The organism is Opitutaceae bacterium, assembly GCA_041395105.1.
Classification (GTDB): domain Bacteria; phylum Verrucomicrobiota; class Verrucomicrobiia; order Opitutales; family Opitutaceae; genus B12-G4.
Map to the genome: position 1 here is coordinate 230,204 of JAWLBB010000001.1, position 115,343 is coordinate 345,546.

Annotated in this window: 100 protein-coding genes and 1 tRNA gene (2 of these 101 running past the window's edge); 32 read left to right on the plus strand and 69 right to left on the minus strand. The window is 61.1% G+C overall.

The window, feature by feature from the left end; all coding sequences use genetic code 11:
* Window positions 1-442: the 5' portion of a molybdenum cofactor biosysynthesis protein gene (locus R3F07_01000; protein MEZ5274938.1), read on the minus strand. The gene continues 56 nt to the left of window position 1, outside the view; only the first 442 of its 498 coding nucleotides appear in the window; its start codon is at window positions 440-442; its stop codon lies beyond the left edge, outside the window.
* Window positions 443-674: 232 nt separating this feature from the next.
* Window positions 675-3,710, minus strand: a complete 3,036-nt coding sequence (locus R3F07_01005; protein ID MEZ5274939.1) for a TonB-dependent receptor — start codon at window positions 3,708-3,710, stop codon at window positions 675-677.
* 307 nt (window positions 3,711-4,017) lie between these two features.
* Here R3F07_01005 and R3F07_01010 point away from each other — a divergent pair, with 307 nt between their 5' ends.
* The 4 genes from R3F07_01010 to R3F07_01025 all read left to right on the plus strand — a co-directional run bounded on the left by R3F07_01010 (window position 4,018) and on the right by R3F07_01025 (window position 7,466).
* Window positions 4,018-4,944 (plus strand): BadF/BadG/BcrA/BcrD ATPase family protein, encoded by a 927-nt coding sequence (locus tag R3F07_01010; GenBank protein MEZ5274940.1) that lies wholly within the window; start codon window positions 4,018-4,020, stop codon window positions 4,942-4,944.
* Between the two features lie 292 nt (window positions 4,945-5,236).
* Entirely contained in the window at window positions 5,237-5,986 is a 750-nt protein-coding gene (locus tag R3F07_01015; protein MEZ5274941.1) for an SIMPL domain-containing protein, read from the plus strand.
* A gap of 57 nt (window positions 5,987-6,043) precedes the next feature.
* Window positions 6,044-6,562, plus strand: coding sequence for a plastocyanin/azurin family copper-binding protein (locus R3F07_01020; protein ID MEZ5274942.1), 519 nt, complete (start codon window positions 6,044-6,046; stop codon window positions 6,560-6,562).
* Between the two features lie 148 nt (window positions 6,563-6,710).
* Complete coding sequence (locus R3F07_01025) at window positions 6,711-7,466, plus strand: AAC(3) family N-acetyltransferase (GenBank protein MEZ5274943.1); 756 nt, start codon at window positions 6,711-6,713, stop codon at window positions 7,464-7,466.
* Window positions 7,467-7,683: 217 nt separating this feature from the next.
* Here the strand turns inward: R3F07_01025 and R3F07_01030 are convergent, their stop codons facing one another.
* Window positions 7,684-8,757 (minus strand): lactonase family protein, encoded by a 1,074-nt coding sequence (locus R3F07_01030; GenBank protein ID MEZ5274944.1) that lies wholly within the window; start codon window positions 8,755-8,757, stop codon window positions 7,684-7,686.
* 264 nt (window positions 8,758-9,021) lie between these two features.
* Here R3F07_01030 and R3F07_01035 point away from each other — a divergent pair, with 264 nt between their 5' ends.
* A complete protein-coding gene (locus tag R3F07_01035) occupies window positions 9,022-10,446 on the plus strand; it encodes a family 43 glycosylhydrolase (GenBank protein MEZ5274945.1) in 1,425 nt (474 codons plus the stop codon).
* A 25-nt stretch (window positions 10,447-10,471) separates the two neighbouring features.
* Window positions 10,472-11,995: a sulfatase gene (locus tag R3F07_01040; protein ID MEZ5274946.1), complete on the plus strand. Its 1,524-nt coding sequence runs from the start codon at window positions 10,472-10,474 to the stop codon at window positions 11,993-11,995.
* A 66-nt stretch (window positions 11,996-12,061) separates the two neighbouring features.
* Here R3F07_01040 and R3F07_01045 read toward each other — a convergent pair whose 3' ends face one another.
* Complete coding sequence (locus R3F07_01045) at window positions 12,062-12,889, minus strand: helix-turn-helix domain-containing protein (GenBank protein MEZ5274947.1); 828 nt, start codon at window positions 12,887-12,889, stop codon at window positions 12,062-12,064.
* Window positions 12,890-13,270: 381 nt separating this feature from the next.
* On the opposite strand from R3F07_01045, the gene R3F07_01050 reads away from it, so the two are divergent.
* Entirely contained in the window at window positions 13,271-14,134 is an 864-nt protein-coding gene (locus R3F07_01050; GenBank protein MEZ5274948.1) for a phytanoyl-CoA dioxygenase family protein, read from the plus strand.
* Between the two features lie 514 nt (window positions 14,135-14,648).
* On the opposite strand, the gene R3F07_01055 is transcribed toward R3F07_01050, so the two are convergent.
* The 5 genes from R3F07_01055 to R3F07_01075 form a co-directional block, all read right to left on the minus strand.
* Window positions 14,649-15,836, minus strand: coding sequence for an aldo/keto reductase (locus R3F07_01055; protein MEZ5274949.1), 1,188 nt, complete (start codon window positions 15,834-15,836; stop codon window positions 14,649-14,651).
* 75 nt (window positions 15,837-15,911) lie between these two features.
* On the minus strand, window positions 15,912-17,165 hold the full coding sequence (locus R3F07_01060; GenBank protein ID MEZ5274950.1) for a hypothetical protein: 1,254 nt from the start codon (window positions 17,163-17,165) through the stop codon (window positions 15,912-15,914).
* A gap of 115 nt (window positions 17,166-17,280) precedes the next feature.
* Window positions 17,281-18,591, minus strand: coding sequence for a hypothetical protein (locus tag R3F07_01065; GenBank protein ID MEZ5274951.1), 1,311 nt, complete (start codon window positions 18,589-18,591; stop codon window positions 17,281-17,283).
* Window positions 18,592-18,605: 14 nt separating this feature from the next.
* Window positions 18,606-20,027 carry a sulfatase gene (locus tag R3F07_01070; protein MEZ5274952.1) on the minus strand — a complete coding sequence of 474 codons (1,422 nt, stop codon included), beginning with the start codon at window positions 20,025-20,027 and terminating at the stop codon, window positions 18,606-18,608.
* Window positions 20,024-21,367, minus strand: a complete 1,344-nt coding sequence (locus R3F07_01075) for a sulfatase (GenBank protein MEZ5274953.1) — start codon at window positions 21,365-21,367, stop codon at window positions 20,024-20,026. The genes R3F07_01070 and R3F07_01075 overlap by 4 nt, the downstream gene beginning before the upstream one ends.
* Between R3F07_01075 and R3F07_01080 the strand changes: the two genes are divergently transcribed.
* Both R3F07_01080 and R3F07_01085 read left to right on the plus strand, forming a co-directional pair.
* The gene (locus R3F07_01080; GenBank protein MEZ5274954.1) at window positions 21,366-21,701 is read left to right on the plus strand and encodes a hypothetical protein; all 336 of its coding nucleotides are present in this window, start codon (window positions 21,366-21,368) and stop codon (window positions 21,699-21,701) included. The genes R3F07_01075 and R3F07_01080 overlap by 2 nt on opposite strands.
* Window positions 21,702-21,720: 19 nt before the next feature.
* Window positions 21,721-22,122, plus strand: a complete 402-nt coding sequence (locus R3F07_01085) for a hypothetical protein (GenBank protein MEZ5274955.1) — start codon at window positions 21,721-21,723, stop codon at window positions 22,120-22,122.
* A gap of 41 nt (window positions 22,123-22,163) precedes the next feature.
* Here R3F07_01085 and R3F07_01090 read toward each other — a convergent pair whose 3' ends face one another.
* The 3 genes from R3F07_01090 to R3F07_01100 form a co-directional block, all read right to left on the minus strand.
* A complete protein-coding gene (locus R3F07_01090) occupies window positions 22,164-22,952 on the minus strand; it encodes a platelet-activating factor acetylhydrolase IB subunit (GenBank protein ID MEZ5274956.1) in 789 nt (262 codons plus the stop codon).
* Between the two features lie 223 nt (window positions 22,953-23,175).
* Window positions 23,176-23,658: a leucine-rich repeat domain-containing protein gene (locus R3F07_01095; GenBank protein MEZ5274957.1), complete on the minus strand. Its 483-nt coding sequence runs from the start codon at window positions 23,656-23,658 to the stop codon at window positions 23,176-23,178.
* 60 nt (window positions 23,659-23,718) lie between these two features.
* On the minus strand, window positions 23,719-24,582 hold the full coding sequence (locus tag R3F07_01100; GenBank protein MEZ5274958.1) for a class I SAM-dependent methyltransferase: 864 nt from the start codon (window positions 24,580-24,582) through the stop codon (window positions 23,719-23,721).
* A 306-nt stretch (window positions 24,583-24,888) separates the two neighbouring features.
* On the opposite strand from R3F07_01100, the gene R3F07_01105 reads away from it, so the two are divergent.
* The gene (locus R3F07_01105; GenBank protein MEZ5274959.1) at window positions 24,889-27,099 is read left to right on the plus strand and encodes a CRTAC1 family protein; all 2,211 of its coding nucleotides are present in this window, start codon (window positions 24,889-24,891) and stop codon (window positions 27,097-27,099) included.
* A 164-nt stretch (window positions 27,100-27,263) separates the two neighbouring features.
* Here the strand turns inward: R3F07_01105 and R3F07_01110 are convergent.
* The 3 genes from R3F07_01110 to R3F07_01120 all read right to left on the minus strand — a co-directional run bounded on the left by R3F07_01110 (window position 27,264) and on the right by R3F07_01120 (window position 31,302).
* Window positions 27,264-27,339: transfer RNA gene (locus R3F07_01110), tRNA-Ile, on the minus strand.
* A gap of 250 nt (window positions 27,340-27,589) precedes the next feature.
* Complete coding sequence (locus R3F07_01115; protein MEZ5274960.1) at window positions 27,590-28,696, minus strand: family 43 glycosylhydrolase; 1,107 nt, start codon at window positions 28,694-28,696, stop codon at window positions 27,590-27,592.
* A 380-nt stretch (window positions 28,697-29,076) separates the two neighbouring features.
* Window positions 29,077-31,302, minus strand: coding sequence for an NADP-dependent isocitrate dehydrogenase (locus R3F07_01120; GenBank protein MEZ5274961.1), 2,226 nt, complete (start codon window positions 31,300-31,302; stop codon window positions 29,077-29,079).
* A gap of 301 nt (window positions 31,303-31,603) precedes the next feature.
* On the opposite strand from R3F07_01120, the gene R3F07_01125 reads away from it, so the two are divergent.
* Window positions 31,604-32,656 carry a host attachment protein gene (locus tag R3F07_01125; GenBank protein MEZ5274962.1) on the plus strand — a complete coding sequence of 351 codons (1,053 nt, stop codon included), beginning with the start codon at window positions 31,604-31,606 and terminating at the stop codon, window positions 32,654-32,656.
* Window positions 32,657-32,688: 32 nt separating this feature from the next.
* The gene (locus R3F07_01130) at window positions 32,689-33,744 is read left to right on the plus strand and encodes an alpha/beta hydrolase (protein ID MEZ5274963.1); all 1,056 of its coding nucleotides are present in this window, start codon (window positions 32,689-32,691) and stop codon (window positions 33,742-33,744) included.
* 86 nt (window positions 33,745-33,830) lie between these two features.
* On the opposite strand, the gene R3F07_01135 is transcribed toward R3F07_01130, so the two are convergent.
* Together R3F07_01135 and R3F07_01140 are read right to left on the minus strand one after the other, a co-directional pair.
* Window positions 33,831-34,676: a phytanoyl-CoA dioxygenase family protein gene (locus tag R3F07_01135; GenBank protein ID MEZ5274964.1), complete on the minus strand. Its 846-nt coding sequence runs from the start codon at window positions 34,674-34,676 to the stop codon at window positions 33,831-33,833.
* A gap of 226 nt (window positions 34,677-34,902) precedes the next feature.
* The gene (locus R3F07_01140; protein ID MEZ5274965.1) at window positions 34,903-35,748 is read right to left on the minus strand and encodes a phytanoyl-CoA dioxygenase family protein; all 846 of its coding nucleotides are present in this window, start codon (window positions 35,746-35,748) and stop codon (window positions 34,903-34,905) included.
* 163 nt (window positions 35,749-35,911) lie between these two features.
* On the opposite strand from R3F07_01140, the gene R3F07_01145 reads away from it, so the two are divergent.
* Window positions 35,912-37,303: an alpha-L-fucosidase gene (locus tag R3F07_01145; protein ID MEZ5274966.1), complete on the plus strand. Its 1,392-nt coding sequence runs from the start codon at window positions 35,912-35,914 to the stop codon at window positions 37,301-37,303.
* 183 nt (window positions 37,304-37,486) lie between these two features.
* On the opposite strand, the gene R3F07_01150 is transcribed toward R3F07_01145, so the two are convergent.
* The 22 genes from R3F07_01150 to R3F07_01255 all read right to left on the minus strand — a co-directional run bounded on the left by R3F07_01150 (window position 37,487) and on the right by R3F07_01255 (window position 56,976).
* A complete protein-coding gene (locus tag R3F07_01150) occupies window positions 37,487-38,083 on the minus strand; it encodes a GNAT family N-acetyltransferase (GenBank protein ID MEZ5274967.1) in 597 nt (198 codons plus the stop codon).
* 97 nt (window positions 38,084-38,180) lie between these two features.
* The gene (locus R3F07_01155; GenBank protein MEZ5274968.1) at window positions 38,181-39,761 is read right to left on the minus strand and encodes a cellulase family glycosylhydrolase; all 1,581 of its coding nucleotides are present in this window, start codon (window positions 39,759-39,761) and stop codon (window positions 38,181-38,183) included.
* A 127-nt stretch (window positions 39,762-39,888) separates the two neighbouring features.
* Window positions 39,889-41,664 carry a Na(+)/H(+) antiporter subunit D gene (locus tag R3F07_01160; GenBank protein ID MEZ5274969.1) on the minus strand — a complete coding sequence of 592 codons (1,776 nt, stop codon included), beginning with the start codon at window positions 41,662-41,664 and terminating at the stop codon, window positions 39,889-39,891.
* Window positions 41,657-42,004: a hypothetical protein gene (locus tag R3F07_01165; GenBank protein MEZ5274970.1), complete on the minus strand. Its 348-nt coding sequence runs from the start codon at window positions 42,002-42,004 to the stop codon at window positions 41,657-41,659. The genes R3F07_01160 and R3F07_01165 overlap by 8 nt, the downstream gene beginning before the upstream one ends.
* 5 nt (window positions 42,005-42,009) lie before the next feature.
* Entirely contained in the window at window positions 42,010-42,168 is a 159-nt protein-coding gene (locus R3F07_01170; protein MEZ5274971.1) for a hypothetical protein, read from the minus strand.
* A 1-nt stretch (window position 42,169) separates the two neighbouring features.
* Window positions 42,170-43,654, minus strand: a complete 1,485-nt coding sequence (locus tag R3F07_01175) for a monovalent cation/H+ antiporter subunit D family protein (GenBank protein ID MEZ5274972.1) — start codon at window positions 43,652-43,654, stop codon at window positions 42,170-42,172.
* 1 nt (window position 43,655) lies between these two features.
* On the minus strand, window positions 43,656-45,185 hold the full coding sequence (locus R3F07_01180; protein ID MEZ5274973.1) for a proton-conducting transporter membrane subunit: 1,530 nt from the start codon (window positions 45,183-45,185) through the stop codon (window positions 43,656-43,658).
* Complete coding sequence (locus tag R3F07_01185; protein ID MEZ5274974.1) at window positions 45,178-45,711, minus strand: cation:proton antiporter subunit C; 534 nt, start codon at window positions 45,709-45,711, stop codon at window positions 45,178-45,180. The genes R3F07_01180 and R3F07_01185 overlap by 8 nt, the downstream gene beginning before the upstream one ends.
* Before the next feature lie 3 nt (window positions 45,712-45,714).
* Window positions 45,715-46,467, minus strand: a complete 753-nt coding sequence (gene mbhE / locus R3F07_01190) for a hydrogen gas-evolving membrane-bound hydrogenase subunit E (GenBank protein MEZ5274975.1) — start codon at window positions 46,465-46,467, stop codon at window positions 45,715-45,717.
* Window positions 46,464-46,709: a hydrogenase subunit MbhD domain-containing protein gene (locus tag R3F07_01195; GenBank protein ID MEZ5274976.1), complete on the minus strand. Its 246-nt coding sequence runs from the start codon at window positions 46,707-46,709 to the stop codon at window positions 46,464-46,466. Before R3F07_01195 ends, mbhE begins: the two co-directional genes overlap by 4 nt.
* On the minus strand, window positions 46,706-47,050 hold the full coding sequence (gene mnhG, locus R3F07_01200; protein ID MEZ5274977.1) for a monovalent cation/H(+) antiporter subunit G: 345 nt from the start codon (window positions 47,048-47,050) through the stop codon (window positions 46,706-46,708). The genes R3F07_01195 and mnhG overlap by 4 nt, the downstream gene beginning before the upstream one ends.
* The gene (locus tag R3F07_01205; GenBank protein ID MEZ5274978.1) at window positions 47,047-47,352 is read right to left on the minus strand and encodes a monovalent cation/H+ antiporter complex subunit F; all 306 of its coding nucleotides are present in this window, start codon (window positions 47,350-47,352) and stop codon (window positions 47,047-47,049) included. The genes mnhG and R3F07_01205 overlap by 4 nt, the downstream gene beginning before the upstream one ends.
* Entirely contained in the window at window positions 47,349-47,843 is a 495-nt protein-coding gene (locus tag R3F07_01210) for a Na+/H+ antiporter subunit E (GenBank protein MEZ5274979.1), read from the minus strand. The genes R3F07_01205 and R3F07_01210 overlap by 4 nt, the downstream gene beginning before the upstream one ends.
* A 252-nt stretch (window positions 47,844-48,095) precedes the next feature.
* Complete coding sequence (locus R3F07_01215; GenBank protein MEZ5274980.1) at window positions 48,096-49,910, minus strand: hypothetical protein; 1,815 nt, start codon at window positions 49,908-49,910, stop codon at window positions 48,096-48,098.
* Window positions 49,911-50,275: 365 nt separating this feature from the next.
* The gene (atpC, locus tag R3F07_01220) at window positions 50,276-50,686 is read right to left on the minus strand and encodes an ATP synthase F1 subunit epsilon (protein ID MEZ5274981.1); all 411 of its coding nucleotides are present in this window, start codon (window positions 50,684-50,686) and stop codon (window positions 50,276-50,278) included.
* Window positions 50,687-50,720: 34 nt separating this feature from the next.
* Complete coding sequence (atpD, locus tag R3F07_01225) at window positions 50,721-52,148, minus strand: F0F1 ATP synthase subunit beta (protein ID MEZ5274982.1); 1,428 nt, start codon at window positions 52,146-52,148, stop codon at window positions 50,721-50,723.
* Window positions 52,149-52,171: 23 nt separating this feature from the next.
* Window positions 52,172-53,056 carry an ATP synthase F1 subunit gamma gene (gene atpG / locus R3F07_01230; protein MEZ5274983.1) on the minus strand — a complete coding sequence of 295 codons (885 nt, stop codon included), beginning with the start codon at window positions 53,054-53,056 and terminating at the stop codon, window positions 52,172-52,174.
* Window positions 53,057-53,155: 99 nt separating this feature from the next.
* Window positions 53,156-54,691 (minus strand): F0F1 ATP synthase subunit alpha, encoded by a 1,536-nt coding sequence (gene atpA / locus R3F07_01235; protein MEZ5274984.1) that lies wholly within the window; start codon window positions 54,689-54,691, stop codon window positions 53,156-53,158.
* 51 nt (window positions 54,692-54,742) lie between these two features.
* A complete protein-coding gene (locus R3F07_01240) occupies window positions 54,743-55,138 on the minus strand; it encodes a F0F1 ATP synthase subunit delta (protein MEZ5274985.1) in 396 nt (131 codons plus the stop codon).
* 18 nt (window positions 55,139-55,156) lie between these two features.
* Window positions 55,157-55,714, minus strand: coding sequence for a F0F1 ATP synthase subunit B (gene atpF, locus R3F07_01245; GenBank protein ID MEZ5274986.1), 558 nt, complete (start codon window positions 55,712-55,714; stop codon window positions 55,157-55,159).
* Window positions 55,715-55,777: 63 nt separating this feature from the next.
* Window positions 55,778-55,981: an ATP synthase F0 subunit C gene (locus R3F07_01250; protein MEZ5274987.1), complete on the minus strand. Its 204-nt coding sequence runs from the start codon at window positions 55,979-55,981 to the stop codon at window positions 55,778-55,780.
* A gap of 83 nt (window positions 55,982-56,064) precedes the next feature.
* On the minus strand, window positions 56,065-56,976 hold the full coding sequence (locus tag R3F07_01255) for a F0F1 ATP synthase subunit A (protein ID MEZ5274988.1): 912 nt from the start codon (window positions 56,974-56,976) through the stop codon (window positions 56,065-56,067).
* A gap of 198 nt (window positions 56,977-57,174) precedes the next feature.
* Here R3F07_01255 and R3F07_01260 point away from each other — a divergent pair, with 198 nt between their 5' ends.
* Window positions 57,175-57,324, plus strand: a complete 150-nt coding sequence (locus R3F07_01260; protein MEZ5274989.1) for a hypothetical protein — start codon at window positions 57,175-57,177, stop codon at window positions 57,322-57,324.
* On the opposite strand, the gene R3F07_01265 is transcribed toward R3F07_01260, so the two are convergent.
* The 6 genes from R3F07_01265 to recA all read right to left on the minus strand — a co-directional run bounded on the left by R3F07_01265 (window position 57,263) and on the right by recA (window position 64,784).
* The gene (locus R3F07_01265; protein ID MEZ5274990.1) at window positions 57,263-57,910 is read right to left on the minus strand and encodes an SAM-dependent methyltransferase; all 648 of its coding nucleotides are present in this window, start codon (window positions 57,908-57,910) and stop codon (window positions 57,263-57,265) included. The two genes, R3F07_01260 and R3F07_01265, sit on opposite strands and share 62 nt — an antisense overlap.
* Before the next feature lie 197 nt (window positions 57,911-58,107).
* A complete protein-coding gene (locus R3F07_01270) occupies window positions 58,108-59,400 on the minus strand; it encodes an ATP-binding protein (GenBank protein ID MEZ5274991.1) in 1,293 nt (430 codons plus the stop codon).
* The gene (locus R3F07_01275; GenBank protein MEZ5274992.1) at window positions 59,388-60,083 is read right to left on the minus strand and encodes a response regulator transcription factor; all 696 of its coding nucleotides are present in this window, start codon (window positions 60,081-60,083) and stop codon (window positions 59,388-59,390) included. Before R3F07_01275 ends, R3F07_01270 begins: the two co-directional genes overlap by 13 nt.
* A 254-nt stretch (window positions 60,084-60,337) precedes the next feature.
* Window positions 60,338-62,194: a tRNA uridine-5-carboxymethylaminomethyl(34) synthesis enzyme MnmG gene (gene mnmG / locus R3F07_01280; protein MEZ5274993.1), complete on the minus strand. Its 1,857-nt coding sequence runs from the start codon at window positions 62,192-62,194 to the stop codon at window positions 60,338-60,340.
* A gap of 34 nt (window positions 62,195-62,228) precedes the next feature.
* Window positions 62,229-63,575, minus strand: coding sequence for a tRNA uridine-5-carboxymethylaminomethyl(34) synthesis GTPase MnmE (gene mnmE, locus R3F07_01285; protein ID MEZ5274994.1), 1,347 nt, complete (start codon window positions 63,573-63,575; stop codon window positions 62,229-62,231).
* A 123-nt stretch (window positions 63,576-63,698) separates the two neighbouring features.
* The gene (gene recA, locus R3F07_01290) at window positions 63,699-64,784 is read right to left on the minus strand and encodes a recombinase RecA (protein ID MEZ5274995.1); all 1,086 of its coding nucleotides are present in this window, start codon (window positions 64,782-64,784) and stop codon (window positions 63,699-63,701) included.
* A 203-nt stretch (window positions 64,785-64,987) separates the two neighbouring features.
* On the opposite strand from recA, the gene R3F07_01295 reads away from it, so the two are divergent.
* Window positions 64,988-65,323 carry a glutaredoxin gene (locus tag R3F07_01295; protein ID MEZ5274996.1) on the plus strand — a complete coding sequence of 112 codons (336 nt, stop codon included), beginning with the start codon at window positions 64,988-64,990 and terminating at the stop codon, window positions 65,321-65,323.
* A 260-nt stretch (window positions 65,324-65,583) separates the two neighbouring features.
* Here R3F07_01295 and cobB read toward each other — a convergent pair whose 3' ends face one another.
* A complete protein-coding gene (gene cobB / locus R3F07_01300; GenBank protein ID MEZ5274997.1) occupies window positions 65,584-66,369 on the minus strand; it encodes a Sir2 family NAD+-dependent deacetylase in 786 nt (261 codons plus the stop codon).
* Between the two features lie 141 nt (window positions 66,370-66,510).
* Here cobB and R3F07_01305 point away from each other — a divergent pair, with 141 nt between their 5' ends.
* The 3 genes from R3F07_01305 (at window position 66,511) to R3F07_01315 (ending at window position 67,792) form a co-directional block, all read left to right on the plus strand.
* Complete coding sequence (locus R3F07_01305) at window positions 66,511-66,927, plus strand: hypothetical protein (protein ID MEZ5274998.1); 417 nt, start codon at window positions 66,511-66,513, stop codon at window positions 66,925-66,927.
* Between the two features lie 90 nt (window positions 66,928-67,017).
* On the plus strand, window positions 67,018-67,383 hold the full coding sequence (locus R3F07_01310) for a DUF3127 domain-containing protein (GenBank protein ID MEZ5274999.1): 366 nt from the start codon (window positions 67,018-67,020) through the stop codon (window positions 67,381-67,383).
* A gap of 13 nt (window positions 67,384-67,396) precedes the next feature.
* Window positions 67,397-67,792: a (deoxy)nucleoside triphosphate pyrophosphohydrolase gene (locus R3F07_01315; protein ID MEZ5275000.1), complete on the plus strand. Its 396-nt coding sequence runs from the start codon at window positions 67,397-67,399 to the stop codon at window positions 67,790-67,792.
* Between the two features lie 37 nt (window positions 67,793-67,829).
* On the opposite strand, the gene R3F07_01320 is transcribed toward R3F07_01315, so the two are convergent.
* The 3 genes from R3F07_01320 to R3F07_01330 form a co-directional block, all read right to left on the minus strand.
* Window positions 67,830-68,882, minus strand: a complete 1,053-nt coding sequence (locus tag R3F07_01320) for a hypothetical protein (protein MEZ5275001.1) — start codon at window positions 68,880-68,882, stop codon at window positions 67,830-67,832.
* Between the two features lie 136 nt (window positions 68,883-69,018).
* Window positions 69,019-70,359, minus strand: coding sequence for a hypothetical protein (locus R3F07_01325; GenBank protein MEZ5275002.1), 1,341 nt, complete (start codon window positions 70,357-70,359; stop codon window positions 69,019-69,021).
* 76 nt (window positions 70,360-70,435) lie between these two features.
* Complete coding sequence (locus R3F07_01330) at window positions 70,436-71,671, minus strand: molybdopterin molybdotransferase MoeA (protein ID MEZ5275003.1); 1,236 nt, start codon at window positions 71,669-71,671, stop codon at window positions 70,436-70,438.
* 254 nt (window positions 71,672-71,925) lie between these two features.
* On the opposite strand from R3F07_01330, the gene R3F07_01335 reads away from it, so the two are divergent.
* On the plus strand, window positions 71,926-74,028 hold the full coding sequence (locus R3F07_01335) for a hypothetical protein (GenBank protein MEZ5275004.1): 2,103 nt from the start codon (window positions 71,926-71,928) through the stop codon (window positions 74,026-74,028).
* 43 nt (window positions 74,029-74,071) lie between these two features.
* On the opposite strand, the gene R3F07_01340 is transcribed toward R3F07_01335, so the two are convergent.
* Window positions 74,072-74,731, minus strand: a complete 660-nt coding sequence (locus R3F07_01340) for a class I SAM-dependent methyltransferase (GenBank protein MEZ5275005.1) — start codon at window positions 74,729-74,731, stop codon at window positions 74,072-74,074.
* Window positions 74,732-74,733: 2 nt separating this feature from the next.
* Window positions 74,734-75,639: a hypothetical protein gene (locus R3F07_01345; protein MEZ5275006.1), complete on the minus strand. Its 906-nt coding sequence runs from the start codon at window positions 75,637-75,639 to the stop codon at window positions 74,734-74,736.
* A 236-nt stretch (window positions 75,640-75,875) separates the two neighbouring features.
* Here R3F07_01345 and moaA point away from each other — a divergent pair, with 236 nt between their 5' ends.
* Window positions 75,876-76,889, plus strand: coding sequence for a GTP 3',8-cyclase MoaA (gene moaA, locus R3F07_01350; protein ID MEZ5275007.1), 1,014 nt, complete (start codon window positions 75,876-75,878; stop codon window positions 76,887-76,889).
* 162 nt (window positions 76,890-77,051) lie between these two features.
* Window positions 77,052-78,923, plus strand: coding sequence for a DEAD/DEAH box helicase (locus R3F07_01355; GenBank protein ID MEZ5275008.1), 1,872 nt, complete (start codon window positions 77,052-77,054; stop codon window positions 78,921-78,923).
* A 46-nt stretch (window positions 78,924-78,969) separates the two neighbouring features.
* Here R3F07_01355 and R3F07_01360 read toward each other — a convergent pair whose 3' ends face one another.
* The 4 genes from R3F07_01360 to R3F07_01375 form a co-directional block, all read right to left on the minus strand.
* Entirely contained in the window at window positions 78,970-79,860 is an 891-nt protein-coding gene (locus tag R3F07_01360; protein MEZ5275009.1) for a hypothetical protein, read from the minus strand.
* A gap of 23 nt (window positions 79,861-79,883) precedes the next feature.
* Entirely contained in the window at window positions 79,884-81,008 is a 1,125-nt protein-coding gene (gene dnaN / locus R3F07_01365) for a DNA polymerase III subunit beta (GenBank protein ID MEZ5275010.1), read from the minus strand.
* Between the two features lie 221 nt (window positions 81,009-81,229).
* Window positions 81,230-82,111, minus strand: coding sequence for a CDP-diacylglycerol--serine O-phosphatidyltransferase (gene pssA, locus R3F07_01370; GenBank protein MEZ5275011.1), 882 nt, complete (start codon window positions 82,109-82,111; stop codon window positions 81,230-81,232).
* Between the two features lie 6 nt (window positions 82,112-82,117).
* Complete coding sequence (locus tag R3F07_01375) at window positions 82,118-82,471, minus strand: cytotoxic translational repressor of toxin-antitoxin stability system (GenBank protein ID MEZ5275012.1); 354 nt, start codon at window positions 82,469-82,471, stop codon at window positions 82,118-82,120.
* A gap of 140 nt (window positions 82,472-82,611) precedes the next feature.
* Here R3F07_01375 and R3F07_01380 point away from each other — a divergent pair, with 140 nt between their 5' ends.
* Complete coding sequence (locus tag R3F07_01380) at window positions 82,612-83,226, plus strand: EF-hand domain-containing protein (protein ID MEZ5275013.1); 615 nt, start codon at window positions 82,612-82,614, stop codon at window positions 83,224-83,226.
* A gap of 282 nt (window positions 83,227-83,508) precedes the next feature.
* Entirely contained in the window at window positions 83,509-84,726 is a 1,218-nt protein-coding gene (ilvA, locus tag R3F07_01385; GenBank protein ID MEZ5275014.1) for a threonine ammonia-lyase, read from the plus strand.
* Between the two features lie 8 nt (window positions 84,727-84,734).
* On the opposite strand, the gene R3F07_01390 is transcribed toward ilvA, so the two are convergent.
* Together R3F07_01390 and R3F07_01395 are read right to left on the minus strand one after the other, a co-directional pair.
* Window positions 84,735-86,273 carry a sialate O-acetylesterase gene (locus R3F07_01390; GenBank protein MEZ5275015.1) on the minus strand — a complete coding sequence of 513 codons (1,539 nt, stop codon included), beginning with the start codon at window positions 86,271-86,273 and terminating at the stop codon, window positions 84,735-84,737.
* Between the two features lie 380 nt (window positions 86,274-86,653).
* The gene (locus R3F07_01395; protein MEZ5275016.1) at window positions 86,654-88,138 is read right to left on the minus strand and encodes an excinuclease ABC subunit UvrC; all 1,485 of its coding nucleotides are present in this window, start codon (window positions 88,136-88,138) and stop codon (window positions 86,654-86,656) included.
* 143 nt (window positions 88,139-88,281) lie between these two features.
* Here R3F07_01395 and R3F07_01400 point away from each other — a divergent pair, with 143 nt between their 5' ends.
* The gene (locus tag R3F07_01400) at window positions 88,282-89,616 is read left to right on the plus strand and encodes a competence/damage-inducible protein A (GenBank protein ID MEZ5275017.1); all 1,335 of its coding nucleotides are present in this window, start codon (window positions 88,282-88,284) and stop codon (window positions 89,614-89,616) included.
* A 62-nt stretch (window positions 89,617-89,678) separates the two neighbouring features.
* Window positions 89,679-91,025 carry a hypothetical protein gene (locus R3F07_01405; GenBank protein ID MEZ5275018.1) on the plus strand — a complete coding sequence of 449 codons (1,347 nt, stop codon included), beginning with the start codon at window positions 89,679-89,681 and terminating at the stop codon, window positions 91,023-91,025.
* A gap of 40 nt (window positions 91,026-91,065) precedes the next feature.
* Here R3F07_01405 and R3F07_01410 read toward each other — a convergent pair whose 3' ends face one another.
* Complete coding sequence (locus R3F07_01410) at window positions 91,066-92,163, minus strand: DUF3419 family protein (protein ID MEZ5275019.1); 1,098 nt, start codon at window positions 92,161-92,163, stop codon at window positions 91,066-91,068.
* Between the two features lie 320 nt (window positions 92,164-92,483).
* Here R3F07_01410 and R3F07_01415 point away from each other — a divergent pair, with 320 nt between their 5' ends.
* From R3F07_01415 to R3F07_01425, 3 genes are read left to right on the plus strand one after another with little or no spacing between them, the layout of a single operon-like run.
* Window positions 92,484-93,452 (plus strand): bifunctional helix-turn-helix transcriptional regulator/GNAT family N-acetyltransferase, encoded by a 969-nt coding sequence (locus R3F07_01415; protein MEZ5275020.1) that lies wholly within the window; start codon window positions 92,484-92,486, stop codon window positions 93,450-93,452.
* A gap of 43 nt (window positions 93,453-93,495) precedes the next feature.
* A complete protein-coding gene (locus tag R3F07_01420) occupies window positions 93,496-94,608 on the plus strand; it encodes a DNA polymerase III subunit delta (GenBank protein MEZ5275021.1) in 1,113 nt (370 codons plus the stop codon).
* Window positions 94,605-95,384: a carbon-nitrogen family hydrolase gene (locus R3F07_01425; protein MEZ5275022.1), complete on the plus strand. Its 780-nt coding sequence runs from the start codon at window positions 94,605-94,607 to the stop codon at window positions 95,382-95,384. The genes R3F07_01420 and R3F07_01425 overlap by 4 nt, the downstream gene beginning before the upstream one ends.
* 9 nt (window positions 95,385-95,393) lie before the next feature.
* Here R3F07_01425 and R3F07_01430 read toward each other — a convergent pair whose 3' ends face one another.
* A complete protein-coding gene (locus tag R3F07_01430; protein MEZ5275023.1) occupies window positions 95,394-96,029 on the minus strand; it encodes an SGNH/GDSL hydrolase family protein in 636 nt (211 codons plus the stop codon).
* Window positions 96,030-96,243: 214 nt separating this feature from the next.
* Between R3F07_01430 and R3F07_01435 the strand changes: the two genes are divergently transcribed.
* Window positions 96,244-96,717, plus strand: coding sequence for an FKBP-type peptidyl-prolyl cis-trans isomerase (locus R3F07_01435; GenBank protein MEZ5275024.1), 474 nt, complete (start codon window positions 96,244-96,246; stop codon window positions 96,715-96,717).
* 185 nt (window positions 96,718-96,902) lie between these two features.
* Here R3F07_01435 and R3F07_01440 read toward each other — a convergent pair whose 3' ends face one another.
* The 5 genes from R3F07_01440 to R3F07_01460 all read right to left on the minus strand — a co-directional run bounded on the left by R3F07_01440 (window position 96,903) and on the right by R3F07_01460 (window position 103,906).
* Window positions 96,903-97,802 (minus strand): hypothetical protein, encoded by a 900-nt coding sequence (locus R3F07_01440; GenBank protein MEZ5275025.1) that lies wholly within the window; start codon window positions 97,800-97,802, stop codon window positions 96,903-96,905.
* 266 nt (window positions 97,803-98,068) lie between these two features.
* Complete coding sequence (locus R3F07_01445) at window positions 98,069-98,278, minus strand: hypothetical protein (protein ID MEZ5275026.1); 210 nt, start codon at window positions 98,276-98,278, stop codon at window positions 98,069-98,071.
* 75 nt (window positions 98,279-98,353) lie between these two features.
* Window positions 98,354-98,692 (minus strand): hypothetical protein, encoded by a 339-nt coding sequence (locus R3F07_01450; GenBank protein MEZ5275027.1) that lies wholly within the window; start codon window positions 98,690-98,692, stop codon window positions 98,354-98,356.
* Window positions 98,693-99,281: 589 nt separating this feature from the next.
* On the minus strand, window positions 99,282-99,899 hold the full coding sequence (locus R3F07_01455; protein ID MEZ5275028.1) for a sigma-70 family RNA polymerase sigma factor: 618 nt from the start codon (window positions 99,897-99,899) through the stop codon (window positions 99,282-99,284).
* The gene (locus tag R3F07_01460; GenBank protein MEZ5275029.1) at window positions 99,899-103,906 is read right to left on the minus strand and encodes a protein kinase; all 4,008 of its coding nucleotides are present in this window, start codon (window positions 103,904-103,906) and stop codon (window positions 99,899-99,901) included. The genes R3F07_01455 and R3F07_01460 overlap by 1 nt, the downstream gene beginning before the upstream one ends.
* A 433-nt stretch (window positions 103,907-104,339) precedes the next feature.
* Between R3F07_01460 and R3F07_01465 the strand changes: the two genes are divergently transcribed.
* Window positions 104,340-107,588, plus strand: coding sequence for a hypothetical protein (locus R3F07_01465; protein MEZ5275030.1), 3,249 nt, complete (start codon window positions 104,340-104,342; stop codon window positions 107,586-107,588).
* A gap of 35 nt (window positions 107,589-107,623) precedes the next feature.
* Here the strand turns inward: R3F07_01465 and rsgA are convergent, their stop codons facing one another.
* The gene (gene rsgA / locus R3F07_01470) at window positions 107,624-108,709 is read right to left on the minus strand and encodes a ribosome small subunit-dependent GTPase A (GenBank protein ID MEZ5275031.1); all 1,086 of its coding nucleotides are present in this window, start codon (window positions 108,707-108,709) and stop codon (window positions 107,624-107,626) included.
* 587 nt (window positions 108,710-109,296) lie between these two features.
* On the opposite strand from rsgA, the gene R3F07_01475 reads away from it, so the two are divergent.
* Together R3F07_01475 and purB are read left to right on the plus strand one after the other, a co-directional pair.
* Window positions 109,297-109,941: a ThuA domain-containing protein gene (locus tag R3F07_01475; protein MEZ5275032.1), complete on the plus strand. Its 645-nt coding sequence runs from the start codon at window positions 109,297-109,299 to the stop codon at window positions 109,939-109,941.
* An 18-nt stretch (window positions 109,942-109,959) separates the two neighbouring features.
* Window positions 109,960-111,414, plus strand: coding sequence for an adenylosuccinate lyase (gene purB, locus R3F07_01480; GenBank protein ID MEZ5275033.1), 1,455 nt, complete (start codon window positions 109,960-109,962; stop codon window positions 111,412-111,414).
* Window positions 111,415-111,717: 303 nt separating this feature from the next.
* Here the strand turns inward: purB and R3F07_01485 are convergent, their stop codons facing one another.
* The 4 genes from R3F07_01485 to R3F07_01500 all read right to left on the minus strand — a co-directional run.
* Entirely contained in the window at window positions 111,718-112,314 is a 597-nt protein-coding gene (locus tag R3F07_01485) for a hypothetical protein (GenBank protein MEZ5275034.1), read from the minus strand.
* 99 nt (window positions 112,315-112,413) lie between these two features.
* Window positions 112,414-113,106: a 7-carboxy-7-deazaguanine synthase QueE gene (locus tag R3F07_01490; protein ID MEZ5275035.1), complete on the minus strand. Its 693-nt coding sequence runs from the start codon at window positions 113,104-113,106 to the stop codon at window positions 112,414-112,416.
* 34 nt (window positions 113,107-113,140) lie between these two features.
* Complete coding sequence (gene queC / locus R3F07_01495; GenBank protein MEZ5275036.1) at window positions 113,141-113,827, minus strand: 7-cyano-7-deazaguanine synthase QueC; 687 nt, start codon at window positions 113,825-113,827, stop codon at window positions 113,141-113,143.
* 49 nt (window positions 113,828-113,876) lie between these two features.
* Window positions 113,877-115,343 carry the 3' portion of a prolyl oligopeptidase family serine peptidase gene (locus R3F07_01500; GenBank protein ID MEZ5275037.1) on the minus strand. Its footprint extends 354 nt past the window's final position, so only the last 1,467 of its 1,821 coding nucleotides appear in the window; the start codon falls outside the window, past its right edge; it ends in the stop codon at window positions 113,877-113,879.

Sequence of the window (115,343 nt, forward strand, 5' to 3'; positions counted from 1 at the left end):
TCGCCCGCAATCCGCCCCGGCCTCTCATGGCTTCCTCCGCGCCCGGACCGAAGGCCTCGTCCATCCAGTAACAGGGCCGGCATTCCTCGACCCCTTCGAACCGCACCTCGCCGATCCTGAATCGCTGACCGATCAGGTCGTTCAGGTCCACACCCTCGATGACGACGTTGCGCCGGTAGACTTCGGTTCCCCCATCCGGTTTCCGATCGAACTGCCGACAGAGGTCCCGATGAACGGCCAGATCGAAGAAAGTGATCTGCTTCCCGTGTCCCTTCTCCCGCGCGTGGTAGCGATCGCCGACCAGGCCCCGGCCGGCGACACACTCGACGCTGTCCCGTTCCACCATCGGCTCCGTTCCGGAAGGACCCCCGTGGTGCCCGACATAGACATGCTCCGGGCAGATCAGGAGCGAATGGAGGACAACGGGCAGATACTCGGGCATACCAGTGAGCGATTTTGCACATTCTGCCGAACCCGGCAAGCGAAGGGAGACCACCCTGATTCACCTGTGGGAGAGGCTTTACGCCTCGATCAACCATCGCATCGAGGCGTAAAGCCTCGCCTGCCAATGACTTCTTCGATTGGGTCCGGTCCTGCCGGCTCCAAAGACAAAAAAAGAGCCGGGTCGCGAACGACCCGGCTCTGAATGTCTGAGCAGGTATTCCTGAACTCGATTACAGCTTCTTGGTCACCTGGAGGGAAACGAAGCGTCCCTTCGGCGAATACATGAAGCCGGGGTAACCGGTCGAGTTATTATCCCACGAAACGACGCGCGGGGGATCCTTATCCAGGATATTCTGGACGTTCAGGGTCACTGCGGTGTTGCCCCACCAGCTGTCGCTGTCTTCGAAGAAGTTGTAGGTGAAGGAGACATCGAAGGTCAGCATCGAGTCAACCTGTGTGAATCCGGCCGGATCGTTCGGCGCTGACGGATCCCACTCGCTCTTGAAGTCGCGGAAGCCGGCGGTGTAGTTGGCCTGGAGGGAGGCATTCATCGCGCTCTTGGACCAGCGGAGGAAACCGACGCCGCGCCAGTCCACATAGGCAGCGTCGCCGGCACCGGGGGAAGGATCACCGGTCTCGTTGTCGAACGAGATATCGGTCATTTCCCCGACATAGTCGAAGAACGGCGCTGCGGGGAACTGCTGGATCTCGTACTTCTGAAGATAGGACGCATTCAGGCCGATGTCGAAGCGACCGGCGCTGTCCATCACCCAGAAATAACTGGCCTGGATGTCGATGCCTTCAGCATTCTCGTTACCGACATTGCGGAAGACGGCGTTGACCTGGACAAGATTGTCCTGGAAATCGCGTACGATGCTCTCACCCGGGATGAGGGTCTCGCCCTTGAAGGCGCGATCCACTACGTCCTGATGGTCCACGGCGACGTTGCCGTTGCGCTTCACATTCCAGTAATCGACCCCGAAGCTCAGGCCAGAGGTGTCGGTCGAGGCAAAGCTCGGCGTCCAGACAAACCCGATCGAGTAGTTCTCGGAATCCTCCGCCCTGAGCAAGCTGCTGCTGGCAGTCGTGATATCCATTTCGGGCTCATTGATCTGCTTGACCGGGTCATTGATCGCCGTGAGGGCGGAAGTCAGACCGGCGGCATAGAGCTCATACATGGAGGGCTGACGATAACCCTGGCCCCAGCTGCCGCGGACGACAAAGCTGTCGTCAAACGGCTGCCACTTCAAGGCCACCTTCGGCACGGCCACATCATCATCCTGGGTCCAGAACTTCTCGTAACGGGCCGAGAGGTTGAGGCTCAGGCTGTGGAATCCGGCCACATCATTGTCCGGGCTGAGAATTGGCAGACCCAACTCGGCGAAGAACGCGCTGATCGAGCGGTTGGCATTGGTCGTGTTGTCGGTCGACGATCCGATGACGTCACCCGAGGTGCCCGCCACGTCCGGCGATTGCATCATGGTCTCTTCGCGGACTTCGTAACCGAGAGCGATACCGGCGGAGCCACCCGGAAGATCGAAAAGACTCCCGTTGGAAACCGTCACGTTCACGCCATACATCTCGGACTCACGGACATTATGCAGCTCGACCGTGCCGGCAGGAGCGACCTTGCTGTTGTTCGGGATCGGATTCGCAAAATAGCCGAACGGATTGTAAGGCACGGTCGTGCCGAGGTAGTCGCCGCTCGTCGGATCGAAGAAGGAATCGTTGGCATTGACCAGACGGTTGAACCGGCTGATCGAGACCAGGGTATCCCGTTCGACCTGCTGGACCTTGCTGTAGTAGGTGTTCAGATCCGCATTCCAATTGCCAAAGAGCTTCTCACCCTTGACGCCCCAGACGAAGTTCATCGCGGTATTGGTCGTCCGGTAGATGCGATTGCCGAACTCGGCCAGACGGGCGCGGGAACCTCCCGAGAAATCCTCGTTGAAAGGATTGAACGGGTTGTAGGCCGCCCGGTCCGTGGTGATACGCTCGGCATTTCCGTTCACATTCTGGGTCGTGTAGAAAGGAACAGATCCCTCTGGGATCGGCGATCCGGCCGCGATCTGCGAAACCACCTTGGTCTCCAGATCCTGAACCTGGAGGATGGCGTTGGCCGTCCGGGCCGGGATAACCAGGGAAACACCGCCCGGGTTGCCGAAGTTGCCCGTCGCGGAAGGCGCCAACTCATTCTGGGCGAAGTTCTGCTGGAAGATCAAGTCACCATAGGTGCTGATGTTGTCCGTCCCGAAGAGCTTCTTCTCAAATGAGGCATAGCCACCCTTGCGCTCGAGGTGCGGGGTGGACTGGGCCTGCAGATTGAAGTTGTAGGTCGAGGGCCGGCCGCTGGCATAGTCGTAAGAACTGGCCGGGAGGGTGCCGTTGTTGCTCTCCCTGTTGGTCCAGGTCGAGGTGAAGAACAGATCCGAGCTCGGAATCAGGCTTTCCCCGCCTTCACCCAACGCTTCGAGAGCGGCGGCCCGTGAGATCTGAAAGTTCAGCGGGCTGGCATTCGAGCTGAGGAACGGAGGCACCGCCGAATACTCACGATCCGAGTGGCGCATGTCGTTCTGCTTGAAATAATTCAGGCCGACCGTGATCTTGGTGTCCTCGGTGCTCAGACCGTAGACCCCGCTGGCCATGAGTTCCATCGCATCGTCTTGGGCCGTGCTGTTGCCGTAGCGAACGGACAGCTCCGCGCCGTTGAAATCACGACGGGTCTTGATGTTGACCACACCCGCGACCGCATCCGCACCATAGGTGGCGGAAGCGCCGTCGAGGAGCACTTCAACCTGGTCGATCGCCGCCAGCGGGAAGGACTGGATGTCGATGAACGCCGTGGTGCCACCGGTGCCGCGGGGATACGGAGCAACCCGTCGACCGTTCAGGAGAACGAGGGTGGCATCCGAACCGAGACCGCGGAGGTTGACCGAGGAAGCGGCCGCGGTGAAACCGGTCTGGTTGTTCTGGACCGGGACACTGGCCTGCACATAGGGCATCGATTGGATGACCTGCTCGACCGTTCCGTAGCCGAGTTCATCAAAATCCTTGCGGGTCATGATGTCGACCGGAGCCGTGCGGGCATCGTAGGCCGTCTCCGTGGTCGGAATGTGCGACCCGGTGACGACGAATTCTTCAAGCTTGACCGTCTCTCCGGCAGAACCCGTCTGCTGCGCCATCATGGGCGAGGCAACGAGAGCACCGAACAGAAGACCAAGGGGGAGACGCACACGCCTACTGGCGCGCAGTATACTTGTGTTCATAGCTAATATTATCAGGTTTCGTTATATCCCGGGAGAGTCAGTCCCGGGCACGGTTTTGCAAACTCCTGCACAATCATGATTGGGCCCGAAATGCAAGAGAGGATTTTCACAAATCCGTTACATACAAGCCCTTTCGACCTCGCCATCGACAGGAAGCAAACCAGAATCATCCGTATTCCTGATCCTTCAGATAAGGATACCCCGGTCGTCCGTCCAATGTTGATGGCCGGCATCAGATCATCTAATAACTTGATTTCGACGTGTTTAGAAGAGACGCGATGAAGGACGTTACACCCATGACCCCGAAGTGAACTCCCATCCGTCAGACTCAACCGGGGAGCCCTGCCTGATCGGCGTCGACGGAGGCGCCACCAAGACCGCCCTCATCCTGACGGATGCCCGGGGGAGACTCCTCGACCAACAGAACGGACCCGGGTGTAGTCCAAGTCACCTGGGACCGGACGGCGCCCGCGCCCTGATCAACCGTCTCCTCCACAGGCTGGTGGCCCGGCCGGCCGGCACCCGACTCCAGATTGAGGCCACCCTCTTGTTCATGGCGGGTGCCCCCGCCTTCTGGAAGGATTTCGCCGCAGGTTTGAACGGGTTCGGCCGGGTCGAGACCTACGATGATTCCCGCCCCGTTCTTCAGCTGGCCTGCGGTCCCAAACCCGGGCTTGCCCTCCACTGCGGCACCGGTTCTTTCGTCGCCGCCCGCGGTCCCGACGGACGGTATCACTACGCCGGCGGGCTCGGTTGGCGGCTTGGTGACCCGGGCAGCAGCCACGATCTGGGCACCCGCGCGGCCCGGCTCGCCCTGATGGAACTCGATGGCTGGAGTCCCTCCAGCGAAGTTTCGCGGATGGTCACTTCGAAGACGGGGCAGACCGGACGTCCGGATCTCCTCCGTTTCATCTACACCCAGACCGACCCGAATTCGCTTCTGGCCGGATTGGCACCGGATCTCGTCCACCTCGCCGATGATGGCTCGGCCGAAGCAGGCGGGATTATCAGGGAGTCGCTGGAACCCCTTGTCGGCCTCGCTTCGACGGTCGCGTCCCGACTCCGGCTTCCCCCGCGGTCTCCCTGCGGCCTGAGCGGCCGGCTCTTTCGCTCCAGAGCCGGACTGGGCGCGATCAGCGATCTCTTCAAGCGGACCTCACTTGATTGGCAGATCAACCCCATCACCGACGAACCCATTGAGGGCGTCCGCCAGATCCTTGCCCTCAGAGGCTAGTTGGGCGGGTAGGGACGGACCGCCGGACCGTCCGGCAAATCCCTTTGATTCCTGATCGGTATTTTCGGACTCATTCGGTCCTCAGGTGTAGACGCCCCAGTCTCTTGGGGCGTGTCGACGTGGATTGGCGGCAAGAGACTGGTTCGACTGGCTCACCACCGATGCCGCAAGTACAGCTCTCAGAGAATCAATCCTTGTTACTTCCTGAATGACGCCAATTGCGTTTTCCAGTCAGGGCTGCATGGTTTGGACTTCAGCGGAACTTCCCGCCCTCCCCGCTTTCCCAGAATCCATGAAAAACACCCAACGGAGTCCTTTTCCCATCAGTCTCGCCGCCGCGTGTCTGGCCGTCAGCGCTCTCACGCCTTCCCTCTCCGCCGAGACCGATCCGGATGACCGGCGCATCCTCACCGTCTCCGCCCAATCCTCGGTCGAAATCCCCACCACACACGTACGCATCACCGTCATGATCGAGGCCCGCGAGGACACCCCGCAGGCCGCCCAGGCCGCCATCGCCCGGCGCTCCAACCCGGTCCTCGAATTCCTCAAGGATGAAGCGGTCGAAAAACTGCAGACTTCCGGCCTCTCCCTGAATCCCATCTTCGAGCGCAACCCGAAACGGCCCGACTCCTGGTCGAGCCAGACGCGGATCGTCGGCTACAATGCCCAGTGGACCACTTCATTTGAAGTCTCCGTGGAAAAAGCCGGCGCCATCGCCGATGAAGTGGTCAAGAAAGGTGCCGACCGGATCGCCGGCTTTGAGCTGAAGGCAAAGGACGAGGCGGTGGAAGAGGCCCGGACCGAAGCCCTCCGTCTCGCCTCCATGCAGGCACGCGACCGCGGCATCGCGGTACTCGATGCCCTCGGCTACGAGATGATCGACGTAGTCCGGGTCCACGTTCAGGATAATGGCCCCATCTACCCGATGCGCGCCATGCGTGCCGAGATGATGACCATGGCCGCCGACGCCGCACCCCCGACCGCGGTCGAGGGCGGTATGCAGTCCATTCCGGGATCGGTCACTCTCGAGATCGCCTACTGATCCCATCCGGAAGTCTCTGGGATGCCAAAGGTCATTAATGGGATTCGCGCTTGCGCCATGCCTGAAACCGACAAACTTTTCGGGATGAAGAAACTCCTTCTCCTTTCCACCCTTCTTGCTTCCGCCCTCGCTTTCACCGGATGCGGTGGCGGTGACACCACGACTGAGACGGCCAAACCGGCCGAACCAGCCTCCACCGCCAAGGTGATCAAGGTCACCGGCAACGATCAGATGCGTTTCAACATCACGGAGATCAAGGTGAAGGCCGGTGAGACCGTCCGTGTGCAGCTGACCAACATCGGACAGATGCCGGCCCAGGCCATGTCCCATAACTTCGTCGTCCTGAACCGGGCTGTCACCGAGGAGGAGTTCGTGGCCTTTGCCACCGCCGCCTCCCAGAATCCTCCCACCTACCTTCCGGCCCAGTCCGACCTCGTTCTCGCTCATACCAAGACCCTCGGACCCGGCGCCAGCGACACCATCGAATTCACCGCGCCGGCTGCCGGCACCTATGAATTCCTGTGCACCTTCCCTGGTCACTATGCCCTCATGCGGGGCAAGATGATCGTGGAATAGACCATCACCGTCAGTCCTGTTTTCCCCTCAAGCCCGTCGCCTCCGCGACGGGCTTTTTTCTTGGATCATGGCCAATTGAAAAGTGTAGTGACGGCAGCCTAATGCCGTCCTTCATCCACCCCAAGGCCCTTCCCGCCCGCATCCAGCCATGCCCCCTTCCACCCTCACCCCGACCGACCTGATCCGGTGCCTGAAGACCCTCGGCGTCCATCCGGGCGACACTCTGCTCGTTCACAGCTCCCTGCGCGCTCTGGGGCCTTTCGAGGGTGGCGGCGAAGCCCTCATCGATGCCCTGAGGGAGGTTCTCGGTCCGGAGGGCCTCCTGGTCGTGCCGACCCACACCTGGGATGTCGTCAACGACCGCCAACCCGTCTGGCACGAGACCCTGACGCCGTCCCATGTCGGCACCCTGACCAATCTCCTGCGTGTCCGCACCGGGGCGGTCCGCAGCATCCACCCGACCCACAGCGTCGCCGCCCTCGGCCATCGCGCCGCGGCATTCTGTGCGGGTCACGAGACGGACGACTCCCCCTGTTCGCCGACCAGTCCCTACGGCCGCCTGCTTGAGGCCAACGGGAAGATCCTTCTCCTCGGAGTCGGCCTGAACCGTTGCACCTTCATCCACTGCCTGGAGGAAATCGCCGGTCTGGGGGAGATCTGGTCGCTGACCGAAAGGGCCCGTCGTTTCTGCATCCGGGCCAATGGCCAAATCCTTCCCGTCATGGCCCGATCGCACAAAGACTACAAGAGCGAGAGCTACGGCCGGGCGGAGGCCGAGCTGATCGCCGCCGGTATCGTCCGCGAAGCCGACTTGGGTCCGGCCCGCCTGCTGCTGGTCGAAACTGAAGGTCTGGCCGCCTTCCTGGTTCCCCGTTTTCGCGAGAATCCCCGCTATTTCTGGTGAGGGGTCAGGCCGAGTACTTAAATGCAGGCCCCACGACTATACTCGCCTTGACCCCAGTCGCCGCCCTGAGGGACAGTTTCCACGGATCATCAACAGTAGCCGCGGCAGTCTCTTGCCGCGTAACAACGTCGGTTCGCGGCAAGGGACTGCTGCGGCAGTGCTTGCCTGGGCGATCCCGCTCACCCCAACCAATGGTCATTCCGACCTGACCCCCGATTCACCGGAACTGAAGGCAGACCGGGGCCGGCACCTGGACCACACTGTCCAGTTGAAAGGTCAGTTCGCCGGTCTCCGGATCAATCGCCATCACCCCGGCCGTCCCGGATCGTGCGCCCGCCACCAGCAACCACCGTCCACTCGGATCGATGGTGAAGTTCCGGGGCCAGTGCGCCCGTGCCGGCTCCGCCTCGACCAGGGTCAGCCTGCCATCCTCATCATGGATCGAAAAAACCCCGATCGAGTCATTCCCGCGGTTCCCGATATAAACAAACCGGCCATTCGGGTGCACGAGGATATGCGACGTGTTGTTGTAAGGCTCGGCGACCGACATATCCCGCGAATCCAGATGCTCGATCGGGGCGAAGACCGCCGTCGATTCATCATAACGGAAGGCAGAGATCTTCGCGCCCAGTTCGTCACTGACATAGGCAAACCGCATCGAGGGATGAAAACTCAGGTGACGCGGCCCATACCCCGCCGGCAACCGTACCTTGTGACTGAAGGTCTGCTCGAGCGGTTCCACCCTCACCTGAAACGTCCAGACTTCGTTGGTGCCCAGATCGACCTGGTGCACCCTAGTTCCGTCCGGCGTGAAAACCGCGAAGTGAGGCCGCGACTGGCCCTGCCGTTCGTGCGGTCCGGGTTCATCCAGGGTATGCGGGGTCATCAGGCCGGGTGAGCGCAGCGAGCCATCCGGATTGAGGCCTATCAATCCGCTGACGCCATCCCCGTAATGCGAGGTGGCCAACAGGGCACCATCCGGACGGATCGCCAGGTGGGTCGGAGCCCCCGCGTGCATGAATACCACACTCTGCCGGGTCAGTCCCGCATCGGGACCCACCTCGAACGAAACGACCCCGGCTCCGTCTCCTTCCCGGATCGAGGAATAGAGAACCGGCAGGGATGGGTGAAAGGCAATCCAACTGCCCGAGGTAAACTCCGCGGCCAATTCCGGCGGACTGAGACGACCGGATTCCGGATCAAAGGACGAACGGTAGATGCCTGAACCGCTGCCGGATATCCAAACGGTCCGGTTGTCGGCGGGAAGGGTGGAGGCGAGGGAGAGACTCATGAAAATCAGGGAAACGACGCGGAACATGGGCCAACATGGATAACCCCCGCCGCAAAAGACAACCGTGAAGCGCGGGCCGGCCGGAGCCTGCCAGGGGTCACTCAGTCGCTTTACGGTCAATTCGGAATCGGACTGCCTTTGTCGCCCGGTTTCCCTGAAGTGGACTCCAGCGTTGCCGCCTCCGATTCTCTTCCCCCGGCTCCCATCATGCCCTTCCATCCGCTCGCCTCGTTCCTCGTCGTATCCGCAATGTCCCTTCAAGCGATGGCTCAACCCGAAGTTCCCGAAGGAAAGCTCCAGGTCGTCCTCGGCGGCGACCATGCCGATCCCAGCATTGTGAGGGATGGCGAGGATTTCTACCTCACCCACAGTTCCTACGACAAGCATCCCGGTCTGAAGATCTGGCACTCACGAAACCTGGTGGACTGGAAGCCGATCGGCTACGCCCTCCATCGGAACGTCGGGTCGGTCTGGGCCCCGGACTTCATCAAGCATGGTGACACTTTCTTCATCTACTTCCCGACCTCGACCGGGGACAATTACGTGGTGACCGCCGCCAATCCCGCCGGGCCTTGGTCGGATCCGATCAAACTGAATGTCTCCGGCATTGATCCCGGGCATGTCACCGCACCCGACGGAGAACGCCTGATCTACCTCAACGGAGGCAAACTCGCCCGCCTCTCCCCGGATGGACTCACCGTGACCGCCGATGCCGTCAAACGCTACGACGGGTGGCCCATCCCGCAGGTTTGGGACATTGAGTGCTTCTGCCTCGAGTCGCCCAAACTGCTTCGACGCGGCGACTACTATTACCTGACGTCAGCCCAGGGGGGCACGGCCGGACCGCCCACCAGTCACATGGTGGTCACGGCCCGATCACGCTCTCCGCAAGGGCCGTGGGAGGAAAGTCCCTACAATCCGGTCGTCCACACCTGGAGCCGCGACGAAGAAATCTGGTCGAAGGGTCACGGAACCTTCTTCGATGACGCCGCCGGCAACTGGTATGTCATCTACCACGGCTACCTGCGCGGGCAACTCGCCTGGGGACGTCATGTGGTCATCGAGACGGTCGAATGGACGGACGACGGCTGGCCCCGGACCCACCGGAATCCCGTTCAGGAAGGCGAGCTGTCCTACCACAACAACGAACGCATCCGGTCCGACGGATTTGAGGGCGACCGACCCGGCCGGCAATGGCAGTTCGGCGGCCTGACCGCACCATTTGACCAGGTAACGGTGACCGGCGGCTCCATGGTCCTGCAGCCGGCCGGCGGCCAAATCATCACGGCCCAGGTCAATCCGGACGGGAAGACCTTTGAGATCGCCATAGAAATCGAAGTGGAAGGGCGCGACACGATCGGTGGCCTCGGAATCTACTATTCCGATACCCACCATGTCGGCCTCGGTCTGCACGATGGGGAAGTCGTGCGCTTGATCAACGGCCGAACCGCTCCGGAACCTCAATCCGTCGATCAGCCCCGCCACTTGAAGGTCAGGGTCCGGAATGATGTCGCCACCTTCTACAGCAGCGCGGACGGAAGGTCCTGGATCAAGGCCGATCGGTCGTATGAACTCTCAGGTTTCCAGCACAATTCGCTCGGTGGCTTTTCCTACCTGCGGCCAGTCATTCTGGCGCGGGGTCCCGGAATCGTCCGGGTGGCCCGATTCGACTTCGTTGACGGACGTTAAGTCCTCTCCAATCTGAAAGCCACCCATGTTTGCCCGATCCGCCGCCGTCCATCGACCCGTTCTCTGTTTCCTCATCGCCGGCCTGCTCGGGGCGGTCAGCGGATGCCGCACCCCGGTGCAGGAACCCGGACCCACCCGGACGGTTGCAGACCAACCACCATCACGACCCAACATCATCGTCATCTTCACCGATGACCAGGGCTACCAGGATCTGGGCTGTTTCGGGTCACCACTGATCCAAACGCCCCGTCTGGACCAGATGGCCGCGGAAGGTTTGCGGTTCACCGACTTTCATGTCGGCGCATCGGTCTGCAGCGCTTCGCGGGCCTGCCTCCTGACCGGCCGCTATCCCTCGCGGCATGGAACCGGTGGGGTCTACTTCCCGGAAACCGGAGGACTCAACCCCGACGAGGTGACACTCGCCGAGATGCTCGGCCAGGCAGGCTACGCCTCCGCCTGCTTCGGCAAGTGGCACCTCGGCGATCAGGAACGCTTCCTCCCGACCAGCCAGGGTTTCGATGTCTATTTCGGCATCCCCTACAGCAACGACATGTACATCGGCCCGAACCAGAAGCTCGCCGCTGATGCAAGATTCACCGGAGACTATGACCGGGACGCCACCCTCGCCGATCAGGCCCTGGTCCGACAATTGACCCACGAAAACACGGGTCACGAGGCCACCCGGGAAGCAGGCCTGCATGAGAAGGTTCCGTTAATGGAGGGTGATGAAATAATCGAATACCCGGCCGACCAGGCCACCCTGACCCGCCGCTATTTTGACCGGGCCATCGAGTTTATCGATCAGGCGGACGGAACGCCGTTCTTTATCTATCTCACCCCCGCGATGCCCCACGTGCCCCTCCATGCCTCGACCGCCTTCCGGGGGTCCAGCCGTCGCGGGCTCTATGGTGATGTGGTCGAGGAAATCGACGCCAACGTCGGCCGACTCCTCGACCACCTCGATCAATCCGGTCTGAGCCCGTCAACCCTCGTGATCTTCACCTCAGACAACGGCCCCTGGCTGGCCAAGGGAGACGCCGCCGGATCGGCTCTCCCCCTGCGCGGAGGAAAATTCTCCAACTATGAGGGCGGCATCCGGGTTCCGGCGATCGCCCGATGGCCCGGCAGCATTTCAGCCGGTGGAGTCACCCATGCGATCACCTCGACGATCGATCTCCTGCCAACCATCCGTCGCCTGACCGGAGCATCTCTGCCCGAAGGCACCTTGATCGATGGCCAGGATCTGTCCCCCCTCTTCCGCCATCCCGCCTCCGGCATCAATCGGAAGGCCCTGTTCTTTTTCGACCGAAAGTCCCAACCGGTCGGTCTGCGCCTGGGCGATTGGAAATATTTCCGCTACGGCGGCAGTTGGAACCCTTCCCCTGCGGACCCGCCGGAACTCTTCAACCTGGAAACGGATCTCTCGGAAACCACCAACCTGGCCGAATCCCATCCGGAAAAGGTCGCTGAAATGGAACGTCTGCTTGCGGAGTTCGAAGCATCCCTCGAGACCCGCCATCCGGACAATTGGATCCCGCCTCGACCGTGAAATTGGTGAAGAGGCCAGACCCATCTCTGGCATGAACATCAGCCGCTTGACAGGCCACCCGACCACTCAACTCCGGTAGCGCCGCGGGCTGATGCCATAGTGCCGACGGAAACGCGTGCTGAAATAGAACGGGTCCTCGTAGCCGACGGCGGTGGCGATTTCCTGGACCCTCAGCTGGGTCAAACGGAGAAGCTGGGCCGCATGCTGCAGCTTCATCTTCTCCGCATAACGCTGGAGGGACTCGCTCAGGTGCTCCTTGGCCAGGTGGGATAGCCGCGATTCCGAGATCCCGGCCGCCTTCGCCCAATCGGCAAGCCGGAAGGGCCGGTCGATGTAACGACCGCCCCAGTGGACGGCCCTGGCCAGAGGGACCGGCAGAAGCCCGTCCTCCGATGCCGCCAGCTGCGAATCGTGGAGCAGGAGGAGAACCCGCTCAAAGGCCCACCGCGACCAGAGCGGTGCGGTCGGATGGGGCCGCCGGACATGTAGAATCGCTTCCTCCCAGGCGCTCACCACCGAATCGAGAAGCCCGCCGGATAGCACCCACTGATCCATCCGACGGGGACGGACCATCCCTTCCAGCCAGGGCAGCCAATGAGGCTGCGGATTGAAGTGAACCCAGAGGAAGACCCATCTTCCGCTTTCCGGATCCGTGGCATAGTCCTGGGGAGCTCCCGGTGGAAAAACCGTCAATGCACCCGGTCGGGCCTGCCGGATATCCAAGGCTGACGCGACCCGTCCAACCCCTCCCACGGTCAGCAGCATCAGCCAATCGCTCCGACCCTTTTCCCGGACCGTCCGGTACTCGGGACCCTGCTCAAACCGGTCTCCATAAAGGGTCGAAACCGGTTCCAAGGGCGGATCGGCGATCGGTTCAGGCAGCTTCGAGACCATGGTGATTCCAGAGAGGCATCTTTATCGCCTGTCCTGCTCTTGGGTATCGAGGTTACTTTCGCAGGGCGTGGCAGGTCTGATGCAGCCGCTTCGCTGCGTCGAAGTGTTTGCCTGTTTCGAGAACGCCGGCACAGCGGCGTTGCTCCATTTCTTCGCGACCGATGACTTGGCGGATCGTCTCATTCGGAGAATTTCATCTGAAAGTGCACAACAGCAGCCTGCAGGCGATTCTCAGAAAGCTCACATACCAGCAGGATATCAAAGGTTTTGAGCAAATCCCTCGATGTTCGCAAGTCTGCTTATGTCGTATATTAGAACCTGACTTTCCCCTCCAAGCCGCGACCCGAATCCCTCACCGGCCGCTTTCCATTCCACCCGAACATGCCCGAATCCACCATCAGGACCTACGAACTTGCCGACCGTGCCGGGTGGCTCGCGGCCTACGCCCGCGACGGCTTCGTCCGCGTCAAAGGGGTCTTCTCCGCCACTGAACTCGACGAGATCGAGGCTTTCTTCGACGACTATCTTGAAGACCCGAGCGGCGCCCTGGAAAACAACACCATCCCGCTGAAGGTTGCCCACCGCGGAGCCACCCTCGAACAGGTCGACCGGACCAAGGGACAGGTCCGCTGCCTTCATCCGCACCGCACCCACCCCGATCCCGTCAACCGCTGGTACCTGCACGAGAATATCGCCGCCGTCCTCGACGGCCTCTTCGGCAAACCCGCGCTGGCCGCCCAGACCATGTACTATTACAAGCCGCCCGGGGCCAAGGGACAGGGGATGCACCAGGACAACTTCTATCTCCTGACCGCGCCCGCAGTCTGCATCGGCGCCTGGACGGCCATCGATGATGCCGACGAGGAGAACGGCTGCCTCTGGATGGCGCCCGGTTCCCACCGCGAGGGGATCTTCTGCCCGGACAAGGATCTGACCGAGCCCTGGCTCAACTACGGCGACACCCATATCGCGCCCTATCCCCGGCAACACCGACCCGTCCCCGTCCCGGTCAAACGCGGCGAAACCCTCTTCTTCCACGGGCTGATCATCCACGGTTCCGGTCCCAACCGGACCGCGAACAAGTGGCGCCGCACTTTCATCGGTCATTACTGCGACGAGGCCACGGAGACCATATCCGAATTCTACCACCCCGTCCTCAACATGCAGGGCGAAACCGTCTCCGACATCGGCGTCCACGCCGGCGGCGGTCCCTGCGGCGGCGAGTGGCGCGGCAAGGCGCACTGAACCGCCCGGGGCCCCTGAAACCAAACGTAGCAACCGTGTTGGTCATGCCGGCTCAGACTGACGGGTTTTGAACCTGCAGTTCAGGCAATAGGTTTAGCCACGGCAGTCTCTTGCCGTGTTTGATCGCCGATTCGCCCCAAGGGACTGGGGCGGCTGCAAGACTCGGCGAATAGAGAGCCAGGGTGGAGGCTCCTAGACAAGCCGTAGCATGCTAGAATGGCACTTAGTTTGCGGACGTTGAGGGAAACATCTCGGGTCTCGGTTGTGCTTCCCGACACCATCGAGATGGGCCGGGGCGGTTCGACGGCGCGCCCGGCGGTCACGCCCTACCGCCAGATCGGTCTCATCAGGTAGGGCGTGACCGCTGGGCGCGCCGTTCTGACAGTCAATGGTGGACTCATCGATCAACACCCTTAACTAAGCGCCATTCTAGCATGCTACGGTTTGTTTTTGACTCGAAAACCCTACGGTCTATACTACGTTTTGTTTTGAGACCAGGAACCATACGTAGCCCTCAGGACTCGTTTTCGCTGAGTCGCTTGACCTTGTCTCCACTGAACATCTCGCGCGCTTCCCGGAGCAGACCGGGGATTTTCCCGGCATGGGGACTCTCCCGCAGAGCCTCGACCATTTCCCGGTCGTCGAAATCGGTCACCCGGTTGCCGGGGATCCAGTTGTCCTCCGCGCTCATCATATTGTAGCGCCAGGTCCCGAAGGCGGTCAGGTCGATCGCCTTGGCCCAGGTCCAGAGGCGGAGGATATCCCGGACATTGATCCGGCCCGGCAGGTGCTGCCATTCCGGGATGCCCTGGTGCCAGGTCTCCAGCCAATCAGGGCCGATTGTCTTCGCCACTTCGGCATGGATCCGCTCGACGATCGGCCGGGTGACCTCCTCCGCCTGATCGTAGTACTCGAGTCCCGCGATATGGGTATCGAAATCGGAAGGCCGGGCCGCCCCGCAACTCAGGGTATGGACATGCGGATTGGCCAGACAGAAGAGGTCATTGAAGACCATGGGGTCGAGCGGCCGGCAGAGCTCGCGCAGCTTGGCCGGCGGACGGTAGAGCTGGCCGCCCTTGTCGTTGGGACTGATGATGAAGACGCCCATATCGTGGCGGGCCGCCGCTTCAATCGCCCTTGTGTTGAGCTGATTGGTGAAGTACCAATGGAGGTTCACGTACTCGAACTCGCCCGACTCGATCAGTTCGAGGATTTCATGAGGGGCCGCGTGGGTGGAGAACCCGATGTGCTTGATCCTTCCGTCCGCCTTCAACTTGCGGGCCGCCTCCAGGCATCCCCCAGGGCGCATCGCCCGGGTCATGGACTCCCGATTGTTGAGCCCATGCAGCGCAAAGAGATCCACCTGATCGACCTGCAGGTATTTCATCGAAGTCTCGAACTTCCTCAGAAAGTCCTTCGGCTTATCCTCAGGTCCCACCTTGGTCTGGAGAATATAGGATTCCCTCGGGAATAGCTTGAGGGCATAGCCCAGCTGCATCTCCGAGCTGCCATAACCCCGGGCAGTCTCGATGTGATTGATCCCGTTCTCAAGGGCGTGGGCCAGGACCCGCTCAATGTTCTCCTGGCCGGCGCGGGGGACTTTCTCCCAGGGCATGTCATTCCATTGGTCCTGGTAGCGCATCCCCCCGCAGGAGATCACGGGCATGGAGAGTTCGGTCTTTCCAAATCGTCGGTACTTCATTTTCGAGGTCCCAATCAGGCGACTGCCACGGCCTGTGGCAAGGATCGGTGTGAGAATCTGCCGGATTCTCGCCGATCAACCTTCCGGCCACGCGGAGAGGTTGCCCTCACCATCAAACGCTGGTTGGTAACCGCTGATCCACTCCACGTCCGCCCGGCCGTCAAGTTCGCTGACGACTGCGGCGGAAGCCTGGATGACCGAGGTGTGGAGCGTGTTGCGGATCCGCATCACCCGCTCACTCCCGGGCTCGAGCCGGCCGCAGGTCCGCAGGGCCAGGCGATAAGCCTCTGCATCGGTAGGCGCCACCAGGGGGGTATTGCCCCGCTCGAGAAAGCCGGAAGTCACCACGTTGGTGTAGGTTTCTTCTTCGTCGATCCTGGCCGCCAGCCTTCGGGTGATGACGTCGGCCAATCCGGTTCCGAGGGCATTGCCATGGCTGGCCTCGGTCAGGTCGCAGACCACCAGTCCGCGGATGTGCGGCGGCCCGAACTCCGGTTCCCCGGGGATGCGCAGCCGGCCGATCACATTGGTGTCCATCCCGCAGCCACTGATGTCCTTGCCCATCTCATCAACGATCAGCACATCCAGTTGCTCGACCGGGAGGCGCGGCATGTTCGCCCGGGCCACCTCCAGCAGCTCCGGCTCCCGCTCGAGGATCCGGTGGGCCGGAATCACCTCCACCTGCGCCGTTTCATCAAAGGCATTTTCGACGATGCCGATTCCGCAGAGGATCCGTCCACTGCGCAGGACCTTCGCCGCCGCGACCGGGGTCAGATCCCGGAGGCCGTGCACACCGTAGCCGTGCATGGTCTCGGCCTGCCGTCGCTTGCCCAGTCCGATGACCGACATCTTGGCCAGACCGGACTCATGGCGTCCGTGAAAATCCGTATGCGGCTTGATCCGGTTGATCAGGACAATCCCGTCGGCTCCGGCCGCATGGGCATCGAGAAAAAGCGGGTGCTCAAGGCCCGACGAATCGAGCTCAATCACCTCCATGGACGAAAGAATCGGACAACCCGCGGAAGCCTCGGTGATCCCGTAGGCGGCCAGCACCGCGGCCTGCCCCGGACCGGTGGCCCCGCCATGACTGCCCATGGCCGGGAAAATGAAGGGCTTGGCCCCCACCCGCTTCAACAGATCAACCACCGCGATGGTGATCTCCGCAATGTTGGCAATGCCCCGGCTGCCCGCCGCCACCGCAATCCGCGCACCGGGCTTGATCGACGCCAATCCGATAAACCCTGCGGTCAGGACACCAGTGAGGGAAGCCAGATCGAACTGCGGCCGTTCGCGTGAGATGCGGGCTGTCCTGAGGAGAAGTTCATTCATCCGGTTGCAGGGTGCGCGCTTAGTCTGTGAAGCGCACACCCCGGCAGAAGCTGACCTACCGGAATCGGGCAGACAAACCAATTCGCGGGGGAACCTGAAGGCGCGGAGGTCTCTTTCACAGAGGGGTGAAGAACGGGTCGGTCGCGAGAGGATCCGCCAATTCGACACGCTGCGAGAAGATGAACACATTCCCCATTTCGTTCGTATCCAGATTGCGGAGTCGGAGCATCGTTGCTTGCTGGTCCAGGTCCAGCGTCCGGAAGATCTCCGCAAAGGCCGTCGCGTAGTGAAATGACAGAAATCCGTCGAGCTCACCGTAGTGTCGACCGAGTTCGAGGACCACCTCCCGGTCAGGCGGCTCGCCTGCGAGGAATCCGCGGAGGCAGCCGGCAATCTCCCGGCGCAAGCTGACGATTTCCCTGAGCGCATCGCGTTGCCGGGGGATGATGGACTCGATCCTCGCGCGTTGATCCGGATTCAGGAGGTCGAGGAAGGCTTCGCCGGAATCACCGGTCAGGGAGGTGGAAATGTCGAAGTCCTTCTGTCCCATCGCCGGCAGATCCTTCAGGTAGAATCCGCCGAAAGTGGTGCCATGACGCTCCGGACAGAAATAGACGTCTGCGTCGATCGAGCCGGCCTGCCAGCTGAAGAACTCGCTGGCCAGGGTCAGGTAGGCCACCCCGACCATTTTGGATTCACCCCGCGGACGTTGGCGTTGCAGGGCCTCCCGGTCGACTTCGGGCCAGGAATCGAAGTCACCGAACTGCATGTCGCCGAGTCTTGCGCGTTGAGACTCTGTGAGCGAGCGGGCGACCGCCCCGAAAACCCGCGCGCGTTCAAAGGCAAGCTCGGCATCGAGGGCATAGATACGGCTGAAGTGATCGGAGACCGCGCCTGGATCAAGTGCTCCCCTTCCCTCAGGCCGTTGACCGCGCAGCTCCTGGTCAAAGGCGAGGATGACCGGCCAGCGCATCCGCGCGATCGTTTCCATCTGCAGGGCCTGGTCCCAGGATGCCTCAAGAAACAGGGCCCGTTGGTCCTCGTTGAGGATCTGCAGGACATTCCCGGCCACGCGGTTGAGGAACATCGGGTTGTGCCCCTTCCCGGCGGCATCGATGTCCCGCATGTACTGGAATCCGAAGAAATCGCTCACCTTGCCTGGCGGGATGAAAGTGTCACTGCCAAAGTCACCGGTCATGAAAGCGAGGCCGTTGAACGCGATGGTGTGGAGCTGCGCCCGGTCGGAAACCGCCTGTTCGATGGTATAGCGCCGGGCCTCAGGTCGGGCTCTCTCCGACGGTCCGGAGCCCGCCTTGCGCGATGCCTTTACAGCAGGATCGGGCCGCTTCTGGGCCACGAGCGGAAGTGGCTGGAGAACCGATAGCACGAGGGCGAGAACAGAGCAGATTCTTTCCGTTGTGGTCATGAAGGGAGAACGATTCAGGGAACTCTTGCGACGTTCTTGCCGCCCTTGCCACGTTGATTCCGGGAGCGGTTCTGCCCGGCGTCCGGCTGGTAGAGTGGGTTCGGGGTGGTCGGACACGGCGCCTTCAGGTCGCCCTGCCAGGTTCGGAGAACGGCCAGAAGCTCCGCCGCCATTCCGGGCTCGGCCTCACTGAGGTTCCGGGTCTCCCCGGGGTCCCGCGCCAGGTTGTAGAGCTCAATCCGCGCGTCCTCGAAGAATTCGATCAGCTTCATGTCCCCCTGGCGCACGGCACTGGAAGGCTTTCCGCGTCCAGCATAGCAAGGGAAGTGCCAAAAAAGGGTCGTTCGGTCGAGGGATCCCTGGCCGCGGAGTTCGTCGACCAGGCTTCTGCCGTCCAGCGGGAGCCCAGCGGGTGGCGGCAAACCGGCAAGTTCCAGCATAGTGGGAAAGAGATCGACCGAAGCGATCGGCGAGACGGATTGCCGTCCGACCGCGATGCCAGTTCCGACCGCACAGAACGGCACCCGGAGACCACCCTCGTAAAGGGTCCCCTTGCCTCCTCTGAGCGGAGCCATCGTTCGGTGATCTCCACCGTTATCCGAGGTGAAGAACAGGACGGTCTGATCTGTCAAACCCGCCGCTTCGACCTCCTGCCAGAGACGCCCGACATTTTGATCCAGCGCTTCGATCGTTGCCGCCCGCCCGGGGTCCATCGACGGTATCTCCTTCATGGATTTCTCTTCATATTTTCGAAGGAGCTCAGGCTTGGGATCGTAGGGCGCATGGGTGGCGTGGGGCGCAAGATAGACGAACCACGGGCGATCGGCGTGTTCCCGCATGAAGGCGAGGCAGGCATCGGCCAATGCGTCGGTCAGGTAGGTGCCGGTCTCGCTGAAGTAGGCATCGGTAGCGAAACCGAGGTCACGCGCCTGGACTGAACGATCGAAGCCCTGACCTTCCGGGGTGCGGGGCCCTTTCCGGCCCCGACCTAGATTCCACATCCCGAAGAAACCGGTGGCATAGCCAGCGTCCCGAAGGACTTCCGCCAGGGTCACTGCCTCCGTGGCGAGTTCCGAACGGCTGTCGGAGGCGATGATGGGGTGGTCGGGCGAGCCCGGCGCGTTTCGATCATCCACCACCGTAAAGATGCCGTGACGAGGGGGAACCTGTCCGGTCAACAGACAGGCACGAGTCGGGGCGCAATTGGGCGCACTGGCGTAAGCCTGGGAAAAGACCAGACCGCGGGCGGCCAGCGCATCGACAACCGGCGTATCGACAAACGAATTACCGGTGAAGCCCACCTCGTTCCAACCCAGGTCATCGGCGAGGACGATGATGAAGTTGGGGCGGCCCCGGGTTTCGGCCGCAAGTCCAGACGCTCGAGCCAGGCTGAGAACAAGGAGGGCAACAAAACACCTGGCGGCACGGCTGATCATGACTGACGGGGAGGACGCGAAGCCGGGGTTTTGCCGGCCTTTTCCTTCTTGTGATTCTTTCGGTCATCGGATGGATTGCGATCCGGATCATAGGCGGGATTGGGTATCGGCAACTGCGCCCCGATCGTGGACAGATGGTCCGACAATCGGCGTTTGAGGGAATCCCGGATATCGGTCTCAATCCCGCTCAGGTCGCGGGTTTCTCCGGGATCGAGAGACAGGTTGTAGAGCTCATCCGCATCAGTCTCATAGAAATGAAGGAGCTTGAAGTCGCCCTGAATGATCGCCGAGGTTGGACCCTCCGCTGACTGGTAGTGAGGGAAGTGAAAGACCAGCGCCTCCCCCGCCCGCTTCACCGAGTCTGCGTCGCCACGCAGCAACGGTCCCAGATCGCCGCCTTCGACTTCGGGTGGTAGCGGCTCCGTGGAGCCGGACCAGTGCAGGAAGGTGGGGAAGAGATCGTAACCGGCGACCGAAATGCCGCATTGGCTGCCGGCACCGATTCCGGGTCCTCTCACGATCAATGGAACCCGGATGCCACCTTCGTAAAGCGAGCCTTTTCCTCCGCTCAGACCATTCCTGTTCCGTTGCCCGCCGGAGCCATTGTCTGACATGTAGATCACATAGGTCCTGTCATCGAGACCGAGCTCACTGATCCGCGCGAGAATCCTGCCCACCCCGGTATCGAGATTCTCGGTCATGGCCGCCCGCTCTATCTCCCGTTCGTTGCGACGTGGATCCTTGGCCCGGTATTTCGCGATGGTTGCGGGAAGCGCGTTTTCGGGATAGTGCAGGGCGTGGTAGGAGAGCTGGACGAAGAAAGGTCGGTTGTCACGGGCACATTGCTCCATGAAGGCGACAGCGCGCCCGCCCATTCCGAAGATATCGACCGGATTGGGAGAGGTAAAGGGTGCGGCATCCTGGTTGTCCGTCGCTCCGTCGCTGACGTCGTAACCATGAGCCTCCGGTCCCCCGCCCCCCAGGTGCCATTTCCCGAAGTGCGCGGTGGCGTAGCCGGCCCGCTTGAGAACCTCGGCGATCGACGTTTCCGAGGCCAAGATCTGCTTGCGGCTCGCCGGAGGGACAAGAGGGTATCCGTCCGCCGCAGTCATGACCGGCGCTGCCTTGGTCCAGTGCAGGGCGGCCGGGCTTCGTCCGGTCTGGAGGCTGATCCGGGTGGGCGAGCAGACCGGGGCCGGGGCATAGGCACGACTGAAACGCATCCCCTGCGCCGCGAGTGCCTCCAGGTGGGGCGTTTCGCAGAAATCGCTGCGCGACGCGGGATTGCCAGTCTCCAATGCGACAGACAGACCAGCCCATCCCTGATCATCGGAAAGCATGAAGACGATGTTCGGCGGAAAAGAGCCGACCGTGGACTCGGACTCTTCAGGCCCGTTTCCCAATAGCGAAAGCGACAGCGCGGCCGGCGCGATCAGTCTAAGAATGCGGCCGGGCAGGAGATCGATTCCGAAACAGGATGCGGCCATCCAGGTACGGTTTCCTTCCATGGCAGAGATGACGCTTCAGGAGCTTGGCGGGTTACCAGGGCTGGGCACAATCGCCACCTTCTCGCTCGCGATCCTCGACGAACCCCCTTTTCGGATCATTCTTGATCAATGTGGTCGATCTACAGAAGAACGAGCCTTTGACCCGATTAACGGGCGAATCCGCTAGAAACCTTGACCAACCCTCCATGAGAACTTCGATTGCCACTGCAGTCATCTGCGCCTGTCTCGTCGCGAGTGCTGCGCTCGGGGACGAGGAAATCCCGGTTTTCTCAGGTCAGCCCAGCGTCCAGTATCAGGTCGATGTCAAGACCAGTCAGCGGACCCGGCTCAGTCCCGACGACACGGCCCGGAACGTCCTCGTCATTGTCAAGATAGGTGAAGACTACTTCTGGAAGACCCGGGGAAACCGGCGCGTGATCCACATCATCCCGGAAGCCGGTGACGCCCATTTCTTCATCGACCCCGACGGGGGCGGCTATGTGAAGATCATGACCCGGCCCGACGGCACCTTTGCCTACCTCGAGCAGGTCGGCCTGGAAATGACCTCCTTCATCTACTTCGGCTCGTCCAGGACATTCACGCCATAGAGGGCTGTCCGAAACACACGGAGCGTCCGAAACCGCAACGGCTACCTGGTTTCGCCCATGAGCTGCGCAACAGTCGGCTCCATCGCCTCCGCCCAGAGGGCATAACCCTTTTCCCTGGGATGCAGCAGATCCGGCATGACCTCGCGCGTCAGCACGCCGTCTTCATCAAGAAAAGCTTGGTTGATATCGAGGAAGAAAACCGTTTCGCCGTCAGCCAGTGCGGATGAAAGCCGGCTGGCTTCATCGTTCTTGGCCCACTGATCATTGTAGGTGGCGTCGTGTTCCGCATCCTGGCGCTGTGCCGCATCGCCTCGGGGAAAGATGGCCAGGATCAGGATCTTGGTTTCGGGCAGCTTCTCCCGCAAAAGGCATACGATGGCTTCAATTCCGTCGGCGATCTGCTCAGCCGTGTAGGTGTCGCCGTTGGAGTTGTTGGTGCCAATCATCAGAACAGCCAGTTTCGGATGGATGTTCTCGATTTCGCCGTTCTCCAGCCGCCAGAGAACATGCTCGGTCCGGTCGCCGCCGGAGCCCAGGTTGACCGCGTTGCGCGAGGCGTAGTAACGGTCCCAGACTTCCCTGCCCGAGTTTTCCCATCCGTGCGTGATGGAGTCCCCGATCATCAACAGATCGACATTCCCCTCCGCAATCCGGTCCAGAACGCCCTGATGGCGCTGCATCCAGCCTTCCTTTTCCGGGCGCGGCAGGGGCGTGACCGCCGCGTGAGACCCAAGGACAACGTCACAGGGTTCGACTGGATTGGCCGGCAGGCTTCCGCCCAGGAAGAGCGCGGAAACAGACCACAGCAGGAAGAGGCGCTTTGATATCATGAGGACCTTTCGAACCGACGAAAAACAATAGGGGAACGTTCCAACCCGGGCAGGTTTCAACCGGTCCGACAGTAGGGTCCGTTTTGTCTCGGGGGCAAGAGTCATTCGAGTCTTTCCCAAGCGATTCGCTGCGGCTTCCCTACCGGAAATCGGGATCGACTAATCGGAGGGAAGCAGCAGGTAGGCGGGAAATTTGCATGTGGTCACCTGAGCGACCATCTGTTCACCCTCCCCCATCCCGATCCGGGAGACCGTGCCGATTGGCGTGCAGCCTGCGAAACCGGATGTTGTTCAGCATGGCGCAGTCCCCAAACGCTTCGGATCCCAAACGGTCCAACGTGTCGTAATAGGTGACACTAGTCAGGAACCTGCAATCCGCGAAAGCGTGGTCCCCGACGCGGATGACACTGGAGGGAATCACCACGCTCTTCAGCTTGCCGTCTGCGAATGCGCGGCTCCCGATTGATGTCACCGGCTTCCCGCATAGGATTGCCGGTATGACGACATTCCCCGTGAAGTCATCCGGGAAATCGGTGATTTCGATCGATGTCACGCACTCGACATAGGTGAAATCGCCAAACTGGTCGGCATATCCTCCGGACACCGCAAAGCGGATCAACATGGCGAAGGCGAAGCCGAACTGGCACGGGCCGAGCGATTTCCGGAAGGAAGCAGCCGGGCGATTATTGGCAAGAAACCGGGGCATCGACCTCTTATGCGATAATCTCCGCAGGAACGGATCATCCGCGGCCGAAAGGCGCGGGTTTCAACCCGTTCTTCCGGCCACCACGGTGATCCTCGGTGCGTCGTCGTTGAAAGGACTGCCGGCGAGATCGCCATGCATTTCAATGATCCCCAGACCTTGCGTCTCAAACAGGGTTTTCAGGGATTCCGCACTGTAGCATTGCCTCCAGGTGAATAGTTCAAAAGCGCGGTGCGCCTCGATCACGGTGTGCTTGTCAACGGCCAGGCACTCTTCGTCGTACTTGAAGGTCGAGTTGAATTGGTGGTAGGGCTCGGATGACATGAAACCACCGGTTGGGTGCCATTCATGTTCCATCCGCCTTTCCCTGATCATCCCGTAACCCGCCATCGACTCCACGTCCAGAATGACGGCGCCGTTGTCCGCAAGAAGCCCGCGGAAGGTCTCGAGCAGACCCGCCCGCTGGTCCGGGCTCAAAACCGAGAAATCTCCGTGAATCATCGTGATCAGGTCGAACCGTTCATCGGTCTCGAACTCGAGGTAGTCCTGGCACAGATACCGAATGTCCAGCTCCCGTCGCCTTGCCTCCTCCCTCGCGAAGCGGACCGAACGCTCGGACAGATCAATCCCGGTCACGCGAGCTCCCCGCTCCGCGAATCGGCTTGTCCACAGCCCGGGACCGCAACCGAAGTCACAAATCCGGGTTCCGTCCGAGATGCCGAAGCGGGTGCCCATCCAGTTGACCGCCCGATCAATGAATTCGGCGGGAAAAGAGGCGGCATCATGGCGGGGATCGAGATGGGCCTCCAGCATGCCCTTGGAGATGTGCGGATCGTTCCACAAGATGGGCGAGGTGTACCGACTGAACGGAACCGGACGGTCCGCGATTCGGCTCAGCGCCTCAAATACCGCATCAAAGTCTTTCATGCCGTTGTTTCTCGGGGTCAACCTGACGAAAGAGCCCGGGAACGGCAATCTCCGTTGCCTCCGATCCGTTCGCGGGATGGCGCTGGGTCTCAACGACCTTTTCGCTCGCATGCCGAAATCGTAGCCGTCATCCATGGATGCGTGTCTTTGGGAGAGCGACAGATGCACATACCCCGGGTCTCCGCTGCGTCAGGCGTGTGGCCATGGCTGTCCATGGGGATTTTCGGCTCGATCCTGGTTGCGTCCGTGGCCGGCTCCGTCGCCGCGCGCGCAGCGGAAAGCGAATCGGAGGGTGTCCATCATGCGATGAGTTCACCTCCCGCGCCTCCCGCGGCGATCGCCGAACAACCCGAGAGCACACGGAAGATGATCGAGCGTCTGTCCGGCCTGGATCACGATGTCGATGAGTCCGTCATCATGTTTCTTCCCGACAAGGCGGTGGCCTATTTCGGAGACAAGGTCGAGAACGCACCGAATCCGGAAGCGGCCCTGCAGTTCAGACTCCCCTATTCGATGGCATTGCTCAACAGCGGCCAGTCCGAAGCCGCCCTGCGCGAGCTGGCCGCCCTGCGCGAGGCCTTGAAGGCGCGGGGTTACCGGCTCAAGGTCGAGGTCGAAGCGCAGCTGCTCGAGCAGGAGGCGATCGCCTGGCTTCGTTTGGGCGAGCAGCAGAACTGCCTCTACAATCACAATGCCGATTCCTGCCTCTTCCCCATCCAGGGAGGCGGCGTCCATCTCAACCCTCGGGGTTCGCGCAATGCCATCATCACGCTGGACAAGCTCCTCGAGCTCCAGCCAAGTCCGTATGCCGCCTGGCTGCTCAATGTCGCCTACATGACCCTGGGCGAGTATCCCGACGAGGTGCCGGCCAACTGGCGGCTTCCTCCGGAGGTGTTTGCTGCGGACTACGACATCGGGCGGTTTCCGGACGTGGCGGGTCCGCTCGGGCTGGACATTGACGATGTCTCCGGGTCCGTGGTCATGGAAGACTTTGATCGCGACGGGTTCCTCGACCTTCTCGTATCCGCCTGGGGATTCAAGGGTCAGCTGCGGTTCTTTCGCAACCAGGGTGACGGGACGTTCACCGACCTCACCGACGCGGCCGGTCTGCGCGGCCTGTTCGGCGGGCTGAACATGAAGCAGGGCGACTACAACAACGACGGCTTCATTGATGTGCTGGTGCTGCGCGAGGGCTGGCTGGCGAAGGACGGTCGGTTCCCGAACTCCCTCCTGCGCAACAACGGAGACAACACGTTTACCGATGTCACCGAGGAGTCCGGACTGTTGAGTTTCCATTCGACCCAGACAGCGGCCTGGTTCGACTACAACAACGATGGCTGGCTGGATATCTTCATCGGCAATGAAAGTGTGCCCGAATCGGGCGCGGCCGATCCCTGCGAACTCTATCGCAACAACGGCGACGGCACCTTCACCGAATGCGCCGAGGAATCCGGGGTCGCCATCGTGGATTGGATCAAGGGTGTCACCGACGGTGATTACAACAACGACGGTCTGCCCGACCTCTACCTTTCTTCGCTCGTCGGACCCAACCGACTGTTGCGCAACGACGGCCCCGCCGACCCGGACGAAACGGGACCGCAGGTGCGGTGGCGGTTTACCGATGTGGCGGCCAGCGCAGGGGTGACCGAGCCAATGCGCAGTTTCCCCTGCTGGTTCTGGGACTTCGACAATGACGGCTGGCTCGACCTCTTCGTCACGGGATACTGGATCACCAATGCCGGGGATGTCCTGGCGGATTATCTGGGTGCGCGCCACAATGGTGAACGCGCCCGACTGTATCGAAACAATGGGGATGGCACCTTCCGTGACGTCACCGAAGCCCAGGGCCTTTACCGGGTGTTGCATGCCATGGGTTCCAACTTCGGCGACCTCGACTATGACGGGTGGCTGGACTTTTACGTGGGCACGGGGGATCCCTCACTCGGAACGATCATTCCGAGTCTGATGTTCCGGAACAACGCGGGCCGGGGCTTTCAGGATGTCACGACTTCCGGGGGATTCGGTCAGCTGCAGAAGGGACATGGCGTGGCCTTCGGCGACCTCAACCACGACGGTGCCCAGGACATTTATTCAGTCGTGGGGGGGGCGTTCTCAGGCGATCACTACCACAACCAGCTGTTCGCCAACCCCGGCCACGACAATCACTGGCTGAAGCTCCAGCTCGAAGGGGTCCGCAGCAACCGGGTCGCCCTGGGAGCGCGTATCAAGGTTGTGGTGGGGACGCCGGACGGTGAACGAGCCATCCATCGGGTCGTCACGGGCGGAGGCAGCTTTGGCGCCTCACCCCTGCGCCAGGAGATCGGCCTCGGGCAGGCGGCTCGTATCGAGCGCGTCGAGATATTCTGGCCACGCACCGGGGAGACCCAGACCCTTACCGGCCTGGAACTCGACCACGCCTACCATGTCCGGGAAGGTGAAGCGCAGGCAGAGGAGATCACCCTTGGACGGTTCCCCTGGCCGGATGCGACCAAGGCCACGCATTCCCACATGCATTAGGGTGGCCGCGCGGGCTTCTGCAGGGGCCTGAGCGGACTGGTGGGCCCTGGGGGATTGGCTGGCCTCGCCAGGTGCTGCGCACTCGCGCTTCGCGCGCCCCTTCTGCGCTGCGCTCCGTCGAACCCAAGGGTTCTCATCCCCACTCCCACCAGCCCTGAACGGGCTGGTGGGCCCTGGGGGATTCGAACCCACGACCAAGGGATTATGAGTCCCCTGCTCTAACCGCTGAGCTAAGGGCCCGTGCCAGTTTCGCTCACTTTTGGTCGACCGCACGAAAACGTCCAGTCTGAAGACTCGAAGGATGAATCACCTGAGCGCTGGCGATTCGAGCAGCGCCCCGGGGGATTGGCTGGCGCTGCCAGGTGCTGCGCACTCGCGCTTTGCGCGCCCCATCTTCGCTTCGCTCCGTCGAACCCACGACCAAGGGATTATGAGTCCCCTGTGCAGTTGCCGGTGCGGCAACGGGTTGTCGGCCTTTCAGGCCTCGGAACTATTCAGGATCTGCTTCCTCAGGGCCGGGATTCGCGTAGGCCGGGTCAATCGCCCGGATCGAGACATCGCCGTCTTCAAGGATGCGGACGTCGAGAGGCACCAGGGTCACTCCCTGCAGGTTGATGGTGTGGGCATTGTCGCCAACCCAGGGTTTGAGAGCGTCCTCCGGACTGATCGGCGGGACGTTGGCGTTGAAGAAAGCGGTGCACCACCACTGGCCGTCTTTGTCCTGAAAGGGAGTGCCGTGTCCCAGGAATCGGCCGGCAAAACGGCGCGGACCATAAGGGCCTGTGATCGTATCGGCCGTGCAGTAGTAAAGGTTGTAGGTGCCTTTGCGCATCTGGTCGGTGGACCAGGCCGTCCCGAAATGGACATACTTGCGGCCGATCTTCCGGAGAGTGGCGCCTTCGTGTCCGATCCGCCGGTCCGATGGGTCGATCCGGACCGGCTCCGCCGCGAAGCCGTTGTATCCTTGTTTCAAAGGCGCGATCGAAGTATTGCCCCAGAGCAGGTAAACGATCCCGTCAACATCGCGAAAGAGGGAGGGATCATGTTTGCCCAGCATTTCCGCCCCCATCGGAAAGGTCCAGGGACCGGCCAGATCACCACCCGAAGAGACGATGAGGTTGGCTCCCTGTTTGACCGGCGAGGGCGATGTATGGACCAGGATCCACTTTCCGTCGAGTTGGATCAACTCCGGTGCCCAGAGACGCCAGTCCGCCTCCGGCACCGTGGCAAAGGCCTCCGGGGCCGCCCCGGCCCAATAGCCATCCCGCAGGTCGAAGACCGGTCCGACTGATTCCCAGGTGATCAGATCGGCACTGCGCCAGACCCGGATCTTCGTGCCGACCACGGCCGGCTTGAGTGATCCCGTTATCCCGGGGTTGTCCAGGCCGCTGTTGTAGGGATCTCCAAACTCTCGGGGGTCACCGGGTTCCGGGGTGGTCCCGGTGAGGTAATAGAGGCCGTCCGGAGCGAGATAGATATAGGGGTCGCGGATCCAGCCGTCCTTGATGTGAAGAGCCCGGTCATGGCTCGACAAGCCTGACCGGATCTCATCCGGCGACTGCGCGGCAAAGGCGGAGGCGAAAGGAGTGGCACTCATCAGAGTCAGGAAAAGGATTGAAGAACGGTGTAGCATGGTTGGTCCGGACGCGAAGGAGCCGGGGATCAGGTTCCTCAGGACAGGACGAAGACCTTGGGGCCGGTCGTCCAGTGCTGAGCAGGTTGACCGTTAGCCCGGGAGAATCGCCAGAAACCCGACGCCGGATTCCTGCCCGTGTCTGTCCCTGCGAAGCCGGAAGGTCCTCCCTCCAATTCGATCAGAAATGGAGGGTCGCGCTCTCGCGACCTCAATGGTGCGGATCTGTGGGGGGAATCCAGACCATCGCAGAGACGTTGCCTCCACGGGATCTCCCGGCAACGGAGTGCCGGGGCTACACTTTTCTCACAGAACGAACCTTCGCTGTTTCCCTTTCGACGAGGTCAGATCGCGGCAATGATCCTGTTGAACAGCGCACTCGGTCGCATGACTTCCTCCGCCTTGGCATCGTCGGGCTGATAATAGCCGCCGACATCGGCGGGTTTGCCCTGGACGGCCAGCAGTTCATCGGCGATCGCCGTCTCGTTGGCTTTCAGTTCCGCAGCCACTGGAGTGAAGACCTTCTTCAATTCCGGATCTTTGTCCTGTGCCGCCAGTTCCTGGGCCCAATAAAGCGCGAGGTAGAAATGGCTTCCCCGGTTGTCGATGCCGCCAACCCGGCGGGTGGGTGATTTGTTGGTCTCCAGCAATTTCCCGGTGGCCGTATCGAGGGTCTCCCCGAGCAGCTTTGCCTTCGGGTTGTTGAAGGTTGTGGCGAGGTGCTCAAACGAGACAGCCAGCGCGAGGAATTCACCGAGCGAATCCCACCGCAGGTAATTCTCCGCCAGCAACTGCTGCACATGCTTGGGTGCCGAGCCGCCGGCTCCCGTTTCAAACAGACCGCCGCCGTTCATCAACGGAACGATCGAAAGCATCTTGGCACTGGTGCCGACCTCGAGGATCGGGAACAGGTCCGTCAGGTAGTCACGGAGCACATTGCCGGTAACCGAAATGGTGTCTTCCCCATTCTTCATCCGCTCAAGGCTGACGCGACAAGCCTCGGCGGGAGGCAGAATCCGGATATCGAGACCCTTTGTGTCGTGATCGGCCAGACGAGCCCGGACCTTGGCGATGACCTGCGCGTCATGCGCCCGGGTTTCATCGAGCCAGAACAGGGCCGGCGTATCCGTGGCCCGGGCCCGATCGACCGCCAGCTTCACCCAATTCCGGACGGCGGCATCCTTGGTCTGACAGGCCCGCCAGATGTCCCCTTCCTCGACCGCGTGCTCAAGCAGGACCGCGCCGCCCTGATCGACCACCCGGACCTTGCCGGGGGCGGGAATCTGGAAAGTCTTGTCGTGCGACCCGTATTCCTCGGCCGCCTGGGCCATCAGGCCGACATTGGAGACGGAACCCATCGTGCGCGGATCAAAAGCCCCGTGCTTCCGGCAGAAGTCGATCGTGGCCTGGTAGATTCCGGCGTAACTGCTGTCGGGGATGACCGCAAGGGTGTCCTGAAGCTTCCCCGCCGCGTTCCACATCTGGCCGGAAGAGCGGATCATCGCCGGCATCGACGCATCCACGATGACGTCGCTCGGTACATGGAGGTTGGTGATCCCCTTGTCGGAATTTACCATGGCCAGGGCGGGACCGGAGGCATAGGCCTCCGCGATTCCAGCCTCGATCGCCTCCCGCTCGGCCGCAGGCAGTGCCTGGATTCTCGAAACAAGATCCCCGAAACCATTGTTCAGGTCGACGCCCAGCCCTTTCAGGGTGTCAGCATGCCGGGTCAGCAGATCCTTGAAAAAGACCCGCACGAAGTGACCGAAGATGATCGGATCGGAAACCTTCATCATCGTCGCCTTCAGGTGGACGGAGAAGAGGATGCCTTCCCGCTTCGCCCGCTCGATCTGCTCCGCGATAAAGGTGACCAGCGCTTTCCTGCGCATGACGGTCGCATCGAGGATCTCCCCCGCCTTGAGGGCGGTCTTTTCCTTGAGCACCTTCGTCGAGCCATCGGCGCCGACGAATTCGATCTTCACTGTGCCGGCTGCGGGAACGGTGACCGACTTCTCGTTGGAACGGAAATCATCCCTGCCCATGGTGGCGACATTGGTCCTGGAGTCAGCCGACCAGGCACCCATCGAGTGGGGATGCGTGCGGGCATAGTCCTTGACTGCCTTGGGGGCGCGGCGATCGGAGTTGCCTTCCCGCAGGACGGGATTGACCGCGCTTCCCTTGATCCGGTCGTAGCGGGCCTTGATCTCCTTTTCCGCCTCGGTTGCCGGGACTTCGGGATAGTCGGGAAGCCTGTAGCCCTTGGCCTGGAGTTCTGCGATGGCGGCCTTCAGCTGCGGGATCGAAGCACTGATATTCGGAAGCTTGATGATGTTGGCATCCGGATTGAGCGCAAGGGCACCCAGTTCGGCCAGGGCGTCCCCCACCCTTTGTTCCTCGGTCAGAGCATCCGGGAAATTGGCGAGGATGCGACCGGCGAGGGAAATATCGCGCACCTCCATCGAGATGCCGGCATGCCGGGCGAAGGCCTGAACGATCGGCAGCAGCGAATAGGTGGCAAGAGCGGGAGCTTCGTCCGTCTTGGTGTAGATGATGGTCGGTTTTGCAGACATGATAAAGGGAAACAGGAATTTACAGCCTGCCACTTAAACCGCAGGAAAGGCACGATCAAAAAGAAAAGTTCCGGTTGGTTCGTCCGGCTCAAACGACTCACCACGGGATTTCCCGGCTACTGCGCCCGATCCGCGACTTCGATGGAAACGGATCAGCGGGAAGAGTTCGATCTTTTCCCACCGCAGCTCGGGCTCCGTCGACGGCTCGGGAATCGTCCGGAAACCGGCCGGATGGGTTTGCGCCCGACTTCTTAATGGGTTTGTTTTCGCGAATTGCAAAATACGAAAACTGTTTCCCCAAATGAAGCCTGATCCACTCGCCGCCCTGGTCCATCGTCTCGTCGAAATCGAACCCGACGAAAGCCCGCTCATCAGTTGCTTCCTCGATCTTCAGCGGAAGCACTCGGAATGGATGTCCGATCTGGACTACCCGTCCTCGCTTTTCGCCAAGCGTCTGACCGGCCAGCGCCGGACCGACTTTGAGGACGCCCTGGGCGAGATACGGTCCTACCTGGAAAAATCGCTCGACCCCCACTCCAAGAGTGTGGCCCTTTACGCCAGATGGGGTGAAAACCCCTTCTTCACCGCCACTGAGTTTCAGGTCCCGCTGAAACCGCTCTTCGTGGCGGATACTCTGCCCCACATCTATCCTTTGATCGAACTGAAGGATTCCTATCACCGCTTCGTCATTGTCATCACCACCGAAGAAGAGGCCCGTATCCTCGAGACGACGATTGGAGCGGTGACCGAGCAGATTCTCGCGAAACGCCCCGAACTTCGCCAGAGGGTCGGCCGGGAATGGACCCGCGAGCACTACCGCAATCACAAACGGGAACGGGAACAGCAGTTCATTCACGAAAAGATCCGCATTCTCGAGGACCTGATGAATCGAAAAGGGCACAATCATCTCATCGTGGCGGGCAGCCCGAAGATGGTCGGGCGTCTGGCCGAGGCTCTGCCCACCCGTCTGAGGAAGAAACTGATCACCTCCATGGCCGCCAATCCCAGCAGCGGAATCGGTCCCATTCTCCTGGAGTCCATTCATCAGTTCACCCTGGCCGAGTCCGGGGAAAGTCACGACCGGGTCGATATGCTGGAGGCCTCCGTCATGAAAGGAGGGCTTGCCGTGTCCGGACTCGAGGCCAGCCTCGACGCGATGAGAGACGGGTATGCCGACATGCTGATCATCGATCAGGATTTCGAGGATGCAGAAACCCGCGAAGAGCTGATCCGCCTGGCCCTGAAAACGAACACTCAGATCGAAACGGTGTCCGGCAGCGAACCACTCAAACGTCTGGCCGGGGTCGGCTGCCTCCTGCGCTATCGGCCGGGCGAGCTGGTTTCGGGCAGGTAGCCGGTCAAAGCCAGCCAGCCACACCCGGATGAGTGCGCTTCAGGCTCGCCCAGGCGCACGGCCCCGTCTACAACGTCCGCATGCCCCGGATTCCCCGCCGGACCTTCCCCTGCCCGGCTGGGCTATACCTTGTCTTCCTGCTCCTGGCGGGACCGGCCATCGGGTCTGCCGACGCGCAGGTGACCGCCATGAAAGTCCTGCTTCACCGCACCTACACCTACAAGACCGTGCAGAACCTCGAGATCCAGGCCGAGGTCAGCCGAGCCGATGATGCACTGGAAAGACCTGTCCTCGTTTGGATCCACGGCGGGGCCATGATGAAGGGAGATCGCTTCAACCAGTGGGAAAAGCCCTTTCCCCGGATGATGCTCGAGGCCGGGTACATCATCGTCAGCATCGATTACCGGCTGGCTCCCGAGACAAAGCTGCCGGGGATCATCGCGGATGTGGCCGACGCCTGCGCCTGGGTCCGCGCCGAAGGACCCCGACTCTTCGGCGCCCGGACCGACCGTCTCGCCGTGGCCGGTGGATCCGCCGGCGGCTACCTGACCCTTGCCGCCGGCCACCATGTGACACCCCCGCCAACCGTTCTGGCATCGTTCTCGGGCTACTGCGACCTTGTCGGTCCTTGGGCGACCGGACCAAGCATCGATCCCGAACACCGGGAAAGCGGTCTCGGCCCGGAGGAGATGACCGCCTTCAAGCCCGGCCCGGCCGTATCCAACAAATACGAACGCACCTATGATATCACCCCGGTTTACAACACGTGGCGCCAGAGGGGAGAGTGGCCGTTCGCCCTGACCGGCTGGGACCCGGTTTCGGAAAGAGACAACTACCTGCCCTACCTGAATGATCGCGGGGTGACTCCCGATTACCCGCCCACCATTATGGTGCACGGAACCCGGGACCTCGATGTGGACTACCACCAGGAGATCCAGATGGCCGAGGCACTCGAAGCGGAGGGCGTCTCCCACCAGCTGATCCTGCTGGAAGGCGCCAACCACAACCTGGGCGGTATCGATCCGGGCAAGACGGAGAACGCCCTGCGCAAGGCCATGGCCTTTGTCCGTTTCCACATGGAAGAGTGAATCGCCGGCAGCCTGGAACTCAGAGCCAGGGCATCCACGCTGCAGGTCCGCGGAAATTGCCCGAGGTCCGCGGACAGCAGTCCCCGTCACGCCTGTGGTTTTTCGCCGGGCGGAAAGAGCTTGTGCTCGTGAGGCCAGACGATGGCGCGGCGCTCCGGTGTCAGACGTTCGAGCAATCCCTTTGACGGGCGGTAAGGCAGCCGGAACATGCCCCAGGAGGGACCGTAGCGGTAGACCGCGATGCGCCGCTGGCCCGGATTGACCCGCTTGGCCGAGCCATGTGAGATCGCATCCACGAAGAGAAGGGCGTCTCCTTTTTCCAGGTGAACCTCGACCGCGCCGGTCACCCCGTCGACCGATCGCGATTCCCCCTGTTTCATCGAAGCCCTGTCGAATTCCGGATGCTGGAAATTCGCCTTGTGGCTGCCCGGGATGACCATGGTCCCTCCATCGCCCGGACCGATGTCGGTGAAGGCCATCAGGATATTGATCATCCCGCATTGGAAGAGCCCGTTGTGATAGCGGAACTGGCACCGCTTCGCTGTGTTGTGGCCGCCGGAATGCAGACCGATGGCATCGCCCGGTCCCCGAATACTGGCGAAATTCTCATCGATGAAGAGCTTGCCGTGATTGTAGTCGAAGGTGTTTTCGCCGCCGACAAACCGGGTGACCTTGGCGATCCACGACGGGTGGTCGATCAGGCGCTCCCAGGGCTCGCCCGCTTCGTAGATCTGCTGCACGTTGAGTCCCTCCGTCCCGGTATAGGTGTGCGCGTGGGCATGGCCGCGCCACTCCCCGGGTTTGAGATGCTGCAGGTCGTCGAGGATGGCGTTGCAGTCCGCCACTTCCTTGGGTGAGAGCGCATTCTTCAGGATGATGTAGCCGCGAAGATCGAAGAGATAGACGTCGAGATCGGTCAGGGTTGCTTGCATGGGGAGGGCCGGTTGAAGGGCACGGGGTGAAGAAAAAGCCGGTTGCGGCAGTCCTGCCTTCCCGGTTGTCCTCAGAAAATGTCGGTTGCTCCGCCGAGAACCATCAAATTCGGCGGAATCCGTGGGAATTTCCCATCATACCCCTTTGAAACCGGTGATGCCCCTGGAGTTTTCTCTTTGAGCCGCTCTATGCGGCGAAGGCATGCAGAAAGGTGCCCAACAACCCCTACGCCTGCGGTCCTTCGCCCGGCGGAAAGAGCTTGTGCTCGTGAGGCCAGACGATGGCGCGGCGCTCCGGGGTCAGACGATCCAGCAGAGCCCTGGAGGGGCGGTAGGGATGCCGGAACATGCCCCAGGAGGGACCGTAGCGGTAGACCGCGATGCGCCGTTGGCCCGGATTGACCCGCTTGGCCGAGCCATGTGAGATCGCATCCACGAAGAGAAGGGCGTCTCCTTTTTCCAGGTGAACCTCGACCGCGCCGGTCACCCCGTCGACCGATCGCGATTCCCCCTGTTTCATCGAAGCCCTGTCGAATTCCGGATGCTGGAAATTCGCCTTGTGGCTGCCCGGGATGACCATGGTACCCCCATCACCCGGACCGATGTCGGTGAAAGCCATCAGAATATTGATCTGGCCGCACTGAAAGAGGCCGTTGTGAAAGCGGAACTGGCAGCGCTTCGGTGTATTGTGGCCGCCGGAATGCAGGCCGATGGCATCGCCCGGTCCGCGGATACTGGCAAAGGCTTCGTCGATGAAGAGCTTGCCGTGATTGTAGTCGAAGGTGTTTTCGCCGCCGACAAACCGGGTGACCTTGGCGATCCACGACGGGTGGTCGATCAGCCGCTCCCAGGGTTCGCCCGCTTCGTAGATCTGCTGCACATTGAGTCCCTCGGTCCCGGTATAGGTGTGCGCATGGGCATGGCCGCGCCACTCCCCGGGTTTGAGATGCTGCAGGTCGTCGAGGATGGCGTTGCACTCCGCCACTTCCTGGGAAGAGAGCGCGTTCTTCAGAATGAGATAACCGCGCAGGTCGAATAGGTAGACGTCGAGATCAGTCAGAGTCGCATTCATGGGGTGGATTGGGCGAATAAATCCGGAGAGACAACAGAGTCCAATGGATTCGTCACTTCCAACCATGATCGGGAAAACGGCAGAATCCATCCGTCAGTTTTCCGGTTCGTTCGATGCGCAATAGGGTCGACCTGGCCGGGTGGACCGATCAGGCTGCGTTACCATGAGAACCCCGATTCGAGCCTTCCTCATCGCGGCGGTCGCCACCGGCCTGAGTCCTTCCCTGGTATTGGCCTCGGAGACAGCCGCTCAACCGGTTGCGGAATCCCGGGAGGCCTTCGATCAACGCATGTCCTGGTGGCGTGATGCCACCTTCGGAATGTTTATTCACTGGGGTCCCTATGCCGTTCCGGCCGGCATTCATGCCGGAAAACCGGTCGAAGGCATCGGCGAGTGGATCATGCAGAAGGCCGCCATTCCGGTTTCCGAGTACGAGGACTATGCAAGACGGTTCAACCCGACCGCCTTCGACGCGGACGAATGGGTGCGGATCGCCCGGGATGCCGGGATGAAGTACATCATCATCACCTCCAAGCATCACGACGGGTTCTGCCTGTGGGACTCGAAGGTGACCGGGTATGACGCCATGGATTTCGCCCCCATCCACCGTGATCTCCTCGGGGAGCTCAAGGCCGCCTGCGACCGGCAGGGGATGATCCTCGGCTTCTACCACTCGATCATGGATTGGCACCATCCGGATGCCCAGGGCCCCCACTACCCGACCTACAATACCAGGGAGAAGTCCAACCCGGACTTTGAGCGTTACGTCGAGGGCACCCTCAAGCCCCAGATCCGCGAGTTGATCGAGAACTACAATCCAGCCGTGCTCTGGTTCGATGGCGAATGGATTCCGGAGTGGACCCACCAACAGGGCCTCGACCTTTATGCCTATGTGCGAAGCCTGAGTCCCGGGATCATCATCAACAACCGCGTGGACAAGGGGCGCCAGGGGATGAAGGGCATGAACCGGGACGATCAGGACTATGCCGGTGATTTCGGCACTCCCGAGCAGGAGATACTCGAGGGGGCTTCCGATTTCGACTGGGAATCCTGCATGACAATGAACGATACCTGGGGCTTCAAGTCAGACGACCGGAATTGGAAATCTGCCGAAAACCTGATCCACAACCTCATTGATATTGCCGCCAAGGGTGGCAACTACCTCCTGAATGTCGGACCGACGGCCGAGGGAATCATCCCGGCAGCCAGCGTCGAGCGTTTGGCCCTCATGGGGATCTGGCTCCGCACCAATGGAGAGGCCATTCTTGGCACGGAACGCCTAGCCCAATTCAGCGAGGGCGACTCCGTTTTCTACACCCGGCGCGGTTCGGATCGCACCGTCTACGCCATCCTCACCCGCTGGCCGGAGGAACCGCTCGCGCTGACCCGGGTGGTTCCGGATGAAGGCAGTGAGATCCATCTCCTGGGCTACCCGGAACCGCTTGCCTGGCAGACCGACGGATCGGTCACCACGATCACCCTGCCTCCCGCCGGACGGGCGGTCAGCGAACACGCCTGGACCCTGCGAATCCATGGAGAGGAAAGAAGTGATTGAACCTCCAAGGGCTCGGTTCCGGCTCGAAAGACAGACCGGCGAGAGGTGAGGGACCGAGTCGATCGCCTTCCTTCAGCCGCAGATTTTCAGGAGAGGCCTTTCGCCTCGGAGCAAAGATTGACCGGGACGCAGAGCCTCTCCTTAAGAGGAAACGCGGGGGAAACCGCCCTATCCGGAGTCCGTCTATCCGTCCAGTTTCATCCCCATCTGAAAACCCCAGTCTTCCGCCGCAATCTCGTGCATTCCGATATGTCGGTAGAAGGCCACGGCGTTGAGATTCTGACCTGAAACACCGAGATAAAGCCCCCGGGCACCGCGCGCCTTGGCCAGATCCGCCCAAGCCATGATCGATCTCCGCCCCCACCCGCCCTTCTGAACCCGGGGCAACAGATCGATATGAAGATGGGCCGGATAGTCGTCGACGAAATCCGGCACTTCCATCTGGCGGTCGAGGTATTCCAGGATCCATCCATCGAAGGCGCCGGGTGGCGGCGTCAGGTTCCGGAAGCGGTCCCGGATCTCCGGGAGCCAGGTCTGATTGAACCAGAGGGCAAAAGCCCGGGAATCAAAGGCCCCGAGAACGTAGCCGCAGGGGCCTTCGTCGTCTTCCAGCACCAGGCAGGAATCCGCGTCATAAACCGGATACGGCGCGGCAAAAACCGCCCCGACCAGATCCGGATGGGTGCAGCGGCCCGACCCGTCCCCTCCATTGGCTCCCGTCTCCAGACAAATCCGATACAACGAGGGCAGATCCGTAGAACGGTAGGGGCGGAGGTTCATCGCGTCGGGAGCTTGGACGAAGCCCCAACCGAAATCAACCCACTCCGGTGCAGGATCCCGGGGCCGGATCTGGGTTCGGGTCCAGCTTTCAGGTCGTTCAACCCGACGGGTTTTCCCGATGCCCGGCGAACTCCTGGAGCAGATCCATCATTTCCCGGTCAAGAAGGCCCCCCTCAACCGTTTCATAAACCACGTCATCCCGGTCGCTGTTCATTGGACCGAAACTGCCCCGGAAATTCCACATCGACCAGCCGAAGCCCGCAATGGTGTAGTTTTCGAGGACATCCCGCAACCAGGCGATGACCACCGGATGCGGAGTCCGGTTGTAGACTCCAAATTCGCCCACCATCACCCCGACCCCCTGCGCCTCGAGATCCTTCCACTCCTGGAGATGGCGCTCCCAGAGATCCGCCCGATCTCCTCCGCCTGCCGTGAGCGACGGTCCGGCTTCATCAACCCCCCAAGTCAGGACAAAATCCTGCCGCGACCCCCAGTCCCCAGCCCCGGGCTGCAAAACCGCCTCGGGGCCGTCGGGTTCGACTTCCCGGATCCCCACTTGCGCCAGCGTCAACCAGTCACCCTCCGTATTTTGTATCCTAATTTCCGATACGCCGGCCGGAACGTCGATCAGGTAGTCCCGGTTGTAGGTGTTTTGATAGAGCCCCCATTCTTCCTTGTAGACGACGGTTTCCCACTCCCCTTCACCCGGCCCTGGTTCGAAGACACGGTCGAAAAGGGTTGCCTCATCCCCTGACACGACCAGCCGTGCGCGGTCCGAGACCACGGCGACCCGGATGCGCAGGGAAACCGGACGCTCAAAGGGTCCCGCGATGACCATCGCGCTCCGGAATTCCGGTTTCTCGGGACCATAGAGATAGGTGCTGACGCCGTTTCCCGGCCAGTAAGGGACGGGCCAGCTGGAGGATCCGTCGACCCAGTCCGCCTGGTAATGCGTCAGATTGAACGGTTCATAGCCGTGCTTGGACTGTGCGACCCGGAGCGGAATCAGTTCCGGAACCGACCGGGTGGCGAAGTCCAGACCGTCCGCGATGATCAGGCGGTCGGGATCTTCCTCCCGGATGGCGTCGGCCAGGATCTTGACGACCGCCGCATACTGGGTGCCGGTCAGCATTCCGGCCGGTTCATTCAGGAGGTTGAAGCTCAGGCGTGAATTGGGGATGCCCCGGTATCGCTCGGCGAACATCCGCCAATGGGCCGCCGCCGCCGCCTGGGTGGCCGGGTCGGTCCAGAGGCTGGTGGATTCGGCCGGTGAAGCCACCGTATAGCCGGGAATCCGGTGGAGGTTGAGGTCGATATGGATTCCGTACTCTCCGCCCCAGGCGACCGCCTGGTCGATCTCGGCCAGAATCGCCTCGTCAAAGGCCAGCCAGTCGCCGCCCTTGATATAGGTCCGGTAATCCATCGGCAGCCGGGCGAAATTGAACCCGTAGGCCGCCATCATCCGGAAGTCCTCCTCCTTGTAGGGTCCGTTGCTCCAATCCAGGTGGAACTTCTCCAGAAGATTGAAGCCGTGCCAGGCCGGCAGCCTGTCCCAGCTCGCCTCGGGCAGAGCCGGTGGATCGGCCCGTGCAGCCCCGGCGACCAGACTCAGTGCGACCCAAAAGAAGAGGAGACCCGGGCCGGCATTTCCTGATGAAGATGCATTGGGGTTCGCCATTGACATCCGCCGAGTTTGACCGGCTCAAGGACCCGGATCAACCGAATTGATCGTCGTGACTTCCGTATCGGGCGGACAACTCCGCAGCGGGCATCGGCGTCCTGCAGCAGCCGCTCCCCGGCGGTTATCAAAGGACGATCAGGACCCCCATCAGCAAAGCCGCCAGGACAGCGGTCGCGCCGATTGGAAAGGTACTGCCCCGGGCATTGAGCAGGAGAAGGTTCCGACGCTTCTCGATCTCGGCCTCATTCCGCCCCCCGATCGTCCAATAGACCTTCATCAACCGGGCCCAAATCCGGATCGGACCGATCCTGGCGTTCGCGCTCAGACGACCGACCAGGCCGTCGACCACGATTCTTTGGGTCCACGTATTGAGTCCGTTGAGCAGGCGGGCGGCCAGGTTGTAGAAGAGCACTCCGCCCTTTCGATAGAACCAATCCGCATCCAGGTTGATGGCCCGTTTTTCAGACGGGTAGTAGCCGGAGAGAAGAAGCAGGGTAAAGGCGAGGGCGGAGAAGAGTAGCAGCAGGAACTGGCCATTGACGTGCCCGAAGGTATACGGGTTGTAGTCGGTCGGGAACGGCAAGAGACCGTAGAGTACCTTGTATCCGGATACAGGGAACGCCAGAAAGATGCACAGGAAGGCGGCGATCGACATCGCGACCAGCATATTGGTCGGCGCTTCCTTCACCCGGATACCCGAATCGTGTGAGAAGAAGGCGAAAAACGGGATCTTGATACCGGCATGGTGAAAGACACCGGCCGAGGCGAAAAGCAAAGCCAACCAGACAATGGTATGGTGGTTTTCGGCGGCGGCGGTCATGACCATCGACTTGCTCACGAAACCGCTGAAGAGGGGAAAGGCCGAAATGGAGGCGGCGCCAATGCAGCAGAAAATACAGGTCAGGGGCATTGAGCGGAAGAGACCGCCCAGTTCAGTTGCCTTCGATTTGCCGGTCTGGTGGATGACCGCGCCGATCGACATGAAAAGCAGTGCTTTGTAAAGGATGTGGCAATAGGCGTGCGCGGCGGTTCCGTTCAGCGAGAGTGCGGTGCCGACCCCGATGCCCACCATCATGAAACCGACCTGGTTGATCAGGCTGTAGGCAAGGACCCGGCGAAGATCATTCTCGATAACGGCATAGAAAATCGGGAAGAGCGCCATGGCCGTCCCGATCCAGAGGAGGGCGGACTCACCCGGAAAGCCGCGGGCCAACACATATACCGCGGTCTTCGTGGTGAAGGTGGCCATGAAAACCGTGCCCCCGATGCTGGCCTCCGGATACGCATCGGGCAACCAGGCATGGAGGAAGGGCCAGGCGCAGTTCACACCGAATCCGACAAAAATGAGAATGCCGGACCAACCGCCCAGCCCGACAAAGTTGAACGCGGTGGTGCCGTTCTCGGCAATGTGGAGAACAATGCCCGCAAGAAGAATAAGGCCGCCGGTCACGTGGACCAGCAGGTAACGGAAGGCCGCTCTCTTTGAGGCATCCTTTCGCCGGGCCAGGGTAAGCCCGACGGCACAGAGGGTCAGCAACTCCCAGAAAATGAAGAGCGTCAGCAGATCGCCCGCAAACACGACCCCCAGTGAACTCCCCGCATAGACCATGGCCGACATGTACTCCAGGTCGTCGCGGGTATGCAGGATATAGATGAAACCGATGATCGTGATCAGCGAAAAGATGTTGCCGAAGATCAGGGTGAATCGATCGATCCGACCGAAGACCAGGTCGAAATCGAGAAACTGGACAGTCCAGAACATCCCCTCGCTCAATCCCAGAACATTGATGAATCCGAGGACGGGCAGGGCGACGAGGTAAACCGATTTCACCTTCCCCTTGAGGAAGGGAATCAGAAGGGCTCCCAGGATCAGGATGAATGCTGGAGGCAGATCAATCACGGTGCTTGGAGGGATGATCGTAGTAATCCTCGGGCCGGATCACGACTGGTCGGAGAAGGTATTTGGACACCATTACGAGCAGGACACAGGAAACGAAACCATACGCCGCATAGAACCCGATCACGTTCTCCCAACGGTAGTGGGCTTCCTTGTCTGCCAGGCCGAAGAAAAAGAAGAGCTCGAGGGCGACGAAGAAGGCACAGGCGGCATAGAGACACTTCAGGATCAGGCTCACGTTCTCGAAGAGACGGGTGAATCCGCGGCGAAAGAGGATGATCCACTGACGGGTCTCCTCGGAAGGGGCCGGGGTGGCCGGCGGTCTGCTCTCGTTCGAAGTCATCGTTATCAGTGGTGAGTGGAGGCGCCGGTGCCCATCAGGACGGCGAGGACGAGGACAAGGGACGTCACGGCAAGAACGACCCAGAAGCCGGTGCGAAAACCGGGCTGTGCCTCGTGACGGAGTTCCTGCAATTCCTCGTTCGGGTTGTGCTTGGCTGGGGTCATCTCAGGGATTGAAGAGTTGATTGGACATCATGCTGGCCAGATCGAAGAAAGGGGCCGGCCAGAAGAACAGGATGATCGTGCAAAGGGAGGTGATGGACAAGGCGGCCACACAATACCTGTTGGATTCCTCGATGCCGTCAGGAAATGCCGATTCGCCGGGTTTGCAGAAGAAAGCCTTGAAGACAATGGGGAAGAAATAAGCGGCGTTGAGCAGGGAACTGACGAGATAGACCACGGTATAGAGGAACTGGTCGGTTTCGATCGTTCCCCAGACCAGGTAAAGTTTGCTCCAGAAGCCACCGGCCAGGGGGAGGCCGACCACGCTCAGCGACCCGATGAAGAACGCGATCATTGTGATCGGCATGCGCTTCCCGATCCCGACCATCTCCGAGACGTACTTTTTCCCGGTGGCAACATAGATGGCTCCGGCGCAGAAGAAGAGGGTGATCTTGCCGAAAGCGTGCATGCCGACATGCATCATGCTTCCGGTCATGCCTTTCGGGGCAAGCAGGGCTGCCCCGAGAATGATGTAGGCCAATTGGCCGATGGTGGAGAAGGCCAGCCGACGCTTGAGGTTGTCCTGACTCAGGGCAATCAACGAGGAGGTGATCACGGTGAAGGCAGCAATCCCGGCAACGACGGTGCCGAGTCCAAGATCCCTGAGCATGTCGACCCCGAAGACCCCGGTGATCACGCGGAGGATGCAGAAGACACCGACCTTGACCACGGCCACGGCATGTAGAAGTGCGCTGACCGGGGTCGGGGCGACCATGGCGCCCGGAAGCCAGGAGTGGAAGGGCATGAGGCCGCTTTTGGCAAAACCGAAGACCAGGAGCAGCAGCACGACCAATGCTTCGGTCTGGGTGAAGTCCCCGGCCAGAAAACCGGTGCTGGAAAAGTCCATGTTCCCACCGGTGCGGATATAGCAGAAGACAAGGGCCGGCAGCACGAACCCGATCGATGTTCCCATCAGGTAGGTCAGGTAGGTCCGGCCGCCCGTGCGTGCCTCCTTGTCCTGATGGTGGGCGACCAGTGGGTAGGTCGAAAGCGACAGCATCTCGTAGAAGAGATACAGGGTGAAGAGATTGGCCGAGAAGGCCACGCCGAGAGTGGCGGAGAGGGCGACAGCAAAGAAGGCGAAGAAACGGGTCTGCGAGTGCTCCTTCAACGATCGCATATAGCCGACCGAATAGACCGAGGTGATTATCCAGAGCGAAGAGGCCACCAGGGCGAAGAGCATGCCGAAGGCGTCGACCCGAAACTCTATGGCCAGGCTCGGCAGGATCCGCCAGATGGTGAACTCGATCTGCTGGCCGTTCCAGATGACGGGGAACATGGCGAGAACGAGGCCCAGCTTGATGAAACCGGCCAGGAAGGTGAAAAACTCCCGACGATTGGGGGAGCGTCCGCTCAGCACAATCGGGATGACCGCGAGGAGCGAGACCAGGCACGCCCAGAGAGGAAGGCTGCTTCGGACGGTCTCCATCTCAGCTTTGACCTCCGATAATCGCGAAGGGGCGAAGGGTGGTTTCGATCCATCCGACGATCGGCTGGTTGAAGATACCGATCAGCAGAAGGGCGCCGGCCGTTGTCCAGAGGGCCGCCGACTGGATGAAGGGGGTCGCTGCAGCGGGTTCCCCTTCCTCATCCCCTTCCTCGTGGTGACCTGTGTGGGCATTCTCCGGACCGGTTCTGAAGAAGGCGTTCTCGATGATGCGGAAGAACAGGATGATATTGATCAGACTCGAAAGAAGCAGGGCGATGACGAACTCCCAGTGCCCCGATTCGATTCCACCGCGGATCAGGTAGAACTTGCTGAAGAATCCGCAGGTCGGAGGGATGCCGATCATGGAAAGCGCCCCCAGGATGAAGGCGGCCATGGTGTAGGGTCTGCGCTTGAACATTCCCTTGAAGCCGGTGAGTGCATCCGACTCCCTGAAGAGAATCCCGGCGGCCAGGAACATGCACAGGGTCATGAAGGCGTCGCTGACGATATGGTAGATCGCGCCGACCATCCCATAGTGATTGGCCAGCCAGGCTCCACCCACCATATAACCGACTTCGGCAATGATCAGGTAGGAGAGCATCCGCCTGAGACCGGTCTGTGCCAGGGCAAGAAACGATGCCACTACAATGTCGACCACGGCCAGCCAGACGACAAGATGGGACCACGGCAAGGCACCGAAGACGAGGTCGGGACCAAACACGTTGAGCATCATGCGGATCATGACGTAGATCGCCACCTTGGTGACAAGGGGGGCGAGCAGGCAGGCGCTGGTCGATGGAGCGTTTGAATACACGTTGGGCAGCCACCCGTGCAGCGGGAAGAACGCCATCTTGATCCAGACCCCGATCAGGATCAGGATGAAGGCGACCTGGATGATCTTCGAAGCAGCCAGATCCTGGCCGACGATGATCTGATGGATGTCGGCCATGTTGAGGCTGCCGGTTCTGATATAGAGATAACCGACACCCAGCAGGTAGAAGGACGCACCGACCGTCCCCATGATGATGTAATTGAAGGCCGACATGGCGGCCCGGCGTTTCCTCCCGATCGCAACCAGCGCGTATCCGGTCAGAGAAGCCACCTCGAGGAGCACATAGAGATTGAAGGCATCACCGGCCAGGCTCATGCCGATCAGGCCCGCGGTGGAGAGAAGAAAGAGAGCGTAGTAAAGCGGGACCTTGCCCTCGAACTCCTCCTCGATCAGCCCCGTCGAATAAAGGGCAGTGATCAGGGCGACGGCGGGCGCCACCATCGCGACCAGACCATTGATCGAGTCGATCCGGATCTGGATGCCGATGCCCAGCGGGCTCGACCAACCACCCAGGAAATACTGGACTTCCCCATACTGCAGCACCTCCCGGAAGGTGGTGACCGCGCAGGCCAGGGAGCCCACCAGGGCAATCAGCACGACCGGAAGGCAGATCTGCCTTTTCCACGGTCCGGCCAGGCTGACAAGGACCGCTCCGAAAAGCGGGAAAAGCAGGATGAGAATCGGCGCTTGGTCAGCCATCGCTGTTGCGGATCTGTTCCAGGATTTCATCCTCTTCGATGGAACGAAACTGGAGGAAGATGACTTGGACTACGGCAAGGCCGACCCCGAGAGTGGCCACGCCGACGACGATGGCGGTGAGCATCAACACGTGAGGCAACGGGTTGGTGATGGCATCGGCCACCGGATCCGCGGCGGGTGCGTTCGCGCCACCCACTGCAGCCGCTGCCGATTCGTCGTGTTCGTGCTCCGGAATTGGATCGGGTGCGTTCACGTCGGCTTCGTGGCTCCCGGCCCCCTCGCCCGGCGTGACGGCCTGATGGGTGGCGTCGTGCCTGGCGTGATGTTGGATGATGGGAAGATCCGCACCCTCCTTCACCCCCAGCGAGACATAAAAGAGGATGATCGCCGTCTGGAAGATGGACATCCCGATCAGCTTCTTGATCAGGTTCTTCTTGGTGATCATGGCGAAGAGCCCGATCATCATCAGCACGACGTAAATCCAGTAGTTGAGCCGGGCCAGAACAAGGTCGAAGAGATCGGTCATCACCTAAAGCCCCCCCTCTTCCCGTCCCTGGGACGACAAGAATGCATAGAGGCCGAACATGATGGCGGAAACCGTGAAGGCCACGCCGATTTCGACCCCGAGCATGGCGTGGGATCGCGCCATGATCGAATCGGTTGCCGGAAGAATGCGGTGAAGGATTCCGTAATCGAGAAAGTTCTCGCCCAGAAAAAGACTCAGTGCACCGACGCCCGCATAGATGAACACCCCTGTGCAGGCCAGGATCACGATCTTTCGAACGGAGGTTCGTTTGAGCGCGACCGGCAGGCTTCGCGCGATGGACCAGAGAATCAGGCTGGAGCCCAGGATCACCCCGCCCTGGAATCCGCCACCAGGGCTGTGATGTCCGTGGGCGATCACGTAAAGGGCGAACAGCTGCATGATCGGAATGACCAGCTTGCAGGTCTGGACGACGATCAGGTTGCCCTTCGGATCGTCCTCATTCGGTGAGCGACGGACCCCTTTTTGCCCGGGCCTTCCGAGGATGGCAAATACGGCCAGGCCGGCGCTGAAGATGACGACGGTTTCGAAGAGGGTGTCAAATCCGCGGAAGTCGGCCAGGACCGAGGTCACCAGGTTGGGCACCGCGGTGAGTTCCATCGAATGATGGATATAGAAACGGGATATCGCACTCGCGTTGGCCGGCGAATGAGGGTCCGCCCAGGCCGGAAAATCCTCGACCACAGAAAGCAGCAACCCTCCGGTGAAGAGGACGGCAATAAAGGCGAGTGCTTTCAATCCGAAGAATCCCTCCGCGTGTTGAATACGGTGGCCACCAGGAAAACCGTGCTGACCCCGGCCCCGACCGTTGCCTCGGTGAAGGCGACATCGACGGCTTCCATCTCGGCCCAGAGGAGGCAGATGAGAAAGCTGTAGATTCCGAAAACGACCGCCGCCGCCAGGAGATCCTTGACCCGGAGGGTGATGATGGCCGTCACCACCAGCAGTATCAGGATGGCAAAATCAAAGGGGGTGATCACGCGTCCTCCTTGGTTTTCAAATCGGGACCCTGGTAGGGCACGATGCCTTCTTCGTAACCGGCCCGCATCAGGGCATGGGTGCTGGCGGGACTGGTGAGCATGATGAAGAGCGAGATTCCCAGGATTTTGGCGGCGACGAGGGATGTCCCCAGGGTCACTTCCGCCTGGAGGGCGAAGAGCGCGAAGCCGATCAGCATCAAGGCGGTCGAAAGGGTATCGCCTTTGCCGGCGGCGTGCATCCGGGTGTAGAAATCGGGAAATCGAATCAGGCCGATCACGCACCCGGAAAAAAAGAGGAGGCCGACCAACATGAACGGCACCGCGATCATCTGCAGTATCATGAGAGTTCCTTTTCCACGCCCTCGGGCAGTTGAGACCGGTTCCTCATCCGGTGGAAATAGCGAGCCACCGCCAGTGAACCGATGAAATTGAGCAGGGCATAGGCAATGGCGAAATCGACGAACATCTCAATCCGCCCGAAAATGGCACCAATGACGACAAGCAGGACCGCGGTCTTGGTTCCGATCACATTGGCGGCCACGATCCGGTCGATCGAAGTCGGCCCGGTCACCACCCGGTAGAGCACCGGAAGCATCAGCAGGAAAAGGAACATCCCGACCAACCTGAGGGTCAGGTCCATCATAGCTTCAGGTCGGGCTCCCAGACCGCGGCAATGCGCTTCTCCATCTCGCCCTCCAGGCCCAGGGCGGTGTATTCGCTGATGGCGTGCACAAAGAACTCGTCGCCATCAATCCGGATCGTGACCGTGCCGGGGGTGAGGGTGATCGAACTGGCGAAAACGAACTTCGCGAAGTCCGTCTTCAGGTGGGTCTTGAAGCGGACCACCTGCGGCCTGAGGTCGCCGATTCCGGCCGGGCGCAGGGCGATCCGAAGCACGTAGAGATTGGCCAGGAAGATCTGGTAGAGCAGCCAGAGGCTGTAACCCGGGAGGCGCGCGAATTGCCGGATCCGGTTGCCCGAGGTCACGCTGCGATCCTCAAAGAGGAAATCGGAAGAAAGCCAGGTGACGAGACCGCAGGAGATGATGCCGAGGGTCAGATGAAATGCGTCAAACAGACCCGAGAGAACGAGCCACAGCAAAAAGAGCAGGCAGAACGTAAGGATCCGATACATCAGAAAAGGGCGGACTCATCCCGCGACTCGCCTTGACCAGGCGGCCCGGTGCGAATTCGGGCGGACACTAACGGAAGTCCGTCAAGCGCATCAAGGAAAACTACCATGAGGCCGGAGCAAATCGCCCGCCGTGCGGGCATGAATGAATCATCGGCTCCGGCCGTGCGGGACGCCCTGCCTCAAAACCCGGAGATCCCGGCGTTATCCAGGACCCCGGGCCGTTCATCCGGACCAGGGTCATTCCCTCTCCAGTCAGGGCGCCGGTTTCGGTTCGGTCTTTTTCTTGAGGAAGCCACCGAGGACGTTTTTGGCCGTGTCCTCAAGGCTTTCACCTTCCTTGCCGGTCTCGATGCCGAGCTTGCGGGATGCTTCGTCCTGAAGCCGACGGACCGCCTCCTGCTGGCCGGCGTCGACGAGGGCTTTCTGGAAGGCGGACGAATCGACCTTGACCGACGGATTGTCGATCGGACCACGCACGGCGACCGGAACAGTCAGGGAAGCCACCGCTGTCGTGGTTCCCCCAATACTCAGACTGGTGTTCCTGAAGGTGACCGAGAGCGGGAGGTTGGAATCCACCGTGCTGAGGGTTCCGCTCGTGGTCACGTCCATGGTGCCTCCGGAAAGCGGCGGGGTTCCACCCACTTTCAGCTGGCCGACAATGCGGTCCACCGGAAGGCCCCGGTAGGCCAGTTTGAGCGGATTCCCGGTCCCACCCGCCATCGAACCAATGGTCAGATCCAGATCAAAGGTGTTCCCTGAGGAAACCACCCGGACCCTCGGGGGTTCCGCGACGAGGCCGGGGTTGGTTGACAGGTTCGTACCGTCGATCGCCAGGGTCTCTCCGGGAAACCGGTCGGTCTTCAGCCGGCCGACCGTCAGCTCGCGAACCAGAAGGATCGGGCTGCCCTCGATCAGATGCAGCGCACGGACGTTCGCGTAACCAAGAGACCGCGCCCGGGCTTCCAGCTGTTCCCGATAACCGGGCTCGCCCGGCGTGTTCGCCTTCTCATCTCCGCTTCCCCCCAGGATGTCCATCCACTTCCTCGCCTGGGAGAGTCGATCTTTCCAGACTTCCGCGTCTTCGAGCACCTGCTCAAGATCATCCATGTCCGGCAGCTTGACCTTGTCACCCGCAGGTTTCGGGCGGGGACCGATCAATTGCCCGGGCAGCTTTCTCTTCTCACCGCTCGAGGCATCATCGATGACCACTCGATCCAACACCATCCGCTTGCGGAGGGCATCGGAGAGGTTGATGTCCGCTGTGACCTGATCTGCCCGGAAAACGTCGGTTCCCAGGCTCTTCGGATCGGCGAGAGCCAGACCGGTCACCGTGAGTCGGCTCGCCGTCGGATCCAGTTCTGCGGATGCCAGATCCACCGTCGCTCCGTTTGCCTTTTCCAGCCCCGTTCGCAGGGCTGCCGTCACGATCGGCCCCTGGAAGAACTGCAGGCCGACAACGATCACCACGACCATGAGGACGACCATGACCACCCCGATCAGGCGAATCGGATTGCCGACCTTCTTCGCCAGGAGCTCATCATAGGACTTCTTCTTCTTGCCGCCGACAAAGATGAAGGTCGCGATCCTGACCGATTTTCTTGCGTTCCACTTCTGGAAGCCTTCCGAACCGGCTTCCATCCGGGCAAGCTGCCTGCGGAATCGACTCAGCGAAGCAGCCAGAGCCCATCCCGCGGCGATGCCGACAAAAAGTCCGATCAACTGGCCACCGGCCACGACATAAAAATCGAAGCCAAAGAAGGCGAGGACCGGGGCATTCACGATCGGCCGGAACAGGCCCTCGGTCGGTCCGTCCAGCAGAAACCGCCCCAGGGCAAAGGTTACCGGCGTCAGGAGGAAGGCGAGAAGCTTGGCCCCGGCTCCGACCAGGGCCGCCACAAAGAGGTTCGCATTGAGGACCGCGAGGATGAAGAACCAGAAAAGGAGGAGCCCGGGCGCCTGGGAAAACCCGGGGATGAACGCGATGAGAACGCCGAGCAGACCGGCGGAAAAGACCTGGAACGGGGTGGCTTTGCCCCGGATGAGTTTGCCAATGCGTCGAGTGATCATGGAGTCATCTGGGTTGGGTCAAATGGGTTGGGACGCGACCGCGAGGAACGGAATCCCCTGAGGCAGAGTGGATAAATTCCCGGATCGAGTCCAGTCCCCTCGCCTATCGGCAGAATCCGGGTCGAACCGAAACCGATCCGTCCGGCGATCACCCCGCTGCAGAAACCCGGCTCATTCGACCGTCGGGCGGAGAGGCCTGACCATTGCCGCACAAATCCTGCAGGGAAGGCTTTTCGCTTCGATCTCCTGCCGCTCAACTGCCGGGTCGAGGCAGGATGACTCACCCACAGGCAGGACACCCCCTGTGTCCTGCGTTGCCGTCGTTCCTTCCAGATCAATTCATCCGGACCAACTTCACGGAGAAACTACCGGCGACGGCGCGCCTTGGTGGCCAGCTGGGCCATGGCGTAGCGCATGGCACCTTCGAGCTGGTCGACCTCGGCCGCATTCAGGCTGGACTGATCCTTCAGCGCCTCGCGGGCGCGGTTCAGGGCAGCCTCCACCGCAGTTTCATCGATCTGATCTTCCTCGATCGCCGATTCGGCGAGGACGGAAACCCGATCACCTTCGATACGGGCAAATCCCCGACCGACCACGAGTCGCTCGGTCCGGTCCTCCGACGTGACCTGCAATTCACCGGGATCAAGTTCCGTCACCAACGGGATATGTCCCGGAAGGATGCTGATCTCACCCGAGGTGGTCGACAGAACCACCGAATCGATGGTCTGCTCATAGACCTTCCTTTGCGGGGTGACGATTTCGAGGACGAGCGGCATGGTGAGGAGTGAATTGGGAGAGGAATCTTGCGGATCAGACGGCCGCCGTCTTGGAAGCCTGGATCGCTTCGTCGATTCCGCCCTTCATGTAGAAGTCGTTCTCCGGGATATCGTCGAGTTCCCCGTTGAGGATCATCTTGAAGCCCCTGATCGTGTCCGCCACAGGGACGATCTTGCCGGCGGTGCCGGTGAAGACTTCGGCCACGTTGAAGGGCTGGGAGAGGAAGCGCTGGATTTTCCGTGCGCGGTAGACGGCCAGTTTGTCTTCCGGCGAGAGTTCGTCGAGGCCGAGAATGGCAATGATGTCCTGAAGATCCTTGTAGCGTTGCAGCACCCTCTGGACACCGCGGGCCACGTCGTAGTGCTCCTGGCCGACGATGGAGGGCTCAAGCGCCTTGGAGGACGAGGCCAACGGATCGACGGCAGGGTAAATGCCCAACTCGGCGATGGAACGCTCGAGCACGATGGTCGAGTCGAGGTGGGCGAAGGTATTGGCCGGGGCCGGGTCGGTCAAATCGTCCGCCGGCACATAGACCGCCTGGAAGGAGGTGATCGAACCCTTCTTGGTCGAGGTGATGCGTTCCTGGAGCACGCCCATTTCCTGGGCGAGGGTCGGCTGATAACCGACGGCCGAGGGGGAGCGTCCCAACAAGGCGGATACTTCGGAGCCGGCCTGGGAAAAACGGAAGATGTTGTCGATGAAGAGGAGGACGTCCTGGTTCTTCTCGTCGCGGAAATACTCGGCCATGGCCAAGCCGGTCAGGCCGACCCGCATGCGGGCACCCGGGGGCTCATTCATCTGGCCGTAGACGAGGGCGACCTTGGAATTCTCGATGTTCTTCTGATCGATGACCCCGGACTCGCTCATTTCGTGGTAGAGGTCGTTTCCTTCGCGGGAACGCTCTCCGACTCCGGCGAACACGGAGTAACCGCCGTGGGTCTTGGCGATATTGTTGATCAGCTCCATGATGACGACGGTCTTGCCGACGCCGGCTCCACCGAAGGCACCGACCTTGCCGCCCTTGATGAACGGGCAGATCAGGTCGATGACCTTGATTCCGGTCTCGAGAATATCGGCCCCGGTATCCTGGTCGACAAGGGAGGGTGCGGGACGGTGAATCGGATAACGCTTCTCATGCTTGACCGGACCGCGCTCGTCGACCGGATCGCCGGTCACGTTGAGGATGCGGCCGAGAACGCCTTCGCCGACCGGCACCGAAATGGGCGACCCGGTATCCTGAACATCCATTCCCCGGACCAGACCCTCGGTTGAGGACATCGCGATGGCGCGGACGCGCCCGTCGCCGAGATGCTGCTGGATCTCGAGGGTCAGGGTTGTCTCCACACCCGACGGTTTGAAAGTGACGGTCAGGGCCTGGTAGATGGCCGGCATGTTCGCCTGGTCAAACTGCACGTCGACCACCGGGCCGATGATCTCAACGATCTTTCCTATGTTGCTCATGTGCTCTGGTTCCAAAGAGGAGGTCAATTGGCCGCCGTCGCAGCCGCGATTTCGAGAATTTCCTGGGTGATGGCCGCCTGGCGCGCCTTGTTGTATTCGAGAGTGAGGTCGTCGAGCAACTTGCTCGCATTATCCTTGGCCGTCTTCATCGCGACCATCCGGGCGCTGTGCTCCGAAGCCTTGGCATTGAGGGCGAACTGGTGGAGCTCCCGGTTGACGTAAAGGGGCAGGATCGAGTTGAGGAGGGCCCGGAGATCGGGCTCAAAGAGCATATGCCGGTCGTCGGAGGGGAATTCCTTGACTTCCTTCCCGCGGGAAACCGCTTTGCGCAGGTTCCGGATCATCTCCTTGAGATCAGGCAGCGGCAGCAACTGCACCCGGACCGGCTCCTGGACCAGGGTATTGATGAACCGCGGATAGAGAACCTCGAGAGTGTCGATCTCCCCGTCGAGGAATTGCTGGGCCATGAACTCGGCCACGACCAGGACATCACGGAAATGGACCGAATCATCGATTGAGAAATCGGCGATGAGGGGACGCTTGGTCCGGCCGAGAAACTGGGTGCTCTTGCGGCCGACACTGACGAATTTCGCCGGCTCCTTGATCTCGGCGATCATGCGGAAGAGATTCGAATTGAGGGGGCCGCAGAGCCCCTTGTCGGTCGACAGAACGAGAATGCCGCGGGTCTTGATTTCTCTCGGCTGAAGAAGCGGATGACTGAACTCCGAGAGACGGCTGGAAACAGAAGCGAGGATGTCGGCCAGCAGGTAGGCGTATTCGCGACCGGCGACCGCCATGTCCTGCGCCTTCTTCATCTTGGACGCAGCGACCAGCTCCATCGCCTTGGTGATCTGGCGGGTGTTCTTGACCGATTTGATTCGGCGTCGGATGTCGCGGGTGCTGGGCATGGTGGAAGGAGGACTTAAGGACTGCGATCAGGGAACGGTCGGCATTCGCTCTGGTTGTCCGGATTCAGCTCACTCTTGATTTCTAATTCGCGTTTTGCGCTACGCGGAAAACGTGGCCTTCCATTCGTCGAGGGCCTTCTTGAGCTCGGCGGCGAGCTCGTCGTTGACGGCGGCGGCCTGGAGAAGGCTGTTGAGAAGGGTCTGTTTGCGGGCTCCGAGGAATTCCCGCAGGCTGGTGGCGGCTTCGGCGACCTTCGAGGAGTCGATCGCGTCGAAATACTGATTCTGCATGCCCCAGAGAACGGCGGCCTGCATCTCGATCGCGATCGGATCGAAGGCCGGCTGCTTGAAGAGCTCCACGATGCGCTGACCCCGGTCGAGCTGGGCCTTGGTCCGGGCATCGAGGTCGGAACCGAACTGGGCAAACGCGGCCAGTTCGCGGAACTGGGCCAATTCGCCCTTCAACTTGCCCGCGACCTGCTTGGTCATCTTCATCTGGGCGGCCGATCCCACCCGGGAGACCGAGAGACCGACCGAGATGGCCGGACGGGTGCCCTGGTTGAAGAGATCGGTTTCGAGGAAGATCTGACCGTCGGTGATCGAAATCACGTTGGTCGGGATATAGGCGGACACGTCGCCGGCCTGGGTCTCGATGATCGGCAGGGCGGTCAGGGAGCCGTTTCCGTTTTCCTTGTTCAGTCGGGCGGAGCGCTCGAGCAACCGGGAGTGCAGATAGAAGACATCACCCGGATAGGCCTCACGACCGGACGGTCGCTTCAGGATCAGCGAAATCTGACGGTAGGCGACCGCGTGCTTGGAGAGGTCGTCATAGACGACCAGGGCATCCATGCCGTTCTGCATGAACCACTCCCCCATGGCCGCCCCGGAATAAGGTGCCAGGTATTGATTTGTCGGATTGTCGGCCGCGGACGCACCGATGATGGTGGTGAACTCCATGGCGCCTTCCTTTTCCAGAGCGTCGACGGTCCGGGCGATGTTGGAGTTTTTCTGACCGACAGCCACGTAGATCGAGTAGACCGGGCGGAAGTTCTTGTCCCCGGAGGCAAGACCGGCCCGGTTGATGCGGGACTGATTGATGATCGTATCGATCGCGATGGTCGTCTTGCCGGTGCCACGGTCGCCGATGATCAGTTCGCGCTGGCCGCGACCGATCGGGATCATCGAATCGATCGACATGATGCCGGTCAGGAGCGGCTGGCTGACGGATTGGCGGACGATGATGCCCGGAGCGATCTTTTCAACCGGATAGAACTCCTCCGATTCGATCGGTCCCTTGCCGTCGATCGGATTGCCGATGGCGTCGACGACCCGTCCGAGCAGGTTGCGGCCGACCGGGACGGAGAGCAGGCGGCCGGTCGTCCTGGCCTCGTCTCCTTCCTTCAAGCCGGAGACATCGCCGAGAACGATGCAGCCCACTTCGTCCTCTTCGAGATTCAGCGCGATCCCGACGGTGCCGTCGTAGAACTCGATCATCTCGTTGTACATCGCATCCGAGAGGCCGTCGATCCGGGCGACCCCGTCGGCGACGGCGAGGATCTTGCCGGTGTTCTTCTTGACCGTGCCACTCTGGATCTTGGCGATCTGCTGTTCAATCTGTTCGATTATGGTGCTCATTGCCCTGCAAATGGGAGGATTCGTTAAGTCGGTCCGAAAATACGGTCCTTGCTAAATTGGGGTGGTCTCGAGAGCGGCCAGCTGCGAGGCCACGGAGTTTTCATAGACGTCGCATCCGATGCGGATACGGAGGCCTGCGATGAGGTCGGGGTTGGGTCGGGCCGTGGCCTTGATCGGGCGTCCGTAGCGCTTGGAAAAGCCGGCGGCAATTTCCCGGAGGGCCTCATCCGACAAGTCGCCCGCATGCTCGACCCGGGCCAGGCCGAGGTCGAGCTCCCGCGTGACAAGGCGGAGAAACTCGCGAAGCAGGGCGACGGATTGACGCGGTTTCTCGCGTTCGACCCAGCCGAGGATCTCCGAAACACGCGATTCGGATACGCGACCGTCTTCAAGACTGAGCCTGAAGAGGTTGCGGGCAAACAGCCGCGTCTTCTTGTCGGGATTCATCAGGCGGGTTCAGGCGTTTCAGTTCCGTTCAAGTTCCTCGGTGGCCGAGGCGACAAAACGGGTACGTTCGGTTTCGCTCAGGTCGCGGGAAAGAACCTTCGAGGTGGTCATCACGACCAGTCGGGCGATTTCCTCGCGGACATCAGCGAGCATCTTCTTCTGCTCGAGTTCGATGGCCTGTTCCGCCTTGGCGATCATCTGTTCGGCCCGCTCGGCTGCCTCCCGGGTTTGTCGCTCGATCATCTCCTTGCCGGTATCCCGGGCATCGTGGATGATTTTCTGGGCTTCGAGGGCGGCGGCCTTCAGGGTGGCGGCGTGCTGGGCTTCCGCCTCGGCCAGTTTCACCTTCATCTCCTCGGTGTAACGGAGGCCGTCCTCGATCTTGGACCGCCGTTCATCAAGGGTGGCCAGCACCGGCTTGAAGGCAAACCGATAGAGCAGGAACGCCACGATCGAGAAGCTGACGATCTGGGCGATCAGGTAAGGCAGATCTATGCCGAACCGCTGGGTGAGAGAGACCGCCTCGCCCGCAGCATGGGGATCAGCGGCTGCCAGAATGGAAAATGCCTCGATCATGGTTGCTTGGAAAAAGGAGCGGTGCCGGCCGGCAGGACCGGCCGGCACCGAAGTGATTTTCGGCTAGAGGAAGAGGGAGTAGAAAGCGACAGCCTCAGCCAGCGCCATTCCAAGAATGCCCTGGACAAGGATCTTGCCGGAGGCTCCCGGGTTGCGGCCGACGGCCTCAACGGCCTTGGCTCCGACCAGAGCTACCCCGATGGCGGCGCCGAGACAGCCCAGGGCACCCTGAATACTTCCATTTATTTCTGCGAGAACGTTCAACATGTTCGTATTGGTTTTATTTTTTTCAGTGTTTCACATCGCCGCCCACACTCCTGGCATGGTCCCGGCGACGAAATTGTCCGGGTTCAGCCGTGTGCCGCATCCGGGGACGATTCCTGCCCCTCCGCCTCTTCGTGTTCGTGATCATCCCCGTGGTTGCAGATCAGGCCGATGTAGACTGCGACCAGCAGGGCGAAAACCAGGGCCTGGACGAACCCGATGAGAACCTCGAGGAAATAGAAGGGGATGGGCAGCCCCCACTTGAATATGCTGGTCATGTGGTGGAGCAGGTTTTCCCCACCGTAAACATTGCCGAAAAGTCGGAAGGTCAGGGAGACATTCCGGAAGAGAATTGAAATGATTTCGATCAAACCGACCAGAATGAACAGGATCGAGAGGAAGAAATACGTGACCTTGGGCAACTCGCCCTTGTCTGCCTTGTTGCCGAAAAGATCGAACAGGATCGCCTTGGGTCCGGCAAATCTGAAGATGAGGAAAAGCCAGGCGACGAACGAAACCAGGGCAAGCGCGAGGGTTCCATTGATGTCCGCGTTGCCAGGCCGGATCCAGGCCTCTGAAACCTGGAAGCCATGCTCGGTGTCGTTGCCCCATCCGATCGTGCCCACCCCGGGAAGCAACCCACTCCAGTTCTGGATCAGGATGAAGACGAAAAGCGCGGCCAGGAGCGGAAACGCCGCCTTGACGACCCGCTTGCCCACGACCGGCCCGACCAGCCCGAGGACGCCTTCGGTCAGGGACTCAACGATGGCCTGACCACGGGACGGGACCAGAGACGGCCGGCCGACGGCCCAGCGAATCACAAGAATGAGGACGATGGAGATGACCCAGCTGGTCACCATGCTGTTGGTCACGGGAAGCGGTCCGATGCTGAAAAGCTTCTCGGCTGCGGCTCCGCCCGCGGCATGGGCCGACGATGCGAAAAGACTGCCCACCAGCAAGGCGGGCACCGTTCGCAGAAGATTCCGACCACTAATCATGTCTATTAACAACACAGCTCTTCAGGATAAGATAACCTTTCTTGGTGACGCATCGCCAAAAGCCCGTCAACCCTCTAGATGCTTTGGGCTTCATTCAAGTCGAATCATTAGAAGGGCAGGCACCCTCCACCAGCTCAGCTAATACCATAATCGGTTCGGGATCGACAGAACCGTCCGGCAATTCCAGAGTCCGTCGGCATGAAACCTGAATCCAAGGAGGCGCTCACGGCGGGGAATTCGGTCCAGCGCCCGATGCAGGTCGATTACTTTGCCATTTTGAGCGTCGTCATGGCGACGCTTCTGGTGCTTTCCCAGGGCTTTCTGCTGATCTGGCTCGATCTGCTCTGACCGCGATCAGCGACCGATAGGCGGGAGCCTTGCGCTGAAAGACGGTCTCCCATTCAAACGGCCACGGCCTGGTCGGGTCGATCTCCCAGTCGTCACTTTCCAAAAGGTGGGTCCCGACCCAGTCCAGGTAGTCAAGGCTGTCCGAACGCAGACAAAGATCCGCTCCCGCCGGAGCGAAGCGCGCCAGGCGCCTGAGCATGAGCGGGCCGAGCAGGCGGTTCTTCTCATGACGTCTCTTGGGCCAGGGGTCGGGAAACAGAACGAGGATCCGGGACAGGCGCAGGGTCGGCGGCAGGCATTCAAGAAACTGACCGATCTCCGCGCGGACGAAGCGCAGGTTCGGCAGGGCGGCGTGATCCTGCTTGCGGAGCGAGCGGGTGATCCGATTGCCCTGCCGGTCAATCCCGAGACAGAATCGATCCGGGTGGGCGGAAGCATAGGCCGTCAGGAAATGGCCGTGTCCCGATCCCAACTCGAGCGTGATTTCCGTATGTTCCGCCGCCACCTCATCGAGGATCGCCGTCACCTCACGGCGCCGGTTTTCCAGGATGGTGGCGGCTTTCGGACTGATGGGGGTCTTGGGCACTGGATCGATGGGAAGTCAAGGTGTGGCTGGATCATGCCGCGAACTGCGGTCGGCCAACCTTTCAGGGAAGGGTTCGACGGCCCCTCCATCAATCGTGGCCCCCGTCCTGTCAATCCCGTCTGACAGGACGCGCGCCGAACCGGCCGGCAGTCTCCGGTCCTCGGACCCCGGTTCCCGCTTTCCCCGCCCCCTGCCACTCAGGAGGCGCCGCCCGGCGTTGCACCGCTGGCAACAGGCAGGGAAACCACGATGCGTGTCCCCTTTCCTTCTTCGCTCTCGGCCCGGACAGTACCGCCATGGAGGTCGGAGATATGCTTGACGATGCTCAAACCCAGACCGGTACCGCCGGTCTCACGGGAACGACCCTTTTCCACCCGGTAAAACCGTTCGAAGATATGGGGCAGGTCGGCTTTCGGAATCCCGGGGCCGGTATCGGCAACCCAGAGCTCAACCCACTCGCCCACCTTCGCCGCCCCGAGGGTGATCCGGGTTCCCTTTGCCGTGTACTTCTGCGCATTGTCGATCAGGTTCTCGATGACCTGACTGATCCGGAACGGATCCATCAGGACGGAGAGAGGCTCTGGGGAAAGATCCAGGATGAAAGGGTGCCCGGTTTTCTCCATCCGGACCGTCCACTCCCGGCCCAGCGAGGTGATCCATGCATTCAAGTCCTTCTCAACCAAACTGATCCGAAGACTCCGCGACTCGAGCCGCGACAGCTCCAGCAAATCGTCGAGAATCAACTGCAACCGATCACAATTGCGCCGAACCACCCCGAGAAACCGTCCCCGCTCGGCGGGCGGAAGGGATTCATGGTCGTCGACCAGAGTCTCCACGTAACCCTTGATCACACTCAGGGGAGTCTTCAACTCATGGGAGACATTGGCCACAAACTCCTTTCGCACCGATTCCAGCTGCTTGAGCCGGGTAATGTCATGCAGCACAAACAGGGTCCAGGGACCGTTGGCATCCTCCACATCCGGAATATCCGCTCCGGTCGCTTCCACCCAGACGGTGCGATCGGCCTCGACGAACTCCACTTCCCGTTGTCCCGAAGGCTTTTTCGACCGGACCTGCCTGACGAATTCCAGAAAGGTGGCACTGTGCAGGACCGTCTCCATCCGCTGGCCGAGGATGGCCTGGTTCCTTCCGAACATCTTGTGCAATGCCTTGTTTGCCAATAGAATATAATTATTCCGATCAATGATGAGAACCGCTTCCTGAAGACTCCCCAGGGCAGCTTCAAGCTGGCTCAGCTGGTTGGATTGGTGTCGGTCGAGTTGATTGAAGGCCTCAATCAGTGAGTTTCCGGCCAACCGGAGGTTTTCCCAATCATCATGGATGCGGTGCAGGTCGTTGTCTTCACTGAGAAACGGTTTCCGCTCGCTGAGGGACCGGGCCAGGAGAGCCATTCCCCTGCGTTGGACCCGGCAATGCCGATAAAGTAGGATCAGACCGATTCCAAGAATACCGATGATCAGGTAGGGCATGGTTCGACCATCCGGTAGCCCACTCCGCGGATAGTTTCAATCAACCCCGCTTCCGATCCGATTTTTTCGCGCAACCGCCGGATGTGGGTGTCGACCGTCCGGGTCTCGATCTCCGTCTCGTATTTCCAGACCTTGAGGAGGAGCTGATCCCGCGGCTGCACCCGGCCCTTCCGCTCCATCAGGGCCTTGAGCAGCTTGAATTCGGTCGCGGTCAACTCAATGGGTTGGTCCCCCACCCTGACCTGATGGTGTTCCACATCGATGAAGATCCGCCCGACCTGCAGTTGTTTGAGCTCTTCAGCTCCCTCCCCTTCGTCCATCCGCCGAAAAATCGATTGCACCCGAAGAACCAACTCTTTGGGACTGAATGGTTTGCAAATATAATCATCGCCCCCGACCTCCAAACCCTGAATCCGGTCCTCCTCCTCGGTCCGGGCGCTCAGAAAGATGATCGGGATCCGTTTGAGCTTCCGGTCCTCCCGGAGCATGCGACAGATCTGGATGCCATTGAGTTCGGGCATCATCACGTCAAGAATGACCAGATCCGGTGAGAAGGTCCGGGCGTAGTCCATGATCTGATTCGGATTATTGATCGATTGGGCGTCAAAGCCCTTCGCCCTCAGATGGTAGGTGAGCAGATCGGTCACATCCGCCTCATCATCAACAATCAGGATCCGTTTCATCTTTCCGGTTTCCATAGTGAATTCGCCCAATTTCTCCAAGATTGAATACTGCCAGTCCGAAGCCGATAGCGTTTCGCTCCGGACAGCGCAAACCACGAAAAGTTACGGTTAGGTGACAACTCTCCCCGCCTCGATAGCCCCGGGCGATCCTTCGTCTGCGAGGTCCCGTGCTTTCCGGGGCTGATTGGCGTTCAGGAAAATGGCCATCACGGGTGACCAGAGAAGGGCGCTGCAGATACAGTTTCTTTTGATATTCAACGGTTTCGGTTATTTCTTTTCAGGTGAACCATCAGGATGCTGATGTCCGCGGGATTGACGCCGCTCAAACGGCTGGCCTGACCCAGGGTGACCGGTCGAAAGGCAGAAAGCTTCTGGACACTTTCGTTCCTCAGGCCCCGGATACCCGAGTAATCCATATCCACCGGCAGTCGGATCTGATCCACTTCAGCAAGGCGCGCGATCTGGCGTTCTTCCCGAATCAGGTAGCCGTGGTAACGGCAGCGGTAGAGGACCTCATCCCGGACGCCTGCCGTCTCCAGACCGAAGGACGTCGGCAGGTCGTCGATTCCCCCACCCTTTCGCAGTAATTCAGCCCAGGTCTGGCCCCCGGACCGCTCCGACTCGAATCGCTCGACCCAATGCCGGATGGTCGTCTCCTTCGCCTTCATCCGGTCGAGCCGTCCCGGAGGCACCAGTCCAAGCCGTTCACTATGGGGCAACATCCTTTTCTCGGCACTGGTATGGTTGAAGAGGAGCCGGTGTTCCGCCCTGGAGGTGAACATGCGGTAAGGTTCGCGAGTCCCCTTGGTCACCAGATCATCAATCATCACTCCGAGATATCCCTCGTGCCGCTCCAGAACGAGCGGTTCCCCTCCCCTCACCTTGCAGGCCGCGTTGACCCCGGCGATCAGGCCCTGTCCGGCCGCCTCCTCGTAGCCGGAGGTGCCATTGATCTGCCCGGCAAAGAAGAGATTCGCCACCTTCCGGGACTCAAGCGACGGAAAAAGCTGGGTGGGAGGTGCAAAATCATACTCCACTGCATAGGCCGGGCGAAGGATGACGGCCTCTTCCAGGCCTGGAATACTGTGGACCAGCTCCAGCTGGACCGCAAACGGGAGGCTGGTCGAGAGCCCGTTGACGTAGTATTCGTTGGTATGGCGCCCTTCCGGTTCGAGGAAAAGCAGATGGCGCTCCTTGTCGGCAAATCGGACGAATTTGTCCTCGATGCTCGGACAATAGCGGGGGCCGACACCTTCGATGGCCCCACTGTACATGGCGGAACGGTGCAGATTGGCCCGGACGATCCGGTCACTCTCCTTCGTTGTGTAGGTCATCCAGCAGGCGACTTGATCGGTCCCGGGCGCCCAACCAAGCACCCGTTCCCCGGAATGTTCCACGTGGAACAGGTCATCGGGATCCCGGGTATCGTGGAAACTGAATAAGGTCGGCTCCGGATCCCCTTCCTGGGCCTCCATCTTCGAGAAATCCAGACTCCGGCCCAGCAGGCGCGGCGGCGTTCCCGTCTTCAGCCGCTCCAGCTCGATCCCCGCTTCGACCAGGCTGGCCGAGAGCGTCCTGGCGTTGTGATCCCCCATCCTCCCGCCCTCGGTTCGGGTGTCTCCCACGTGCATCAACGCCCGCAGAAAGGTCCCTGTCGTCACCACCACGGTCTCTCCCCGGAAATCCACCCCCAGATTGGTCCGGCATCCGGTAACCCGGCCGTCTTCGAAAATCAACCCGGTCACCGTGGCCTGGAAAAGGGTCAGATTCTCCTGCCATTCGAGGCGATGCTTCATCCTAAACTGGTAGGCCTTCTTGTCGCATTGCACCCGCGGGGATTGCACCGCCGGTCCCTTGGAGGCATTCAGAAGCCTGAACTGGATCCCGGTCACATCCGCCGTCACGCCCATTTCACCGCCCAGGGCATCGATCTCCCGGACCATATGACCCTTGGCCACGCCGCCGATCGCCGGATTGCAGCTCATCTGCCCGATGGTGTCCATGTTCCCGGTCACCACCAGGGTGCGGACCCCCAATCGGGCCGCCGCCAGTCCCGCTTCGATCCCGGCGTGGCCCGCCCCGCAGACGATCACCTCAAACTGATTCTCCATGCCTGACATCCGGTCGCTTTCCTCCGCCGGAATCCTATTTTCCGATGCAGAAAGAGGCGAAAAGGTGGTCGAGCACCGCTTCGTTGTCAATCCGGCCCGTGATCAGGCCGAGACAGTCGATCGCACCGCGCAAATCACTGGCTATCAACTCCAAATCTTCGTCTTCCGCCAGCTTGGCCTCCGCCCGGGCCAGGCACTCGTGCATCCCCTGAAGCGCGTGTTCATGTCGCACGCTGATCGCGATCACTTCGTCACCGATCTCGATCCGGCTGGACTCGACCCACTCGAGGATTGCCGCCTGCAGCGCCTCCAGCCCCTGACCGGTTCGGGCGCAGAGCGACAGGGAGGGAAGGGGAGTGAGGGCCTCCGGAACCCGGCCGGCCGGAGCCAGGTCCACCTTGTTCCAGACCACGAGAGTCGGACCCCCCGAGGCACGCTCGAGGACCGGATCCGGCAGGGTGGGGAAGGGCCGGGCGGCATCGAGGACGAGCAGGAGGATGTCGGCGTCGGCCACCTGTTCCAGCGTCTTGCCCATCCCGGCCCGCTCGACCCCGTCACCTCCCGTCCGCAGACCCGCTGTATCCAAATAACGAATACTATGGGCCCCGAGCAGGACCCGTTCCTCGATGAAGTCGCGGGTTGTCCCGGGCCCGGCGTCGACCAGGGCCCTTTCGTATCCAATAAGTCGATTCAGTAGGCTGCTCTTGCCCGCATTGGGCTCCCCGGCCAGAACGACCCGGACCCCGTCACGGACCAGGCTGCCGTAACGGCCGGTGGCGAGGAGCCGGCCCGCCCCCCGGGCCACTTCCCGGACCGCCTCCAGACTGCGCTGCCGGTCCTCGGCCGGAAGATCCTCCTCCGGGAAATCGATATACGCCTCGACCCCGGCCACCACGTCGAGGAGGGCATCGGCAAGCCGCTGCGTCTCCCGCCCGAGAGCCCCCCTGAGCTGGCGATGGGCGGCCTCCACCGCACGGTCGCTTCGCGCCCGGATCAGATCCATGACCGCCTCCGCCTGGCTGAGGTCCAGACGGCCGTTCAGAAAGGCCCGCCGGGAAAACTCGCCCGGTTCAGCCGCCCGGCATCCCCGGTTCATCAGGTCTTCAAGAATCCGTTCGACGATATAGGGCCCGCCGTGGCAACTGATCTCCAGGGAATCTTCCCCGGTATAGGAGGCTGGCCCTTGAAAGAAGACGAAAACCGCATCATCGAGCAGACGCCCGGAGACATCGAAATAGTCGGCATGGACCGCCCGGCGGGGGAGGGGAGGCCGCCCGAGCAGGGCACTGGCCACCGCTCTCGTTTCAGGTCCGCTGATCCGGATCAGGGCAAGAGCCGATTCCCCCCGCGGGGTGGCCAGGGCTGCGATCGTATCTGTCATGCGGCACCTCCCGGGGCGGTGAAAGAGTTCTGAGGAATCTCCCTGGCAATTCTCCGGCGGTTACACAACGTTCACCCAATCAACAGGTTCCTTCGGACAAAGCCGATCCGCACCAAGGTTCGATCAAGAGTCGATGCTCTCCCCATTGCCCTCATCGGAACTGCTGCTGTTGATGACCATCCCGCCGGAGACGTTGATCTTCTCGATGATCTCGGCCCGGATCTTTTCAGCCACGGCCGGGTTTTCAGCCAGATGCACCTTGGCGGCCTCGCGGCCCTGTCCGATCATGTTTCCCTCATAGGCGATCCAGGCCCCTTTCTTCTCCAGGACCTTGTGCTCCACCCCCAGGTCGATGATCGAGCCGGTCTTGGAGATCCCTTCATTGTACATGATGTCGAATTCACATTCCGTGAAGGGAGGGGCGACCTTGTTCTTGACCACTTTCACGCGGGTCCGGTTGCCGATGACCTTGCCGGACGGATCCTTGATCTGGCCGATCCGCCGGATGTCCATCCGGATCGACGAGAAGAACTTAAGGGCCCGACCACCCGGAGTGGTCTCCGGGCTTCCGAACATCACGCCGATTTTCTCACGGATCTGATTGGTGAACAAACAGATACAATTGGTCTTGCTCACGATGGCCGTCAGCCGGCGCATGGCCTGGCTCATCAGCCGGGCCTGGGAACCGACTGTGGCGTCGCCCATCTGGCCATCGAGTTCGGCCCGGGAAACGAGAGCTGCCACGGAGTCGATCACGATGACCTCAATGGAATTGGACCGGATCAGGGTTTCGGTGATATTGAGGGCATCTTCGCCCGAGTCCGGCTGGGAGACGAGGAGGTCATCCAGGTTCACCCCGAGCCGCCGGGCGTACTTGGGATCAAGGGCATGCTCGACGTCGATGAAGGCCGCGAGCCCGCCGTTTTTCTGAGCTTCGGCGATCACGCTGAGACAAAGCGTGGTCTTTCCGGACGATTCCGGACCGTAGATCTCCATCATCCGCCCCTGGGGCAGGCCTCCCACCCCGAGTGCCAGATCCAGGGCCAGGGAACCGGTTGAAATGACCGAGACGTCCATCTTGGAGGCACTTCCCAGCCGCATGATGGATCCTTCACCAAACTGCTTGGTGATGGCTGAAATCGCCAAGTCGATGTTCTTGGTCTTGTTGGTGTCAGTCGCGATTGTTCTTGGTGTGGTCGAGCGTGCCATAAGAAGAGGAGAATCAGTGGTTGGGAAACAGCAAAGGAAATTCCTGCGAAAGATGACGGACATGACAAGCATATAAAGTGAACAGGTGTTCACTTGACGGGCGAAGCCGTCCGGATCCCCGGGATCAAAACCAAGAATCGCCTTGATTGAACGGAATTCCGCCGTAAGTTGCGCCCACTCACAAACAAAGCACCCTGAACATCATGAAGATCAAAGCCTACCTGAAACCCCAATGCGGATGGAGCATGGGCGTGCGCGCCATCATGCAGAAGCACGAGCTCGAGTACGAGGACATCGATATCATCAACAACCGCGAGAATTACGCGGAGATGGTCGCGAAGTCGGGCCAGCCGCTCTCGCCCTGCGTTGAGATCGACGGCGTCATGCTGGCCGATGTCAGCGGCGAAGAGGTGGAGAACTACCTGCTGAGCAATAATCTGGTGGCGCCTTCCAGCGTCCAGCCGGCCGTGCCGACCAATCAGGCCTGCTCGGACGAAGATCACGCCAGGATGCAGTCACAGCCGGTCCGCTTCTTCTAGGGCGAATCGACATTCAAATTGTGCGCTGGCGGGAACTGCGGGAGGGCCTCAGCAAGGCGCTTTTGCGGCGAGAATCCCTTGAAGGGCTTCTGTCGCAAAAGGAACGCGGCTGAGCGCTTCCGCAGACCCGTCCGAAGGATGAGAGCGATTTGAATGTCGATTCGCCCTAGACCGGGTGCCTCCCTGCGAGGATAGACTTTTTCAGCTTTGGTCCAGACGGGCGGAAACGAGAGTTTCCGCCCGTTTTTCGTTTTCCCGGGTCAGACTGTTTCCCCTCCCTTCAGGGAATCGAGCAACCGGTCGACGAACTCCGGAACGATCCGGGTGGCGGGCCCGAAGGCATGTCGGTCAAAGAGGCTCGTTCCACTCGACGATTCCAGATTGAGCTCCACGGTTTGCGCACCATTCCGGGCAGCCTCGGAAACCAGGCCGGCGGCCGGTTGAACCTGCCCGGATGTTCCGATCGCCACAAACAGATCACAGGCCCCGACCGCATCGAAGATCCGGTCGAGTTCGAGAGGAACCTCTCCGAACCAGACCACCCGGGGTCGCAATCGACCCCGCTCGCCGCAGATCGGGCAGGCTGCGCCGGATCCCAGATCGGTCCGCCACTCCGCGATTCCCCTGCAGGCATCGCAACGGACCTTGAGAAGCTCGCCGTGCATGTGAACCAGCTTGCGGCTGCCACTGCGTTCATGAAGATCGTCGATATTCTGGGTCACGAGAAGAAAATCCCCCGGCCAGGCGGCTTCCAACCGGGAAAGCGCCCGATGAGCCGCATTGGGCTGAATATCGAGCGAAAGGAGTTGCCGGCGTCGACTGTTGTAGAAGGCATGAACCCGTTCCGGGTCTGCCGCGAACGCCTCCGGAGTGGCCACGTCCTCGATCCGGACCTGCGCCCAGACCCCGTCTGCATCGCGGAAGGTGTGAAGACCGGATTCACGCGAGATGCCAGCCCCTGTCAGGACAACAAGATTGCGAGCGGGACGCACCGGACCTTCATAGCAGAACCAGGGCAGGGGACAAGCCCGGGCGACAGGAATCACCTGCCCACAACAACGCGGGGCCCGGGGACACAGACCCGTTCATTGATCCGTGCTTCATCATACCCGATCTGCTACACTTTCCGCCATCCGATGAATCGTTCGTGGCATCTTTCACAAATCCGCGGTTACCTCGAATTGGGAATGGATCGAGAAGCCCGGAGGGTCCTCCGGGCCATTCCCAACGAGATCCGGACCGAACCTCCATTTCTGGGAGCCGCCCTGCAGCTTCATCAGAACGCCGGTCGCTGGCCGACGGCCGCGCGGATCGCGGGTCAGTTGACCCGCCTGCAACCCGAAGAGGCCGGATGGTGGATCGCCCACGCCTACGCCGTCCGCCGATGGAAAAGCATCGACGAGGCCCGGAAGATCCTCCTCCGGGCTGTCTCCCGGCATCCTGAGGAGCCCACCATCCAGTTCAACCTTGCCTGTTACGCCGCCCAGACAGGCGATCTCCCCGAGGCCCATTCCCGCCTGGCCAAGGCCATCGCCCTCCAACCCGCCTTCGCGGAGATGGCCAGAACCGATCCCGATCTCGCCCCCCTCAATCTGCCGACCTGAGGACGACCCGGCCTCGTCTTCCGATTTGGGCCGCATTTCCTGGAACCCGTTATTGCCATCGCCCAATGATCCGATCCAAGCTCGGCCCCTATGGAAAGCCGCCCCCCCGTTTTTGAACTCGAAGGCAAGGTCAAGGTGCTCGAGGAACTCCGCACCTTTCCCAGCGGATTCACCAAGCGTGAATTTGTGGTCACCACCGAAGAACGCTTTCCCCAGGATGTGAAATTCGAATGCGTGAAGGAGCGGGTCGAATTGCTGGCCGGCCTGACCTCCGGAGACCGGGTCAAGGTCAGCTTCAATATCCGCGGCAACGAGTACAACGGGAAGTACTACGTCAACCTCCAGGCGTGGCGGGTCGAGAAGGTCGAGGCTGGGGCATCCGGGAATGCCGACGATCCCGGTGGCGAACCGCTCGATCAATCGATGCCCGGTGACGGCGAAGATTCGCCCTTCTGACCCCTGTCGCGCATTGATTGACGTTGTCTGCGCCCTGATCGAGAGGGAAGGCCGCATCCTTGCGGCCAAGCGGGCCGCCGACGGATCCCAACCCCTGCTTTGGGAATTCCCCGGCGGCAAGATCGAGCCCGGAGAATCGCCCCAGTCGGCCCTTGTCCGGGAAATCCGGGAAGAGCTCGGCATCGCCATCGACCCGCACACTTCGCTGCCCGCCGTCGTTCACGTCTACCCGGAACTGACCCTCACCCTGAGACCCTGGCTTTGTCGATTGACCGCGGGCGAACCCATCGCACACGAACACGCCGCCATCCGCTGGTGCGGACCCGGCGAGCTTCGAGACCTCGACTGGGCGCCCGCGGACATCCCGGTGTTGGAGGAATTTCTCAGCCGCGGCATGTCGAAAGGGTAGGGACGGACCGCCGGGCCGTCCTCCCGAACTTCCCACTTCAGAAACGCCTGGGCGAACCCGTCAGCTCAGCCAGCAGATTGAAGAAGGCCTTCTTCCGTTTCGAAGAGACCGACCAGTCCGTCGGGACGCTCTGGAAGCCCTCCTCATGCGCTTCATCCTTCATCCGGTAATCAAAATAGCCCCAGCTCGCCCCATGCCTGAGCGCGGTCAGGAAATTGCCGTCGTCGCCGTCGAAGTCGAAATGGTCATCCTCATTGATCACGATGGGTTGCCCGCGGTACTGCCCAAGATTCCGCGTACTTTCGATCAGGTGCCCGAGTCGCGTCGGATTCTGTCCGTTGCCATGGATCAGCAGGACATCGGAAACCGCCACTACGGATTCCCCGGGAACCTTTCCTCCGGAGAAACTGGTCCCGACGAGCAGTCGGCCGAGCGGGGAGGGGACCCGGCCCGCCGATTCTTCCTGAGCCAGCCGGATCAACTCCGCGCACCGGTCCGGCCGGATGATGGCATGATCGTAGTGGATATCGATCTCGTTGCCGATCTCGACGACGACATTGGTGAAGCCGTGGCGGCAGATCCAATCGGTCGCCTCACGACAGGCCCGGATCACCGCCGCTTCATCCCTCAGCCGCTGGTCCTGGCCAAAATAGAAGAAACCGAGGATGACGACCATCCCGAGGGCGTCGGCCCCCTCGATGACCCGCTGCATCCGCCCGGCGTAATCGGCCCGCAGCGACCCATCCGCGTCGAAGGCGGAATTGTGCCACGGCTGTTCACGGCTGTAGCCTTGCGGGCTGCCGCCCTGAAAGTTGACCGTGATCCCCAGCAGCCCCGCCTCCCGGTAAGCGGGCAGCATGGCAAGGAAGCGGTCGGTATTGGCCTCCGGATCCCATTTCCCGTCCGGCCCAACCCACATTCCGATGGTCTTCGGGTTGAGATCATCGAAGGTCGCCTGCACCATGCGGCTGTTGAGCAGGAGACCTTCAAGCTTCAGTCCCCGAGCCGTCCGCCCCGGACAAGTCGGTTGCCCATTGATCCAGAACCGGTCGCCGTCGATCGAAACCAGTGTTCTCCGTGATTCCGCCATTGTCCTCGAATCACTAGGCGAGTGGCGCCTCGATGGCCACCCACAAAAGCATCTGGTTGGACTTCCGGTCCCCCCTGGAACTGAGTTCGAGGAAAACGCCCTGGACTCGCAAGGCGCCAATCCAGTGCTGCGACGCTCAGAACCTCCACTTTCGATTCAAAAGGCCCGCTCCCAAATTCCTGGCGTTCAGCCAGATCTGTTTGGAAAGGCGGCAGGCAGGACCAGCCCCAAGGTAGATCGCCAGAACCAAACCGAAAACCAGCGCGACCATCTCCTTCGTCCTGAGCGGATCAGACACCACGAACGGTCGAAAGAGCGGGCTGAATTCCGGTACATACCAGCAGAGCATCTCCAAGGCACAGTTATTCTCAAAGCAGAGAAGCAGATGCCGGTGATGGAAGACCAGACCACTGAGTCCAACCCAGATCGACCAGAACAAAGCCATCAGGACCAGGAAATCCCTGAGCAGGCGTCCTCCCTCACGAGGATCTGTTGCGAGAAGGTTCGATGCGATGGCAAACGAGGCGGGGAAAGAGGCAAAGAGAAAGAATCTGGGGCCCCAGAACGCACCACCGTACCAAGCCCACCACTTGGCGTAGACCAGAACCAATCCGACCAGAAAACCGATCCAGAGAAGGAAAGTCTGCTTCATCTCCGGGCAGTTCGAGTAGACATCCTTTTGAACGGGGACAAGGAGTCCGGGAAAGTACCAGACCAGACCTTTCCCAAATGAGAACAGAATGGAAAGCAGGCCCAGATAGAATGGAAAACTGAACCCGGGACGGCCCGAATAGGGCATAATCGTCGTGAATCCGACATCCAGGGCGTAGCCCGATGCGAACGGACTCCCCCGCGTCACCGTGTTCTCCAACAGCACCAATCCTCCCGCGATCACCGGAAAAAAAAGATGACGCAATTCGCGTGTTCTGAAGGTCAGTATCAATGAAACAATGACCATGCCCACGAGGCTGGCCGGCGTGTTGGCAACCCCCAGGATCACCGCGATCCACCCACGAATGGGCCGATCCTGACAGATCGCGATGATCCCGATCGCAACCATGAACGCCGTGAAGACTTCACCGTAGTAATGAACCTGGTGATAGGGGATGTTGGATCCGATCAGGAGGACCAGCAGGAACCGTCTCAGGAATGCTTCGTTCCGCGAACTGCGGAGGATCGAAAACTGAACGGAAAATCCCACGAGAACAATGAGCGAGTTGTAACGGGCACACCACCATTCCGGTGACTGCAGCCATTTCCCCGCATAGTAAAGTGGGGTGGAAAACAGAGGCCCGATGATTGAATACTTGGTATCCGCAAAGGTTCCCTTCTCCAGAAGTGACGAAAGCGCGTCAAAGCGGGCTTTCCCGTCGCCCACCACCCAGTGCTGGAAGTCGAAGAGGATGACAAAACCAAGCAAAAGAAGACTGTATTCCGTTACGGCGCCGACACTCTTGCGATTGATTCGATGGACCATGATTCATCAGGTAGGCTCTTCGATGAAGCGGAATTCCCCCGAGCCTGGAAGAGAGCTTCCGATCAACCCTGCCTGCTTATAACCATTCCCAGAACCGCACGACGGAACCGCCCGGGAAGGTGGTCTGGTCTGCCGCGAGTTCGACAAAGCCGTCCGTCCCGAGAAGCGAGGCGAAGTCGCCCGAGGTATTGAACGGCTTCGGCGAGACCCGGAAAAACCCGTCCGTTTCAGCGGCCCGCGAAACCGGGAGAAACCAGGTGAGGGCAGGGGGGCGGGAAAGTTCGCCGTCGAGGACGGCGTGGCGGACCGGATCGGAAGCGACACCGCTCATCAGGCGAAGCGCCGGGACGACATAACGGTGAAGGCAGATGAAACAGGATACCGGATTGCCCGGGAGGGCGAAGATCGGGACCAGGCTTTTATCATCGGGATGAAGAAAGTCACCCGGGCGTTTGTGCACCCCGTACCACATGGGTTTGCCCGGACGCTGACTGACCCCGTGAAAGAGGCAGGGAACCCCGAGCTCTTCGAGAAGCTTGGGGAGATAATCAAACTTCCCTTTGGAGACTCCGCCGGTCAGGACGACCGCATCCGCCGCTCCGAGAAAGCGCTCCAGTTGCCAGCGGATCATTTCCGGCTCGTCCGGCAGGTGGACCCGCTCGACTTCGCCGAACCCGGCCGCCAGGAGTGCCGCGGCCAGCGCACGATCATTGGACCGCCGAATCTGGTGGGGCTTGGGATCGTCATCGATATCGACCAGTTCATCGCCGGTTGTGACCACCAGGATCTTCGGGGATCGATGGACCTGGAGTTCCTCCATTCCGACTGAGGCGGCCACGGCGATTTCCCGGCCGGTCAGGCGGGTCCCGGCCGCAACGAGCAGCCGGCCCGCCTCGAAGTCGGAGCCCCGGAGATGAATGGCACGACCGGACTCGAGGACGAGCCCTTCGCGCAGGGTGGCCTGGCCGTCTTCAATCCGAATATCCTCATTGCGCACCACGCAGTCGAGTCCTTCGGCAACCGGGGCGCCGGTCATGATCTCGATACAGGCTCCGGCCTCCGGTGTCTCGACCACCGGTTGGCCGGCGGCCTGGATGGCCGCGACGGGAAACGTCCGCCGCCCCGCTTCCCAATCGCTGAACCGGATGGCGATGCCATCCATGGTGGCCCGATTGAAGGGTGGGGATTCGCGGTCGGCGTGAATGGCCTCACCAAGAAATCGTCCGGCCGCCCGATCGATCCTCACCATTTCCAGGGTCAGAGGGGCAAGGGATTCGCGAATGATCCGGGTGGCTTCGGCAACGGAAATCATGAGAAGCAGTGTGGCGAGGAAACAGGCGCGATGGAAGAGCGGAAAGACTCCGGCCTGAACGGTTCAATCGCGAGCGTTTCGCGGGGCTGGCCAGGGATCCTGTTCATCATCGTTCGTGTGGTGTCCCTGGCACTTCGTGGAGCCTCCAGATCGACCGCCCGGCACTCGGCCCCAGTCGCCTCCCGACCAAAAAGAACCCTTCCTTTCTTCGATTCTTCGTAGTTTTCTCTCCGGAAGCCCCTCTCAACAGGCGCATGCTCCCGTCGCACGATATCAACGCTGGCCAACGGTCCGCTCTCCTCAGGAGGGGTTATCTCCTGCTCTGGGTCTCGCTGGCTACGATTCTTCTGACCCAGGTGGTCTGGTTCTCCGGCTGGGCCGACGTGCCCGGCGGGAGTGGTGACGGCCGACTGAACAACCTGATCCTGGAGCATGGCTACCAGGCGATTCGCGGGGTCTATCCCTTCACTTCCCCCGGGCAGTTCAATCCCACCGCGGATACCCTGGCCTACAGTGACAGCCATTGGGGAACCCTGCCGCTCTATGCCCTGGCCCGTTCCCTCGGCTTTTCCGTGGCCACCGCCTTCCAGATCTGGGCTGTCTTCCTCGCGGCCGCCAATGCAACCGCCGTCCTTTACCTGCTGCGGGTCTGTCGGACCCCCTGGCTCTTGGCCGGCCCGATCTGCTTTCTCGCGATTGCCCCCGCCAGCGCCGTCTGGTTCGCCGGCGGGCATATCCAACTGTTGCCTCTCTTTCCTCTTCCGCTCGCCCTTGCCCAGGTTATCCGGTGGGCGCAGACCCGTCGGGCCATCCATCTTCTCCTGGCGCTCGCTTTCCTCTGCTGGCTGCTTCTCTCATCGCCCTACCTCGGCTTTTTCGGCACCCTCGCGCTGCTCTCATTTGCCGTTTTCAGCCGGATCCTCCTGCCAGGGGAGTCGGCCGCCGCTTGCCCGGAATCGCAGATCCGATTGAGACAATACCTGGCCGCCGCCGGATTTCTTCTCCTGGTCGGTCTTCCGACCCTTCTTCTCTATCTTCTCTATTTCGCGGAATCCCGTTCCGGAGGCAACCGGCCATGGACCGAAATGGTCGACATCGCTCCCACCTGGCAGGCCTGGCTGACGGCACCGCCGGGAAACTGGCTCCACGGTGGGGGATGGCCGCGATGGAGGCCCCTCAATCTTTCCGAACAGGCCCTCTTTTCGGGCTGGATTCCCTGGCTGGCCCTGATCTCCGGACTGACCCTCACCTGGTCAAGACCCCGGTCGATCGAGAAGTCCCTCGCTCTGGTCTTTGCGCTGACTGCCTTGGCGGCAGTCGTTTTCTTCACCGACTGGACCGGAGAGGGCGAAGGCCTTTTTCTCTGGCTGGCCCGAAGGCTCGAGGGTCTCCGGGCCTTCCGGGCCACCGGCCGGGTCATTCTCGTGGTCCACCTCATGCAATCCCTCGCCCTGGGCATGATGGTGACCGCCGCGTGGCGGCGATTCAGGACCCGTTCCAGCAGGATCTTCCTGACCGCGCTCACCCTGTTCGCCGTTCTGGAAACCCTCTCTTTCGAGCAACCGGGAACCCCCAAGGCCCTCCTCGAGGCACGCCGGCACGCCGTCCTCGAAGCCTGGCGGCGCGAAGGCGACCGGCCCATCCTGGTTTTCGCCCCGGCACCCTCCAACCAGGATCCCGCCTCCATCCATCTCGACGCCTGGGCGGCCGCCCTGGCCTCCGACCGACAAACCGTCAATGGCTACAGCGGCCGCGAACCGGACGGCTACGGCCGATTTCTCGCCGATCCCACCGTGAACAAGGCCCGCGGGCTCATCCACAACCTCGGACTCGATCCCGCGACGATCTCCGTGGTCACCTCCTGGGGCGCCGCCGGCTCCCGCCTTGGTATCCATCAGACGGATTCACAACCGGTCCGCCCCCTCGAGGGATTCGGTCTCCAGCCGGTCTGGTGGGAACTCTCCTATCCCGTGCAGTCCTTCACCATGGACGGCCAACCCGTCCACCAGTTCACGCCGAAATCCACCGTCGTCTTCGGACTTCCCGCCGGGACCCGGAAAATCCATTTCCTCTTCGGATTGCGCGACGGAGCCTATTCCGACGGCGGCGATTCCGACGGGGTGGGCCTGCGCCTATCCGTCGGTTCCCCCACATCCGAAGTCGAGGTCCTCCATGTCCACTGGAATCCCAGGGACCACGAGGAACAGCGGGGGCTGCAGTGGCTGGAGGTCCCGTTGTCTGAAGTTGAGGATACCCGGCTCGTTCTGCGCGTCGATTACGGCCCCGCCGGCGACGGCCGCTGGGACTGGCCGGTCTTCGGTCGGCTCGAGGCGGTGGCATCCGAAAACCAACCGTAGGATCCTACGTATGGTTTTCAAACCCAAAAGAATACGTAGTCTGCTACGGTTGGTTCTTGAAAGAGCCCTCCGAACGGGGTCGGACCAATCCTTCGAAGAGCCGCTTCTCCTTTCCGTAACGTCCGGTGGTCATCTTCTCCAGCGAAACGATCTCGAACCGGCCCACCGTCATGGTCCGGATCTTCTCCTCGGTGAAGAACTGCTTCCGGATCCCCTCCACTTCGATCCGGTCCCAGGACGAGGCGTTTTCCGGGCTTCCGTAGTTCCGGTCATCGGAGGCGTTGAGCCGAAAGGCGAAGAGTCCGTCCGCCATCAACAATTGGTGGATCGTCTCAAACGCCCGCTCGGTGCCTTCCCTCGTCAGGTAATGCAGGGAGAGGTTCGCCAGAACCAGGTTGAACCGGGCCGGTTTCAAGGTGGCCAGTTCATCGATGCCGAGCAGGCGGACATCGGCCCGTGGGTTCCGCCCCCGGGTCAGGCGGACCGCTTCCCCCGAAAAATCGATCGCCGTCACCGCATAGCCTTTCCCCAGGAGGAATTCCGTATCCAATCCCAACCCACAGCCGATATCAAGAGCGGGCCCGCCGGGCGGAAGAAGGCTCGACCAGCGGTCCAGCCAGGGATCGTAAGCCGCCCGTCTGGCTGCATCGCTTCCGGCATAACGCTTGTTCCAGATCTCGGCTTCCTTCATCGCTGAAGCCATCCTCACATCGACCACGGCTCGGCCTGGATGTCGGTCTCATCCGACCAGCGCCGTTGAAGCGCGACGATCTCGGCGACGATATCGGCCGGGAGAGGTTCGAGGTTTCCGATCGCCGAGAGGAAGGATTTCAGGTGCTCCGGCCTGCCGGTCGAACCGACGGTGGCGCGCACAATCGGAAAACTGAAGGCAAAGCGGACGGAAAACTCCGTCCAGTCCTTGATCCCCGAGCGCTCAAAGATCGGGGCCACTTCGACGGCCCGTTTCTGGAGGTAATCCCGCCAGGCAAATCCGGGGACATCCCGCATCTGGTGCACCGGTCCGCCCGACACCGTGCGCATGGCCACGATGGGAAACTGCCGTTCAACCAGGAGATCCCAGAGCGGATTGGCGGCAAAGCGCTGGAGCGGATTGAGGTAGAAGATGACGCCGTCGATCACACCGTCGAGGTGACCGCCCTGCAGTGCCTTCAGCGGCGCGGCGGATGTCCAGGGAAAGACCTCCAATACCAGGCGCCGGACCAGTCCGTCAGTCTTGAGCTGCCGAAATCCCTCCCGGCAGGAACCTCCGGCGGCCAGGTCTTCAGCCAGGGCGCCCCCGATGCAGAGCTGCCCGAGATCCACATGGTCGATGCCGACCGCACCGGTCTGATCGGCCGCCGAATGCCGGATCTCGCCGAGGGTGCCGCCATGGAGTTTGAAAATCAGCTTGGGCACCGAGGACCGATCCTGATCGAAGGCCGTCCGCAGGACAGCGAGCGCATCGCCATACTGGTGGCTGGTGTGAAACCAGATGCCGGCATCCATCGCCTGCCGTGCCATGGAGACGCGCTGCTCGAAGGCCAGTTTGCCATCACCGAGTCGGGTCGTCCCGTAGATATAGGGGGAAAGGTCGTCCAGGAGGGATTTCATGGGGAGAGCTTATCGGAGAGGGGGGCCCGGTGAAAGGCTCATCTCGGTCCATCGCGAGAACGGGGGGTCCGTCACTTCCGCGCCTCCGCGCAAGCAACCGATCCGGACGAAGCCGCGCCCACGGCGCTCGAGCCGCCGAGGCGCAGAGAGAAGAGGCTGAATTGACCAATGCGTCAGAAAACCCATCTTCGATCTGCCCTCTTCCATTTCCGGCGGGCCCTGCCCGCCTCTTTTCCATGACCGACCATCTCCGAGACCAGTTCCGACGGCCACTGCACGATCTCAGGATATCCCTGATCGACCAGTGCAATTTCCGGTGCCCCTACTGCATGCCCAAGGAGATCTTCGGCCCGGATTATGCCTTTCTTCCAAGGCGTGAAATGCTTTCCAACGACGAGCTGGTCCGCCTGGTCCGCCTTTTCATCCGGGGCGGGGTTCGCAAGATTCGACTGACCGGCGGCGAGCCCCTGTTACGGGAAGGCCTGGTTGATCTGATCGCCGCGATCGCCGCTCTTCCCGGAGCTGAAGACCTTGCCCTGACCACCAACGGCTGGTTGCTCGAACGCATGAGCCGGGACCTCGCCGCGGCAGGACTCCAGCGGATCAACGTCAGTCTGGACAGCCTCGAACCCGCCATCTTCGGTCGGATGAATGGCCGGGGTCACGGTCCCGCCCGGGTTCTTGCCGGCATCGACGCCGCGGTGGCCTCCGGACTGACGGTCAAGGTGAACATGGTGGTCCAGAAAGGGATCAACGACGGCGAACTCATTCCGATGGCCCGGGCTTTCCGCCGACGTGGCCTGACTCTCCGCTTCATCGAGTTCATGGATGTGGGCAACTGCAATCATTGGAGCCTCGACCAGGTGGTCCCCGCACTGGAAATAGTGGAACGGATCAGCGCCGATCATCCACTCGAGCCCATGGATCCCAATTACCGGGGTGAAGTCGCCTCGCGTTACCGTTACCAGGGCACGGATACGGAGATCGGCCTGATCGCATCGGTGACCGAACCCTTCTGCCGCGATTGCCACCGGGCCCGCCTCTCGGCCGACGGCAAGCTTTTCACCTGTCTTTTCGCCACCCGGGGAACCGACCTGAAAGCGCTCATCCGTGGTGGAGCAACCGATGAGAAACTCTGGGACCTCCTCCAAACAACCTGGGAGGGCCGTCATGACCGCTACTCCGAGGAGCGCTTCGAGGCGGGCGCAAAACTGCGCGGCAAGGTCGAAATGTCCTATATCGGGGGGTGAGCGGCGGTCTTGCCCAAGTCGGGGTGCTTCGCGCTCCACCCGGCGGACCCGGCAAGGGACTGCCGGGCCCGGAAGCCGGAACACGCCCCGTCTTCGTGCCTTTCACGCCCCCTGCTAATGTCTCGACCTCAGACCCGATTGTCAGGATGATGGCGGGTTCTCATGGACAAACCCGCATTCACCGCTCTCGGCCTTTCCGATGAAATCCTCAAAGCCATCGCCGCCCTCGGCTACGAAGAGGCTTCGCCCATCCAGGCCGCCAGCATTCCGATTCTCCTGCGGGGCAAGGACCTCGTCGGCCAATCCCAGACCGGTTCCGGCAAGACGGCCGCTTTCGCCATACCCGCCATCGAGAAAGTCGATCCCAAGGACCGCCGGATCCAGATCCTCGTCCTCTGTCCTACCCGCGAGCTGGCCACCCAGGTGGCCAACGAAGTGCACAAGCTCTCCTCCTACAAGACCGGCATCCACGAACTCCCGATCTACGGCGGCGCCTCCTACGAACGGCAGTTCTTCGAACTGAAAAAAGGGGTCCAGATCGTCATCGCCACCCCCGGTCGGCTGATGGATCACATGCAGCGCGGCACGGTCAAGCTCGACGGGATCAAGATGGTCATACTCGACGAGGCTGACCGGATGCTCGACATGGGCTTCCGGGATGACATCGCAGCCATCCTCGACGCGACTCCGACCCAGAGACAGACCGTCTTCTTTTCCGCCACGGTTTCGCCCCAGATTCGCCAGCTGATCCAGCGCTACGCCAAGGATCCCGAGGCGGTGCAGATCGAGCAAAGAGCCCTGACCGTCCCGACGGTCGAGCAGTTTTACTACGAAGTGAGGCCCCGGCTGAAAGTCGAGGCCCTCATCCGGCTCCTCGACTTCAACCAGGTGAAACTCGGTATTGTCTTCTGCAATACCCAGCGGATGGTCGACGAACTGGCCGACCAATTGCTCGCTCAAGGTTTCGCGGCCGACCGACTTCACGGGGGCATACCCCAGGCCCAGCGGACCCGCGTGATGAACAAATTCAAGAACGCCGAGTTCGAGATCCTCGTCGCCACGGACGTGGCCGCCCGCGGCATCGACGTCGACGATCTCGCCCTGGTCGTGAATTTCGATCTGCCCTATGATGCGGAGGACTACGTCCACCGGATCGGACGCACCGGCCGGGCGGGACGCGGTGGCATTGCCGCCACCTTTGTCTCCGGACGGGAAATCTACAAGCTCCAGTTCATCGAGCGCTTCACCAGGACGCGGCTCAAGCGGGGAACCATTCCAACCATGGACCAGGTGGAGGAGCGGCGCACCGACATCCTTTTCGACAAGATCCAGGCGACCCTGGAAGACGGACAATTCCGCGCTCAGACCGCCTTTGTCGACCGACTCCTCGAGCTGGGCTACAACCCGACGGAGATCACCTCCGCTCTCGTCCACCATCTTCTGGGTTCTCCCGCCGACAATCCTTCCAGTCCGGCCCCGGCCAGGAACCGCGAAAGCCGTCCTTCGCCGGAATCGGCGGAGAAGAAGCCCGCCCCGAGCCGACCGGTCGCAGAGAAGCCGCGGAAGGAGGCCCCTCGCGAGGGGGAGCCGTTGGAAAAACCCACCACCCCGAAACCTGCCCCGGCCAAAGCCTCAGCCAAAGCCCCCGCCGCCCGGTCATTCCCTCCCGCCACCAAACCCGAGAGAACCAGCCGCTGGATATCGATGAACATCGGAAAGGATGATGATTTCGGTCCTCGGGACATCCTCGACCTGATTGCCGGGGCTGCCGGCGTGAAAGCGGAGACGATCGGAACGATCGACCTGGGCGCAAAGGGTTGTGTCATTGAAATCGAACGACAATTCGCCACGCGAGTCCTGAGTTCCCTCGACGGCGCGCCCTTCAAAGGACGGCCCTTGAAGGTCAAGATCTTCCCCGGTCGGAACACCGTTCCAGTTGACGGGGTCAACCGTCCCGCCCGACCGGAGAAAGTCCGGACCAAGGTCCGGAAGCCCCGAAAGGCCAGGGACGGCAAGGGCAAATTCCGTCGATGAGGCAGGGAATCAAAGACCGGCAGACAGACCGTTAACCAGCGGGGCCTCAGTAGCGGCGCGGCAGCCCAAGGTAATTGAGCATCCAGACCTCTTTCCAGACCCGGTAACGCCCTTCAAAGGTCATCTTGCCGTATTCTTCCCGCAGGTTGCGGGGAAAGAGGAAACCGAGGTCGGTGTTCACTTTCTCCAATTCCGACTGCTGAAGGTTCAGGTCATCGAGCGGCTCATCGCTCCACGCTTCCGCCTGCTTCCCGTCTTTTTCCAGACGGCCCTGGTGGATTGCGATCAGGCTCGGGAGTCTTCGGACCAGGGGTCGCCGGTGAACCGACCAATCCTCCGGGTAGAACCCGCCGAACGGGAGGAAAAGATTGTCCGTGATATAGCGGAGACCATCCGTAGTCTGGCTACTGACGCTGCAGCAGGTGGTGACACTGCCGCCGCGGATCGGAAGGAAGAGAATCTGGATACGGCGAAGGTTCGACCCATCCTGGTAGACTGAGACCCGGAGATGGATGTCGTTGCCGATTTCGGCGACGAGAGCCTGGATCTGCCGGTACTCGTTTCTCCTCAGCCAGTCGCGCAGGGCCATCATGCGTTTGCGGGCGGGCCATTCCTCCCCGGACTGGTTCGGGGCGAAACGGGGAAAAAGGGGAATCGGACTCACGCTCAAGGCGCTGATGGCGAACCAGGTGTAGAGCGTCTCCAGGAGCATCCAGACAAGGAAGGCACTCAGGACGAGCACCCACCAGGGCCGGCCACTCCATCCGAATGACTGGACAAGGTAGGCGGCGCCAAACGAGAAAGCCACCCAGCGACCCCACCGCACGACGATGGCCAGAGTGGGCGAGGCCAGGCTGCGATTGAGATAGGCCAGAACCAAGAGCAAGGCCAGCCCTCCCAGGATGGGGAGCGAATACTCGAGGTTCGGCGGGGTCACGGAGAAGGCACCTCGGGGCACCCTCAGCTCAGGCGCACCGGCATGATGACACAGAGGAAACTGTCGCTCGTCTTGAAGACACCCGGACTGACCTCGTCCTTGACTTCGAAGGCCACTTCGTCGCGGCTCAAGGCCCGGAGGGGGTCCATGACAAACTGGGGATTGAATGCCACCTGGAGATCGGGCCCATCGTAGTTCACCACCAACTTTTCATGGGCTTCGCCAAAGTCCGGACTCGAAGCGAGGATCTCGAGCAGATTGTTGCTCAACTTGATCTTGACCGAATTGGACTTTTCGCTGGTGACGAGCGCGGCGCGATGGACGGACTGGAGAAAAAGCTCCCGCTCGACCTTGATCCGCTGATGGGTTTCCTTCGGAATGACCTGTTGGTAATTCGGGTAGTTGCCTTCCACCACCTTGGAGACGAGCAAGATATCGCCGATGAATCCGTTGGTTTCGTCGGCCGTCTCAACCTGAAAGGCGACCCGGCGCTCGTCAAAGGCCACCTTGAGACGATCCCCTTTGCCGAGCAGACGGACCAATTCGGCGACTGTCTTGGCGGGGAGGATGAGGCTTCCGCCCTGGTCCGCCGCGATTTCAAGTTCTTCCGAAGTCAACGCCAGGCGACGACCGTCCGTCGCCACGAGAGTGAGTTTGCCTTCCTCGAACCGGAAATAAACGCCGTTGAGGATGTAACGCGTCTCATCGGTTGACTGGGCGTAGGAGACGCTCTTGAGCATGCCGGCCAGATTGTCCTGCCCGAGCTCGAACAGCCGTTCATTGCTGAATTCCGGCAGTGGAGGAAATTCATCCCGGGCCATGCCCATGATCCGGAAACTGGAAGCACCGCTGGTGATCTTGGCCTGCTGATTCGCCGATGTCTCCATTTCAACGTCGAGGCTGGGCAGCTCGCGAACGATGGTGGCCAGGCGCCGGACCGGCAGGGTGATCGCTCCGGACTCGGTGATGGTCGCCTTGATTCGACACCGGATGCCGAGATCGAGATTGGTCGTGGTGAGCGAAAGATACTCGTCGTCGGCCTCGATCAGGACGTTGCTCAGGATGGGCATGGTGGCCTTGGAGCCGACCACGTTGAGGACCTGAGCCAGACCGTTGCTGAAGTGGTCCCGGTTGATTTTGAATTTCATGCTGAGCTGAGTTAGGAGGATTTTCCCTTTACTGACAAATCCTATGAAGGATTAGTTTTTAACAGAATAATCAGTCGTATTACTATGCCCGGTAAAGAACAGGGAGAAAAGCGTTAACTCCCTCTGCCGCAAGGTCGGATCGGTTGTATTCGCTGTGAACAAACCAACGTCTTCTTCACGGCTCTGCCCAATCGAAGGGATTTCAGGAAAGTTGTTCAGGGTTATTCAGATCCTTCGGGCGGATTCTTCACAAGGTCATTTCGATCAGACTTCAGCTTGCGGAGGCGGTTGCTCCGGCGGCGCAGCACGATGATGTGGCGCACCAGCCCGAAAAAGACGTAGGACAGGAAAATGATCACAAGGGCATAGACCCTGAACAGGAAAACCAGGGCCACCCCGACCAGAACAGCGATGAACGTCCGGAAACGCGCCTTGGTATGCCAGTCGATCTCCTTGAAACTCGGATAACGCACCGTGCTGACCATCAGATAGGCGATCAGGAGCATCAGGACGGGCAGAAGGACGGCCCAACGTTGGAGGTCTTGTTCGGTCAGCAGCAGGACGAGCGAGGCGATCATGCCCGCGGCGGCAGGAACCGGAAGGCCGACGAAGTCCTTGGTCGCGTGAATATCGTGGAGCGAATAAACCGCGGGGTGGGTGATCACGTTGAAGCGCGCGAGGCGCACCCCGGCGCAGAGCAGATAGATGAATCCGATGAACCAGCCAATCGGCCGGAAGACCGGCAGGAGATCCGGCGAGAGGATGAGGAAGAAGACCATCAGGGCCGGCGCCACCCCGAAGGAGACGACGTCAGCGATCGAGTCGAACTCCCTCCCGAACAGGGACTCGCGCCCGCCGAGGCGGGCCAGTCTTCCATCGAGGGAATCAAAGACCACGGCGGCGAGAATGAACCAGACGGCTTCGCGGTAGAGGTCGTCGGGAGCACCTTCGCCGATCATCGAGGCAAAACGGGCCTGGATGCAGCGGATGATCGCAACGAACCCGCAGAACAGATTCCCCGCCGTCATCAGGTTCGGCAGAAGATAGATCCGACTGGCCTGGGTGCTGCTGAGCGGGTCGTTGGAGGGTCCGGGTCTTTCCATCTCGTTCTATTTGCTCAGCGTTTCCAGGTATTTCCAGAATGACTGATGCTGCTCGAGGAGTTGCTCTTCGGAGATGGGAAGCTTCGTCCGGAAGACAAAATCGGTCAGCGAATTCCGGTGAAGGATGTAGTGGGTGTAGAGCGTGTCGGAGTCGCGCCGTTCAAAGTAGATCCGATAGTCGCCTGCCCGGAGGCGGTAAAAGGTGGTGCCCTCGCGTGAGAATCGACCCAGGGGCTCCCGGGGATTGGCCAGGCGGTGGGCAGTGAGATTGCTCAAGGGCTCGATCACGTCCAATTGGGCGAGTTTATCGAGCTTGTTGAGCTCCCGAATGCTCTGGTCGCTGAAGGTTACCTGAAACATGAAAGGACACAGTCCTGGACCTGCAGAATTTCATTCATGCTGTAACCGATGCCGCCGGACGGCGTCTCACCGGTATGAATGCAACTCGGAAGATTCCAAAAATGAAAAAATACCTTCTATCTTTGTCGGTGGTCCCTGCAATGTTTATCGTCAATTCCGGTCTGGCCCAGGACGAGGAGCCGCTGCCCCCGCCTCCTCCGCCGTCGGCCGCCCGCCACCAGCAGATGCTCGAGCGTTTTGACACGGACAAAGACGGTGTCCTGTCCGCAGAAGAACATGCCGTGGCCCGTGAAACCCTGCAGGCAGAGGGAGTCCGGCCTCCGGGAAGACCTCAGGGAGGCAAGGGCCGGCCTGGGGGTCCGGGAGACGGTTCGGGATTGAATCATGAACAGATGATGAAGGCTGCGGATACCGATGGTGACGGAGTGGTCTCGGACGAGGAACGGGCGGCGATGCGGGCCAAAATGCAGGCCAGGGGGAAGATGAATCGTCAGCAGATGCTGGAGCGGTTCGACACGGACGGAGACGGCCAGATTTCGCCGGAAGAGCGGCAGGCGGCCCGTGAATCAATGGGGGGTCGTGGTCCCGGCCAGGGAAAGGCGGGAGGTCCCAATCATGCTGAAATGATGAAGCGAATGGATAAGGACGGAGACGGCGTGATCTCGGATGAGGAGCGCGCCGCTGCCCACGCCGCTCGACAGGGAGCCGGCAAGAAGGGTCCTCCTCCTCCTCCGCCGCCTCCGGAGCAAGAGTAAGCACTTCGGGTATTTTCGGCCCACCGATCGGACACGGGGTGGGCCAGGGGGAAAAACACCCGGGTATCGGTGGGGGCCGATGCCCGGGTTTGAGTTTTCTGGGGCTGTTGCAGAAACCCGGTCGCACAGGAAGACGACCCTCCATTTCAGGGAATCGACGAAGATGGAGGACGAACCTCCCGCTGAGACGGCCGGAGGATGCCCTTTGGGACCAAAGGGTTCGGACTGGCTCAATCGGCCGGTGCTTGCTCCGCGACAACGGCACGGCATGATGGGTCCTCTATGCCTGACTCTGTGACGATTGATGATATCCAGGCGGCCCGGGCGCGATTGGCCGATGCTCTTCCGATGACGCCTTGCCCGGAGTCGGTTCCGCTCTCCGAGATCACGGGTTCCCGGATTTTCTGCAAACTCGACAATCTTCAGCGAACCGGGAGCTTCAAGGAACGCGGTGCCCGCAATGCCCTCCTTCTGCTCGAGCCGGCACGTCAGCGGCGCGGTGTCATCGCCGCCTCGGCCGGAAACCATGCCCTCGGCCTCGCTTACCACGGTTCCCTGCTGGGCATCGGCGTCACGGTGGTGATGCCGCGTTTCGCCCCCTTGATCAAGATCAACACCTGCCAGCGTCTGGGCGCCCGGGTCATCCTGGAAGGAACCTCCTTTGCCGAAGCCCGGGAGAAAGCCGATCAAATCGCGGCGGCAGAGGAGTTGAGTTATATTCACGGATACGACGATCCCGCGATCATTGCGGGACAGGGGACCATGGCCCTGGAAATCCTGGAGCAGGTTCCCGGACTTGAGGCCGTCGTCTGCCCCGTGGGTGGGGCGGGCCTGTTGGCGGGTGTTTCCATCGCCCTCAAGGCGTTGCGGCCGGAGGTTCAGGTGATCGGAGTGGAGGCGGAGGCGACTTCCAGTTTTCAGGCGGCCCTGGCCGCCGGCAAACCGGTCCGTTTTGCCACCCGGCCGACCCTGGCCGACGGTCTCGCGGTCTCCATCGTGGGCGAAAATGCCTTTGCCCTGGCCCGAAATCGGGTGGACCGGATCGTGACCGTGGGTGAAGACGACCTGGCCCTTGCCATCCTTCGCGTCCTTGAGCTTGAGAAAGGGGTGGTTGAAGGGGCGGCGGCCGCACCCCTGGCAGCATTCCTGGCCGGTGAATTGCCGGAGCTGGCCGGGCGGAAAACCGTACTCCTTTTTTGCGGCGGCAATATCGACCCGGGCATACTCAGCCGGGTCATTGAGAAAGGGCTGGTGGCCGATGGGCGTCTTTGCCGGTTCACGGTGACGATCAGCGACCGGCCGGGTGGTCTGGCGGAATTGGCTGCGGCCATCGCCGCGACCGGGGCGGGGGTGCGCGACATCACGCATGATCGCGCCTTTGCCGGGCCCGATGTGGCTGCTGTCAATTGCCTGTGCACGGTGGAGACCCGTGACCGGGATCACTTCGCCGAATTGATCGCTGCCCTGCGGGAACGCAGGATGCCCGTGGTGGAGAAGTAGGGAACCGCCTACCCGTCGTTCCTCGGCCAGTCATCCGTCCGGAACGGCGCGGCAGGCAGGCCGGCTCCGTTGGTCAGGGTCGCCTCAGGGCTGTTCCTCCAGGCATAACGGACGGCGACCGGCTCAGCCACCTCGGGGCTGTGCACGACGACTTTGACCCCGTCGATGATCGCCTTGGCGGGGACCCATCGGCGGTCCTGTCCCGCCACCTCGAATCCCAGCAGGGTCGGCCCCTTGGTCATCAGCCCGGTTTCCGCATGATCCAGCGCGATGCGGACGGCCGAGCCTTCAACCGTCATTCCCCGGTAGGTGGGTCCGGAGGCCGGCACCGATTCCCCGTAGGCGACCGAGCGGGCAACAAGGGCGAGGCGTTTGCCGACATCATGCTTGTTGCGGGGATGGATGTCGTCGGGATTGCCGATATCAATGGTCACGGCCATGCCGGTCTTGGGGAGGCGGAGGGCCTGGGTCTGGGCTTCGCGGAGAAAGGCCCAGATTCGCCCGCTGGAATCCCAGTCCACCCTGAAGTCGGCCAATTGGACGAAAAGGAATGGAAAGTCGCCTTGACCCCAGAGGGACCGCCAATCCTCGATCAGGGTGGGAAAGAGGATGGCGTACTCTTCCGGTTGGGCGGCATTGGCCTCGCCCTGGTACCAGATGGTTCCGCGGGTGGCATAGGGAATGAGCGGGTGGATCATCGCGTTGAAGAGTCCGGCGGCGAGGCTCTTGTGATGGGGACCGCGGGGCTCATCGGGCTTGCGTTCGGTAAAGGGGGATCCGGTGGCGGCGGCCTGTGCCTGGCGCAGCTCCCACCCATGAACGGCGGCCCGGTACTCCACCAGCCTTTGCGGATAATCGACGAGGTCGCGGGTCCGCTGATCCACCAGGCGGGTTAGTCCCGGTTTTGCGGCGAGGGCTTCGAGACCGGTCCATGCTTCGGCCGGGGTGCCGCCCCACGAGGTATGGATCAGGCCGACCGGCACCTTCTGCCGCTTCTGGATCTCACGTCCGAAAAACCAGGCCACGGCCGAAAAAGGAGCAACCGTATCAGGTGAAGCCACCCGCCAGGCACCCTCGACATCGTCAAGCGGCTCGGTCGAGACTCGATGCGGCACGGTAAAGAGCCGGATCAGGGGATTCCCGGCCGCGGCGATCGTCGCCTCGGCCCGATCGGAGTCGGCGACCTTCCATTCCATATTTGACTGGCCCGAAGCCAGCCAGACGTCCCCGACGAGAACGTCCTGGACGACCACTTCTTCGCCGGAGACGACCACGAGATCGGCCGGCTCTCCGACCCCTTCCGCAGCAAGGGTGGCGCTCCATCGACCGTCGGCCCGGGCTGCCGTGGTGACAGACTGATCGCGGAAGCGCAGGGTTACTTCCTCTCCCGGATCGGCCCATCCCCAGACCGGGATCGGCTGTTCGCGTTGCAGGACCATGTGGTCGCTGAAGATGGCCGCGAGCCGCAACTCGGCCGAAGCGGAAAGGGCGGTGAGCAGAAGGCCGGGGAGAAAAGCGAAAACGAAGGAACGGAAGGTTCGGATCATGACGCGCGGTGAGACTGGTGGAGGGATGCGTTTGGGAGTTGGAGACTGCTACCGGGACACGGGCAACCTAGAGGCTGTTATTCACTTTGGATTCATGGTCACTTTCGCAAGTCATTGCTGGTCTGGTGTAGCCACTTCGCTGTGTCGAAGTGTTCCCTTGCCTCGAGAACGCCGACACAGCGGCGTTGCTACATTTCTTCGCATCTGACGCCTTGGCGAGCTGTTCCTACAGGGTCATCCAGGTTGAAAGTGCATAACAGCCTCTAACCACAAAAACGGAAGAATCAAAGGAAGAGGGCTCCGGGGGGAAAGGGATAGCAGGAATCGGGATGTTCATCCGTAACAACGTTCTGGCGAGGTGATGCCAAACGAACCTGTCCTCACTGCGGTGCCGGCGTCGCCCGGTCGGACTGATTGGCATCAAGAAAAGTACGCAACTCCGCGGCCGTTTTGGGACCGATCCCTTCCACGGCCTTCAGGTCGGCTTCGCTGGCCGCCTTGAGGCGCTCAATCGACCCGAAATGGTCGATCAGGGCCTGCCGGCGGACCGGTCCAAGTCCGGAAAACGAATCGAGGATGGACTCGCGAATCCGCTTGGTCCGCAGGTCGGCATTGAAGGTGTTGGCGAACCGGTGGGCTTCATCGCGCAGACGCTGCAGCAATTGAAGGGCGGGGTGGTTGAGGGGCAGGTTCAACGGGTCGCGGCCGTCGGAAAAGATGACGGTTTCCTTCTTCTTGGCCAGGCCGATGAGTGGGGGCGGTTCCAAGTCAAGAATAAGGAAAGCCTTGAGCGCGGCCGCCACCTGGCCCTTTCCGCCGTCGATCACCACGAGGTCGGGAAAGGGGCGGCCCTCCTCGGCCAGTCGTCGGTAGCGGCGGCCGACAACCTCCTCCATCGCACGGAAATCGTCGTTGCCGATGAAACTGCGGATTTTGTAGCGCCGGTACTGGGCCTTGTCCGGTCGACCCTCGGTGAAATGGACCATCGAGGCGACGACGAATGTCCCTGAGATATGCGAGATGTCGAAACATTCCAGGTGCCGGGCGGGAGAGGGCAGGGCAAGCACTCGTTGCAGCTCCTCCAGGGCATGTTCTTCGATGGGAGCCGGGACCGGGTTGCGGGCGAACTTCCGGGTCTTGGAAAGCGTCTTTTCCAGAGCGAAATAGACGTCCCGCAAGGCGGCCGCCTTTTCATAGTCCTGTTCTCTTGCCGCCCCCTCCATCTGTTGTTTGAGCTCTCCGAGCATGGCCCGGCTGTGCCCTTCAAGAAAATGGCAGGCCGCGTCCAGCCGGTCCTTGAACTCGGCGATGGTAACTTCATTGGGGTGACCGTAGAGCTCCGCCCGGACGTCGTCGTAGAGCCGATACCTGCCCGGCGCGACCTCCCGGGGCTGGGTGTCGGCAAGGATGATGCCGAATTGCCGCCGGAGCTCCGTCAGGGTGCGGCGGAGGTGACCGGAATGGGGAAAAGGGCCGAAGTAGCGTGCATTGTCGTCCTTCCGGTAGCGCACCAGGGTGAACCGGGGGATGGGGACGGAGGTATCCAGGCGGAGGAGAAGGAATCGTTTGTCGTCCGTGAAGTCGGTATTGTACTTCGGCCGGTATTGCTTGATCAGGCGACCTTCCAGCAGAAGGGCTTCGGGCTCCGACTTCACCTCGATCACTTCAAGGTCATGGATCATGTCGACCAAGGCCCGGATCTTCGGTTGCTGGATCATGCCGCGCGAGGGCTGGAAATAAGAACTGACCCTTTTCCGCAGATTCTTGGCTTTGCCGACGTAGATGATCGAGCCCAGCCGATCCTTCATCAGGTAGACACCGGGTCCCTGGGGGAGATGGCGGACCTTTTCCTTGATGGTGGGCACTTTGGAGGGGGAAGACGGCACGGAGGTCAAAGTTTCCTCGAACATGGACCCTGGGCTCGCATTTCGTGCAAACTAGCGTACGGTTGGGATCTGCCAAGCATGAGGGAGAACAAAGTGCGCTGAAACCAGAACAGAAAACACGGATGCGAATCCCCAAACGCTTTGAGCTGATCACCCTCGGCGAGGAACTTCTACTCGGACTGACCCCCAACACCCACCTGACCTTCATTGGTCAGCAGCTCGGAAAGTACGGCGTCGATCTGCAACGGAACGTCACCATACCGGATGATGCCGACGGCATCGGCCGGCAGTTCCGCGAGAGCTGGGCCCGCGCGGATGTCATCATCACCACGGGAGGTCTCGGCCCGACCTGCGATGACCGGACCCGGGAGACCATTGCCGAGGTCCTGGGCCGGGCACTGGTCTTTGATCCCGAAACCGAGGCGGCCATTCGAGAACGCTTCAAGCGCTTCGACCGGCCGGTCACACCGAACAACCTCAAGCAGGCCTACCATCCTGAGGGGTCCCAGGTGATCGCCAATCCCCACGGGACGGCCCCCGGCATCTGGCACGAGCAGGATGGAAAGATCCTCATCATGCTTCCGGGCCCGCCCAACGAACTCCAGCCCATGCTGGTGGACTCTGTCATTCCCCGCCTGGCGGAGCGGGGCTGGCTCTCGTCACAGGAAGCCTATGTGCAGCTCCGGACCGCAGGGATCGGGGAGTCTGCCCTGGAGACACTGCTGCAGCCGGTCTTCAACCAGCACCCCGGGCTCAACGTGGCCTATTGCGCCCATCAGGGCCAGGTCGACGTCCGTCTGAGTTCACCCGGGGAACGAATCGACCGTGAACAGCTCGAGAAGATCGCGGAGGCCTGCCGGGAGAAACTCGGCGATGATTTCGTGTGCTTTGGACACGGATCGATGGTCAAGGTCATTTCCGATTTCCTGCGCAACCACGGCTATCAGCTGGCCATTGCCGAGTCGTGCACCGGCGGGCTCATGTCGAATAATTTCACCGATCTGCCGGGCGCCTCCAAGTTCTTTTCCGGCGGCATCATCTGCTACAGCAACGCCTGCAAGGTCGAAATGCTCGACGTGCCCGAATGTCTGCTCAAACAACATGGGGCGGTCAGTGCGGAAGCAGCCGTTGCCATGGCAGCCGGGGTGGCGGAACGGCTCGATGCGGACTTCGGTCTGAGTATCACAGGATTTGCCGGTCCCTGTGGCGGTAATGCCGAAAATCCCGTCGGAACCATCTTCATCGGACTGCACACCCCGAAAGGGATCTGGTCCAAACGGGTCAATTATCCGGGTTCACGAACCGCCGTCAAACAGAGGGCGGTCAATGCGGCTCTCGACTGGCTTCGGCGCGTCCTTGTTGCTCACGAGGGCGACGGGGGCGATGGAAAACGCTCGTCCCGGGTCGAGGCCGGAAAAATCATCCAGCTGCAACCGGGAGACGGCACCCCCGCTTAGGCCGGCGGCTACGCGGGCAAACGGGATTTGCTTTCGAAACGAGACTCGCGGAACATCCCGTCATGCCAACGCGGTTCCGCTTCCTTCGACCCCTCCTGACTCTGGTTGTCGTGCTGGGACTCCTTTCTTCCCAGGCGCCCGCCAAGAAATCCGCAGGCAACTCCGCATCGATTTCCGAGGAGGAACTTCGGGCGAGAGTCGAAGTCATGGCGGATTCGTTTTCGGGACAGCTCGGTTCCCTCTCCTTGAGGGTCTCGGCGGACACGGCCGACAATGATATCCGAAGAGCGGTGCTTTTTCTCAAGATGCGGGTGATCACCATCATCGAGACCGCCGTGGACAACCCGAGCGCCATGACCGCTTACCTGGATCTCTGGTCCCTGGCCTATCAGATGGAGGTCTTTTTCGAAAACGGGCTGGAGGTGGAGAACGCCACCAGCCAACTCGGCGAATACCGGACGCAATACATCACGTTCTTCAAGAACATCCATGACAGTTTCGAGAAGACAGCGGCCACCTTCCTTCCCCCGGAAAGCCTGAAACAGGCGATCGACGGCGTTGATGAGTATGTCCGGAATTTCACCATTGCCGGAGAGGGTGCCAACGTCACCCGAATCAGTTTTACCGATACGGCGGTCGGCGGGATGCTTGGCGGGGTCATGAGTCTTCCGATGGCTCCTTTCCGGGCGATGGAAGGTGTCGGCAAGGGCGGCGACGCAGCCGAGAGTCTCGTCACGGTGGCCAACCGCTTCACCACGGTGGTTGAGCGGATGCCCGAACATATCGGGTGGCAGTTGGAGATGCTCATGCTCGACGGCCGTCGCGATGTGAATGAGTTGCTCACCCAGTCGAATGAACAGATGGCCGCGGTGCAGACGGCCCTGGAACAGGTGCAGGCCGCCTTGAAGGATGTGCAGGTCATTGGAAGCCAGGCCGAGACGGTCACGACTTCGGTGGAGCGCACGGTCACCGCGCTCGATACGTCCGCCGGTTCCCTCGATGCCCTGCTCAAGACCTACAAGGACACCATGATGACGCTCTATCCGCCGGCCACCCCGGAGGAGAAAGCACAGGAGGCCGCCCGAAAGGCGGCCCAACCGGAGACGCTGTCCAAGCCTTTCGACATCAACGACTACACGACTGCGTTGGCCGGACTGACCGCGGCTTCCGCCGAGCTTAAGTCGCTGCTGGTCGAACTTCAAACCACCCTCGACGGCGATTCGTTTGCGCGGGTGATCGAAGGTGCCGGCAAGGTGACCGCTGTCGCTCTCCAGGAATCCACCCAGAGTGTGGATGGAATGATCGATCGGACCTTCCGGCGCGCCGTTCAGGTGCTCTTGGTCGCCTTCGGCCTGGCCGTGGTCTTCCTTATCCTCTCCCGCTGGGTCATCCGGAAGAAAGCGGCCTGAAGAGGCGCGTTTCTTCAGGGTGGAAAGAAGTAAGCCGGTTTCAGCCGCTGACTTCCTCAATCACCAGACGCTGCCCGAAGAGGGTCTTGTCGGCTGCATTGAGCCGGGTGGTCAGATCTTCGAGCGGCCGGATCTGCGCCTTCAGCGATTCCGGGCGGGACCGGTTGACCAGGGTATTCCAGTAAACGAGCCGTGCTCCCGGTCGGGCCGCTCTCAGAATCGCCTTGAGCAGGTGCTGGTAGGCGGCCTCCGAGGTGCCCTCAAACAGTCCGCCGAGGTCGAAGCGGTCGACGCTGCCGGCCGGAAGAGTGCCCAGAGCACCTTCGAGACTCTGGGCGCGCCAGGAAATCCGATCGAGGCGTTCGCAAATGGCGGCATGGTGTCGTGCCCGGTAGAGGGTGGGCAGGGCATCGCCGTGGTCGCCCCGGAGCATCCAGTGAAGGTAGGGATTGGCCGACGGATCCTGGCTGACGAGCTGTTGACGCAGCCGGAGGCAGATCCCGTCCCACGCTCCCTTATCAAGCGATACCTTCTTTCCCGCATCCTCGTCACCGACCGCGGCCAATCGCGAAAAAGCCGCCCGGTAAGCGATCCGCCAGCGGTGGGTGTTCCACTTGGAATCATGAAATCGAGCGCGCTCCGACTCGTCTCTTCGGGTCAGCAGGGCATCGATCTTGGCCTTGCCCGCGGCGGTTGGCAGAAGGCGCCGTCGGAAGGCAGCCAGCTGAAGCTCGAATCTCCCGATGCCACCGATCCCGTCGGATCCCACCCGCCGGACTGCTTTCCAGAAGGCTTTTTCAGCGGCCGGAGCCGATTCAAGGACGTCTGCGAGCAGGGCGGGCCGCCGGATGCTGGCCCGGGAACCCATCAGCTCGAGGAGCTCACCGTGCCCGAGAGTCCTGAAGGCGAGCGATTTGAGTTTTCCACAGGCGATCTGCGCCGGATTGGGGTCGACCGCGATAACCTGACCCGGATCGGCGGTCAGCAGGGCGAGAGCGTGATCGCCGCTGCCGGCGACCGAGACCACGGATTCTCCGGGCCGCGTCCCGAGGGCATCAAGGAGGGTGTCGGTATCCTCCCAGGATTGGGAAAGGAGGATATCGCCGGGGCCGGCTTCGCGATCGGTGTCTCTGGTCATGAAATGCGGACGGGCAGACGGATGATCGGCCCAGCTCTGGCCTTCGACCGATCGGAGGAATTCTTCAGTCCCAGATAATCCGGATTGTGCCTGCACGGCAAGGCTTTGGGTGGCGAATCGGCGGCCGGAAAAGGATGATGCACAGGATAGGAGAACCCCTGGTTTGGTTTTGCCTGCAAGAGAGGCTTTGCGCCTCGATCCTCGTCTTGCCTGTAGGAGAGGCTTTACGCCTCGATCGTCAGAACTCGAAGCGTAAAGCCTTCCTCCCTTTCCCCTTCTTTTATGTTGTCACTTACGTAATCAATGACTTAAATGGGGCAATGACCCCCTCCGATCCACCCGATCTGCTCAACCTCTCCTCACGACTCCATCGATTGGGTCGGCGTACGGCCGAGGGTGTCGACACCGTCACACGGGAGATGGAACTGGAGGCGGAGCCACGGTGGTTTGCCGGCCTGCGGCTCCTCGGTGAGCACGGACCACTCGGCATCACCGAGATCGCCCGGTCCCTCGGGCAGACCCATCCGGCCATCGTGCAGCTGGCCCGGACCCTCGATGTCCGCGGTCTCACCCGCGACCGGCGTGACTCGAACGACGAGCGTCGCCGTCTCATCGTCCTCAGCAGAAAGGGAAGGGAACTGGTCGATGAGCTGCGGGTGCTCTGGCAGGCCCAGGAATCCGCGATCGAGCATTGGACCCGGGAGGCCGGTGTGGATCTCTCCGCCATCCTGACTTCCCTGGAAGCCCTGCTTGATCGTGAGCCGATGGACGAGCGTATCCGCAGGGAATTACGCCGCATGGATTATGAAGCGGTCGTGATCCAGCCGATGGCGCCGGGCGAGGAGGACCGCTTTGCCGAACTCAACCGGAATTGGATTGAGGCCTATTTTGATATGGAGGAACCGGATCGGCAGGTTCTCTACCATCCGCGCGAGACCATCCTCAAGGCGGGGGGACAGGTCTATATGGCCCGGCTGGACGCGGAGATCGTGGGCACCTGCGCCCTGCTCAAGAGAGACTCCGTTACCTTCGAACTGGCCAAGATGGCGGTCGCTCCCGAGGCCCACGGACGACAGGTGGGCGCACGGCTCTGCGATCATGTCATCGCTGAGGCGAAACGGCTCGGGGCCAAGACGTTGCTTCTCCAGACCAACCGCAAGCTCGAGACAGCCGTGAATCTCTACCGGAGTCGCGGATGGGTGGAGGACAAAGTGCCGCCGGCGGGCGACCACTACGCCCGGGCGGATCTCCCGATGCGGCTTGAGCTGGAAGGGTCGACGCTGGCTTGATTCCGAGACGCGTGCGGTGTTGTCTGGACCTTTCCCATCTCCCATGGCGACCGATTCCCGGCAATTCACCTATATCTGCGGCCCCGATGACTTCCTCGTCAATCGGATCGCCCGGGTGCGCTTCGCGGGGATGGCCGAAGGTCTGGATGAATTCTCCTCGGAGGTCATCAGCGGCTTCACCAACAACATCGGCGAAGTGGAGGCGACGATCAACCGGCTGCGCGACGCAGTCCAGACCCTCGGTCTTTTCGGTGATCGCAAGGCGGTCTGGCTCAAGGATGTCAATTTCCTGGCCGACTCGGTCACGGGACGGGCGGAGGGTACCCTGAAGCTGCTGGACGAGCTGAAAGCGATCCTCGAGGGAATTGTCGCCGACGAAGTCGCCCTCCTCATCTCGGCCTCGCCGGTCGATCGTCGCCGCGTCTTTCCCAAGTGGATGGAAAAGAACAGCGATTTTCAGCTGGTGACCGACAGCGGGGGAGGGATGGGCTGGGAGGACCTGGCGGCGGAGGAGTCGGCGGGGATGGATATCCGGTTCGCCCCGGGTGCGATCGAGCTGCTGGTCGCCAAGATCAACGGGAACGCCCGTCTTTTTGTCGAAGAGGTCCGCAAGCTCATCACCTATTGCGATGAAGTCGGTGGGGTCATCGATGCCCGGATGATCGACGAGCTGGTCCCGTCCTTTGGGGAAGGGGATTTCTTTGAGGCGACCGAAGCTTTCTTTGCCCGCGACCCCGAATGGTGCGTGCAGGCCCTTCGACGTCATTTCTTCGCAGGCAACGACGCCCGCCCCCTGCTGAGCTCGCTGCAGAACCGCAACCGCCTCCTCATCCAGTTGGGCTCGCTCAAGGACTCTGGATTCCTGCGCCTGGCCGGCGGCGGGATCGACAAGAAATCCTTCGAGCGTTCGGCCGCCCGCTATGGCGGCGTCTTCGGTTCGTCGAAGGAGAAGAACCCGATGAACGTCTTTACCCAGAATCCCTGGTACATGGGCAAGCTGGTCGGTAAGGCGGAGCTGCCCGGCCTGCGCAGCCTGATCAATCATCAGCTCGAGTTCCGCCGGGCTTTTGCCGAGACAATCGAGCGGCCGAACGACCAGGAAGACATTCTCCGGGCCATGATGCTGCGGTGCCTTTCGACGGGCGGGAAGCAATGAAAATCTTTGGTATCCAATTTTCAATTACATGGCAGGACAAGCCCGCCAATTTCACCCGGGTGGGTGACCTGGTGGCCGAAGCCGGTCCGCCGGCCGGTTCGCTCATCGTTCTGCCCGAGATGTTCGCCACCGGGTTCAGTATGGAGGTCGACGCGGTGGTCGACGAGGGCAAGGAACCGACGGAGGTCTTTCTCGGTTCCCTGGCCGCCCGCCATGGCTGCTTTGTCATCGCCGGCCGGGTCAGCCGGGCGGAGGACGGACTCGGCTCGAACGAAGCGATCGTGGTCGGACCGGACGGCCGGGTGATCCAACGCTACCGCAAGATGCACCCGTTCAGTTACGGTGGGGAAGACGAGCACTACGCGGCCGGTCGGGAACCGGTCCTCTTTGAGTGGCACGGAATGAAGGTCTGCCCCCTGGTCTGTTACGATCTGCGCTTTCCGGAGGTCTTCCGGACGGCGGTGGTCCGGGGCGCCGAGTGCTTTGCCGTCATCGCCAATTGGCCCCGGGCCCGTCAGATGCACTGGGAACAGCTTCTCAAGGCCCGCGCCATTGAAAACCAGGCTTACGTCGTCGGCGTCAACCGGGTCGGATCGGATCCGAATGTGAAATACCGGGGCGGCTCCCTCATCATCGATCCCCGGGGTGAGGTTCTCGCCGGGGCGGGCGACGAAGAGGTTGTCCTTTCGGCGGATATCGATCCGGCGGCACTCGACGAATACCGGCAACGCTTCCCGGCCCTGCGGGACATCCACCCGGATTTCGTCCGGCCCTGAGCGGTCGGCTCAAGCGAGGCGCAGGGTACGATTTATCGTACGGGCCACTTCCTCACCAAGAAGCCGGCTTCCTTCCCCGGTGAAGTGGACATTGGCCGGGAGTTGGACCGAGGCGAGGTAAGGTCGGATGAAACCGTGAAGATCGGTCACGCTCACCCCGGCTTCGGTCATGAGGGCCACGGCCCGTCGGTTGACCTCCGACTCGTCGCCGGGCAACCGTCCGTCGGCGCCTTCGGGCACCGGTGTGGTTGTGGCGAAAAGAAGCCGCGCGCCGGTATTCTTCAGTTGATCGAGAATTTGCCGCAGATTGGCTGCATACTCCTCGACTGAGCGGACCCGGACACCGGTCACATCCATCCGGTCGTCCCTGATGCGCCTGATGTCGTGCAGGCCGAAATTGAAGTGGATCAGATCCCAGCGGGTGTTACCCAGCCAGCGGATGAGATTCTCCAGTCCATGAGAGGTATCCCGCCCATTCTCGGGTATGCGATGAACGTTGGCCTTGCCGGCCAGGCGCTCCCGGACAGTCAGGGTGTAGCCGATGGAGATCGAATCGCCGATCAGGAGAATGCGCGGAAGATGGGGAAGATCCGTTACCGGGGCGAAGGCGGGATTCCTGGGATCGTCGGCGGAGTAGGTGGGCACGGCGGGAAATCTGCGGGTCACCATCCGGACGGGCAAGCGCCCAATGGCAGTTGTGGTGGGTCGGGACGGACCGCCGGGCCGTCCATTCGGAAGCGGCTCCATACCGGGCCGACGGACAGGGTTTGCAGTTTGCACCCGTCGTAATGGGCCCGGGAAAAAATTCCGTTGTCCGGAACAAGGGACTGTGGAGAATCCCGTCAACAAGGTGTTTCCCATGATCCCGTCGACCCGATCCCTCACATCTCTCCTGTTCCTGTTCTGTCTCGCCTCGATCGGTCTGGATGCCGCGCCCCGAGGAACCTACCCGGCGGAGGACGAGGATGTCATCGACCAGAATTGGCCGGGATACATGGAAACGCCCTCCGGATTGCGCTACATCGTCCAGCAGGAGGGGACGGGTCCCAAACCCCTGCGGGGGATGAAGATCTCGGTGGTCTACACCGCCTTCCTGATCGATGGCACCAAGTTCAATGAGAACCTCGACCGCGAGAATCCCTTCATTTTCCGGCTCGGGAGTGGGGAAGTGATCCTCGGCTGGGAAGAAGCCTTTTCCGACATGCGCAAGGGAGAGAAACGGGTCCTCATCGTCCCCCAGGCCCTCGGTTATGGCCTGCGCGGCCTGGGCGAGAAAGTGCCCCGCCGGGCCACCCTCATCTTCTACGTCGAGGTCGTCGATATCGAGGGTTGAATCCGGCAGGTCCTTCATCGGGCAGTACAAAGTGAACCGCCCATCACCACTCCCTCCTTTCTCCCGTAGTGACGGGCGGCTTTTGCCGGATCACGACTGTCGATCCCCCTTCGGTCTGAGGCGCTCAGTATCGAGATTCAGTCGGGGCTCCGGTTGTTGTTGCTGTTCATGAACCCAGCAGGATTTCACTTGGCGGGCACCCCAGCGGGCACCCCATAGACCTCGAGCAGGACTTCGCCGGTGCCTTCACCTTCATCACAGACCTTGACGGTGTAAACACCAGGCTCGAGCGTCACGACCAGCGCGGCGTCGAGACTGTTGCTCTCAAGGAGAAATGCCCCGCAGCGCTTGGAGGCGAGTTCGACCCTGGCACCGTTGTCGGCACACTTGCACCAGTCGCAGTTCTCCGCGATCAGCTTGTCGCCCTGGAAGACGGCGATCCTGGGATTCTCGAGAGTATCTGGAACATCGTAAGGAGCCAATCCCGGGCCCACCGCACGGATCAGCACCATCCGGGGTTCGGTGCCGATGACAAAGCCTGGAATCGCTTTGCAGGCATGTTCCAGTGCGACCCGCACCGACATATTCATCATCTGGCCGTTGGTCCTCGGTTTCTCAAAGTAGCGATCGCCCCCCGATCCTCCACTGACGCGTATCCCCTCGATCGATACACCGTTCGACGAGGCATTGATCCCGGCGCCATTCGCAAGGATCGTCGTCAGGTATTCCTCAACCTCTCCAAGGACATTGTCATTGGTGGCTCCGATAATGTAGAGGAGTCTCTTCGAAACAGTAACCTCCTTGCCGTTTTCGGGATTCTGCGAATCCATGGTCCCGAAATCAAAGGTGCCGCTTCGGAGGTAAATGACATCGCCTTCAGCCGCGCTATCGACCACGTACTGGACGGTGTCGGCGTCCCTCTCGGGGTCGGTTGCGGGGGTGACGAACCAGAGGCCGTCTGTGTTCTCGAACAGGTTTTCATCCACATAGGCCCATGAAAGCGGTGCGCAGACCAGGCCCACCAACAGAGTCGCTCCGAGGAACGCTCCGGTCCGTTTTTCAATTCTTCGATGTGTGTGTTTCATCGTTCTTCCTCCCTTTTCCGAGTTTTCTCTTTTCTCCGATTCCATCTTCATGATGGTCCCTCATCTAGTAGAAGCGCGCGCTGACCTGAAAACGTGCAGAAGAAGGTCGTTCAATCCCGATAGAGCCCCCTGACCTCGCTCTGCGGCTGATCCGCGGCTCCAGGGATACCTTTCATGCAAATGATTGCGGCGCTTCGCTCATCGGCGAAGCGCCGCTTGTCCCGATCCTGTAGTCCGCCGGCTTGATGCGGCGGGTTGCCTTGAGGCTACTTGTTCAGACTCCCGAACCTTTTTCCCTGGTTCTTCAGGTCTTCCAGATCGACGTGCGCGGGCACGTAGAGAAAGCCTGTGAAGGTGGACGTGAAAGGAGGTGGATCGACCAGAGGCTCCTCCGTATGTGATACCCTCGTCATGACGACACCTTCCAATGGTCCCGCGACAAAGACATCCGTAGATGTGATATACTTCTCCGTCATGGTCGCGGATATGATCCTGTGAAGACCGAACGTACTCTCCAGTATCAGCTCATCTTCGCCGACCATCCCTGATCCCTAGCTCCGAAACTTCAGGATATAGGGGTCCCCGCCATAGAAATCGAGATCGAGCAGTCCCCTTACGGGGATGACCCACCCCTCGATTCCGAGCATGGGAATGTCGACGATCGATGTGATTTCTATATCCATCCCACGAATGCCAATCAGATTTCCTTCATCATCAAATAGGTATTTATCAACCCCGTAAACGACCTCGTCACCTCCAGTCCCGGAGATCGGAATGATCATCGGGCCGGATCTCTGATCCCCGGATTTCTGGTTGCCCGCAACGAGTGGGTTGAACATCAGAGCGACCAATACGCCGACCACGAAAAGTGAGATGCAGCTTCTTTTCATGATACGTCCTTTCTGATTGTCGGAGCCACCAATGTGATGTCCCCTTACTAGGTACGTGCGCATGGTTAAGGTGATTTGTGCAGAAGAAGGTGAGGCTTTCTGTCGCCGACCGGTTGCGTAGAGCGCCTGACCTGGAGCGCAGAATCGTGGACTTGATGTTTTCCGGGGCTGAGCTGCTCCGGGAGATTTTGGAGATCAGCCACAATTCGTGAGGGCCCATCTTGCGTGCGTCTTCGACGGGTTATCCCGGAATTTGGGGTCGGCGGATCGGAGAGGCGCGAGCCCGTCTTCGCTTGGCTGCGCCAGGGCAGGCAAGCCACGCCCTACCTTCGGTTCCCCCGCGTCTTTCCCCTGGCCTTTCGCTTCCGCGGGCAAGGCGGGAGATGGGTTCGACCCGCTCACCACCAGTGGACTGACGCTGATCAACTGATGGGTATCAGGTATCCACGAGAGTGTGTAGGAGAGGCTTTACGCCTCGATCCAGAGCCGGTCTGCACAAGAATCGAGGCGTAAGTCTCTCCTGCCCAACCCGTCAGATCATGCATGTCCGACCAGTAGTGTCGCGACGACACCTTCCGAGCGCCGGCGCTCAGTCGTTGCGTGTCATTTCCTGGTAGAGCCAGGTACGGGCGAAAGCCCAGATATTCTCAGCCGTTCGCAGGGAGACACCGAGGATCTCGGCGATCTGCTTCATGGTCAGACCGGCGAAATAGCGCATCTTGACCAGCTCGGCCGCCGGGGTATCGATTTTCTCGAGACTCAGGATGGCTTCGTCCAGCGCGAGGACGTCCACTCCGGTTGTCTCCGCGGCGATCGCATCCATATCCACATCGAGTCGTTCCATGTCGCCACCCCGTTTGATCGCCTTCTTGCGTCGGGCATTCTCGATAAGGATGCGCCGCATCGCTTCGGCCGCCGCGGCAAAAAAGTGACGACGGTTCGACCACGACTGCTCCGTGGGGCTAAGCAGGCGCAGGTAGGCTTCATGGACGAGGGCGGTGGCCTGAAGCGTCTGGGCGGACCGTTCCCGCGACAGCCGGTAGGCGGCCAGGTGTCGCAGTTCGTTGTAGACGAGGGGAATCAGGGCGTTGGTCGATGTTTCATCGCCCTGGTGCAGTGCCTGGAGGATCCGCGTGATTTCATGTTGTGCGGTTTCAGGATCCGTCCGGACCGTCGTCGTAGCGAGGGTGCTATCGTCGGTGCGCATCAGTTGCCGGCTGCAAATTGGTCCAATTCTTCGCGGATGGTCAGTCGATTCGCGGCTTCCTGCTCAAGCGATTCCACTGCGACCTTATGGTCCCAGGGAGTGGGGTAGGCCGGGTCTTCGTTGGCCGGGATCGACTCCCGTTCCTCAGCCAGGCAGTCCCGGGCCCTCGCAAACCAGGTCATTGCCTCGTTGGTGCGTCCTTCCTGCTGGAGGGCCATGGCCACGAAGAACATCGAGCGACATCTGTAGGTGCCATAAGGCTTCGCGTCGATCTCCTGGGCCTCCGTGAGCAGACCGACTGCCTGCTGGAAATCGCCGGCCCGGTAGAGGGCGGCACCGGCCAGCTCCGCCCGGTGCAGGCGGCCTTCTTCGGTCGTCGGCTCAGACAGCTTGAGGAAGTGCCTGGCGATTGCTTCCAAGCCCTCAGGATCCGGACAGGTGTCTGGCCCGAGCGAGCTCTGCCAGAGATAGAGACGATAGCTGTCCAGGTCGTTCTCGCGGAGCGGGGGTATACTCTCCAGGCAGGTTTCGTAGGCCGCCCGGTCGCCGTCCACGAGGTAAAGTGCAGCCAGTTTGCCGTAGGGGCGAAGACTGCTTCGACCGTTCTTCACGGCGTTCGAGTATTCCCGCCTTGCTTCGGGGTAGTGGCCGTGATCGGCGTAGAGATCACCCCGCATGAGCCAGAGGGTGTCCCCGGGTTCCTGGGGCTGGATGCCGTCAATCGCTTCCTGCCAGAGTCCTTTGTTCGCGCGGGCCCGGGCGTATTTCAACTTGAGCCATTCCATGCCACCCTCGACTTCCACGTAGGGCCGGATCAGGTCGATGACGACGTCGTTGTTGCCCACCCTGAGGTGGCTGTCCCAAAGGTGCGGATACGGCGCCCAATTGTTTGGATTGATGTCCAGGGCCTTTTGAAAGTCTTCCAGGGCGCACCTGTAGTCGCCCAGGCTCTCATTGGCCAACCCCCTTCGAAAATAGCTTTCGGCCGAAGGATCCAGGGCGACCGCCTGATCGGTGAGTTCGAGCGCTCTCCACGGATCGCCCATGATCAGAGCGGCGCTGGAGCGATTGCGCAGGAGTTCGCTGTTTGTGATGCCATCGCTTTCAGGAAGGACCTGAAGGTAGCCACTGCCGGTGAAATGGATGTAGCCGACGACTTCGCCGAGGTCCTCGGGAACGGAAACCCAATCCGTAATCCGGCCCGGGAGTCGGCTCGAGGGGTTCTCGGCTTCGACCACAACCCGGCCATCCGCCATCGAATAGGACCGGTCCGGATTCTGGGCGGTCCGCGGGGGCCCCACCCCGGCAGGGCGGGGCAAGTCCGAACGCTGCAGGATAAAGGCGTCGACCGCGGCGCCGGTTTCGGTGCCGATCAGTTGGAGTGTGTAGGTCCCGGGCTCCTCGATCAGCCACTCGGTCGCGTGTGTTCCAGTCTGATGGTTGCCGTTGGTTTCAAAGTTTGCCCGATCCTGCCAGGGGTCGACCGTCGCGAAATCCGCGTCACCGGGAAATCCCGGAATACAGAGACCAAAGACATCCGCGATCTCACCTCCCACGCCGTCCTGAAGCTCGCGTAGGCGCACGGCGATATTGTCACTCCTGGCATCAAATCCATCCCACCGGAGGTAGAGCCGGTAGCGGCCTGGTTCGGGAATCCGGAGGGCGTAATCAACCCTGCAGAGCGCGGGGTCGAGCTCCCTCCACAGGTTAATCTGCGCCAGCTTGGCCTTGACCTCGGGATCGGAGCGCCCCTGGGCGTCGAGCAACTTATCCAACCGGAGAAGCGAGCCGCCATAGGTCGTATTGAATACTCCCCGCACCTTGTTCTCCAGGCGGGTGATTTCTTCCCGGTAGATCCGCTCGGCCTCCTCTGGCCGTCCTGCCCGGTTGTAGAAGAGTCCGACTGTTGGAGCCATGCTGTGAGGAATGGTGTAGGGCCCGTCATCGACCCGCCGGAGTGCCTCCTGGTATTGCAGGATGAGAGGCTCCGCCTCTTCGAATCGGCCCTTCCAGCCGAGACAAATGGCCAGCTGCTGCAGGCAACCCAGGGTCATGATCGAATCCGGGCCATAGATCTTCTGACTGAGTTCCGCCATTTCCAGCCATTGGGTGTCGCAACCTTCGCGGTCGTTCAGTGCGTCCATCTGAAGGGCGGTCATCACATACGGGCTCACATGATCATGGCGCCGATAGATGGCGAGCGCTTCCGCACCGAGCCGGGCGGCTTCCTCGATCTGCCACACCGGGTTGGTCTTTCTGTGGGAGTAGCCGAAGCTGAACTCCACCAGGCCACTGAATCCGCGATTCAGGGCCGATGCCTTGTCCACTAGGCTGTCGGCATAACGGACATCATCCGTGCCGTAGGTCTGCCTGGCAATCTCCACCACCCGATCGAGCTGGACGATGGCCTCGGCAGTCATTTCCAGGCTGACATAGCTGTCGGCCAGCGTCTTCCGGAGCCGGCGCTCCACCTCCTGCAGCCCGGGAGGATTTTCATCGAGGCGGGAGGCCAGGTTGTTCAGTGAGTCCCTGAGGTCCCGGCTGGAGGGTGCAGGCTCCTCGTTCGAGCCGAGCATCAGGTAGCGGCGGAGCAGGTTGGGTTCATGCCAGCGGTAGGGCTCATAAAGGCTCTGCACCGCCTTCACCCTCACCGCTTCGGCCTCGGCGACCAACTCGGCCAGCCGGGCACGGTCGCGCTCACGGCTCGCCCGGGTGAAACCGATCGTAACCAGGACGAATCCGGTGAGAATCGCCACGACGAGGGCGCTGGTCAGCGAAACCCCCACCCGGTGGCGCCGGACGAATTTCTTCATCCGGTAGACGCGATCCGGTGGGCCCGCTTCCACCGGTTTGCTTTCAAGATAGCGGCTGATGTCGTCCGCCAGCTCAGCTGCTCCCTGGTAGCGGCGATCCCGTTCCTTCTCAATCGCCTTCATCACGATCCAGTCCAGGTCGCCGCGCAGGGCGCGTTCGAGGGTTGGTTTCGGGGTCATCCGCGTCTGGGCGACGGTCGCCGCACTCTTTCCGAGCGTGTGGACGCGGTCGGACGGCTTGGGCGGTTCGACCTCGCGAATGATGCGCTGCACCTCGGAAAAGGCGGCTCGTTCCAGCGTCTTGCGTTCAAACGGCTGGACACCGGCGAGAAGCTCGTAAAGTAGGATCCCGAGAGCGTAGATGTCCGTGCGGGTGTCGAGCCGGTCGCTCCCCAGTTCCAGTTGCTCCGGGCTCATATAGGCCGGGGTTCCCAGCAGCACCTCCCGCTGCGTGATCAGGGTCCGGCCGGTCAGGGGACCCTGCAGCGATTTGGCGATTCCGAAATCGATGATCTTCGGAATGGCCTCCCCGGTCGCCGGGCTCGTGGTGATGACGATATTCGACGGCTTGAGGTCGCGGTGGATGATGCCCTTCTGGTGGGCATGTTGGACCGCTGCGCACACCTTCGCGAAGAGTCGGAGTCGATCCACGATGGAGAGCTGTTTCCGATCGCAGTAGGTGGTGATGGGTTTGCCCCGAGCCAGCTCCATCACGAAATAGGGTCGGCCGGTCTTGGTGGTTCCGGCGTCAACGACGCGCGCGATGTTCGGATGGTCCATCAGGGCGAGCGCCTGCCGCTCACCTTCGAACCGGGCGATCACCTCCCGGCTGTCCATGCCCGGCTTGATGATCTTCAGAGCCAGCTCGCGACGGACCGGCTCGGTCTGTTCCACCCGGAAGACCTCGCCGAAACCGCCTTCCCCGAGGCGTTCGACGATCTGGTAGTGGTCGATGACCGTGCCGAGGAGATTCTCCCGTTCCACCTGGCCGGGACTGACCGTGGCCCCTTCCAGGAAGGCCTCGGAAGCGGTTTCCTTGCCCAGCAAGGAGTCTATTCCTCTCCGGAGAGCATCGTCGCCGGCGCACGCCTTTTCCAGGTAGGCCTTGCGTTCACCGCCATCGGGGATCTCCCGCGCCTGGATGAAGATCTCACGAAGCCGGGAACCTGAATTGCTGGAATCACCGTTCGTCATGGGCTTTCATCCGCTGAGGGGCCACCGGCACGGCGCGCACGGTCCGACACCTGGCGCCACGCGTCCATAAATCCTCCGGTCAGGATATACCCAGAGGTCCCAAGGTCAACATGACAGAGGTGCCGGGAGCTGTACATGACTGTCCTCCACTGGGTACATGCGCAGATGACCGGGCGAACCCGCACTCTTCCGGAAATTGTCGTTCGCCCGGGCGACGCAGGCAGGCCAGGGAGCGGACGGGTCGGATCCCGGAATTCTGGATACCAACGAGGTATATAAGACCGGGTTATCACGCGATCTACCATCGCTTCTATATGACTTTCGAGGCCGGCCGAACGCTCAATCGGGCTCGACGGACGTTTTCCCGATCGTTATTGCTTAGCCTGTCTCGGTGTCGCCCTGACAGGTGCCGATGCACCCCGAGGGTTCCGTCGTGGAGGATCTTTTTGCAAGCCGCCGCCGCGCTCCCCGCTTCCGGCAAGGGAACGGTCAATGGTTGGTCGCTTTCTTGTGGATACCCCTGCTGATCTCGGCGGCTGCCGGGCAGGCCATCGAAGAGCCGTCCGTCGTCCCGCCCAAGCCCCAACCCGACGACGCGGTCATCGAACTCCCGCCCTTCCAGGTCAGCCCGTCGGAAGGCTGGGTGGCGCAGGATACGTTGATTGGAACCGGAATCCGATCTCCCTACAGAGATCTGGCAACCCAGATCGAGGTTTTGACGCCGGATTTCATGGAGGATTTCGCCGTTAACTCGATCGAGGATGCCGCCATCTACACCACAAATGTGGAATCACCCGATGAATTTGTAGAGGGGCTCGGCTTTGGTGGAGAATTGGTGTCGGGGAGCCAAAATGGTGGAGGTCTAGCCAGGCCTTTTAGGATTCGCGGGTTGACGCAGGATAGCAAGACACGGTTCTATGTCCCGACTTTCCTCCCGACCGACGGATACAATCTCAGTCGGACCGAGATCGCTTACGGGCCAAACTCCATTCTATTCGGAACGGCTCAACTTGCGGGGACTATCAACGCCCTTCCGACCTCCGCCGAGTACAGAAATGGGGGTCGCCTGGAGGTGCAGGTTGATTCAAACGGGAGCGTTCGATTCGAGCTCGATTACAATCAGCTGTTGGTTGAGGACATTCTCTCAGTTCGAGTTGCGGCTCTTTATGACGATCACCGGTATGAGTTTGACCCGGGTCGGGATCTCAATCGAAGGCTGTTCCTGACCGGAACTTATCAGCCGTTTACAAATACCGTGATCCAAGGCTATTTCGAGACGGTCGATTTGGAGCGCAGCATCCCGAATCGATCGCTTCCCGACGATCTGGTCACGACATGGCACCGGGCAGGCGAGTTGCCAAACTCGGGATACACGGACGATCGACCGATCTTCCTCAACGATCTGGCCTGGGCGGAAAAACGGCTCCTCGAGGAACAGCAGCAGGTCTTTACTACGGGATACAAGAAAACCATATCTATTGTCCCAAATGAGACCAGCTCATACATGGGACTTCTGGCTTCGTGGGAAAATTCTGTAGGTATCCGATATCCGGACACTTGGAGAGGTCGTTCTGCTTTGGAGGACTGGCGGGTCCACTATACGTTGCGCGATGATACAGTTTTCCCTACGGATGTTGCATTGATGGCCGCGCTCAACCAGAGCCACGCGACTGGCAATATATTCAATCTGGTTCTCAATCAGAAAATCCTTGACGGACTGAACCTCGAAATCTCTGGAAATTCAGAGAGAATGGAGAATCTTGAGACCTACGGAGTCGACGGAGCCACCACAACCATCCAAGTCGATGCCAATGCCTATCTGCCGGATGGAGTCACCCTCAATCCGAATGTCGGGAAACTCTACATGGAAGAGGTCGCCGCCTATATGGACAACTCCGCGAAGTCCGATTTCTTGAGGGCAGCGCTTTCCTATGAATATGACTTCAATCAGAACGAAGACAGTTGGGTGCGCTGGCTGGGGATGCACAGATTGGTGGGCATCGCTTCCATGCAGCAGGCGGAGACCAGAGGACAGGTCCGCAGATACACCGTGATGCCGGAAGTGCTGGCCAACGGGGCCATACGTTACCCCGATATCCCTGGAGCTGAACTGGATCCTGATGAATACCCACACCTCACGTGGCAGGACTACACCGAACTGAAGTTTCGCTATTACCTGGATCCACCCAATGGCGAGGTCGTCCCTCATCGACCTTTTGTTATTGGCAGGCCGCTAAGTCTGGTTGATGGTGCTGGCGCTTCGTTTACCATCGATCCGGAAAACTCGGGGTTTTTTGACGAGGAAGGCCACCGCCTTATTCGGGGAACGACCAGAAACTCCCTGAAGTGGCAAGAGGATGTGACCCAGTTGTCTTATCAGGGGAGCTTCTGGGACGATCGAATTATCGTGACCTATGGTTATCGCGCGTCCGATATCAAAGCGGCTGAACTCCCTTGGCGCGCAGATTATGCAACGGGTTTGAGACCGCATTCTCGGGATGCTTCTTTTCGTTCCTGGGAACCCAGTTTTGCCAGTACAGCGACTACCCATATGGAAGGGATCGCGGTGGCTCCATTCCGTGGTTGGTTGAATCTTCCGCAACGGGCCGACCTTTCGTTCTATTACCATCAATCACAGTCCACGCTGCCAGCAGATGCCTGGCATGATCCCTTTGGCAATCGTTATGCGGGTTCTCATGGGGAAGGTAAGGATGCCGGGATCAGGCTCTCGCTTTTTGGCGATGATCTTGCGTTGGAAGTCAACCGATATGATGTCTATTCGCGCCCGAACCCCTCGCTTTACCGCGGAACGATGGGAATCCTGGGGATCCTTGAAAACAGGGTGCGCGAGCTTGATCCGGATTTCCCCCGCTTGACCGGTCCTTCAGGAATAGGGTTCACCGACCCGCTTCCTCTGAGCCAATTCAATTACATGGTGATGAGCGACGCACTGTCCTCGGGCTACGAGATATCGGGACGATGGCGCCTGGGTAGCAGCCTTGAAATGCGCTTCAGCATTGCCGACCTGGAGGTTACGGAAACCGATATTGGATTGGAGTGGTGGGAGTGGATGGATCAGCGCCTGCCCGTCTATGAGACGCTGGATGTGCCGGAAGGGGGCGTTGAGAATCCCAGTGACATTGATGGCGATGGGGTTGTCGGTCGTTGGACATGGGAAACAGCCCGGATGGACGACAAGATTCCCGAGGAGACGTTGGCGACGTATTGGGATAACGAGGTGATCAAGGGTATCAATGGAAGAGAAGTAACTCAGTCGTACGATGGCAAGTCGAACCCCTTTATCCGGGATCTTCGGGTCAACCTAAACGCGATGTATCGCTTCACCGAGGGTCCTTTTCGTGGTCTCAAACTTGGCGGGGCTTTCCGTTATCGCGAGGCGCCTCTTCTGAATTACGGAGGAATGGTTTACGAGGGTTTCGAACTGCTTGACCTCACCCAACCGCTTTATGGCAAGGCAGAGTGGTATCTGGACCTTCTGGCTCGTTATCGGATTGAGACTTCTTGGATGGGCGATCACGCCACCACCGTGAGTCTGAACGTCCGGAATGTCCTCAATCAAAATGGGCCTATCCCAAGTCACCTCGATATCAATGGCGAGCCCGTGCGGTTGGCCCGTGTCGAGGGCATCAAGTTCATCCTCAGCCTCGGCCTTGAGCTGTAGTTGGCGATGCGATACCCAAACGTTCGTGCCTCGGTCTATTGCTGATCCTGCTGCTTCTGTTCGAAACGGGTTTTCTGTCGGTAGGCGGTCGCGATGCGTTTCCACTGGGCGGCGTGACGCCGCTTGAGAGCTTCGTCCTGCTGGCGGGCAACCCAGGCCTGTTCCTTCAGGAGCTTGAGCCAGCTGATGTAGCGGTCGGGATCAAGGGTTCCGTCTTCGAGGGCTTCCCGGATGGCGCACCCCGGTTCGTTGTCATGGCTGCAGTCGGTGAACCGACAGCGCCGCTCCAGTTCCGCGATGTCGTCGAAGGTGCTCTCAAGGCCGGGGCCTACATCCCAGATGCCGATTTCCCGCAGGCCCGGCGTATCGATCAGGATGCCCCCGTTCGGCAGGACGATGAGGTTTCGGGTCGTCGTCGTGTGACGGCCCCGCCCGTCGTTTTCCCTTGCCTCGCCGGTATCCTGGAGTTCCTCGCCGAGCAGGCGGTTGACCAGGGTGGACTTGCCGACCCCGGAGGACCCGAGCAGGGCGATCGTTTTTCCCGGCCGGATGAAGAGGCTGATTTCCGCAAACGCCTCGCCGGTGATGGCGCTGACCGCGATGACCGGGACCCCCCGGGCGATCGCCTCGACCTCGGCCAGGCGGGCGTCGGAATCGGGACAGACATCGGTTTTGTTCAGGATGATGACGGGATCGGCACCGCTCTCCGCGGCAACCGCCAGGTAACGCTCGATCCTTCGGAGGCGGTAATTCTGGTCGAGGCCCGTGACCAGGAAGACAGTGTCGATATTGGCCGCGATGACCTGGCGGGCGACTTCCTTGCCGATCGCCGCCCTTGAGAATTGGGTACGGCGGGGGAGGACGGCTTGGATATCATCCTGGGAAGCGCCGGGTTTGCGGGCGATGGCCACCCAGTCCCCGACCGTGGGCCGGTCGGAGCGGTCGATCAGCTGATGCAGGAAACGGCCGCTGCAGCGTGCGGTCGAGGGACCGTCCTCGGTGAGCAGCCGGTAAGCGGAACCGTGTTCAACGGCGACCCGCGCGGGGATGAGCCCGTTGGCAGAATGAGGCTGGAAGTGTTTCTCGAAAAAGGGATCCCAGCCGAGTGAATAGAGATTCATCGTGAGAAGACAGGAGACTTTGCGGAATTCCGCGTCTGGAAGGGAGAAGAAAAACAGGACCGGGTCGGTCCCGGGCGACAAAAAAGGCCGACCCCCGCGGGATCGGCCTTGAGAAACTCAAAAGAAGCGCCTTCAGGCGCCACCGCAGCCGCTGGCGGGGACAGGACAGGTCTCAATTGTCGCAAGGGTTGTCATGCAGCGGTGAAGGGTTGGAGGTTGCGGGGTGGATTGTCCGGATTGGAACGGAGGAGATCTTGGCTGTTCTGTCGACGGATGGCAAGTCCGTAAGGAATTGAATCGGTTCAATCCGAATTGGCTTCAGGAGTGCGGGTCTTCAGGCAGTCCACGAGCTGTAGTCGCGGCATCGGTGGTGAGCCAGTCGATCCAGTCTCTCGCCGCGAATCCATGTCGAAACGCCCCAAGAGACTGGGGCGGCTACACCAAACAACCAGATGAACAGAGAATGCCGTTTCTGAGCCGGAGGCCGGGTTAATCTGAGTGCCCCATTGGGGACAGACCCCCTTGGCCACAACAAGACCCGCTTTTTGCTGTCAGATCCCCGCCGGGTTTGCTCTAATGGGCATCTGATGAAAAAGGCTTTGATTGTCTGGGGTGGCTGGGATGGCCACAAACCGAAGGAAGGTGCGGATCTCTTTTCCGACCTCTTGCGCAAGGAGGGTTTCGAGGTGGAAGTCTCGGACAACCTCGACAGCTACCTTGACCGCGAAAAGCTGGCCGGTCTCTCCCTTATCGTTCCCATGTGGACGATGGGCACGATCACCCGGGAGCAGTCCGAGGGTCTGCGGGAAGCGGTCAAGAGCGGTGTGGGCCTCGGCGGCTACCACGGCACGATGGGCGACTCGTTCCGCAACGACACCGACTACCAGTTCATGGTGGGCGGCCAGTGGGTGGCGCACCCGGACAATATCATCGATTATACCGTCAATATCGTGAACCACGACGACCCCATCACGAAGGGACTGAAGGACTTCCAGATGCATTCGGAGCAGTACTTCATGCATACGGATCCCTCGAATGAGGTCCTCGCCACGACCACTTTTGTCGACCGGTCGACCGACTGGATCAACGGCACCGTCATGCCGGTGGTCTGGAAACGGCACTATGGCAAGGGCCGCGTTTTCTACAGTTCCCTCGGTCATGTGCCGGACGATTTCAAGGTGCCCGAAGCCCTTGAGATCCAGCGGCGGGGCCTGCTCTGGGCGGCCCGCTGATCGGCCCCTGAATCCGTGATGAAGAAAAAGCCCGCCACGAACGAATCGGTCGAAACCATTCCCAACGTCCTGGCCGAGCGTTACGCTTCGGCCGCCCTGAGGGCCATCTGGTCCCCGGCCGGGCGCATCCGCCTGGAACGCGACTATTGGATCGCGGTGCTCAAGGCGCAGCGCGAGCTGGGCCTGAATGTGCCGGCCGCCGCTATCCGCGACTACGAACGGGTCCGCGACCAGGTCGATCTGCGATCGATCGATCAGCGGGAGCGGGTGCTTCTTCACGATGTCAAAGCCCGGATCGAGGAGTTCAACGGCCTGGCCGGGCGGGAGTTGATCCACCTGGGCCTGACCAGCCGTGACCTGACTGAAAACGTCGAACAATTGCAGGTCTTTCGCTCGCTCGAGCTGACCCGCCTGAAGAGCGTGGCCGCCCTGACCAGGCTGGCGGGTCGCGCCAAGGGGTATCGGGATCTGATGATCACCGGACGGACGCACAACGTGCCGGCTCAGCCCACCACCCTCGGCAAGCGGATCGCCATGTCCGGGCAGGAGGTGCTCATTGCGGTGGAGCGCCTCGATGATCTGGTCGCCCGCTATCCGGCGCGCGGCCTCAAGGGCGCAGTCGGAACCCAGCTGGATCAATTGACGCTTTTCGAGAACGATCCGGCCAAGGTGGCCGCTTTGGAAGAGAAGGTCGTGGCGCATCTCGGTCTGGCCCGGGTGCTGCAGAACGTCGGCCAGGTCTATCCGCGCAGCCTCGATTTCGATGTGGTCAGTGCGCTCAGCCAGCTGGCGGCCGGCGCCTCGAGTTTCTCCAAGACCGTCCGCCTGATGGCCGGATACGGCCTCGCCACGGAAGGTTTCCGCAAGGGCCAGGTCGGCTCATCCGCCATGCCGCACAAGATCAATTGCCGGAACTGTGAACGTATCGTCGGCTTTGCCACGATTCTGGCCGGGCATGTCACCATGGCGTCCGGCCTTTCCGGTGACCAGTGGAACGAGGGGGATGTCTCCTGTTCGGTCGTCCGGCGGGTGGTCCTGCCGGACGCCTTTTTTGCCCTCGACGGCCTCCTTGAAACCTTCCTCACCGTCCTGGACCAGTTCGAGGCGTTTCCGGCCGCGATCGAAACGGAAAACCGCCGGGAGCTGCCCTTCCTCGCGACGACCTCGATCCTGATGGAGGCGGTCAAGGCCGGCGCGGGTCGTGAATCGGCCCACGCCGCCATCAAGGAACATGCCCTGGCCGCGACCGCCGCCCGGCGGGCCGGAAGGGAAGAGGAGGCCGACCTGATCGAACGCCTGGCCGGCGACAGCCGCCTGCCTCTCGATCAGAAACGCCTGCAGGCCCTGGTCAGTGATCCAAAACGGTTTGTCGGCGCGGCCCCGGCCCAGGTGGACGCTTTCGTGCGAGCCGTGGAGGGCTGGAGGAAACGCTTTCCGGGCGCGGCGGGGATCGAGGCCGGCGCGCTGCTGTAAGCCGTCCTGATCGACTCACCGGTATTCTCCCGTGTAGGAGAGGCTTTATGCCTCGATTTGACGCTGGATCGAGGCCGGCGCGCTGCTGAAAGGCGTCCTGATCAACTCACCGGTTTTCTCCCCTGTAGGAGAGGCTTTATGCCTCGATTTGATGCTGAATCGAGGCCGGCGCGCTGCTGAAAGGCGTCCTGATCGACTCACCGGTATTCTCCCATGTAGGAGAGGCTTTATGCCTCGATTTGACGCTGGATCGAGGCATAAAGCCTCTCCTACAGGGCGCGCGCCCCTGATCAACGCCGGTCCTCAGATCTGAGCCGCGATGGCGGCGTAATCGATGGCTTCGGCGTAGGCCCGGAGATCGTCCAGGTCGACGTCGTTGCCCTCGATCGTGATGAGAATCGTCCCCGCCACCATCAGATTGATCGAGCCGGAGCGGTCGCCGTCATCGTATTTGACGAGGGCCTTCTGCTTGCTGATCCGCTCGAGTTTGCCTCCGTCCGCGCCGGCAAACATCGGGTTGTTGATCATCATGGCGACGCCCTGAAGCATGGGTGAATCGGTCATGATCTGGACCTTCACGTTGGCATCGCCCTTCGTGTATTCGCGTTCGGCTGACGTGCCCCCGCCAAACATGGCGGCGCCGGATGCCTGCGACGAGGCGTCCTCGGCCGACCACCCCTCCAGCGGCTCGGGCAGAAATTCGGTCAACCCCTCGCTTCGCTTCTGGCGGATCATCTGCGAGGCATAGTCGAGGGATGCGGCGGCCCCGGCATAGTCGCCCTCCTTGTAATAGTCCATGGCCTCCTTGACGGTTTCGACCACGGGATCGGTTTCGGCGGCGAGGTAGGAAGCGGTCCAGGAAACGGCCGCGAGCAGGGTAAGGCAGATTCGTGTATTCATGGTGGTTGGGTTTGGCAGGGATTCTGACTGCCTCCCGGGGCGATACAATCGGATTCTCCGGAACTTTACCGACGTTCCCGGTTATCCTGTCCGCAAGCCTCAGGTTCCCCGGGTGTGCCCGAATAACTCGATCTGGAGCCGGTGCCCGAAACGGTAACCGCGCCGAAGACAGATCCCGACCAGCCACGCCGCCCGCTGCCGGAGGGTTTCGAGGTCGATCCCCTCGGGCATGAGAAAGACGTTCTCCGGTCGGACGAGTGGACCGAGCCGGGCGATCATCGATTCCACCTCCTCAAGATCCGTCTGATCACAGACCACGAACTTGAGCTGGAAGGGGATGGTTTCGATCCAGGCGCGGACGACCTCCGGTTGCCAGCGACGCCCTTCATGCCGCCGCCGCCAGGCCTCACCGAGTTTTTCGCCGGGAGAGGAGTTGGCCAGCTTCGGACTGATCGAGGCCAGGTCACAGGCGATCCCGTCCGGCGCGACGGTTCCCGCCGTTTCAATCGTCAGGTGGCGGCCGGAGCCACGGATCGCCGCTGCGAGGCTGTGGATACCGGCGGCGATCATCGGCTCTCCACCGGTCAGCACCACATGGCGGGCACCGCGGTTTTCGATCTCCTCCAGGATTTCCTTCTCGCTCATCTCGGGCCCTTCGGGTTGCCAGGACGCGTAGGGAGTATCGCACCAGCTACAGCGGAGGTTGCAGCCCGATGTGCGCACAAAGCTGGAGGGAGTCCCCAGAAGGGAACCCTCGCCCTGAACCGAGTGAAAGATTTCAGCGATGCGCACGGCGGCCCGACGGAAATGAAGAACGGTCCGGGCGTCAACCGGAAGGCGCCGGTGGCAGGGGATCCGTGCTTTCGTAGATGGTCGGGTCGGGCAGCCCGGCCACGATAAAGGCCTCGCGCCGCTCGACGCAGGTGCCGCAGCGGCCGCAGTGGATGGTCCCGCCTTCGTAACACGACCAGGTCTTCGAAAGATCGATGCCGAAATCGGCGCCGATCTGCGCGATCCCCGCCTTGTTCCGATCGATGAAGGGACGCAGGAGCGCGATCTCCTCGTAGGTCCCGAGACGGATGGCGTCCCCCATGGCCTGCATGAAGGGCTCCCGGCAATCCGGGTAGATGGCATGATCCCCTGAATGGGCGGCAATGACAACCGCCTTGGCCCCGCAGCTCTCGGCCAGTCCGCCGGCAATGCTCAGCATGATCCCGTTGCGGAAAGGCACCACGGTCTGTTTCATGGTGATTTCCTGGTAGTGGCCCTCCGGGATGGCTCCTCCGGACTGGAGCAGATCCGAGCGAAAGAGCCGGTTCATGAAGTCAAGGTGCACCACCTCGTGGCGCCGGCCGAGTGCTTTGGCATGATGAGCGGCAAAGGGAATCTCCCGGTCATTGTGCTTGGAGCCGTAATGGAAGCTGAGGACCATCAGGACTTCGTGATCCCGATGGGCCTGGTGGAGGGCGACGACCGAATCCATCCCCCCGCTGCAGAGAACAATCACCTTCATGGGCTCATTTCAGGCCGACGGCGCTCGAAAGGCACGCCCAATTCCCGCACTAGAGATTCTCCGCCAGGAAGGTTTCGACCGCCCGGTAGTAGTCGGACTGGATTTTTTCGTCAAAGAACCCGTGACCCTCCCAATGCCTGGCAAAGACGATTGGAGGGTGTCCGCGCCTGGTCAGCTCTTGAATCATCTGCTTGGACTGACTCGGGCTGACGTTCGAATCCTGCCGGCCGAACGCAATGAAGACAGGCGCGGTGATCGCGTCGACCTGATTGATCGGAGAGAGCGGCGCGAGGGTTTGCCGATAATCAGGTCCGAAATACTCGATCATGAGTTGATAAACATATTCCCGATCCTTCTTCAGACTGTCGATGTGTTCGGGCCAGTCGGAGATACCGACTTCACTGATGGCACATTTGTAGAGTTCAGGCTTGAACGCCACTCCGTAGAGCGCGGCGTAGCCGCCGAAACTCCCACCCATGATGCCGACCCGGTCGGGATCCGTGTATCCATGTTTGATCGCCCAGCGAACACCGTCCTCAATGTCGTCGTTCATCCCTTTCAAGTCGCCGCGGTGCTGATACGAGATCTTTCGCCCGAAGCCGGCAGATCCGCGGTAATTGATCTGCAGGACGGCGTAGCCGCGGCTGGCGAGGAACTGCGCCTCCGGCTTGAAGCCCCAGGTGTCCCGCAACCACGGACCCCCGTGGACGAGGGCAACGGTCGGAAAAGGCCCCTGACCTTCACGTGGAGTGGTCAGGTAGCCGCGCAGGGAGAGGCCGTCGCGGCTGCTGAAGGTGATCACTTCGGTTGACGCCATCAGTGCGGGATCAATCTGCGGTCGGGTCGGCCAAAGATCGCTGATTTTCTTCTGCGCGTAGTCGAGCAGGCGGTAGATCAGGGGTTGGCGGTCGCTGTAGGAACTGAAGAGAAAGCGACCCTGGGTGAGGTCGATGCCGAGAATGCTGTTGATGGTTTCCGGATAGCGGTCGTTCAGGATCTGCTGGACCTGCTGGATTTCCGGTGAAAACCAGATCGTGGTCAGACGATCGGCTTCGTAGCGGATGCCGAGCGGCCGCTTTCGGCTGACATCCAGTATGAGTCGGGCCGTCGAATGAAGATCGTGAACCGGATCCTCGAATAGCGGATCGCTCAGTTCCTTCGCCGCCAGATTGTAGCGGTATAGAGCGGAACGATCCCGGCCGAAGTAGTCGGAAACAAGCAGGGTCGTCCCGTCGGGACCAAAGCCCAATAGGGACGCATCAATTGGCAGACCGAGCGGTTCCCAGCTTTCGCTGTCCGCCGCCCGATGGATCAGTCGCTCTTCGAGGCGTTCCTCACCCAACCGGAGAATCCGCGGATTGCCATTGAGATCAGTGGTTGCTCCACGAACGTAACCGCGGTAGGTCGCAACCGTCTTGAGCTGCACGCCCGTTTCGGAATGTATCTCCACCAGGGACGATTCCACTTCCGAAGGGCGCAAAACGAGAATGGGTTCACGGTCGATCAGCGCATCAAC

Coding starts and splice junctions, on each gene's coding strand:
- moaA (MEZ5275007.1), top strand. CDS start 75,876: ATGACCGACCATCTCCGAGACCAGTTCCGACGGCCACTGCACGATCTC.
- R3F07_01175 (MEZ5274972.1), bottom strand. CDS start 43,654: ATGGAGACCGTCCGAAGCAGCCTTCCTCTCTGGGCGTGCCTGGTCTCG.
- R3F07_01060 (MEZ5274950.1), bottom strand. CDS start 17,165: ATGAATGAACTTCTCCTCAGGACAGCCCGCATCTCACGCGAACGGCCG.
- R3F07_01345 (MEZ5275006.1), bottom strand. CDS start 75,639: ATGAAATCCCTCCTGGACGACCTTTCCCCCTATATCTACGGGACGACC.
- R3F07_01020 (MEZ5274942.1), top strand. CDS start 6,044: ATGCCTGAAACCGACAAACTTTTCGGGATGAAGAAACTCCTTCTCCTT.
- R3F07_01015 (MEZ5274941.1), top strand. CDS start 5,237: ATGAAAAACACCCAACGGAGTCCTTTTCCCATCAGTCTCGCCGCCGCG.
- R3F07_01005 (MEZ5274939.1), bottom strand. CDS start 3,710: ATGAACACAAGTATACTGCGCGCCAGTAGGCGTGTGCGTCTCCCCCTT.
- R3F07_01295 (MEZ5274996.1), top strand. CDS start 64,988: ATGAAGATCAAAGCCTACCTGAAACCCCAATGCGGATGGAGCATGGGC.
- R3F07_01270 (MEZ5274991.1), bottom strand. CDS start 59,400: ATGCCCTACCTGATCATCGGTATTCTTGGAATCGGTCTGATCCTACTT.
- R3F07_01170 (MEZ5274971.1), bottom strand. CDS start 42,168: ATGACCCCAGCCAAGCACAACCCGAACGAGGAATTGCAGGAACTCCGT.
- mnhG (MEZ5274977.1), bottom strand. CDS start 47,050: ATGATACTGCAGATGATCGCGGTGCCGTTCATGTTGGTCGGCCTCCTC.
- R3F07_01065 (MEZ5274951.1), bottom strand. CDS start 18,591: ATGACCACAACGGAAAGAATCTGCTCTGTTCTCGCCCTCGTGCTATCG.
- R3F07_01355 (MEZ5275008.1), top strand. CDS start 77,052: ATGGACAAACCCGCATTCACCGCTCTCGGCCTTTCCGATGAAATCCTC.
- R3F07_01485 (MEZ5275034.1), bottom strand. CDS start 112,314: ATGAATACACGAATCTGCCTTACCCTGCTCGCGGCCGTTTCCTGGACC.
- mnmE (MEZ5274994.1), bottom strand. CDS start 63,575: ATGACAGATACGATCGCAGCCCTGGCCACCCCGCGGGGGGAATCGGCT.
- R3F07_01080 (MEZ5274954.1), top strand. CDS start 21,366: ATGAAGACGATGTTCGGCGGAAAAGAGCCGACCGTGGACTCGGACTCT.
- dnaN (MEZ5275010.1), bottom strand. CDS start 81,008: ATGAAATTCAAAATCAACCGGGACCACTTCAGCAACGGTCTGGCTCAG.
- atpD (MEZ5274982.1), bottom strand. CDS start 52,148: ATGAGCAACATAGGAAAGATCGTTGAGATCATCGGCCCGGTGGTCGAC.
- R3F07_01240 (MEZ5274985.1), bottom strand. CDS start 55,138: ATGAATCCCGACAAGAAGACGCGGCTGTTTGCCCGCAACCTCTTCAGG.
- R3F07_01420 (MEZ5275021.1), top strand. CDS start 93,496: ATGGCGACCGATTCCCGGCAATTCACCTATATCTGCGGCCCCGATGAC.
- R3F07_01260 (MEZ5274989.1), top strand. CDS start 57,175: ATGAAACCTGAATCCAAGGAGGCGCTCACGGCGGGGAATTCGGTCCAG.
- R3F07_01165 (MEZ5274970.1), bottom strand. CDS start 42,004: ATGACTTCGAACGAGAGCAGACCGCCGGCCACCCCGGCCCCTTCCGAG.
- R3F07_01075 (MEZ5274953.1), bottom strand. CDS start 21,367: ATGCTTTCCGATGATCAGGGATGGGCTGGTCTGTCTGTCGCATTGGAG.
- R3F07_01335 (MEZ5275004.1), top strand. CDS start 71,926: ATGCTCCCGTCGCACGATATCAACGCTGGCCAACGGTCCGCTCTCCTC.
- R3F07_01445 (MEZ5275026.1), bottom strand. CDS start 98,278: ATGACGGAGAAGTATATCACATCTACGGATGTCTTTGTCGCGGGACCA.
- R3F07_01390 (MEZ5275015.1), bottom strand. CDS start 86,273: ATGATCCGAACCTTCCGTTCCTTCGTTTTCGCTTTTCTCCCCGGCCTT.
- R3F07_01150 (MEZ5274967.1), bottom strand. CDS start 38,083: ATGAACCTCCGCCCCTACCGTTCTACGGATCTGCCCTCGTTGTATCGG.
- R3F07_01025 (MEZ5274943.1), top strand. CDS start 6,711: ATGCCCCCTTCCACCCTCACCCCGACCGACCTGATCCGGTGCCTGAAG.
- R3F07_01460 (MEZ5275029.1), bottom strand. CDS start 103,906: ATGACGAACGGTGATTCCAGCAATTCAGGTTCCCGGCTTCGTGAGATC.
- R3F07_01325 (MEZ5275002.1), bottom strand. CDS start 70,359: ATGGTCCATCGAATCAATCGCAAGAGTGTCGGCGCCGTAACGGAATAC.
- R3F07_01055 (MEZ5274949.1), bottom strand. CDS start 15,836: ATGAAGTACCGACGATTTGGAAAGACCGAACTCTCCATGCCCGTGATC.
- R3F07_01475 (MEZ5275032.1), top strand. CDS start 109,297: ATGAAAAAGGCTTTGATTGTCTGGGGTGGCTGGGATGGCCACAAACCG.
- R3F07_01155 (MEZ5274968.1), bottom strand. CDS start 39,761: ATGGCGAACCCCAATGCATCTTCATCAGGAAATGCCGGCCCGGGTCTC.
- recA (MEZ5274995.1), bottom strand. CDS start 64,784: ATGGCACGCTCGACCACACCAAGAACAATCGCGACTGACACCAACAAG.
- R3F07_01135 (MEZ5274964.1), bottom strand. CDS start 34,676: ATGCAAGCAACCCTGACCGATCTCGACGTCTATCTCTTCGATCTTCGC.
- ilvA (MEZ5275014.1), top strand. CDS start 83,509: ATGCCTGACTCTGTGACGATTGATGATATCCAGGCGGCCCGGGCGCGA.
- R3F07_01185 (MEZ5274974.1), bottom strand. CDS start 45,711: ATGACCGATCTCTTCGACCTTGTTCTGGCCCGGCTCAACTACTGGATT.
- R3F07_01205 (MEZ5274978.1), bottom strand. CDS start 47,352: ATGATGGACCTGACCCTCAGGTTGGTCGGGATGTTCCTTTTCCTGCTG.
- R3F07_01275 (MEZ5274992.1), bottom strand. CDS start 60,083: ATGAAACGGATCCTGATTGTTGATGATGAGGCGGATGTGACCGATCTG.
- R3F07_01340 (MEZ5275005.1), bottom strand. CDS start 74,731: ATGGCTTCAGCGATGAAGGAAGCCGAGATCTGGAACAAGCGTTATGCC.
- R3F07_01090 (MEZ5274956.1), bottom strand. CDS start 22,952: ATGATATCAAAGCGCCTCTTCCTGCTGTGGTCTGTTTCCGCGCTCTTC.
- R3F07_01085 (MEZ5274955.1), top strand. CDS start 21,721: ATGAGAACTTCGATTGCCACTGCAGTCATCTGCGCCTGTCTCGTCGCG.
- R3F07_01320 (MEZ5275001.1), bottom strand. CDS start 68,882: ATGGCGGAATCACGGAGAACACTGGTTTCGATCGACGGCGACCGGTTC.
- R3F07_01435 (MEZ5275024.1), top strand. CDS start 96,244: ATGATCCCGTCGACCCGATCCCTCACATCTCTCCTGTTCCTGTTCTGT.
- atpF (MEZ5274986.1), bottom strand. CDS start 55,714: ATGATCGAGGCATTTTCCATTCTGGCAGCCGCTGATCCCCATGCTGCG.
- queC (MEZ5275036.1), bottom strand. CDS start 113,827: ATGAAGGTGATTGTTCTCTGCAGCGGGGGGATGGATTCGGTCGTCGCC.
- R3F07_01040 (MEZ5274946.1), top strand. CDS start 10,472: ATGTTTGCCCGATCCGCCGCCGTCCATCGACCCGTTCTCTGTTTCCTC.
- R3F07_01050 (MEZ5274948.1), top strand. CDS start 13,271: ATGCCCGAATCCACCATCAGGACCTACGAACTTGCCGACCGTGCCGGG.
- R3F07_01215 (MEZ5274980.1), bottom strand. CDS start 49,910: ATGATCACTCGACGCATTGGCAAACTCATCCGGGGCAAAGCCACCCCG.
- R3F07_01425 (MEZ5275022.1), top strand. CDS start 94,605: ATGAAAATCTTTGGTATCCAATTTTCAATTACATGGCAGGACAAGCCC.
- R3F07_01400 (MEZ5275017.1), top strand. CDS start 88,282: ATGCGAATCCCCAAACGCTTTGAGCTGATCACCCTCGGCGAGGAACTT.
- R3F07_01030 (MEZ5274944.1), bottom strand. CDS start 8,757: ATGAGTCTCTCCCTCGCCTCCACCCTTCCCGCCGACAACCGGACCGTT.
- R3F07_01380 (MEZ5275013.1), top strand. CDS start 82,612: ATGTTTATCGTCAATTCCGGTCTGGCCCAGGACGAGGAGCCGCTGCCC.
- R3F07_01095 (MEZ5274957.1), bottom strand. CDS start 23,658: ATGCCCCGGTTTCTTGCCAATAATCGCCCGGCTGCTTCCTTCCGGAAA.
- atpC (MEZ5274981.1), bottom strand. CDS start 50,686: ATGCCGCTCGTCCTCGAAATCGTCACCCCGCAAAGGAAGGTCTATGAG.
- R3F07_01125 (MEZ5274962.1), top strand. CDS start 31,604: ATGAAGCCTGATCCACTCGCCGCCCTGGTCCATCGTCTCGTCGAAATC.
- R3F07_01410 (MEZ5275019.1), bottom strand. CDS start 92,163: ATGACCAGAGACACCGATCGCGAAGCCGGCCCCGGCGATATCCTCCTT.
- R3F07_01035 (MEZ5274945.1), top strand. CDS start 9,022: ATGGCTCAACCCGAAGTTCCCGAAGGAAAGCTCCAGGTCGTCCTCGGC.
- R3F07_01070 (MEZ5274952.1), bottom strand. CDS start 20,027: ATGATCAGCCGTGCCGCCAGGTGTTTTGTTGCCCTCCTTGTTCTCAGC.
- R3F07_01210 (MEZ5274979.1), bottom strand. CDS start 47,843: ATGTATCGGATCCTTACGTTCTGCCTGCTCTTTTTGCTGTGGCTCGTT.
- R3F07_01415 (MEZ5275020.1), top strand. CDS start 92,484: ATGACCCCCTCCGATCCACCCGATCTGCTCAACCTCTCCTCACGACTC.
- mnmG (MEZ5274993.1), bottom strand. CDS start 62,194: ATGGAGAATCAGTTTGAGGTGATCGTCTGCGGGGCGGGCCACGCCGGG.
- R3F07_01250 (MEZ5274987.1), bottom strand. CDS start 55,981: ATGTTGAACGTTCTCGCAGAAATAAATGGAAGTATTCAGGGTGCCCTG.
- R3F07_01405 (MEZ5275018.1), top strand. CDS start 89,679: ATGCCAACGCGGTTCCGCTTCCTTCGACCCCTCCTGACTCTGGTTGTC.
- R3F07_01045 (MEZ5274947.1), bottom strand. CDS start 12,889: ATGGTCTCGAAGCTGCCTGAACCGATCGCCGATCCGCCCTTGGAACCG.
- R3F07_01375 (MEZ5275012.1), bottom strand. CDS start 82,471: ATGTTTCAGGTAACCTTCAGCGACCAGAGCATTCGGGAGCTCAACAAG.
- R3F07_01180 (MEZ5274973.1), bottom strand. CDS start 45,185: ATGGCTGACCAAGCGCCGATTCTCATCCTGCTTTTCCCGCTTTTCGGA.
- R3F07_01140 (MEZ5274965.1), bottom strand. CDS start 35,748: ATGAATGCGACTCTGACTGATCTCGACGTCTACCTATTCGACCTGCGC.
- R3F07_01440 (MEZ5275025.1), bottom strand. CDS start 97,802: ATGAAACACACACATCGAAGAATTGAAAAACGGACCGGAGCGTTCCTC.
- R3F07_01305 (MEZ5274998.1), top strand. CDS start 66,511: ATGGATCGAGAAGCCCGGAGGGTCCTCCGGGCCATTCCCAACGAGATC.
- R3F07_01330 (MEZ5275003.1), bottom strand. CDS start 71,671: ATGATTTCCGTTGCCGAAGCCACCCGGATCATTCGCGAATCCCTTGCC.
- R3F07_01115 (MEZ5274960.1), bottom strand. CDS start 28,696: ATGAGTGCCACTCCTTTCGCCTCCGCCTTTGCCGCGCAGTCGCCGGAT.
- R3F07_01100 (MEZ5274958.1), bottom strand. CDS start 24,582: ATGAAAGACTTTGATGCGGTATTTGAGGCGCTGAGCCGAATCGCGGAC.
- R3F07_01105 (MEZ5274959.1), top strand. CDS start 24,889: ATGAGTTCACCTCCCGCGCCTCCCGCGGCGATCGCCGAACAACCCGAG.
- R3F07_01145 (MEZ5274966.1), top strand. CDS start 35,912: ATGAGAACCCCGATTCGAGCCTTCCTCATCGCGGCGGTCGCCACCGGC.
- pssA (MEZ5275011.1), bottom strand. CDS start 82,111: ATGGAAAGACCCGGACCCTCCAACGACCCGCTCAGCAGCACCCAGGCC.
- purB (MEZ5275033.1), top strand. CDS start 109,960: ATGAAGAAAAAGCCCGCCACGAACGAATCGGTCGAAACCATTCCCAAC.
- rsgA (MEZ5275031.1), bottom strand. CDS start 108,709: ATGAATCTCTATTCACTCGGCTGGGATCCCTTTTTCGAGAAACACTTC.
- R3F07_01450 (MEZ5275027.1), bottom strand. CDS start 98,692: ATGAAAAGAAGCTGCATCTCACTTTTCGTGGTCGGCGTATTGGTCGCT.
- atpA (MEZ5274984.1), bottom strand. CDS start 54,691: ATGAGCACCATAATCGAACAGATTGAACAGCAGATCGCCAAGATCCAG.
- R3F07_01310 (MEZ5274999.1), top strand. CDS start 67,018: ATGGAAAGCCGCCCCCCCGTTTTTGAACTCGAAGGCAAGGTCAAGGTG.
- R3F07_01255 (MEZ5274988.1), bottom strand. CDS start 56,976: ATGATTAGTGGTCGGAATCTTCTGCGAACGGTGCCCGCCTTGCTGGTG.
- R3F07_01455 (MEZ5275028.1), bottom strand. CDS start 99,899: ATGCGCACCGACGATAGCACCCTCGCTACGACGACGGTCCGGACGGAT.
- R3F07_01120 (MEZ5274961.1), bottom strand. CDS start 31,302: ATGTCTGCAAAACCGACCATCATCTACACCAAGACGGACGAAGCTCCC.
- atpG (MEZ5274983.1), bottom strand. CDS start 53,056: ATGCCCAGCACCCGCGACATCCGACGCCGAATCAAATCGGTCAAGAAC.